Source organism: Plasticicumulans acidivorans, from assembly GCF_003182095.1.
GTDB classification, from domain to species: Bacteria; Pseudomonadota; Gammaproteobacteria; order Competibacterales; family Competibacteraceae; genus Plasticicumulans; species Plasticicumulans acidivorans.
Window position 1 is genome coordinate 54,574 of record NZ_QGTJ01000008.1, and the last position, 90,651, is coordinate 145,224.

The window sequence follows — 90,651 nt, forward strand, 5'->3', positions numbered from 1 at the left end:
GTGTAGGGCAGCGTGGCGTTGTTCAGGGCGAAGGTCGACGTGCGCGGTACTGCGCCCGGCATGTTGGCGACGCAGTAATGGATGACGCTGTCGACGACGTAGGTCGGATCGTCATGCGTGGTCGGATGCGAAGTGGCGAAGCAGCCGCCCTGGTCGATGGCGACGTCGACCAGCACTGCGCCCGGCTTCATCGCGCTGACTTGTTCGGCACTCAGCAGCTTTGGCGCCGAGGCGCCCGGCACCAGCACCGCACCGATGACCAGATCGGCGGCCACTGCCTGCTGCTCGATCGCTTCACGTGTCGAATACAGCGTGGTGATGCGTGAGCCGTACTCGGCATCGAGCAGACGCAGGCGGTCGACGTCACGGTCGAGCACGCAGACATGCGCCCCCATGCCGACCGCCATGCGCACGGCATTGGCGCCGACGACGCCACCACCGATCACGGTCACATGCGCCGGCGCCACGCCCGGCACGCCGCCAAGCAGCATGCCCAGACCGCCGTGGGCTTTTTCCAGACAGTGCGCACCGGCCTGGATCGACATGCGCCCGGCGACCTCTGACATCGGCGCCAGCAGCGGCAGGCCGCCACGCGGGCCGGTGACGGTTTCATAGGCGATCGCGGTGACGCCGGACTCGACCAGCAGCCGGGTCTGGATCGGGTCGGGGGCCAGGTGCAGGTAGGTAAAGAGGATCTGGCCCTCGTGCAGCATCTTGCATTCAGCCGGCTGCGGTTCCTTGACCTTGACGACCATCTGCGCGCGGCTGAAAACCTCTTCAGCACTGTCGACGACCGTGGCGCCAGCGGCTTCGTAGTGGGCGTTCTCACAACCGATGCCGGCACCCGCACGGGTTTCGACCAGCACTTCGTGACCATGGGCGACGAGTTCACGCACGCTGGCGGGGGTCAGGCCGACGCGGTACTCGTGGTTCTTGATTTCCTTGGGCACACCGATACGCATGTTTGCAGCACTCCCGAATGAAAATGACCGCTGGGGGGAGACGGTCGCGATGGAACGCGGCAAGCATGATCCACTCGCCTCTCCACTGCAGCGCCCCACCGGCAAGCCCCCTTGCCGTTGGCACTGTCAGGGGACACAGCGTAGACCTTGAATGCCAAGGCGTGTGGTGGCGCGTGTCAGTGGCCGTTGACTCTCGGGGCCGATTGCTGATGATGGTGCGACGCAATAAAACCGCCTGCCTGTTTGTGCATCGGAGACCGCCATGAATGCCAGCCTGATCATCGGCTCCGCCCTGACCCCGGTCGTTATGATGTCCGGGGTGGCCTTGCTGATTTTGTCGATGGGCACCCGTTTCGGCCGCGTGATGGATCGCACGCGGATCATCCACGACCGCATCCGCAACCTCGGCGGCGATGGCGCATCGGCGCTCGAACGTGAGCTGAGCGTGCTGATGCAGCGCTGCCGGCTGATGCGCACGGCGGTGCTCTCCGCCTGCTGCAGCGTGCTCTGCGTCGCCATCACCGTCGCCACGCTGTTTTGTGAAGCCTTGTTCGGCTTCGACGCGGCCCCGCTCAGTCTGTCGTTGTTCGCACTGGCGTCGATCGCGCTGGTGGTATCAGTCAGCTTCCTGATCGCCGATGTGCACGCCTCGCTCAAGCCGATGCTGATCGAGATCGAAGCCCGCGCCTGACGAGGGCGGAGCAGCTGGCGCCGGGCAAACGATCCGGCGCGGGTGCCGGGAAGCGCAGCGCTGCGCGCGGTTCAGCCGCGCAGCAGCGGGGCGACGGCGGCGCTGAAATCGGCTACCACCTGCGCGCCCGGACAGCGGGCCTCGTCGCCGGGGCGGTACTTGCCGGTGCGTACCAGACAGCCCTGCAGCCCGATCGCCATGCCGGCAGCGATGTCGTGCTCGGCGTCATCACCGATCACCAGCACGTCCTTGGCATCAAGGCCGAGGCGTTCGCAGGCGGTGGTGAAAAACGTCGGAGCGGGCTTGCCGATGACGGTCGCACTGACGCCGCTGGCATGTTCGAGCAGCGCCCGGAACGGGCCGATGTCGAGGCTCAAGCCCTGGTCGAGATCGCGGAAATAGCGGTTGTCCCCCATCGTCACCAGCTCGGCCCCCTGCAGCAGCAGGCGGAAGGCGCGATTCAGCGCGCGGTAGCTGAAGCCGTCGGCGGCATCGCCGAGCACCACGGTATCCGGGTCGCGGCGGTCGAGATCGAGGAATTCGGCAACGACGGCGGGGTGTACCAGCAGGCTCGGGCGGCGCTGGCGTGTGGCCAGCCACTGGTGGGTGGCGTCGACGGCGCTGAGGATATGTGCCTCGGGGATGGCAAAGCCCAGGGCCTGCAGATCGCGCGCAATATCGCGTCGCCGTTGACGGGTGGTGTTGGTGATGCACAGCCACGGCAGTCCGCTGGCCTGCAGCGCCTGCAGGCTCTCGACGGCGCCCGGCAGGGCGCAGGCACCGTCATAGATGACGCCGGACAGATCGATCAGCACCCCGCGTGGCATGGTGACATTCCCGCTGACAACTTGCAGATGGCTTGAACAATGCAAATGTCATGCTGATTACATAAATACTTAATGAAACAACGATCAAGCGTTGTGCTCATGCCTGTCGCCGGTTGCAGGCAGGTTTTTGATGTAAAAAAATTCATGTTGCGCCGCGCGTTGCCGTTTCGTAGGCGGCCCGTTCCTGATGCGAATTGAGATTGAGGAAGCAGCTGGCCCGGTCACTGAAATCGACCCGGGTCATGCGTCGCTCCGCATACCAGCGCTCGACCTTGCGCTCTCCGCTGGCGAGATAGTCTTCCAGCGGCAGCAGCTGATCGCTGCGGATCAGCGCGAACAGCGGCTGCAGGCGCTGACCGTCGCTGGCGACGGCGATTTCGGCATCCTCGCGCAGTGCAGCGTGGAGCAGTCGCTCGGTGAGATCCGGGCAGATCAGCGGGCTGTCGCAGGGGACAGTCAGCAGCCATTCGCTGTCGCACACGCCGAGCGCGGCGGCGATGCCGGCGAGTGGTCCGAGGAAATCCTCGCTGGCGTCGCTGACGATCTGATAGCCGTAACCGGCGTAACGTTCGGCGTTGCGGTTGGCGTTGATGACGATCCGGCCGACCTGCGAGCGCAGGGACGAAAGGATGTACTCGATCAGCGGCCGGCCGTGGATCGGCACCAGTCCCTTGTCTGCACCGTCCATGCGGGTGCCGCGTCCACCCGCGAGGATGACGGCAGTGACGGATGCTGCGTTCATGCGTGTGATGACCTCCAGGCAGGCGACATGTGGATTGGGCCCCTGCGCAGAAGGTCTGGCAAGCGGCCGCCAGTCAGGTTCCGCATACCCCCGCTGCCTGTTCTGCAGCGGGCCTGCCAATCATCGAGGCGAAAGCAGATACCCGCTCCGGCACGCACGCCGCAGCGGGTATCGCGAGTGGCTGGCTGTCCCGGTTGCTGGCGCGGGCGCGTTACCGGTTCAGTGCCGGTCGATCAGAGCGGCAGACCGAAGTCCGGGGCGATCTGCTTGAGCCAGGCGTTGAGGCGCTCGTCGGTCTGATCGGCCTGGTTGTCGAGATCGAGGGCAAGGCCGATGAACTCATCGTCGATGACGGCCCGTGACGCTTCGAAGTCGTAACCGTCGGTCGGCCAGGCGCCGACGATGGTAGCGCCGCGCTCGCTGAAGAAATCGTAGAGATCCTTCAGTGCGTCGACAAATTCATGGCCGTAGGCATCCTGGTCACCGAGGCCGTAGAACGCGATGGTCTTGCCGGTGCAATCGAGTCCTTCGAGCTTGGGCAGGGCTTCTTCCCAGCTTTCTTCGGAGCAGTCGGCCGACAGGCCTGGCAGCAGGCCGTCGCCCATCGTGCAGGTGCCGAGGATCAGGTGCGAGTAGGCAGCGAGCTCGTCGGCGCCGACGCGGTTGATGTTCAACGGTGCGGCCATCGTCTCGTCGTCGAACATTTTCTTGATTTTCTTTGCGATTTTGCGGGTGTTACCGCTGCTTGTGCCAAAAAAGATACCGATGCGGGCCATGTCGTCGTCTCCGGGGCGAGGAGGGAAAAGGGTGCGGCCTGCCTGAGGCAGGCCGTGGCAGCGCATTCGCGATGATCTGGCAGATGCGAGCTGCTGCCGCTTGCGAATACCATTCGAAAAATACGGTTATCCGCACGGTTTGTGCAAGTGCAGCGAAGCGCAGCCAGCCCCCTGACGTCCGGGTTCAGATTTTCGCGGTGACTTCGAGCCGCTCCGCCGTTTTGTCGTCCTTCTCCTGGTAGGTGAAGTACGTGGCACTGATGGCCTCGTGGATCTGGCCGAGGCCGATCTGCAGATCGTCGATGAACTGGTGCAGATTGGCGTAAGCCAGTGCATCGACGTCGGCGTCATGCACCGCCTGCAGCGAGCGATGCACGCAGCCGATGGCGGTTTCCGCGCGGGGCAGGCCACGCAGGCAGTCGGCGATGGAGAGCAGGGCGTGCGCGACGGTGCGCGGGAAATGCTCGTCCTGCAGCAGGAAGTGCAGCACGTCGGAGCCGCGCACGCGCGAGCGCACCTGCTGGCGGTAGGCCTGATAGGCGGACATCGAACGCAGCACGCTCATCCACTGGATGTTGGTGTAGGGCGTCAGTTCGCCTTCCCGCGGCAGCAGGTTCGCCGAGCGCACGTCGAGGATGCGTGTACTCATGTCGGCGCGTTCCATGTAGCGGCCGAGCAGCACGAAATGACGTGCCTGCGTGTGCGACATGGTGCCTTCGAGGAAGCCGTTGAAACGCTGGCAGCCGCGGATGATCTGTTTGAGGAAGTAATCCCGGCCGCGCGGACTGACGCCGTTGGCGAGATTGTCGCGCACGAACAGGTAGACCTCGTTGAGTTCTTCCCAGGCTTCGCGTGGCATCGCGTCGCGGGTGGTGCGCAGGTTTTCGCGGGCGTAGGTCAGCGCCGAGAGGATCGAGCCGGAATTCTGCAGATCGCCGGTCAGGAAGGAGACGACGCTGAATTCGTCGGCCTTGCTGAAGCGGTCGAAAAAGCTTTCCTGGCTGCCGGTGATGTAGATCAGCGGCTCCCACTCGGTGGTGCGGGCAGTGCGCGGCAGGTCGAGCAGCAGGTTGGTGGTGACGCTGATCAGGCGGGCGGTATCCTCCGCGCGCTCGACGTAGCGGGCCAGCCAGTAGACGTTCTGGGCGACGCGCGAAAGCATGCTCAAGCCTCCTCGAAATCGACGATCCAAGTGTCCTTGCTGCCGCCACCCTGTGAGGAGTTGACGACCAAGGAGCCCTTGACCAGCGCGACGCGGGTCAGCCCGCCCATCGTCACGTAAGTGTTGGGACCGGACAGGATGAACGGTCGCAGGTCGACGTGGCGCGGTTCGGCATGGCCGTCGCACAGCGTCGGGCTGGTGGAAATCGCCAGCGTCGGCTGGGCCATGTAATTGCGCGGATTGGCGCGGATCAGCTCGGCGAACTCGGCGCGTTTCTCCGGGCTGGCGTGCGGACCGACCATCATGCCGTAGCCCCCCGATTCATTGGCCGGTTTGACCACCAGCTTGTCGAGATTGGCCAGCACGTACTCGCGATCTTTGTCGCGCATGCACAGATAGCTCGGCACGTTCGGCAGGATGGTGTCCTGGTCCAGGTAGTATTTGATGAGTTCTGGCACGAAGGCGTAGACGACCTTGTCGTCGGCGACACCGGCGCCCGGCGCATTGGCCAGCGCGACCTTGCCGGCACGCCAGCTGCGCATCAGCCCGGCGCAGCCGAGCATCGACTCGGGGTTGAAGGCCTCCGGGTCGAGGAACAGATCGTCGACGCGACGGTAGATGACATCGACGCGCTTGAGGCCGTCGATCGTGCGCATGTAGCAGCAGTCGTCGTCACCGACCAGCAGGTCGGGGCCCTGCACCAGTTCGACACCCATCTGCTGCGCCAGATAGGCGTGCTCGAAGTAGGCGGAGTTGTAGATGCCGGGGGTGAGCACGACGATCTGCGGATCGTCGCCGGGGCGTGGCGACATCGAGGCGAGCATTTCGAACAGCTGCGCCGGGTAGTCATCGACCGGCATGATGCGGCCGGAGTCGAACAGCTCGGGCAGCACGCGCTTGGTGACGACGCGGTTTTCCAGCATGTAGGAGACGCCGGAGGGCACGCGCAGGTTGTCTTCGAGCACGTAGATGGTGCCGTCCTTGTCGCGGACCAGATCGGAACCGCAGATGTGCGCCCAGACCCGGTGCGGCGGCGTGGTGCCGACGCACTGCGGCCGGAAATTGACCGATTGCGCGAGGATTTCCGCCGGCAGCACGCCATCCTTGACGACCTTCTGCTCGTGGTAGAGATCGTCGATGAACATGTTGAGTGCCTGCACGCGCTGCTTGAGGCCCGCCTCGACGCGCGTCCACTCACTGAGCGGGATGATCCTTGGCACGATGTCGAACGGCCAGGCACGGTCGATCATGCTGCCTTCCGAATACACCGTGAAGGTAATGCCCATGACGCGGATGGCGAGTTCGGCTGCTGTCTTACGTTCGGCGAGTTCGGCGTCGGAGAGGGCTGCGAGATGCTCGCAGAGCGCTCTGGCCACCGGGCGGGGGATACCGCCGGCGGCGATCAGTTCGTCAAAGAAGCCGTCGGCGCGGTAATGCTGCCAGTCGAGTGTGCTCATGAGCTTTTTGGTCCTTGGTCTGCACGCGCAAAGGCGGCGACGCGGTGGGACGCCCCTCTTGCCTGTCATCTCCCCGGGGGCGCTGAGGGGTTGGTTAAACAATTGTCGTGCCAGTTGATGGGGCACGTGCTCGCGCGCAGTGTCGGTGCAACCTTATAAAGGTCTGCTGTGGTCTGGTGCTGGCTTGGCGATCAAGCGCATCGGATGGCAGAACGCCGTTATCCATGTGGAGCGTGCGGAATTTGCACAGGGTTTCATGAGGTTTCCAGTGGGTGGCGAGTTCACTGCCTGAAACGGCTGAAGCACTATTCTGTAGCCTTCTGCACTATTGCATGTCTTTTTTTAGTGCGTAACATGCGCACCCCCCGGCAGACCGGCTGGCTGGTATGTTGCGCTCAGCGATGGTGCGCTGCCACACGCCCGCGGGGTGGTGCATCTGTCTTATCAGGCAGATGCGCTGCGGGCAGTCTGCCTACGTCCGCGGCGGACAGCTAACCCGAGTATTATGGAACGCCGCTTGCTACGCCCGGAATCCATACCGGCTTTTCTCGTCGAGCCAAGGACACGCCATGACCATTCGCGTCGCGTTAAACCACAAGACTTCGTACCGCTTCGATCGTCTTGTGTCCATGTCGCCGCACATCGTGCGGTTGCGTCCGGCCCCGCATGCGCGTACCCCGATCCCGGCCTACTCGCTGAAGATTTCGCCGCAGCCGTACTTCATCAACTGGCAGCAGGACCCGTTCGGTAATTTCCAGGCCCGTCTGGTGTTCCCGGACAAGGTTCGCGAGTTCGAAGTCGAGGTCGACCTCGTTGCCGAGATGACGGTCATCAATCCTTTCGACTTCTTCGTCGAGGAGTACGCCGATAATTTCCCCTTCGAGTACCCGAGCGAGCTCAAGCGGGAGCTGGCCCCCTACCTCGAAGTCCGCGAGCGCGGTCCGCTGCTGCTCGACTGGCTGCGCGACGTGCCGGCCGATCCGGGCAATACCGTCAATTTCGTCGTCGACCTCAACCAGCGTCTGCAGCAGGACGTCCGTTATCTGATCCGCATGGAGCCGGGCGTGCAGACCGGCGAGGAGACACTGACCAAGGGCAGCGGCTCCTGCCGTGACTCGGCCTGGCTGATGGTGCAGATCCTGCGTCACCTGGGTCTCGCCGCGCGTTTCGTCTCCGGCTACCTGATCCAGCTCACCGCCGACGTCAAGTCGCTCGACGGCCCCTCGGGCACCGATCACGATTTCACCGACCTGCACGCCTGGACCGAGGTGTTCATCCCCGGCGCCGGCTGGGTCGGCCTCGATCCCACTTCCGGCCTGCTGGCCGGTGAGGGCCACATTCCGCTGGCGGCGACCCCGGACCCGAGCGGTGCCGCGCCGATCACCGGCTACACCGATGAATGCGAGGTCGCCTTCGACTTCGGCATGAGCGTTACGCGCGTGCACGAAGATCCGCGCGTCACCAAGCCGTATTCCGAAGAGCAGTGGGGCGCGATCGAAGCGCTCGGCCACGAAGTCGATGCGCGTCTGAGCGCCGGCGACGTGCGCCTGACGATGGGCGGCGAGCCGACCTTCGTCTCCATCGACGACATGGACGGCGCCGAATGGAATACCGCGGCGCTCGGCCCGAACAAGCGCCGGCTCGCCGGTGAGCTGCTCAAGCGCCTGCGCCGGCGTTTCGCCCCGGGCGGCCTGCTGCATTACTCGCAGGGCAAGTGGTATCCGGGCGAGTCGCTGCCGCGCTGGGCGCTGAACTGCTACTGGCGTACCGACGGCCAGCCGGTGTGGCAGGACGAGGCGCTGATCGCCGACGACAATCGCAACAACGGCTATGGCCCGGAAGAGGCGATGGCATTTGCCTCCGAGCTGGCCAAGCGCCTCGGCGTGTCGCCGAAGCGGCTGGTGCCGGGCTACGAAGACGCTTATTACTACCTGTGGTACGAACGCACGCTGCCGGTCAACGTCGATCCGCTGAAGTCCAACCTCAAGGACCCGGAGGAGCGCCGTCGTCTGGCCAAGCTGCTGGAGCGCGATCTCGGCTCGGTGACCGGTTATGCGCTGCCACTGCGCTGGAACTTCTCGCGCAACGGCTGGGAGAGCGGCGCCTGGCCGCTGCGTCGTGATCACCTCTATCTGATCCCCGGCGACTCGCCGATGGGCCTGCGCCTGCCGCTGAGCGCGCTGCCCTGGGTCGATGACAAGGATCTGCCGGTCGAGCAGTCGATGTTCGAATTCCGCCAGCCGCTGCATCATGACCTGCACGGCGAGGTTGCCCGCCGCTACAGCGCGCTGCTGCGCGGCGAGTCGGCGGACGGCCTGCACCATGAAGGCGTCAATCAGGACTGGCAGGAGCAGAAGCCGGACGACGACGATTACGATGTCGTCCACACCTCGCTGTGCGTCGAGTCGCGCGACGGGCAGGTGTATGTGTTCATGCCGCCGCTGTCGCGCCTGGAGCACTACCTCGATCTGGTGGCGACCATCGAGCAGACCGCGGCCCACCTCGGCATGCCGGTGTTCGTCGAAGGCTACACGCCGCCGCAGGACCCGCGGCTGATCAAGTTCGCTGTCACCCCGGACCCGGGCGTCATCGAGGTCAACATTCATCCGGCATCGTCGTGGGACGATCTGGTGACGAACACGCAGATCCTCTACGAGGAAGCGCGGCAGACCCGCCTCGGCACCGAGAAGTTCATGCTCGACGGCCGTCACACCGGCACCGGCGGCGGCAACCACGTCACCCTCGGCGGCGCCACGCCGAACGACTCGCCGTTCCTGCGCCGCCCCGATCTGCTGCGCAGCCTGGTCACCTACTGGCAGCATCACCCGGCGCTGTCGTACCTGTTCTCCGGCTTGTTCGTCGGCCCGACCTCGCAGGCGCCGCGCGTCGACGAGGCGCGCAACGATAGCCTCTATGAGCTGGAGATCGCCTTCCGCGAGATGCCCACCGGTGAGGTGCCGCAGCCGTGGCTGGTCGATCGTCTGCTGCGCAACCTGCTGGTCGACCTGACCGGCAACACCCACCGCGCCGAGTTCTGCATCGACAAGCTGTATTCGCCGGATTCGGCGACCGGTCGCCTCGGTCTGGTCGAGTTCCGCGGCTTCGAGATGCCGCCGCATGCGCGCATGAGCCTGCTGCAGATGCTGCTGCTGCGCGCCATCACCGCGCGCTGCTGGGAGCAGTCCTACAGCGGGCGGCTGTGCCGCTGGAACACCACGCTGCACGACCGCTGGATGCTGCCGCACTTCCTGTGGGAAGACATGAAGGACGTGCTCGGCGACCTCGGCCGCCATGGCTTGCCGTTCGATAGCGAGTGGTTCCTGCCGTTCCTCGAATTCCGCTTCCCGGTGATGGGGCGCATCGTGCAGCAGGACATCCAGCTCGAACTGCGTCAGGCCGTCGAACCCTGGCATGTGCTCGGCGAAGAAGCCTCGCTCGGCGGCACCGCGCGCTACGTCGATTCCTCGGTCGAGCGCCTGCAGGTCAAGATCGACGGCCTCAACGGCGATCGCTACGTGGTGGCCTGCAACGGCCGGCGCGTGCCGCTGGCCGCGACCGGGCGCCAGGGCGAGTTCGTTGCCGGCGTGCGTTACCGCGCCTGGCAGCCGCCGTCTGCGCTGCATCCGACGATCCCGGTGCATTCGCCGCTGGTGTTCGACATCGTTGACACCTGGAACGGGCGTTCGATCGGCGGCTGCACCTACCACGTCTCGCACCCGGCCGGCCGCAATTTCGTGGCCTTCCCGGTCAACGCGAACGAAGCCGAGGCACGCCGTCTCGCCCGCTTCTGGGCTTACGGCCACACGCCGGGCAGCATGCAGCCGCCGGCCGAGGAAGGTTCCCTCGACCTGCCGCTGACGCTGGATCTGCGTCGGCGCCCCTGAGTCGAGCGCCGCGCCGCGGCTCCCGGGATTGCGGTCAATCTGCATGAACGGGGCCGTTGCAGCGGGTTTACATACCGGTGAATGGCTGGCATCGGTCACGGTTTGCGACCTACCATCGCAAGCCGTCCCGTCCACCGCCGGAGCATCGAGCGCATGATCGAGGCCCAGATGAAGCCGACCGCAGTCGAAACACTGCTGGCCGACTATCCGTTGCCACAGGACGGCCGTTGGGATGTCTTGCTCAGGCCGGATGGTTCCCTGCGTCCGGGATGGGATTACATCCTTGGCCAGCTCGCGGAATTGGGTGTCAGCGAGCTGCAGCCGCGCTATGAAGAAGCACAGCGCCTGCTGCGCGAAAACGGCGTGACGTTCAACGCCTATGAAGACAGCCGCGGCGCCAATCGGGCCTGGAGCGTCGATCCGATCCCGCTGCCGATCGAAGGCAGTGACTGGGCCGAGGTCGAGGCCGGCGTGGCGCAGCGCACGCGTCTGTTCGACCGCCTGCTCGCTGATCTGTACGGCCCGCGTACCGTCCTGCGCCGCGGCGTGCTGCCGCCGGAGCTGGTGCACGCACACCCCGGCTTTCTGCATCCGGCTTGGAATTCGCTCCCCGAAGGGCATGCATGGCTGGTATGCCACGGCGTTGACATTGCACGTGACGAGTACGGCCACTGGGTGGCGCTCGGCGATCGGGCGCAGGCGCCGTCCGGCGAAGGCTATGCGCTGGAGAACCGCATCACACTGGCGCGGGCCCTGCCGACCGTCTATCGCGAGGCGCCGCTGCAGCGGCTCGCCAGTTTCCTGGAAACCGAGCGTGCCACGCTGGCCCGGCTGGCCGCCCGTCATCTGGACAGCCCGAACGTCGTGCTGCTGACTCCGGGCCCCGGCAGCCAGGGCTATTTCGAACACGCCTACCTTGCCAACTACCTGTCGATCTCACTGGTGCAGGGTGAGGATCTGGTGGTGCGCGACGGCCGCGTCTGGCTGAAGACGCTCGGTGGCCTGCAGGCAGTCGATGTCATCCTGCGCCGGGTCACCGACGCCTGGTGCGATCCGCTGGAGCTGCGCGGCGATTCGGTGCTCGGTGTGCCGGGGCTGCTCTCCGCCGTGCGTGAAGGCGGCGTGACACTGGCCAACGCGCTCGGCTGCGGCGCAATGGAAAACCCCGGGCTGCTGCCGTTCCTGCCGGCGCTGGCGCGTGAGCTGCTCGGCGAGGAGCTGCGCCTGCCATCGGTCGCCAGCTGGTGGTGCGGGCGGGAGCAGGACTGCGACCAGGTGCTCGGCTCGCTCGATCGCCTGCTGGTGCATTACCTACCGGATCGCACGCGGATCGACGGTGCCCGGCTCGACGAGCCCGGGCGTCAGCGCCTGCGCGAGCGTATCCGGAACGCACCGCATCTGTTCGTGGCGCAGGAGCGCATCCGGCCGGCGACGGCACCGGTGTGGGCGGATGGCCGCATCGTCGCCGAGCCGGTGACGCTGCGCGCCTTCAGCGTGCTCGCCGAAGACGGCTACCGGGTGATGCCCGGCGCTCTGGCCTGGGCGACGCCGGAAGGCGCACCCAGCGGCCAGGGTGGCATCACCAAAGACGTATGGGTGCTGGCGGACGCCCCGCAGCCGCACGTCAGCCTGCTGCGTCAGGCCCACGGCCCGATCATCGTCACCCGTGACGGCGCCGATCTGCCCAGCCGCGTGGCCGACAATCTGTTCTGGCTCGGCCGCTACGGCGAGCGCTACGACATTCTCTCGCGGCTGCTGCGCGAGGCGCTGCAGCGTCTGGTCGAGCGCGGCGAGGAGGCCGGCGACGACAGCTGCCTGAAAGAGCTGCTCACCGCGCTGATGCTCGATGTCGGCGAGGTCGAGGCCGGTCCGCGCGGACGTTACCTGGCGTTGCGGCGGACGCTGCTCAGCATGTTCGACGACCAGCGCGAGAACGGCCTGCGCGAGATGTTCGCCGGCATGCTGCGCAACGGCCGTGCCGTGCGCGATCATCTCGGCGACGATTCCTTCCGCGTGCTCAACCGCCTGCGCGACAACCTGCAGCAGTTGCCATCACCGCCGAGCATCAGCGGTGCGCGCAAGGCGCTCGACGAGCATCTGACGCTGATTGCCGCCTTCTTCGGCCTGTGCAACGAGACCATGCCGCATCACTACGGCTGGCGTTTCCTCGACATCGGCCGTTTCGTCGAGCGCACGCTGAATACGCTGAACCTGCTCGAAGTGGTGTTCGTGCGCGCCAAGCATCCCGGCCTGCCGCTGTGGGAGGTGCTGCTGTCGACGACCGACAACATGACCGCCTACCGTCGCCGCTACCGCTCGGCGCTGCATCCGAACGCGATCCTCGACCTGCTGCTGTTCGACGAGGACAACCCGCGCTCGGTCGGTTACCTGCTGCGCCGGCTGGCACGGCAGATTCAGCGCCTGCCGCAACCCAGCGGCACGCCGTACCGCAGTGCCGAGGAGCGGCTGATCCTGCAGGCGCAGTCGACACTGCAGCTCGTCGACATCGAGGCGCTGGCGGCCTCGATCCGCGAGGGTGAGGAGGAGGGCGGCAGCGGTGGCCATCTGCTCGCCGAGCTGCTGGCGAGCCTGATGGCACCGTTGAGCGAGCTGTCGGATGCGCTCACGCACAGTCATTTCAGTCATTCCGAGACTCCGCGCCAGCTGATCGACATGCTGTGAGCGGGTGGGCAGGCGGCCGGCCACGAGTGAACCATCCATGAATTACCGCGTCACCCACCGCACCACGTATCGCTACAGCGGCCGCGTCTCGCTGTGTCACAACGAGGCGCGCCTGCTGCCGCGCGAGACGCCTTCGCAGTTCGTCGGCGAGACCAAGCTGGTCATCGAGCCCAAGCCGGCGATCTACCACGAGCGTCGCGATTTCTTCGGCAATCGCGTGGTGTATTTCTCGATCCAGGACCTGCACCAGGTCCTAAAGGTCACTGCCACCTCGCACATCACCGGCGCACCGCGCGTGCTGCCGCCGGACGCCGCGTCGCCGGCCTGGGACGAGGTCGCGCGCGTGGTGCGCCGGCTGCCGGAACTCGGCGCGCTCGAAGCGCGCCAGTTCATGCTCGAATCGCCGTTCATCCGCCCCAGTCACGAGCTGCTCGATTACGCACGGCCGTCCTTCGCGCCGGATCGGCCGCTGCTCGAAGCGGTGCTCGACCTCAATCGCCGCATCTTCAAGGACTTCACCTACGACCCGGGCTTCTCCACGCTGGCCACACCGCTGTCGCAGGTACTCGAAGAACGCCGCGGTGTCTGCCAGGACTTCGCCCATCTGGCGATCGGCTGCCTGCGCTCACTCGGCCTGGCCGCGCGCTACGTCAGCGGTTACCTGGAAACCCTGCCGCCGCCGGGCAAGGAACGGCTGGTCGGCGCCGATGCCTCGCACGCCTGGCTCGCCGTGTTCATTCCCGGCCTCGGCTGGGTGGATCTCGATCCGACCAACGACTGCCTGCCCGGCGAGCGTCACGTCACGCTGGCCTGGGGCCGTGACTACAGCGACGTCGCACCGCTCAAGGGCGTGATGATCGGCGGCGGTACCCATGCGCTCGACGTGTCGGTCGACGTCATGCCGCTGCGTCCGGCTGCCTGACGGCGGACGGTCGCTGCCCGGACTCCGGGCATATTGCGGGTCAGGGTAAACTGCCGGTAAGTTTTAAGGCGAATCGTTCCCCAGGGCCGTCATGGACAAATCGCTTGAGAACCGCCTGCGGGATGCCTTCGTCCTGACCTCCCTGCCGGGTGCGGCGATGCGCATCATCGACATCGCGCGAGATCCCGATGCCGAGCCCGACGAGCTGATCGGGGTCGTCACGCTCGATCCGGCGCTGACCGCGCGCGTGCTCAAGGTCGCCAATTCCGCGCTCTACGCGCGCTCGCGCCGCGTCACCAATCTGTCGCAAGCTCTGGTGGTGATGGGGATGCGCGGCATCATCAACATCGCCCTGGGTTTTTCGTTTCACGGCCTGCTGCACGGGATCAACGGCGGCGGCGGCCAGTTCTGGCGGCGCTCGGTACTGGCGGCGCTCGCCGGGCGGGAGATCGCGCAGCGCGTGGCGCTGCATCTGATCGAGGACGTGTTCATCGCCGCGCTGCTGCAGGACATCGGCATCCTCGCGCTCGAACAGGCCGAGCCCGGCCTGTACGCCACGCTCCCGCCGGTCGAGCCGGCACACGACCAGCGCGTGGCGCTCGAACACGCGCGCCTGCAGCTCGATCACGCCGAAGTCGGCGGCTGGCTGCTCAGCCGCTGGAACCTGCCCAACGGCATCGTCGAGGCCGTGCGCTATTCGCATGAGCCGCGCGGCCGTGCCGGCTCGGCACCGATCGTGGCGGCCTGCGTCGCCGTCGCCGGTAAAGTGGCGGACATCTGGCTGCAGAGCGAGCGTGATCGCGCCACGGCCGGCGCGCTGGATGCCCTGAAGCGCTGGTTGCACGGCGATGCCGAGCTGCTGTCCAGCATCATCGCCGGCGTCGATGCCTGCGTGCTCGGCGTGCAGGATCTGTTCGATATCGAACGTTTCACGGCCGAGGAGCTGGAAGCCGTGCAGACGCAGGCCAGGGAACTGCTTGAGCTGCGCATCGCCGAGGAAGTCGCGACGCCGAAAGATCAGCCGGGTGGCGACTGAGCCCGCGCCTTCGGCCGTATCCCAACAGACGAACGGCTGTCGACCGCGGTTCGCGCGGTCGACGGCTGCTGGCGTCAGGTGTGTCTATCAGGCAGCCAGGCGGGGCCGGCGGCGGCGCGCGGCGCCGAGCAGTGCACAGGCTGCGAGGCCTGACAGCGCCAGCGTCGATGGCGCATCGACGCTGACCGGTGTCGCCGGGTCGCTCGGGATCGAACCGGTGAAGTTGTACTGATGCAGCTCGCCGTTCTGCGTCAGGCTGTCGGCGACCAGCGTGCCGTCGATGCTGATGCTGTTGCTGACGTGCGCGTTCGGCGCCAGCACGGTGCCGCCGAATTCAGTGTTGAAGCTCAGTTCGGTGGCGTCGGCGAAGTTCCAGATCACGTTGTCGGCGATCTGCGTCGCGGCGCCGGCGAGGAAGTTGGCGGCGATCGTCGCAGTGACCACGTCGACGTTGATGATGACCGTGTCGGCACCGTTCAGATTGAACGAAATCTGATTGATGTTATTGAAGAAATCGAGATCGCTGATGGTGAACACCGCGGTGCCGTCGGCGTCCGGCGAGGCCGAGAAGATCGCCGTGTTGCCGCTGATGGTGACCGCGCTGTTGGCACTCATCGTCGCCAGCTGGGCGGAGAAGTCGAGCAGCGTCTGCTTGAAGTCCGGAATCGGCAGGCTGACGCCGGTGACGGCGCTGCCGTTGACGATGCCGGTGACCGTGCCGCCGATCGTCGCCGAGCCGCCGTTCATGTTCATGTAGCTGACGTTGCCGGCGACGACGGCACTGCCGCTGTTGTTGACGTTGACCCAGCCGCTGGTGGTGATGCTGCCGCCGACGGTCAGCGCCGCGTAGTCGGAGGCCGGCAGCGTGCGCGTGGCGTAGGTCGAGGACGAACCGCTCAGGTTGCCGCCGACGAAGGTCCGGCCTTCGATTTCCGAGCTTGAAGTCAGCGAACCGAAGATCACGGCATTGAACTGGCTGAGGATGTCGGTGGCGCTCAGCGTGCCGGCGCCGGCCTGTGCTGCGGTGCACAGCAGCAGTCCGGCGACGAGAAATGACGGTAATGAGGCGGCCTTCATGGGCAGATCGACCTTGCTGAATTCGGGATGCCGATCATTAAAACCGTTTAAGGTTTTGTGCTGGGTCAAGATTTGCAAATGCAGCATCAACACTTGTGTCGTGATGTCGCGACCACGCCCGATGTCGCCGTCGGCGCTTGGCGGGTTTGCGACAATGCCTGCGTGGCGGCATTGGTCTGCAGCGTATCAGTCGTATTTTTGATGCGTATTCTTTTGATTTTAAATGATGTATTTGGTTGGATCGGAATTTGCTAGTCACCTCGACCGCATTGCTTTCCGACCGTGGAGTTACATCATGCTGTTCGACCGCTATGAGCAGGCCGGCCTGCTGTTCAACAAGAATTTCAAGGAAGCCACCGAGGCGGCCGTGGCCTACCGCGGCGAGCTGGTGCTCGTCGAGGGTGAGGTCGGCGACGCCCAGGGCCGGCGCAAGCCGCCGGTCGCCGTGCTGGGGCAGGCGGTGATGCTGGCTGAAGGCGAGCAGCTCAAGCTGGCCGCCGGCTTCCTCGAAGACGCTGCCGAAGTGCAGATCTTCGTCGACAAGTACCAGGACGATTTCGCGTCCGATACCAAGCTGTTCTTCTTCGTCGTCAACATCCCGGCGCCGGTGCAGTGCGCGGCGGCGGCGGCCAGCGCGGTGCTGATTCCGCTGACCGAAGGCATGGTCTGGAACGAGCTGATCGACCTCGTCGCGCTGGAAAAGAGCGATTTCAAGGGCCAGTCGAGCGCCGAGAAGGTCGAGACGCTGTACACGGCTCTGCGCGGCTACACGCCGAAGTTCCCGACGGTGACGCTGGCCGAGGCGGTGTCGGGCACCGTCGAGGTCAAGCGCGAAGTCCGCGGCGCGATCTGAGCGCTGCTTGCGCCCTGCCGGAGACCGGCGGGGCGCCATCCTGCACGACCCGCACGGCTGCGGGTCGGCGCGGTGCCGGTGAACACACCGGCACGCGGTGGATTCTGCGATGCTTGCGCGCGCCCGCTGCCGGGGCCGCCGCGAGATCCCGCCGATGCTCACCGTCATCCACAGCAACCGCATGGAAACGCTGGCCGATGTGCTGGCCGCGCAGCTGCGCGCGCCGCTCGGTGATGCCTTCGCGGCGGAGACGCTGGTCGTCGCTTCCAACGGGTTGCGGCGCTGGCTGTCGCTCGGCCTGGCCGAGCGCCTCGGGGTCTGCGCCAATCTCGACTGGCCGCTGCCGTCGCGGCTGTTCTGGGACCTGTACCGCGCGCTGCTGCCGGAGGTGCCGCAGGAATCGGCCTATGCCACGCCGATCCTCGCCTGGCGCGTGCTCAGCGAATGCGGGCGGCTGGCCGATGAGGCGGTGTTTGCTCCGCTTGCCGCCTACCTCGAACGCCAGGATGAGCGCGGCCGCTACCGGCTGGCGCGGCGCATCGCCGACACCTTCGACCAGTATCTGGTCTATCGCCCCGACTGGATCGAGGACTGGGAGCAGGGCGGTCAGCGCGGCGCCGACGCGGCCGATGCCTGGCAGCCGGCCTTGTGGCGGCGGCTGGTGGCCTGCGGCGAGCCGCACCGCGCGCAGCTGCACCAGCGCTTTCTCGCCGCGCTGCAGGCCCGCGACACGCCGCCGCCGGGGCTGCCGCCGCGGCTGTCGCTGATCGGCATCCCGGCGCTGCCGGCGGCCTGGCTGGAAACCCTGCAGGCGCTGGCGCGCTTTCTGCGCATCGATCTCTACCTGCTCAATCCCTGCCGCGAGTACTGGGGCCTGATCGAGGCCGAACGCACGCTGGCGCGGCGCCTGCCCGACAGCGATCCGGCCGAGGCCTACCTGGAAACCGGCAATCGCCTGCTGGCCTCGACCGGCCGCCTCGGGCGCGATTTCCATCATCAGCTCGCCGAGCTCGGCGAACAGATGGTGCGTATCGACGCCTTCGACCCGCCCGAGCCGCAGCCGGCCGAGGCGGCGCAGACCCTGCTGCAGGTGCTGCAGAGCGACATGCTCGAACTGCGTGAGCGCGGCGAGCGCGGTCTGCCGCGTTACCGGCTGCGCGCCGATGATGACTCCGTGCAGCTGCACGTCTGCCACGGCCGGCTGCGCGAGATCGAAGTGCTGCACGAGCGCCTGCTGGCGCTGTTCGCGGCCCATCCCGCGCTCGGTCCGGCCGACGTGGTGGTGATGACGCCGGACATCGACGCCTATGCCGCGGCGATCGAAGCGGTGTTCGCCGGCGCCGAGCAGCGCATGCCCTTCGACATCGTCGATCGCACCGCGCGCGCCGAGAACCGCACGCTCGACGCGGTGTTCCGCCTGCTCGACATGCCCGACAGCCGTTTCGAGGCCGATGCCGTCGTCAGCCTGCTCGAAGTGCCGGCGCTGCGCCGGCGCTTCGGCATCGCCGCCGATGAACTCGACAGCGTGCGTGACTGGCTGAGCCGTGCCGGCGTGCGTTGGGCCTGGGATGGCGCGCAGCGCGCAGCCCTCGGCCTGCCGGCGCAGCCCGAGCACAGCTGGCGCTGGGGGCTCGATCGCCTGCTGCTCGGCAGTGCGCTGCCGACGGGCGGGAGGGCGCTGTACGCCGGCCTGCTGCCGGTCGATGCACCGGGCGGCGAGGCGGCGCGGCTGGTCGGCCGGCTGGCGCATTTCGCCGCCGAGCTGGCCGCGCTGCGCGAGCGCCTGAGCGGCCGCTGCCCGCCGGCGCAGTGGCGCACGCGGCTCGAAGCGCTGCTCGATGGCTTCCTGCTCGCCGAGGACGCCAGCGAGCTGGCCGCCGTGCAGCAGTGGCGCGATGCGCTGCAGCGGCTGGAAGACACCGCCGTGCGCGCCGGTTTCGACGCGGCGGTGCCACTCGCCGCGGTGCGTGACTTCGTGCTCGGCGAGCTCGGCGGCGAACGCGGCAACGCCGGGCTGCGCGGCGGTATCACCTTCTGCCGCATGGTGCCGATGCGCGCGATCCCCTTTGAAGTGGTCTGCGTCATCGGCCTCAACGACGGCGAGTACCCGCGCCGCGCCAGCCGTCGCGACTTCGACCTGCTGCTGCGGCAGCCGCGCCGCGGCGACCGCTCGCCGCGCAACGAGGATCGCTACCTGTTCCTCGAAGCGCTGCTGTCGGCGCGGCAGGTGTTTTATATGAGCTACGTCGGCCGCAGCGCCCGCGACGATGCCGAGCTGCCGCCCTCGGTGCTGGTCGCCGAGCTGCTCGACACCATCGGCCGCAGCTGCGTGCGCGCCGACGAGCCGACGCCTGCGCTGCCGCGCAGGCCCGGCGACCGCGCCCGCGATCCGCTGGCGCTGATCCGCGCCGAACACCCGCTGCAGGCGTTTTCGCCGCGCGCCTTCGACGGCGCCGATGCGCGGCTGGCCTCGCATTCGCCGCGTCTGGCCGGGCTGGCCCGCCGCATCGGGCGCGGCCAGCGATTGTGCCAGCGGCTGTTCGCCGGGGAGCCGCTGCCGCCACCGCCGGCCGAGCTGCTGAACGTGACGCCGGAGCGGCTGATCGGCTTCTACAGCCACCCGGCGCGCTACCTGCTGCGCGAGCGCCTCGGCCTGCGCTTCGAGGAGCTGGACGGCGCGCTGGCGCATGCCGAGCCGTTCCGCCTTGATGAAGACTGGGGCGAACGCGCGCTGCGCACCGAGCTGCTGAGCCTGCGCCGCGAAGACTGCGCCGCCGACGACGCCCGCCGGCTGGTCGCCGCCGCCGGCTGGTTGCCGCACGGCGCGATCGGCCGCCTCGAACTCGACGGTGCCAGCGGTGCCGTCGACAAAGTCATCGCCGCACTGCCGCCGGCGAGCGCCGATTGTGAGCCCTGTGCGTTGCACTATCAGCACGCCGGCGTCACCCTGAGCGGCTGGCTGCGCGAGCTGCGGGCCGACGGCCGGTTGCTGGTGGTGGCGCAGCCGCTCGGCTGGCGCGAGCGGCTGACGGCCTGGATCGGCCATCTGCTGCTGCAGCTGGCGGCGGCCGAACGCCCTGACATCACGCCGCACACCTGCCTGGTCGGCAGCGACACGGCGCTGCGCCTGAAACCGCTGGCCAATGCCGCCGCCGAGCTCGACATGCTGCTCGCCGGCTACGCCAGCGGCCTGCGCGCGCCATTGCCCTTCGTGCCGCCCTGTGCCTGGGCGGCGGCGCGCGAAAGCGACAGCGACGCTGCGCGGCAGGCGGCGCGGCGCAAATGGGAAGGCGGCTACAACAGCCGTTTCGCCTACCGCGACGAGGCCTATTACGCCGCGGCGTTCAGCGCTGAGCTGCCGCTGGATGCGTGCCTGGACTGGGGCACGCGCATCTTCGCGGCGATCGAGGCTGCCCGCAGCGAGGAGGGGGCATGAGCACGCTGCAGAACTTCGACGCGCTCGGCGTCGGCCTCGAACGCATGCTGCTGATCGAGGCCAGCGCCGGCACCGGCAAGACCTTCACCATCGCTGCGCTGTACCTGCGCCTGGTGCTGGAGCGCCAGCTGCGCCCGGATCAGATCCTGGTGGTGACCTTCACCGAGGCGGCGACCGCCGAGCTGCGCGGCCGCCTGCGCCAGCGCCTGGCCGAAGCGCGGCTGGCCTTCGAGCAGGGCGACGGCGGCGATGATCCGTTGCTGTGCGGCCTGCTGGACCGCTGCGCCGGTGACGCCGAGGCGCAGCGGCGGGCGACGCGGCGGCTGGAGGCGGCACTGCTCGGCTTCGATGAGGCCGCGGTGTTCACCATCCACGGCTTCTGCCACCGCGCGCTGGCCGAGCATGCCTTCGCCGCCGGTGCCGATTTCGATGCCGAGCTGCTCGCCGATCAGGACAGTCTGCTGCAGGCGGTGGTCGAGGATTACTGGCGGCGCACGCTCTACAGTGCGCAGCGGCGCATCGTCGCCCACGCCCTCAACCGCGGCCTCAGCCCGGCCGCACTCGCCGCCGAGCTGCGCGGCTGGCTGGGCAAGCCGTGGCTGCAGCTGCTCGATGTGCCGGGCGTCGATTACGCCAGCGCCGAGGCGGCCTTCGATGCCGCGCTGCAGGCGGCGCAGGCGCTGTGGGCGCCGGAGGCGCTCGCCGCCGAGCTGGCCGGCGCCGGCCTGAAAGCCAACATCTACCGCCCGGCGACGCTGACCGCGCTGCTGGCCGAGGTCGATGCCTGGCTGGCCGCGGCGACGCCGGAACTGCCGCAGAAGTTCGAGCTGCTGACGCCGGCCAAGCTCGCCGCCTCGCTGAAAAAAGGCGGCGTCTGTCCGCAGCATGCGTTTTTTGCCGCCGCCGCCGCGCTGATGACGGCGGCCGAGGCGCTGGGCGCGGCGCTGGATAACGAGCTGGTGCGGTTGCGCCGCGGCCTGTTCGAATTCGCCGTGCCCGAGCTGCACCGGCGCAAGCGCGAGGCCGGCGTGCTGTCCTACGACGACCTGCTGAGCGGGCTGGCGGCGGCGCTGGCGGTCGACGGTGCCGGGGCGCGCCTCGCCGAGGGCTTGCGCCGGCGCTATCCGGCGGCGCTGATCGACGAATTCCAGGACACCGACCCGACGCAGTACGCGATCTTCAAGGCCATCTACCACGGTCACGAACTGCCGGTGTGCTGCGTCGGCGACCCGAAGCAGGCGATCTACAGCTTCCGCGGCGCCGACGTCTTCGCCTACCTCGCCGCCCGCGACGACGCTCCGCAGCGGCACACGCTGACCGTCAACTGGCGCTCGCGGCCGCCGCTGATCGCCGCGCTGAATGCACTGTTCAGCCAGCGCCGCGATCCGTTCCTGCTCCCCGGCATCGACTACGTGCCGGTCCAGCCGAAGCCAGACGAACCGGCGTCGCTGCAGCTGCCCGACGGCGACGCGGCGCTGCACCTGTGGTGGTGCGGCAGTGACGACGGCAAGCCGGTGAGCAAGGCCGTCGGGCGCGCCGCGGCACTGGCGGCGACCGCCGGGCGCATCGCCGAACTGCTCAGCGCCGGCCGCCACGGCCGGGCATCCATCGCTGGCCGCGCGCTCGGCGGCGGCGACATCGCCGTGCTGGTGCGCACCCATACCCAGGCGATGACGATGCGCGATGCGCTGCTCGAACGCGGCGTGCCCAGCGTGCTGCATTCACCCGACAGCGTGTTCGCCACCGCCGAGGCGCTGCAGCTCGAACGCCTGCTCGCGGCGGTGCTCGATCCGCGCCGCGAACCCGGCGTGCGCGCGGCGCTGGCGAGCGATCTGCTCGGCGTCGACGCTGCCGGGCTGCTGGCGCTGGCCGAGGACGAGGCGCGCTGGGAAGCGCTGATCGGCCGCCTGCAGGGGCTGCACGAGCGCTGGGCCGAGCGCGGCTTTGCGCCGATGTTTCGCGCGCTGCTCACCGAGTTCGACATCGCCGAGCGCCTGCTCGACTACCGCGACGGCGAGCGGCGGCTGGCCAATCTGCTGCACCTCGGCGAGCTGCTGGCCGAGTTCGACAGCACTGGCGGCGGCATGGAGGCGTTGCTGGTACAGCTGGCGCAGGCGCGTACTGAAGGCGCGATCGAGGATGAAAGCCGGCAGATGCGCCTGGAGTCCGACGCCGCGCGCGTGCAGATCGTCACCATCCACAAGTCCAAGGGGCTGGAATACCCGATCGTGTTCTGCCCGCTGCTGTGGGATCTCACGGTCTGGGGCGCCGAGGATGCCTCGGTGCGCTACCACGACCCCGAGGCCAGCGGCCGCCTGCTGCTCGACCTGGCGCCGGCGCAGGGCGGCGCCAGCCGCCGGCAGGCGGTCGAGGAGGAGCTGGCCGAGCAACTGCGCCTGGCCTACGTCGCGCTGACCCGTGCCCGCGAGCGCCTGTACCTGATCTGGGGCGCCTATTCCGGCGCCGAGCGCAGCCCGCTGGCCTGGCTGCTGCACCCGCAGAGCTTCGGCTCGGCCGAGCAGTGGCTGGCGTGCGGCCTCGACCGCGGCCGCCCGCGCCAGGCCTGGATCGCCGACGCGGCTCTGCAGCAGGCGCTGGAGAGTCTGCGCCAGTGTGCGCCGACGGCGATCCGCATTGAGCCGCTGCCGCCGGCGGGCACGGTGTTCTATCCGCCGGCGGAGGTCGATGCCGCGACGCTGAACGCCCGGCCGTTCTCGCGCTACCTGTCGCCGGGGCGGCGCACCGGCAGCTTCTCGCAGCTGCTCGCCGGCTGGCACGACGAAGGCCGCGACGTCGACGCGGTGCGCCCGCCGCCGCTGCTGGAGCCGGCCGCCGATGATTTCCTGCACTTTCCGGCCGGGCCGGAGCCGGGCACCTGCCTGCACGACATCCTCGAACACGTCGACTTCGCCGGCGACGACGCGGCGATTGCCGCCGTCGCCGGTGACTGGCTGCGCCGGCGCGGCCTCGATGCCGAGCGTTGGCTGGCGGCGGCGGTCAGCGGCATCGGCCACACCCTGCGCACGCCGCTGACCGCCGATGGCCTGCGCCTGTGCTCGCTGCCGGCGGCGGCGCGGCGCGCCGAGATGGAGTTCTTCTTCCCGGTCGAGAAGCTGACGGCGGACGGGCTGGTGGCGCTCGGCGCGCGCTATGGCTGGGCGCTGCCAAAGCTCGATTTCGCCGCGCTGCACGGCTATCTGCACGGCTACATCGATCTGGTGTTCCAGCACCGCGGCCAGGTGTGGATCGTCGACTACAAATCGAACCGCCTCGGCCTGCGCATCGAGGACTACGCCGCCGAGCGCCTCGGCGCGGCGATGGATGCCGCCGGCTACCGCCTGCAATACCTGCTCTACAGCGTCGCCGTGGTGCGCTGGATGCGTCAGCGCGTGCCGGGCTGGGACTACGCGCGCGATTTCGGCGGCGTGCTCTACCTATTCCTGCGCGGCCTCGACCCGGCGCTCGGGCCGACGCACGGCGTGTTCGCCGATCGCCCGGATGCGGCCTTCATCGCCGCCTTCGATCACTGGCTGCAGCACGGCACGCTGCCGGAGGCCGCATGAGCACGACCGACATCGACTCCGATACCGACGCGCGGCTGTGCCGGCTGTTCAACGCCGGGCGTATCGACGCCCTCGATCTGGAATTCGCCCGCATGATCGGCCGCCAGTGCCGCAGCACACGCTGGGACTGGCTGCTCGCCGCGGCGCTGGCCAGCCACGCGCCGGCGCTCGGCCATGTCTGCGAGCCGCTGGCCGGACCGCGGCGCCTGCTGCTCGGCGCCGACGAGCGCGGCGAGGCGCTGTGGACGCCGCAGGCCGCGGGCTGGCTGCAGCGGCTGCGCGACTGCCCGGCGCTGGGTCGACCCGGCGAGCTCAAGCCGCTGCTGCTCGACGCCAGCGGGCGGCTGTACCTGTATCGCTACTGGCTGGCCGAGCGGACCTTGGCCGAGCGCCTGCTGGCGCTGGCCGCGCAGCCGGTGGCGGTCGACGAGGCGCGGCTGGCCGCCGATCTGGCCACGCTGTTCCCCGGCGCGGCGGCCGATGACGGCCAGCTGCGCGCGGCGGCGACCGCGGCGCTGAGCGCGCTGGCGCTGATCACCGGCGGCCCCGGCACCGGCAAGACCACCACGCTCGCCTCGGTGCTGGCGGCGCTGCTGCGTCAGGGCGAGCCGCCGCCGCGCATCGCGCTGGCGGCGCCGACCGGCAAGGCGGCGGCGCGCATGGGCGAGGCGCTCGACCAGCGCCGGCCGGCGATCGCCGCGGCTTTCGGCGCGGACTTCGCAGCGCAGTTGCCGACCACGGCGATGACGCTGCACCGGCTGCTCGGCCTGCGCCCCGACGGCAGCGCCCGCCATGACGCGGCGACGCCGCTCGACTGCGACGTGCTGGTCATCGACGAGGCGTCGATGGTCGACCTGACGCTGATGAGCCGCACGCTCGCCGCACTGCCGCCGCGCGCGCGGCTGATCCTGCTCGGTGACCGTCACCAGCTCGCCTCGGTCGACGCCGGTGCGGTGCTCGGTGATCTCGGTGCCCAGGCCGGGCCGCCGTCACCGGCCTTTGCCGAGCGCCTGCGCCGCGTCGCCGGCGCGGCGCCGGCCGCTGCCGAGGCCGGCTCGGCGCTGCGCGACGGCATCGCCGAGCTGAGCGTCAGCCACCGCTTCGGCGCCGACAGCGGCATCGGCCGGCTGGCGCGGGCGATCAATGCCGGCGACGCCGACGCCGCGCTGGCCAGCCTCGAAGCCGGGCTCGACGATCTCGCCTGGCAGCCGGCGGCGGGCAGCGAAGCGGCGGTGGCGCGCGCGCTCGCCGGCTATGAGGCCTACCTGCAGGCGCTCGCCGCGGGCGCCGATGCGCCAGCGCTCGCTGCGGCTTTCGCGGGCTTTCGCCTGCTGGCGGCGACGCGGCACGGGCCGCTCGGCGTGGAGACGCTGAACGCGCGCATCGAGGCGCGGATACGCCAGCGTCTGCGCTGCGGCGAGGTGCTGTGGTACCCGGGGCGGGCGGTGATGGTCACGCGCAACGACTACACGCTCGGCCTGTTCAACGGTGATGTCGGCATCGCCGTCGGCAGCGAGCAGGGCCTGCGCGTGGCCTTCGTCGGCGCCGACGGCCACTGCCGCACGCTGCCGGTGCCGCGCCTGCCCGAGCACGAGCCGGTGTTCGCGATGACCGTGCACAAGGCGCAGGGCTCGGAGTTCGAGCACGTGCTGCTGGTGCTGGCGGCGAGCGAGCAGGCGACCAGCCGCGAGCTGTTCTACACCGGCGTCACTCGCGCCCGCCGCCAGCTCGAACTGCTCGCCGAACGCGAGGCGTTGCAGCAGGCGGTGCAGACCGTCAAACCGCGCGCCAGCGGCCTGGCCGACCGCCTCGCCGGGCAGTGGGATTGAAAGCACGGGCACCGCGGCGGCGATGCCGGCAGTGGCGCCGAGCACTGCTGCAGCGGCCGCTCACGGGCTGTCAGCGTGACGGGCGATCCGGTGCAGAGAGTGGCCGCGTGCGGCGGTTCGCACCGGGCGCGGTTTGATGCTGTGCCGCCGGCGCTTTCAGGGCGCGGCGGCGTCGCGTTCGATCGGTACCTGCAGCCCGCTCTTCAGGCAGCTCAGCGCCACCGAGGTGCGGAAGCGGCGCACGTTGTCATCGCCGCCGAACAGGCGTTCGCTGAGTGCCTGGTAGTCGGCCATGGTCGCGGCGCTGATCACCAGCAGGTAATCGGCTTCACCGGTGATGGCGTAGCACTGCTGCACCGCCGGCTCGGCCGCGATGCGCTGACGCAGGCCGGCGGTGCGCAGCGGGTGTTCGTCGTGCACATGGACTTCCACCAGCAGCGTCAGCGGCCGGCCCAGGCGGTTGGCGTCGAGTACCGCCACCTCGGCGCGGATCACGCCGCTTTCCCGCAGGCGGCGGATGCGCCGCTGCACCGCCGGCGCTGACAGGTGCACGGCCAGTGCGATCGCGCGCTGCGACACCGTGTTGTCGCGCTGCAGGATGTCGAGGATGGCGAGATCGAACGCATCGAGCGTCGGCAGCATGGGCATGGCTGAGTGAAAGTTGCGCGGGCGGGGTGGAAATAGAGCCCAAATACCGGCCGCCGCGCAATATCGTGCGCGGCATGTCGAACGCACGCTTGTCCTCTCTCGTCCCGCTGCTGGCCATCTTCGGCTCCGTCACCTGTCTCGGAGTGGGCACCTCCTGGGCCAAGCACGTGCTGTTTCCGCTGGTCGGTGCCGAGGGCACCACGGCGGTGCGCGTCGGCTTCTCGGCGCTGCTGCTGTGCCTGCTGTGGCGGCCCTGGCGCTGGCGGCTGGCCGCCGCCGATGCCCGCGCGCTGGTCGCGTACGGCGCGGCGCTGGGGGCGATGAACCTGACCTTCTATCTGGCGCTGCGCACGATCCCGTTCGGCGTGGCGGTGGCGATCGAATTCGCCGGGCCGCTGACAGTGGCGCTGCTGGCCTCGCGCCAGCCGCTGGACTTCGCCTGGGTGGTGCTGGCGGTGGCCGGGCTGGGGCTGCTGCTGCCGCTGGGGCAGGTGGTCGGCGCGCTCGATCCGCTCGGCGTGCTCTACGCGCTGGCGGCAGCCGTGTTCTGGGCCATGTACATCCTGTTCGGCAAGCGGGTGGGGCACCTGCACGCCGGGCATTCGGTGGCGCTGGGGCTGACGGTGGCGGCGCTGGTGGTGGTGCCGGTGGGCATGATGCAGGCCGGCGCGGCGCTGTGCTCACCGCTGGTGCTGGGTGTCGGCCTGGGCGTGGCGGCGATTTCCAGTGCGCTGCCGATCTCGCTGGAGATGGTGGCGCTCAAGCGCCTGCCGCCGCAGGCCTTCGGCATCATGATCAGCATGGAGCCGGCGGTGGCCGCGCTGCTGGCGCTGATGCTGCTCGATGAGCAGCTGAGTGCGCTGCAGTGGCTGGCGATCGGGCTGATCGTGACGGCCTCGGCAGGCAGCGCCCTGACGGCGCAGCGGCCGCAGCCGGCCGCGGCCGTCGCCGTCGGCTAGCGCCGCTGCCGCGGACTCACGGCTCGCTGCGGCGGCGGGCGATCACCTGCTGGTAGAGGCCGCCGAACACGGTGCGCTGCTGCCAGTCCCAGTCCTGCGCGTGGCTGGCGAAGCTCGCGATCGGCCGCTGCCAGAGGGTAGCGGCGAAGGGTTCGAGCAGACGGAACACCGTCGCGATCAGCGGTCGCGCCGGGTGCCAGCGCGCCGGGCGGTGATAGTCGACGAACACCGCGAAGCCGCCGGGGGCGACCGCGGCGAGGGCGTTGTCGACGATGCGCCGCTTGCAGGCGTCGGGCACCTCGTGCAGCAGGAAGAAGCAGACCACCGTATCGAAGTGCGCCGCGAACGGCAGCGTGGCGTCGTGGCGGCGGGCGCGGGCGTGCGGGAATTCGGCGAGCTTGCGGCGCACGCCGCGCACCTGCACGGCGGCGGCGTCGATGACTTCCAGCGCGCCGGCGCGGCGCGCCAGGCGGCGGCTGAAATCACCGTAGACGCAGGCGATCTGCAGCACGCGCGCACCCGGCGCGATCAGCCGCTCGACGCCGCCCATCAGTCGGGCAGCGTTGCCGAGCAGGATCGAATGCACGGCGACGGGGCGGTCGAACAGCCGCCGTCCCCAGCGGCTGAGGTAGGCCCAGGCGTAAACCTCGCGCAGATAGGCGGGCAGGTGCGGGCGGCCGGTCGGGGGGATGGGGGCCGTCATGGCGACTCCGGTCATGGGGGTAGCGCCGAGTCTACGGGCAGCGGCGCGCGGGTGTCAGCCGGCGCCGTACCGGCAGCTGTCCGCCGGGGTGTCCGCCCGTGCGGGCCGCGCTCAGTAGCGGAAGCGCTGCAGCAGGCCCTGCAGATTCTGCGCGAGCGCCTGCAGCTGGCTGGCACTGGCGGCCAGCGCCGCGCCCTGGCGGGCGCTGGTTTCAGCGCTCTGTGTGTGCTGGCGCGCGCCCTGGGTGATGGTGGCACTGCTGTCGGCGGCGGCCGAGATATTGCGGGTGATCGAGCTGGTGACGGCGCTCTGCTGCTCGACCGCGGCGGCGACGCTTTCCTGCAGCGAGTTGATGTGGGCGATGACATCGCGCATGCCGCGGATCGAGGTGCTGGCCTCGCTGGCCGCGCCCTGGATCGCGGCGATGCTGGTCTCGATGGTGTTGGTGGCGCTCTGCGTCTGCGCGGCGAGCTCCTTGACCTCACCGGCAACCACGGCAAAGCCCTTGCCGGCCTCGCCGGCACGGGCCGCCTCGATGGTGGCGTTGAGCGCCAGCAGCCGGGTCTGGTCGGAAATGTCGTTGATCAGGCGGATGACCTGACCGATCTGCTTGCCGCGCTCGTCGAGCTGTTCCATGTGATTGACGGTGGCCGAGGCATCCTGCAGCGCCTGGCCGGCGACCTGCGCGGCTTCGCCGGCGTTACGGGCGATCTCGCCGACGGCGGCGCTCAGCTGTTCGACGGCGGCGGCGATCGATTCGAGCTGCGAACGCACCTCCTCGACCGCCTGCAGCGCTGCCCGGCTGCGCTCGGTGCCGCCGTGCGCCTGTTCGTCGATGGTGTGCGACAGCGTCTGCAGCTTGCCGGCTTCCTCGCCCAGCGCCGCGGCGCTGTCACCGAGGTGGCGCAGCTGCTCGCGCTGCCAGTGCAGCAGGCGCTCGATGCCGGCGCCGAGACGGCCGATGGCGTCGTCACCACGGATCTCGATGCGGCCGGTCAGATCGCCGGCGCTGGCGGCCTCGACGCCGCGCAGCAGCGCACCCACCTGCTGCTCCAGCTGTTCGCTGTGCGCGTGTTCGCGCTGGCGGGCGTCCTCGATCAGCCGCGCGTTGCGCTGCGTGGCGGTGACATCGTCCCAGCAGACGATGTAGCCGAGCAGGCGCGACTCGTGCTCGATGGCGCTGATGTCGGTGCGCAGCGTGGTCTCGCCGAAGCTGAAGATGGCGTGGCGCGGCAGCGTCTCGCGGTAGTTGCGCAGGATCGTCTCGATGCGTGCCGGGTCGCGGTGAAAACGGTGGATCGAGCCGTGCAGCAGCTCCTCGACGCCGATGCCGAAGGTCTTGCGGATTTCGCCGCCGAGCGTGCGCGCGGTCTTCAGCGCGGCGGCGTTGGCGTAGACCAGGTTCAGCTCGGTGTCGGCGATGAAGATGTTGGCCTGCGCGGCGTCGAGGCAGGCGCGCAGTCCGCCGATGCTGTCGAGCAGGCCGGCCGGTTTTTCGGCCGCTGCCGGCGTGACCGGCGGTGCTGGTTCCGCTTCTCGATTGAACCAATGACTGAGCATCACACACCTCTCTCCGGATGTTCCAAGCATGGTCAGCGGCCGCCCTGCGCCGGGGCGGCCGGTATCAATCAGACAGTATTAGTCGAGCGCTTGCCGTGCGCAGGACTGTCGCCACGCGGCCGCAGACCTCGACGGCCGTGGCCGGGAGCGGTGCCGTGCGGTTGGCTCAGGGCGCTGCCGGCCCGGCCGCGAGAAAGCGCTGCAGGCCGCGGGAGCGAAAACCGGCACGGTGCAGCAGCAGGTGGAAGGGGCGCTGCAGTGCCAGCCACGGTGTGTTGAGCACGCACAGCGTGCCGCGCTGCAGCGCCTCGGCGAGTGCCAGCCGCGACAGGCAGGAGACGCCGAAGCCGCTTTCCAGCAGGCGCTTGATCGCTTCGCTGTCACCGAGTTCGAGCACCAGGCGGATCGGACCGAGGGCGCTGCTCAGTGCGTGTTCGGCGACTTCGCGCGTGCCGGAGCCGGGCTCGCGCAGCACCCAGTCGGCGGCGGCCAGATCGGCCGGCGTCGGCGCCGCCAGTGCCGCCAGCGGGTGGCTCGGCGCCACGCACACGCACAGCTCGTCATCGCGCCAGTGCTGCGCCTCGATCTGCGGGTGCGCGCAGTGGCCCTCGACGAAACCGGCATCGACCTCGCCGCGGGCGACGGCGTCGATGACGTGTTCGGTATTGCTGACCTGCAGCGTGAAACGGCTGCCGGGCCAGCGCGTCAGGCAGTGGCCGATCTGCGCCGGCAGCAGGTATTTGCCGATGGTGGTGCTGGCGGCGAGGCGCAGTTCGATGGCTTCGCCGGTCGCCAGCGTCTCCAGTTCGCGGGCGCGGTCGAGCAGGCCGTCGGCATGCGCCAGCACCTCGCGGCCGTGGGCATTGAGCACCAGGCGCTTGCCGAAGCGATCGAACAACCGGCTGCCGAGCTGGGTTTCGAGTTCGGCGAGCGCCGCGCTGGCCGCCGATTGCGACAGGCCGATCGCGGCGGCGGCCTGGGTGACGTTCTCGCGGCGGGCGATGGCGACGAAGACTTCGAGCTGACGCAGCGTGAGGCGGAGCATGGCGGGCGTGCTTAGTGGTTATATCGATAAGTCAAAACAGAATAATCCGTTTCTCCACTGACGCGGCGCTGCGCAAGCTGGCGGCCATCGTTCACGTTCGCTGGAGGGATTCTTCGATGACCACTGCTCATGCCGCCCGCCGCCCGCGCGCCGCCGGCCTCGTCCTCGTCGCGGCCGTGGCCGCCGTCGCCGCGCTGCTGGCCGCCCGCCCGGCCGTGCAGCAGGCCGGGCTCGGCGCGCTGACGTTGGCCATTCTGCTCGGCATCCTCGCCGGCAACACCGTGTTTCCGCGCCTGGCGACGCACTGCGCCAGCGGTGTCGACTTCGCTCGCGGTCCGCTGCTGCGCCTGGGCATCGTGCTGTTCGGGCTCAAGGTCAGCTTCCAGCAGATCGCCGGGCTCGGCTGGCAGGTGGTGGCGATCGACGCCTGCGTCGTCGCCGGCATCTTCACGCTCGGCTGGTGGCTCGGCACCCGGCTGTTCGGACTGGACCGGGAGACGGCGATGCTGGTCGGTGCCGGCAGCGCGATCTGCGGTGCGGCGGCGGTGCTCGCCACCGAGCCGGTGCTGAAGGCGCCGGCGCACAAGGTCGCCGTCGCCGTCGCCACGGTGGTGATCTTCGGCACGCTGGCGATGTTCGCCTGGCCGCTGGCGTATCCGCACCTGGGCCTCGATGAACGTGCCTACGGCGTGCTCGCCGGCTCGACGATCCACGAGGTCGCGCAGGTGGTGGTCGCCGGGCGGGCGATCGGCGAGCAGGCGGCGGCCGATGCCGTCATCGTCAAGATGATGCGGGTGATGCTGCTCGCGCCGTTCCTGCTGCTGCTGTCGTGGCGGCTGGCGCCGGCCGGCGAGCGTGCGCAGCGGGTGACGATCCCGTGGTTCGCCGTGCTGTTCATCGTCGCCAGCGGCGTCAATTCGCTCGGCGTGCTGCCGGCGGCGCTCAAGGACGGGCTGCTGACGCTCGACACCGCGCTGCTGGCGATGGCGATGGCCGCGCTCGGCCTGCGCACCCACGCCGGCGCGCTGCGCCAGGCCGGCCTGCGCCCGCTGGCGCTGGCGGCGACACTGGCGCTGATCCTCGCCGGCGGCGGCTACCTGCTCAACCGCGTGCTGCTGTAGGCGCGGTGCTCAGCCGATGCGGGCGAACACCCGGCCGGCGGCGGCGACGGTGGCATCGATGTCGGCCTCGGTATGCGCCGAGCTGAGGAAGCCGGCTTCGAAGGCCGACGGCGCCAGGTACACGCCCTCGTCGAGCATGCCGTGGAAGAAGCGCTTGAAGCGCTCGGTGTCGCAGGCGGTGGCTTCGGCATAGCAGCTCACCGACGGCCGTTCGGTGAAGAAAAAGCCGAACATGCCGCCGGCGCGGTTGGTGCACAGCGGAATGCCGGCGTCGCGGGCGGCTGTTTCCAGGCCGCGGCACAGGCGCTCGGTCAGGGCGCTCAGGCGCTCGTGGAAGCCCTCGGCGCAGAGCAGCTCCAGCGTCGCCAGGCCGGCGGCCATCGCCACCGGATTACCGGACAGCGTACCGGCCTGATAGACCGGGCCGAGCGGCGAGAGCTTTTCCATGATCGCGCGCTTGCCGCCGAAGGCACCGACCGGCATGCCGCCGCCGATGATCTTGCCGAGCGTGGTCATGTCCGGGGTGATGCCGTAGTACTGCTGGGCGCCGCCGCGGGCGACGCGAAAGCCGGTCATCACCTCATCGAAGATCAGCACCGCGCCGCTGGCGTCGCACTGCGCGCGCAGCGCTTCAAGGAAGCCCGGCTGCGGCGGGATGCAGTTCATGTTGCCGGCCACCGGCTCGACGATGACGCCGGCGATCTGCGCACCGTATTCCTGGAAGCAGGCTTCGAGCGCGGCGATGTCGTTGTAGGGCAGGGTCAGCGTGTGCTGCGCCAGCTCGGCCGGCACGCCCGGCGAGGTCGGCACGCCGAGCGTGAGCATGCCGGAGCCGGCCTTGACCAGCAGCGAGTCGGAATGGCCGTGGTAGCAGCCCTCGAACTTGACGATCTTGTCGCGCCCGGTGTAGCCGCGGGCGATGCGGATCGCGCTCATCGTCGCCTCGGTGCCCGAGGAGCACATGCGCAGCAGCTCGATCGACGGCACCAGCTCGATGACCTTCCTGGCGACCACGGTCTCGATCGCCGTCGGCGCGCCGAAGGACAGGCCGTGGCGGGCGGCTTCGATCACCGCGCCGATGATCTGCGGGTGCGCATGACCGGCAATCATCGGCCCCCAGGAGCCGACGTAGTCGATGTAGCGGCGGTCGTCCTCGTCGATCAGGTAGGCACCTTCACCACGCTTGAAGAACACCGGCGTGCCGCCGACGCCGCGAAACGCGCGCACCGGCGAGTTCACACCACCGGGAATCACGGTCTGGGCTTCGGCGAAGAGTTCTGCGGAACGGCTCATGGCGGGTAAATCCTGTCGTTGACCAAGGCGGCGGGCGGCCGCACGGGGGGCTTATTTGACCGCAGCGCCGGCGTGCAGCGCAAAAGCCGCTGGCCGCGCAGGTTTTCAGTCGAGGCCGAGGTCCCTGACGAAATGCTGGTCCGGGTGGATCTGCTCGGCCGGCAGGTCGCACTGGCATGCGGTGATCTGGATCACCGTGTGCAGGATGTCGTCGAGGGTCCAGGGCGTGTGCGGCAGGTGTACGTGGGGCAGCAGTGCGGCGAGCGTGTTCAGCGCCGGCGGTACCACGCGGGCCAGTTTCTGCGCCAGCACCTCGCCGGTCAGCCAGCTCAGCATCCATGCCAGCGGCAGCAGCCACGGCGAGGCGCCCGCCGCCAGCAGCAGGGTGGTGGCGACCAGCGCCAGGCCGGCATTGAGGCGGTAATACAGCGAGCGCTCGCACTGCAGTTCGGGCAGGTGGCCGGCGCACAGCGCCTGGCGCAGCTGTCGCCACTGCGCGCGCATGTCATCGCCTTTGAGAAAGGCGTGGACGGGCGCCTCGGGGCGTATCTGTCGGCGGCGGGCGCCGAACTGGCGCATCAGCACCGAACGGAGGTGATGAAAACGGCGCTGGCTGTCGCAGCACTGCGGTCGGGGCGGCGCTTCGCCGAGGCGGCGGTGGAGGTACTGCGCCAGCTGGCGCGGCGTGACCAGCATCCCGGCATCGCCGTCGGGGATGTCGATCGCGAAGGTTTCTTCCACGCAAAGCAGCAGCTCTACGCCGTCCAGACCCATTGTCGTGTTCCTTGCTCGGCTGCCCGCCGGCCTCATGTGTACGCAGTACACCGTGGTTGCACCCGCTGGCGTGAATGCCGGCACCGCGCTGCGCTGCGTATGGAAATAGCAAAACCTGGTGCTGCCGCCACCGTGCCCGCGGCTGTCGCCGCTGCTCGGTGGTGTCGGTGGCGCTGGTAGCCGCTGCCTGGGGGTGTGGTGGCGCGAGTTGCGGCGGGCGGCGTGTCGTTGGCGCCCGGCGTGTGCAGCGGACACGGGCATAAAAGAGGTTCTGGGTGTTAGTTATTTTTACTTCATAAGTGTTTTTGTCAGGTTTTAAATTAAATAAAAACAATGCGTTGTTTAATTGGTATTTGTTTTGCTTGTGCAGTGTATGAATTAAAACTCGACAAGTTTCGAGTCGTCTGTCGAGCTGACGGCGAAGTCTCGATTAAAGATCTGCCGGGAATGTTTTGTTTGTAAAACAGCAGCTTGTTTTTTGGCTGTTGGCTTTTCGATGATTTGAATAACGCTGGCAAAACAATTTTTTAAATCTTTTTACTTTCTGGAGTATTGAAAGATGAATGCGGGTGTGTTTTCCAAGCTGGCCCAGACGGCAACGGTGTTTCTGGCGCTCAGCGCGCCTGTGCAACTGGCGCATGCCGGTGCGATCCATGACGCTGGTTTGTTCACGACGGTGTTTCCCGCCAATGACGACGGCTCCGTCGGCCCGGTTGGCATCGGCTTCACGATCGACTTCTACGGCGAGTCGTACAGCAGCCTGTACGTCAACAACAACGGCAACGTCACCTTCGACAGCGCGCTCGGTACCTACACGCCGTATGGCATCACCGGCGGTTCGCTGTCGATGCTGGCGCCGTTCTTCGCTGATGTCTGGACGTACGCCGATGTCGGCTCGCCGATTCAGGAAGTGACCTACGGCACCAGCACCATCGACGGTCATGCGGTGTTCGGCGTCAACTGGATCAACGTCGGTTACTTCGCCGACAGCAGCGGCAGCAAGCTCAACAGCTTCCAGCTGATCATCACCGACCGTTCGGATCTCGGTGCCGGCAATTTCGACTTCGAGTTCAACTACGACACGATCGCCTGGGAGACCGGTAGTGCCAGCGGTGGCGTCGACGGCCTCGGCGGTACCTCGGCGCATGTCGGCTGGACCAACGGTGCCGGTACCTACCAGGAATTCACCGGCTCCGGCGTCAACGGCGCTCTCCTCGACACGGGCAGCGATGCGCTGGTCGACGGTTCGCTGAATTCGACGACGGCGGGCCAGTACGTGTTCCAGGTGCGCAACGGCCAGGTCGTCACGACGCCGGTGCCGGAGCCGGCCACGGTGCTGCTGTTCGGCCTCGGGCTGGCCGGCGCCCTGCGTCTGCGCCGCAAGGCCTGATCGGCTGCGGACCCGGCACGTCCGAGCGTGACGGCGGCCATCCGGCCGCCGTTTTTCTTTGGCTGGATCCGAGTGCGGCCGTTGGGGCGAGCGTCAGCGCTGCTTGCCTCTGTATGACACATATGCCAGGGGCTCTTGCCAGCACCTGTCTCAGGTCAAGCACGCTGACGGTCGCATGTGGACAATGGCGTCCGCCCGCTTCGGGGCGTTTGCAGGTTGGGATGTATGAGCGTGGCGGCGGGATTGGCTGCAGAAGGTGGAAGCACGCGACCGGCGCTGGACAGGCGCAGCGGTCGCGGCAGCCGATGGTTGTTCATCGTGCTGCTGGTGATCGGCGTCGGCTGCTCGGTCGCCGGCCTGGTCAGCGATGTCAGCGGGGCCGGTTCGCAGGCGCTGGCCTGGGCGCCGTTTGTACTGCTGGCCCTGGCGCTGCTGATCGCGCTGGGCTTTGAATTCGTCAACGGTTTTCATGACACCGCCAACGCCGTGGCGACGGTGATCTACACCCACGCGCTGCCGCCGAATGTCGCCGTGGTCTGGTCGGGCGTGTTCAATTTCCTCGGCGTGCTGGCGTCGAGCGGGGCGGTGGCCTACGGCATTCTCTCGCTGCTGCCGGTCGAGCTGATTCTCAGCGTCGGCTACGGCGCCGGCTTTGCGATGGTGTTCGCGCTGCTGGTGTCGGCGATCGTCTGGAACCTCGGCACCTGGTGGCTCGGCCTGCCGGCCTCGTCTTCACATACCTTGATCGGCTCGATCATCGGCGTCGGTGTTGCCAACGCGCTGCTGCACGGTGACGCCGGCAGCGGTGTCGACTGGACGCAGGCGGCCAAGGTCGGCTGGTCGCTGCTGCTGTCGCCGCTGGTCGGTTTCGGTGGCGCAGCGCTGCTGCTGGTCCTGACGCGCCGCCTGCTGCGCCGTCCCGAGCTTTACGCCGAGCCGCGCGGCTGCACGCCGCCGCCGTGGTGGATTCGCGGCCTGCTGATCCTGACCTGCACCGGCGTGTCGTTCGCTCACGGTTCCAATGACGGCCAGAAGGGCATGGGCCTGATCATGCTGATCCTGGTCGGCACGCTGCCGACCGCCTATGCGCTCAATCGCGCGATGCCGGCCGAGCAGACCGCGCGCTTCGTCGCGCTGACGCAGACGGTGCAGGCGACGTTGCCGCCGAGTGATGCCGGACTTGATGAGGTGCGCGCGACCCTGACGGCTTACCTCGACAGCCGCCGCTTCGAACCGGCGGTAGTGCCGGCGCTCGGCCGGCTGGCCGGTCGCATCGGCGAGCAGGTCGGCGAGCACGGGACGCTCGATCGCGTGCCGGCCGCCGCCGTCAGCAATGTGCGCAACGATATGTACCTCGCCGCCGAGACCATCCGCCTGCTCGAACGTCAGCATGCCGGTGCGCTGGAGGCCACCCAGCGCGAGCAGCTGCACAGCCTGCGCGGCCATCTCGACGAGGCGACCAAGTTCATTCCGCTGTGGGTCAAGGTGGCGGTCGCCATCGCCCTGGGGCTGGGGACGATGGTCGGCTGGCGGCGCATCGTCGTCACTGTCGGCGAGCGCATCGGCCGCACGCACCTGAGCTATGCGCAGGGCGCCGCCGCCGAGCTGGTGGCGATGAGCACGATCGCTGCCGCCGATCTCTACGGCCTGCCGGTGTCGACCACACATGTGCTCTCATCCGGTGTCGCCGGCACGATGGCGGCCAGTGGCAGCGGCGTGCAGCGCGCGACGGTGCGCAATCTGCTGCTCGCCTGGGTACTGACGCTGCCTTGCGCCATCGTGCTTTCCGGCAGCCTGTACTGGCTGCTGCGCGCCTGCCTGTGAGCCGTCAGCCGGCCGTGCGCCGTGCCAGCCAGGCATCGACGCTGACCCGGCCGGGGCCGCGCAGGATCAGGTAGAGCAGGATCGCTGCCCAGGTGCCGTGGGTGACCCAGGCATCGGGGTAGACGAAGGTCTGGATCACCAGCGTCATCACCAGCAGTCCGCTGGCCGCCAGCCGCGTGCCCAGCCCCAGCCACAGCAGCAGCGGAAACAGGTGCTCGGCATAGGCGGCAATGTGTGCCGCCAGCTCCGGCGGCAGCAGCGGCAGCGCGTATTCGTTCTCGAACAGGAAGTAGGTGCTGTCCTTCAGCGTCAGCAAACCCTCGACCTTGGTGCGGCCCGACAGAAAGAAGGTCATGCCGATGCAGATGCGCGCGAGCAGCGCGACCACATCGAGCGGCACATGGTCGAGACGGGCGTACAGGCGTGGCAGCACGTCGCTCAGGCGACGCTGGATCCGGGTGGCGATGGCGTTCATGGCAGGGATTCTCCGGGCGGCGGTGTCGGGTGGGTGCTGAACACGCCGGCCGCGAGCAGGGCGGCGAATTCGGCGATCAGCTCGAACGTGGGGTCGATGTGCCGGGCGCTGTCGGCGGCCGCGGCCAGGGGTTCGCCGCTGGCGAGTGCGGTGAGCAGGGCGTGGGCGCCGGGCGACAGCTCGCGGATCTGCACTTGCAGCTGCGGCCGGTACACCAGCAGCCACTGCGCCTGCGGCGTCTGCGCAAAGGCGCGCGGCGGGGTTTCGGCGTGCGCGGCGTGGATGGCGGCGACCGGGTAGCGGCAGGCCAGCAGCGTCGCCTCGGGGGCCAGCGCGAGCTGCTGTGCCGGCAGCTCAGCGGCCGGCAGCGTGGCCAGCGTGGCGGCGTCGAGCGGGCGATAGTCCGCGGCGTGCCAGGCGCGCAGGCGGGCGCGTTCGAGTGCCGCCAGTTCGGCGACGTAACCGAGCGCGGCCACCGCCGCATGGCGTTCGCAGAAGGCGCCGAAGCCGGCACCGTAGTCGAGCAGCGCGGCGTGGCGCGGCGGCTGCTCGCGGGCGTATTCACCGGCCAGGGCATCGAACAGCTCGGCGCCGAGCACCTGGCGCAGCACCGGATAGGCCGCGCCGAGCGCCTCGATCAGACCGTGCAGCACGTTGTTGCGATAAACCGCCAGCCGGCTCGCGGCATGCGGGCCGCGCAGCCGGTGCAGCACCGGTTCGTCGTCGTCGCCGAGCAGCGCGGCGGCGAAGCTGGCCTGCAGCGTCAGCAGCGCGCTCATGCCGCCTCCGCCAGACGCAGCAGACGGGCATCGGCACAGGCGGCCTCGCCGAGCAGCACCGCCAGCGTCGGCACCCGCGTGTCCCATTCGATCAGCGTCGGTCGTGGGCCGCCGTGGCGCAGCAGGCGGGCATACAGCGCCCAGGTTTCGGCATCGACCGGACTGCCGTGGTCGTCGATGCGCAGCGGCAGCGGCCCGGCGCTGTCGATGGTGTGGCCGGCGAGGTGGATCTCGCCGATCGCCGTCGGCGGCAGGGCATCGATGTAGGCGGCGGCGTCGAAGCCGAGGTTGTGTGCCGAGACCACGACATTGTTGATGTCGAGCAGCAGGCCGCAGCCGCTGCGGGCGCTCAGTTCGGCGAGGAATTCGGCCTCCGGCCAGGCCTCCGGCTGCTCGAAGTCGAGGTAGCGCGCCGGGTTTTCGATCAGCACCTGACGGCCGAGCGCATCCTGCAGGGCGATGACATGGGCGCAGACATGATCGAGCGTCGCGCGGTTCAGCGGCAGCGGCAGCAGATCGTTGAGCCACTGGCCGCCATGGGCGCACCAGGCCAGATGCTCGGAAACCAGCCCCGGCCGGTAGCGTTCGACCAGCCGGCTCAGTGCGCGCAGATGGGCGCGGTCGAGCGCCTCGGCGCCGCCGAGCGACAGGCCGACGCCGTGGATCGACAGCGGCAGCTGTTCGCGCAGCGCTTCGAGCATGTGATGCGGCGGGCCGCCGGCACCGAAGTAGTTCTCGGCGTGAATCTCGATCCAGCCGGTCGCCGCGGGGGCGGCGAGCAGCGCATCGAAATGGACGGGCTTGAAGCCGATCCCGGCGCGGGCCGGGATCGCGGTGACGGCGGACATCGCGGCGCTCCCCGGAAGTGCCGGCTCAGCGCTCGATCGGCGTCAGGCTGCCGACGCCCGACGGCGTCTGCGTGGTGGTGCAGGTGCCCTTTGGCACCAGCTTCCAGGAATTGCCCTGATAGTCGCGGCTCGATGTGCCGGCGCAGGTGGTGCCCGGCCCGGCGGCGCAGTCGTTCTGACCTTTCAGCGCGACGCCGTAGCATTTCTCCTGCGCGGCGGCGGCCTGTGCCGGCGCGGCGGCGGCGAGACCGATGGCGGCGCTGAGGGCAAGGGCGAGGGCGGCGTGGGTCTGGCTCATGTTGGATCTCCCGTAGTTCGGTGAAGGGATGCGGCGATCGCCGCACGTCATCGTCTACGGGGGTGGCTGCAGGGCGGATGCAGCCGGGTGTTGCCGGTTTATGCCGCGCTGCTGGCGTCCGCGCTCGGCAGCCCGCGGCCGCTGTCACTGACGTGGGCGGCGCCATGCTTGCGCACGAAGGCGCAGATGTCGGCGAAGGCGTCCTGCGCTTCGGGGAACAGCGGCGCGAGCAGCGGATAGTCGTGGACCATGCCCTCGCCGATGACCAGACGCACGTCGCCGCCGGCCGCCTGCACCTTGCCGGTCAGCTGCTCGATCTCGTGGCGCAGGACTTCGTCGCGGCCGGCGTAGAGCAGCAGCGGCGGCAGGCCGTGCAGCTCGGCGCACAGCGGCGAGAGCAGCGGTTCGTCGCGCGGCGTCGAGCCGGCGTAGTAATGGCTGCACACCGTCGCCAGGCCGTCGGCCAGCGCCGGGTCGCTTTCATGGAAGGCGCGCGAACTCGGGCGCAGATCGACCCACGGCGAGATCGCCACCGCGGCCGCCGGCAGCGGGCGGCCGTATTCGCGCAGGGCGAGCAGGGCGGCCAGGCACAGGCCGCCGCCGGCCGAATCGCCGACGAAGACGATGTTCTGCGGCGCAAAGCCGGCATCGCGCAGGTGCGCGTAGGCAGCGAGGACGTCATCGAGCGCCGCCGGGAACGGATGTTCCGGGGCGAGGCGGTAATCGAAGTTCAGGGCCACTGCCTGGCAGTCGCGGGCGAAGCGTGCCGCGGTGGCGCGGTAGCCGGCCATCGAGCCGCCGATGTAGCCGCCGCCGTGGATGTAGAGCAGTGCGCGTCCCGGCAGCGCCTGCAGCGGGCGCAGCCATTCGGCGCGCATGCGGCTGGCGGCGGTGATTTCGACCTCCACCTCGGACGGTACGCCGCCGAGCATGCGCAGCGCGCTGTCCATCTCGGCGCGCAGGCGGCTCAGGTCAGTGTCGAAGGTCAGCGGCTTGCGCCGCCATTCGAGGTGCAGCCAGTGACTGTGTTTGAGTGCAAACAGAACGGTTCGGGCGCGCAGGCTGGGCATCGTGGAGAGCTGGCGGTGGCGGGCGGTGCTTACTGCGGACTGGCTTCGGCTTCCTGCGCAGTCTGCTGCGACTGGGCGAATGTGGGGAAGAACCATTTGACCACTTCGCCCTGCGGATCGAAGGCATGGCAGGTGCCGAGCAGCGGCGGTGCGCTGGCACTGTCCTTGAGGTGGTCGGAGTTCTGTTCGCGTGCCTTGTACAGCGTCTGGAAGGTCGTCGTCGCCATCGGTCCGAGCAGCTCGGAGAGGTGCGTACAGCCCTTGATGCCGCTGAACAGTTCCTTGATGCGCCGGTTCCAGCCCGGGCCGATGCGCAGGCCGACCAGTTTGGAATAAGCCGCGGCGATTTCCGGGCAGACGCTGAACGGCGAGTATTCGGTCCAGGCCTCGGCGGCGTGCACGGTCATCTCCAGATCGACGGTCAGGCGCAGCCACATGCCGTGCACCGGCTCGCCGGCCTTGATTTCGCCGCCGCGGTCGCGGTTGGGGAAGGTGTATGTCTTGACGTCCGTCATGTGCCCTTCGATGTCCCACAGACCGTCATCGCGTTCGTAACCCTGGCAGGTCACGGTGCGGGTATGGATGAGTTTGCGGGGCGCGGGCGCTGACAGCGGCATGGCGGGTTCCTCAATCGAAGTAGGTGCCATCGAGAATGCGGGCCTGACGGTCCTCCGCCATGGCCACCACGGCCCATTTCTGCTTGGCGTCGAGTTCCCACCATTTTTCGATTTCTTCGCTGGTGCGGAAGCAGCCTTCGCACAGACCGGTGTCGGTGTTCATCTGGCAGATGCCGATGCAGGGGGAGGCGGGTTCTTCGATGACGTAGTTCATGGCGTTCCGGGTTCGACCGTAAGGTCGTCGTGTAGACAGATCATACTGCACTGCAGCATGGGCGACCAATACCTTAGAGAATCACTAGGATATGGTGACGTATCGACGATTCACAATCGTTGACCTCAGTGTCGGCGCGCGCGGCGTGCTTATTGCGTGAACAGGCTCAGTTTCGCTTTCTGCGCCATCACTCGATTCAGGACGCTCCATGTACAGCCCGAACCGTATCGTTTTTGCCCTTGCGCTCGCCGCTGCCATGGCCGGCGCCCAGGCCTCGGTCATCTCGGAAACCGAGCCCAACAACAGCCGTCCGACGGCGCAGCTGCTCGACGGCCATTTCAGTCTCGACTACAGCGCCGACATCGGCGACGCCGGCGGTGCCAACACCTCGACCTCGATTCCGCACGTCACCGTCCTCGGTAATGACAGCGGCAGCCGCAGTGTCGATTACTACCGCTTCCATGTCGGTACGGCCGGGCTGACCGGCATCTTCGACATCGACTACAGCAGCTCGAACCTCGATACCTGGCTGACGCTGCAGGATTTTTCCGGCAACGTGCTGGCCATCAACGACGACTACGGCACGCAGGCCGGTGCCGGCGGCAGCTCGACCGTGTGGGATTCCTTCCTGCAGTACGTCTTTACCGAGACCGGGGATTACTACCTCGTCGTCAGTGCCTACCCGGACGTCAACATGCCGCGCAACAGCTACTACACGCTGCAGGTGTCGCTCGGCAGCACGCAGCCGGTGCTGCCTGCGGCGGGGCCGGTGCTGGGCAGCGCCGCGACCACTGCGGTGCCCGAGCCGGCCGCATTCAGCCTGCTCGGCCTCGGGCTGGCCGGTTTGATCGGTACGCGCCGTCGCCGGCGGGCCTGATACCGCTTGAACCAGGGGGCTGCGGCCCCCTTTTTCATGTCCAGCGTGCGGCCGGCGGCTGTGCAATCTGCAAAAGCGCCTGGATGCCGTTTGCAAACCGCACAGGCCGCGTTCAGCGGCTGTGATTCAGTGCCGCACGCACATAGTCGACGACCTCATCCAGCGAGCACCCCTCGGCGTGCGGGGCGACGCCGAGTTCCTCGGGCGGCAGGCGGCGGCGGTTGAGCCAGAAGGTGTGAAAGCCGTACCAGGTCGCGCCGCAGACATCCCAGCCGTTGGAGGAGACGAAGAGGATGTCGGCTGCCGGTACGCCGAGGGCGTCCGGGCCGAGGCGGTAGGCTTCCGGTGCGGTCTTGAAGCGGCGCACCGATTCCACCGACAGCAGCTGGTCGAACACGCCGGCCAGGCCGGCGCTGGCCACGGCCGCGGCGAGCATGCCGGGCGTGCCGTTGGACAGGATCACCAGCGGCAGCCCCAGCGCCTTGAGGGCCTGCAGCGCGGCGTGGTTTTCCGGAAACAGCGCCAGGCGGTCGTACTGCGCCATCAGCCGCGAGCGCGTCGCGCTGTCGAGCGCCAGCCCCAGACTGCGCGCCGAGAAGATCAGCGCATCCTCGGTGACACAGCGGAAGTCACGGTAGCGGTCGCACAGGGTGCGCAGCCGCGTGTATTCGATCTGCTTGTCGCGCCACAGCGCAGCCAGCGCCTCGCCGTGGCCGGGGAACAGATCCTCGGCCAGTTTGCCGATCGAGTAGACGTCGAACAGCGTGCCGTAGGCATCGAATGCAATGGCGCGAATCATGGCGGCTCCTGCGGCTGGCGTGGTCCGTCCTTACTCTAGAGCGCACCTCCGCGGCTGGCGATGCGGGCGCCGCCGGGGCGCCGGTTTGTGCCTCCTGCCAGTCCGGGCGGTGGGCGCCGGTGGGGGCGTGTCCGCACCGTGTAGGGAACCGATGGCGGCGATTTTTGACTGTAATACAGCAATGCCGCGTGCCGAGCGCCGCGGATTCGCCCTTCAATCGTTCCGAGCTCGCGTCTTTTTCAAGCATCTCGAACCACGTTCCGGGATCGACTGGCGTGATACCGACCGCACCCACGGGAGGCCCTGCCGAACCATGCGAACCTTGATTGGCCTGTTCCTGTTCCTCTGTCTTGCCGGTGCACAGGCGCAAAGCCTGAACGGCGCCTCCGGAGCGCCGCCGCAGGGCAGTGCATCCTTTAGTGCCAGTGCCGACAGCGCGACCGATGTCGATGCGCTGCTGCGCGTGCTGGAAAACGACACGGCGCGCAAGGCGCTGATCGCCCGTCTCAAAGCGGCGTCACCGGCGGTGGCCGCGGCGCCCGATGCGCCCACCGCGGCGGCTGACGGCGCCGATGCCGATGAGCCGATGCTGGCGCGGCAGATGGCCGAGTACACCCGCGATTTCATCGAGCAGTCCTCGCGCTTCCTCGCCGGTACCGGCGTCGTGCTGGGCACGCTGCAGGATGCGCTGGTCGGCACCGTGAGCATCAATCCCGCCGAGGTCTGGGCGGTGACGCTCAAGGTCGCCACCGTGGTGCTGGTCTGCTTTGCGATGTTTTTTCTGCTGCGCCAGCTGCAGGTGCGGCTGGTCAACTGGCTCGGTGCGCGCGTCGCCGGCAAAAGCTGGCTGCAGCGGCTGTCGGCGCTGCTGCTGGTCACCTTCAGCGACGCGCTCGGCGTGCTGCTGGCCTGGGCCTGCGGCTACGCCTTCGTCATTGGTATCGAGCTGGGCGGCGAGGGGCGCATGGGGCTGCACCAGACGCTGTTCCTCAATGCCTTCGTCATCATCGAGCTGATCAAGGTGATCGCCCGCGGCGTGCTGCTGCCGCAACACCGCGGCCTGCGACTGATCGCGCTCGGCGATACCGATGCCGCCTACTGGTATTTCTGGCTCAGCCGCATCGTCAGCCTGCTTGGCTACACCTTCCTGTTCATCGCGCCGATTCTCGCCAGCAACGTATCGTGGACCGCCTCGCGTTCGCTGCGCGTGCTGGTGGCGTTCACCGCGGTGATGATGGTCATCGCCGTGGTGCTGCAGAACCGCCACCGCGTGCGTGAGCTGCTGCTGGCGCGGGCACGGGCCAGTCAGGGCCTTGGCGGTGGTCGCGGCCTGGCGCTGCTGGCGCGCGTCTGGCACCTGCTGGCGATCCTCTACGTGGTCTCGCTGTTCGTGGTCTGGCTGTCGAACCCGTTCACCGCGCTGCCGTTCATGCTCGGCGCGACCGTGCAGTCCCTGCTGGCGGCCGGCGTCGGTGCGCTGCTCAGCGCCGTGCTGGCGCGCATCATCGCCGGCGGCATGCACCTGCCGAGCGAGCTCAAGCAGCGTCTGCCGCTGCTCGAAGACCGGCTCAACGCCTTCATCCCCGGCGTGCTGCGGGTGGTGCGTTTTATGGTCATGCTGCTGGTGCTGATCGCCATCGGTCAGGCCTGGACGCTGATCGACTTCGCCGGCTGGATCGATACCCTGTCCGGGCGGCGCACCGTCGGCGCGATCGTCTCGGCCGGTGTGGTGATCGTGCTCGGCGGCTTCATCTACATCGCCATGTCGTCCTGGGTCGAATACCGTCTGGAGCCGCCGCGCGGCCGTCAGCCGAGTCCGCGTGAGCGCACGCTGCTGACGCTGTTCCGCAACGCCTTCACCATCGCGCTGGTGGTCATCGTCTGCATGCTGGCGCTGTCGGAACTGGGCGTGAACATCGCGCCGCTGCTGGCCGGCGCCGGCGTGCTCGGTCTGGCGATCGGCTTCGGTTCACAGAAGCTGGTGCAGGACATCATCACCGGTGCCTTCATCCAGCTGGAGAACGCGATGAACGTCGGCGACGTGGTCACCGTCGGCGGCATTTCCGGCGTCGTCGAGAAGCTGACGATCCGCTCCGCCGGCATCCGCGACCTCAACGGCGTCTACCACATCGTGCCGTTCTCGGCGGTCGATACGGTGTCGAACTTCATGCGCTACTTCTCCTACCACGTCGCCGAGATCGGCGTTGCCTACCGCGAGAACGTCACCGAGGTCAAAGCGGCGATGCTCGAAGCCTTCGAGCGGCTGCGCGCCACCGAGCACCGCCTGAGCATCCTCGGCGAGTTCGAGATGCACGGCCTGACCGAATTCGCCGACTCGGCGGTCAAGGTGCGCGGGCGCATCAAGACGCTGCCCGGCAAGCAGTGGGACGTCGGCCGCGCCTACAACGAGTGCATCAAGACCGTGTTCGACGAGCGCAACATCGAGATCCCGTTCCCGCACCTGACCGTGTACATGGGCGAGGATCACGCCGGCCATGCGCCGCCGCTGCACCTCGCCGGCGAGCTGACGGTGCCACCGGCGCGCAGCGAGGCGGCCCCGGTCATCGTTACCGGCGCCGCGCCGCGGCCGGCGCCGCTGTGAGCCGGCGAACCGAAGCGGGTGCCGAACGCCGGCTGCGCAGCGGTTTCGTGCAGCCTCACCGGCACCGTGCCGCGACGGTTGCCGCCGTCGGGCCGGGTCAGTTGCGGCGTGCTGGCCGGGGGTGCAGCCACGAGGCTGGCGCGCCCGCGCGGCGTGATGCGGGCGTGCAGTCCGGTGCGGCGGTGTGATGGGTGGTCGTGTCGGCGGCCACCTGCGCCGGTGGCGTCGTCGGCAGCCGGTTGCGGGCGTCGCGGCGTGGGCAGGCAGCGCTGAGCCGGGCGTGCCGTCGCCGCTGACCGGGCCGGCGGCGTGCTGCTCAGCCGCAGGTCCTGGCCTGTTTGGCCAGCAGCGCACGGCCGGCTTTCGAGCCGTTCGGCCGCTGCAGGCAGTCGCTGATCCACTGCCCGGTCTGCGCCAGCGCCAGCGCATCGACGCCGCAGTCGATGCCGAGCCCCTGCAGCAGGTAGACGACGTCTTCGGTGGCGACATTGCCGGAGGCGCCGGCGGCATACGGGCAGCCGCCGAGGCCGGCGACTGAGGCATCGACGGTGGCGATGCCCTCCTGCAGCACGGCATGGAGATTGGCGATGGCCATGCCGTAGGTGTCGTGGAAATGCGCAGCCAGGCGCTCGACCGGCACCACCGCGGCGACCGCGCGCAGCATCGCCCGCGCCGTCTCCGGCGTGCCGGTGCCGATGGTGTCGCCGAGCGAGACCTCGTAGCAGCCCATGCGGTAGAGCTGCAGCGCGACGCGGGCTACTGCCGCCGGCGCGATCGCGCCTTCATAGGGGCAGCCGAGCACGCAGGAGACGTAACCGCGCACGCGCACGCCGGCGCTGGCGGCGGCCTGCAGCAGCGGCTCGAAGCGCAGCAGCGACTCCTCGATCGAGCAGTTGATGTTCTTCTGTGAAAAGGACTCGGAAGCGGCGGCGAACACCGCGACCTCGCGCGCACCGGCGGCGAGCGCGGCCTCGAAGCCCTTGAGGTTGGGCGTCAGCACCGGGTAATGCCGCCCCGGCGTGCGCTTGAGCTGCGCCAGCACCGCGGCGGCATCGGCCATCTGCGGCACCCATTTCGGCGAGACGAAGCTGGTGGCCTCGATCGCCGGCAGGCCGGCGGCGGCGAGACGCTCGATCAGCTCGACTTTGGTCGCGGTCGACACCGGCGTCGGCTCGTTCTGCAGACCGTCGCGCGGGCCGACTTCGACGATCTTCACGCTTGCGGGCAGCGGCATGATGCGGGTTCCTCCTGAGGCTTAGGCGCCGGCGGCCGTGCGGCCCTGCACCCAGTAGTTCGGCAGGATCTCGGCGACGACATCGCCGTGCTGGTTGTGCGTGGTCCAGCGCGCCTTCATCACGCCCCAGCCCGGCTGCGAGCGCGAAGCGGTGACGGCGAGCACTTCGACGGTGACGCGCAGCGTGTCGCCCGGGCGCACCGGTTTGGGCCAGCGGATGCCGTCGATGCCCATGCCGACGTGGCCGTTGGCCAGCTCCAGGCCGCTGCCGACCGCCAGGCGCATCGACAGCGCCGCGGTGTGCCAGCCGCTGGCGGCGAGGCCGCCGAACAGCGAGGCATCGGCCGCGGTGTGGTCGAGGTGAAACGGCTGCGGATCGTGCTCGCGGGCGAAGGCGAAGATCATCTCTTCGGTGACGGTCAGCGGCGGCGACTGCCACTGCTGGCCGGGTTGCAGGTCTTCGAGGTAGAGCGGCATGGCGGTCTCGTCATCGGTGGCGACGCGCCCGCCGTGACGGGCGGGGCGCCGGGGCAGGGGGAATCAGTCGGCATCGGCCAGTGTCAGCAGCTCGGCGCCGTCGCTGACCTGCTCACCGACGGCGTAGTGCACGGCGGCGACGACGCCGGCGCGCGGCGCGGTGATGGTGTGCTCCATTTTCATCGCTTCCATGATCACCAGCGGCTGGTCTTTTGCGACCAGGGCACCGGGCTCGACCAGCACCGCGACGATGGCGCCGGGCATCGGCGCGTTGAGGCCGCCGCCGTGCTCCTCGCCGTCCATCGCCGCCGCCAGCGGATCGTGCAGCGTCAGCGTCTGCGTACCGTCGCTGCTGATCACGCTCAGCTCATCGCCACGGCGTACCAGCGTCGCGCGCAGGCGCACGCCGTCGAGGTCGGCGAACAGTTCGCCATCGGCCGTACTGTCGGCGCGGGCGAGCAGCTCGCCACCCGGCAGTTCGAGCAGGTAGCCGTCGCGGCGGTAGTGCGCGGTGACCGCCAGCTCGCGTTCGCCGTCGCGGAAGTGGAAGACATGATGGTTGTCACAGTTCATGCGCCAGCCGTCGCTGGCGTGCCACGGTGAATGCGGATCGGCGCTGTGCGCGGCCCGCACCGTCGCTGCCTGTTCGGCGCGCAGCAGCTCGGCCAGCGTCGCCAGCGCCAGCACGCGATCGCTGATCGCGGCGCGCGGCGGCAGCAGCGCCGCCTGATGCTGGGCGATGAAGCCGGTGTGCACGTCGCCGGCGATGAATGCCGGGTGCGCGGCGAGGCTCGACAGGAAGCGCAGGTTGGTGGTGACGCCGACCACCTGATAATCGGCCAGCGCACCGCGCAGCCGCGCCAGCGCGCGCTCGCGATCCTCGTCCCAGACGATCAGCTTGGCGATCATCGGGTCGTAGTACGGCGAGACCTCGTCGCCCTCGCGCACGCCGGTGTCGATGCGCACGTGCGCCGATTCGGCCGGCGTGCGCAGGTGGTGCAGGCGGCCGATCGCCGGCAGGAAGTCGCGGTCCGGGTCCTCGGCGTAGATGCGTGCCTCGAAGGCGTGGCCGTGGATCGCCAGCTGCTCCTGCGCCAGCGGCAGCGGCTCGCCGGCGGCGACGCGCAGCTGCCATTCGACCAGGTCCTGACCGCTGATCATCTCGGTGACCGGGTGCTCGACCTGCAGGCGGGTGTTCATCTCCATGAAGTAGAACGTGCCGTCGCTGTCGGCGATGAACTCGACGGTGCCGGCGCCGCGGTAGCCGATCGCCTGCGCCGCCTTGCAGGCGGCCTCGCCCATCGCCCGCCGCCGCGCCGGGTCCATGCCCGGCGCCGGCGCTTCCTCGATGACTTTCTGGTGGCGGCGCTGCACCGAGCAGTCGCGCTCGAACAGGTAGACGCAGTGGTCGTGGCCGTCGGCGAACACCTGGATTTCGATGTGGCGCGGGCGTTCGAGGTATTTCTCGATCAGCAGCTGCTCGTCACCGAAACCGGCCTTGGCCTCGCGCCGTGCCGACAGCAGCTGCGGCTCAAGCTCCGACTCCTGCGTGACCACCTTCATGCCTTTGCCGCCGCCGCCGGCGCTGGCTTTGATCAGCACCGGGAAGCCGATGCGCCGCGCTTCGCGCTTGAGCAGTTCGAGGTCCTGGTCGGCACCGTGGTAGCCCGGCACCAGCGGCACCTCGGCGGTTTCCATCAGCGACTTCGCCGCGCTCTTCGAGCCCATCGCGCGGATGCTCGCCGCCGGCGGGCCGATGAACACCAGCCCGGCGGCGGCCAGCGCCTCGGCGAACTCGGCGTTTTCCGAGAGGAAGCCGTAGCCCGGATGCACCGCCTGCGCGCCGCTGGCCCGCGCCACCTCGATGATGCGATCGGCGCGCAGGTAGGACTCGGCCGGCTTGGCCGGGCCGAGCAGCCAGGCCTCATCGGCCAGCGCGACGTGGCGGGCGTTGGCGTCGGCGGCGGAATACACCGCGACGGTGCGGATGCCGAGCCGCCGGCAGGTCTTGATCACACGGCAGGCGATCTCGCCGCGGTTGGCGATCAGGATCTTGTCGAACATGTGCTGCTCCTTCGGGCTGCGCGACTCGCCGGCATCGGGCCGAGTGCTGTTGTCATGGGCATTACAAAGCTGAAAGCGACTTGTCTCGAAGCAGACAAGGCGTGATTGTTTAATTTTGCGTAAGTATCGATATGTCAAAGCCGATATAGCGCTGCGGTGCAGCGGTATGGCTCTTGCGTTGGGTGTTGCGCCGCACCAAGACGGCTCCGCGTTCAATCACAGGAAACTCACCATGCGTTACGGCCTTGACCTGTTGCCCCGCCTGCCTGTCCTCGTGCTCTGCCTCGCCAGCGGCTGGCTGAGCAGCGCAAACGCCACGCCGCTGCATTACGCGCTCGCCTTCACCGACAACGGCGGCGAGACCGCCAGCGGCTCCTACTGGTGGGACGACGCCACCGAAACCATGAGCGGACTCGAATGGAGCTTCGCCGGCGGCAGTGGCGGTTTTCTCGACAGCACGCTGGCGCGCACCGGGTACTTTCCAGGCAGCGTCGACAGCGTCGGTGAGCTGTTCGAGCGTCTGTTCAGCGCCCCGATGGACTACATGCTGGAAACCGGTCTCTACGGCCTCGGCTACGGTTACTTCGCCACCGATCTCTACGGTTATCCGGGCGGCTTCGTCGCCTTCGGCTATGACCGCGGCGATGCCAGTGCCTACTACCGCTTCTTCGACGCCAGCTGGAACCTGATCGGCGAGGGCAGTGTGCGCAGGGTGCCGGAGCCCGGCGTGCTGGCGCTGCTGGCCGGTGGCGTGGCGGCGGTCGGCCTGCGCCGGCGTCGGCGCGGCTGAGCGTTCAGTGCGCGGCATCGCTGATCCAGTCCGGCTGGCGCTTGCCGAGAAAGGCCGACAGGCCCTCGCGGCCCTCGGCGCTGGCACGGATCGCGGCGATGCGCTGTGCGGTGTCTTCGATCAGCGCCGCATCCAGCGGGCCGCGGGCGACGTCCTGCGCTAGGCGCTTGGCGGCGACCATCGCCGCCGGGCCGTTCTGCGCCAGCGTCGCCAGCAGCTCCTCGACGCGGGCGTCGAGCGCCTGCGGCTCGACCACTTCGTGCACCAGACCGAGGCGCTGCGCGGTGGCGGCGTCGAAGCGCTCGGCGGAGACGAAGTAGCGGCGTGCCTGACGCTCGCCGATGGCGTTGACGACGTAGGGTGAAATCACCGCCGGGATCAGACCGAGCTTGACCTCCGACAGGCAGAAGCTCGCCGACGTCGCGGCGATGACGATGTCGCAGCAGGCGACCAGGCCGACGCCACCGCCGTAGGCGGCACCCTGCACGCGTGCCAGCGTCGGCTTGGCCAGGCCGTTGAGCGTGCGCATCAGCTCGCCGAGGCCGCGGGCGTCATCGAGGTTCTGCGCCTCGCTGTAATCGGCCATGCGCCGCATCCAGTTCAGGTCGGCACCGGCGGAAAAACTCTTGCCGTTGGCGGCGAGCACGACGACGCGCACCGCAGCGTCGGCTTCGAGCGCGCGCAGCGTCGCCGTCAGCGACTCGATCAGCGCATCGTCGAAGGCGTTGTGCAGTTGCGGGCGGTTCAGCGTCACGGTGGCGACGCCAGCGCGGGTTTCGCAGAGCAGGGCAGTCATCGCAGTCTCGTCGGAGCGGGGAAATGGGGGAGAGCGCGCCGCGCGTCCGTGACACGGCGCATGCGCGGGTTCAGTCGATGCCCTGGCCGATCAGCACGCCGTCGAGGGTCTGCCCGTAGAAGTTCACGCCGTCATTGGCGTGGAATTTCTGCCGGGTGGTCTCGATGTCGACGGTGAAGCGCGGGTCCTGCGGGCGTTCGTGGCTGTTGACGAAGGCGGCGACATCCCAGGCCTGCTGTTCGCTCAGCGTGCCGCCCTGACCGAGTGGCATGTTGGCCTGGATGAAACCGGCGGCGGTGTTGACGCGGTGCATGCCGGCGCCCCAGTTGTAGGAGTCACGGCCCCACAGCGGCGGGAAGGCGTAGTGCTCGCCCTGCTTCTGGCCCTCACCACTGGCGCCGTGGCAGACCGCGCAGTGCTCGGCGTAGACCGCCTTGCCGCGGGCGATGTCGAAGCCGCCTTTCGGCTTGGGCAGCGCCGGATACAGGCGGCCCGGCAGGTCGATGCCGGTCGGTGCACCCTTGGCCAGCCAGTAGGCGTAGGTCGACAGCGCCTTGAGTTCCTCGCTGTCGGCGGCCGGGGCCTTGCCGTTCATGCTGTACATGAAGCAGCCCTGGATGCGCTCGATGAAGGTGCTGACCTCGCCAGTCTTCTTGCGAAAAGCCGGGTAGGCGGTCCAGGCACCCCACAGCGGCGCCGAATGCGGCTGGCGGCCCTGATCGAGGTGGCAGTTGGCGCAGTTGAGGCCGTTGCCGACGTACTGGCCGCGCAGGCTCTGCGTGTTGACGAACAGCTGGCGGCCGCGCTCGACCATCTGGCCGAAGGCATCCTTGCTGATGCTCGCCTCGGCCGGCGGCTCGAAGCGCTCGGTTGCCGGGGCGACGCGCTTGTGCGGCTCGGACTGATCGGCGATGGCGCCGCCGGGCGCATCGGCGGCGAACGCCGGGCCGAGGCTGAGGCCGAGGAGGGCGGACAGGACATAACGATGGTGCATGGCTGGCTCCTCCTTCACTCAGGGCTGGCCGAGGCCGGCGAAGTAGTGCGACACGGCGTCGATCTGGGCATCGTCGAGGTTCTTGGCGACGGTCTCCATCAGCTTGCCGGGGTCGTTGTGCCGGCTGCCGTCGCGCCAGGACTTGAGCTGGGTGGCGATGTAGCTGGCGTGCTGGCCGGCCAGCCGTGGGAACTGACTGCCGACGCCGGCGCCGCCGGCGCCGTGGCAGCGCGTGCACTCCGGCACGCCCTTGCTCCAGTCACCGCGCAGCGCAAGCTGCGCACCGGGGTCCTGCGGCAGCGGGCTGCTGCGATCGAGTGCCGGCGCCGGCGCCAGCGGCTGCGCGGCGTAATAGGCCGCGACCGCCTGGATTTCGTCGGGGTTGAGGGCCTTGGCGATCGGTGCCATCACCGGCTGCACGCGCGTGCCGGCATGGAAGTCCTGCAACTGCCTGGCGATGTAGCCGGCGTCGAGCCCGGCCAGCCGCGGGAAGCCGGCGGCAGCGTTGCCGGCGCCGTCGACGCCGTGACAGGTGGCGCAGGCCAGTGCGCCCTGGGCGTTGCCCTGTTGCACCAGTTGTTTGCCGGGGTCCTCGCCCGCATGCGCGAGCGGTCCGGCGATCGCCGCGAAGGCGATCAAAACGAGTCGGTTCATGCCAGTCTCCTGACGGGACGCGGAGTCCCTTGTGCTTTCGTGAACAGCGGCGGCACCTCTGTCGAAATGCCTCCGCGTTTTAAGCTTATTACGAAACACATTGATTCCCCGCGACTATTGTCAGTCCACAGAAACGCCGGTCACATTCTGAAAACGCCGAAGCGGGTCGCCTCCAGCGGCCGGTTCAGCGCCGCCGACAGGCCCAGCCCGAGCACGCGGCGGGTGTCGGCCGGATCGATGACGCCGTCGTCCCACAAGCGCGCGCTGGCGTAGTACGGATGGCCCTGGGTTTCGTACTGGCGGCGGATCGGTGCCTTGAAGCGCTCCTCGTCGTCCTGGCTCCAGGCGCCGCCCTTGCGCTCGATCGCCTCGCGGCGCACCTGCGCCAGCACGCCGGCGGCCTGTTCGCCGCCCATGACGCTGATGCGCGCGTTCGGCCACATCCACAGAAAGCGCGGCGAGTAGGCGCGCCCGCACATGCCGTAGTTGCCGGCTCCGAAGCTGCCGCCGATCAGCACCGTGAGCTTGGGCACCTGGGCGCAGGCCACCGCGGTGACCATCTTCGCGCCGTCCTTGGCGATGCCGCCGGACTCGTATTTGCGCCCGACCATGAAGCCGGTGATGTTCTGCAGGAAGATCAGCGGAATGCCGCGCTGGCTGCAGAGCTCGACGAAATGCGCGCCCTTCAGCGCCGCCTCGGAGAACAGCACGCCGTTGTTGGCGACGATGCCGACCGGGTAGCCGTAGAGGTGGGCGAAGCCGGTGACCAGCGTGGTGCCGTACAGCGCCTTGAATTCATCGAATTCCGAGCCGTCGACCAGGCGGGCGATGATCTCGCGCACGTCGAAGGGCTTGCGCGCATCGGCCGGGATCACGCCGTGCAGCTCCTCGGCGGCGTACAGCGGCTCGCGCACCGCGCGCAGCTCCAGGTTCGGCCGCTTGACGCGGTTGAGGTTGGCGACGATGCGCCGGGCGATGCCGAGGGCGTGGGCGTCGTTCTGCGCGTAGTGGTCGGTGACGCCGGAGGTGCGGCAGTGCACATCGGCGCCGCCGAGGTCCTCGGCGCTGACCACCTCGCCGGTCGCCGCTTTCACCAGCGGCGGGCCGGCGAGGAAGATCGTGCCCTGCTGGCGCACGATCACCGACTCGTCGGCCATCGCCGGCACGTAGGCGCCACCGGCGGTGCACGAGCCCATCACCACGGCGATCTGCGGAATGCCCTGCGCCGACATCGTCGCCTGGTTGTAGAAGATGCGGCCGAAGTGCTCGCGGTCGGGGAACACCTCGTCCTGATTGGGCAGGTTGGCACCGCCGGAATCGACCAGATAAACGCAGGGCAGGGCGTTCTGCTGGGCGATCTCCTGCGCGCGCAGGTGCTTTTTCACCGTCAGCGGGTAATAGGTGCCGCCCTTGACGGTGGCGTCGTTGGCGACGATCACGCATTCCTGGCCGCTGATGCGGCCGATGCCGGCGATGATGCCGGCGGCGGGGATGTCGTCCTCGTAGACGCCGTAGGCGGCGAGCTGGCTGAACTCCAGAAACGGCGAGCCGACGTCGAGCAGGGCGCGGATGCGCTCGCGCGGCAGCAGCTTGCCGCGCGCGGTGTGGCGGGCGCAGGCCTCCTCACCACCGCCGCGGCGGATGGCGGCGACCTTCTCGCGCAGGTCGGCGACCAGCGCGCTCATGGTTTCGGCGTTGCGGCGGAAGTCTTCGGCACGCGGGTTCAGCTTGGAATGCAGGATGCTCATCGCGGCGGTCCCGGTCATGGTTTCTGGGCATGGGGTGGCCGCTGCCGAGCGCTTTCGGGCCTCGGCATGCGGGGTGGGCTGGCTGGCGGCGGGTTCAGGCGGCGAGGGCGCGACCGATGACGATGCGCTGCACGTCGCTGGTGCCCTCGTAGATCTGGCACACGCGCACGTCGCGGTAGATGCGCTCGACCGGAAAATCGCTGAGGTAGCCGTAACCGCCGTGGATCTGGATGGCGTCCGAGCAGACCCGCTCGGCCATCTCCGAGGCGAACAGCTTGGCCATCGAGGCTTCTTTCAGGCAGGGCCGGCCGGCGTCTTTCAGGCTCGCCGCGTGCAGCACCAGCTGGCGGGCGGCCTCGATGCGCGTGGCCATGTCGGCGAGGCGGAAGCTCACCGCCTGATGCTCGATGATCGGTTTGCCGAAGCTCTCGCGCTCCTTGGCATAGGCCAGCGCCGCCTCGAAGGCCGCGCGCGCCATGCCGAGGCACTGGGCGGCGATGCCGATGCGCCCGGATTCGAGATTGGCCAGCGCGATGCGATAGCCCGCACCCTCGTCGCCCAGCCGGTTGGCGAGCGGCACGCGGCAGTTGTCGAGCACGATCTGCGCGGTATCGGAGGCGTGCTGGCCGAGCTTGTCCTCGATGCGGGCGACGACATAACCGGGGCTCGTCGTCGGCACGATGAAGGCGCTGATGCCCTTCTTGCCGGCCGCCGGGTCGGTGACCGCGAAGATGATGGCCAGATCGGCATTCTTGCCCGAGGTGATGAACTGCTTGGTGCCGTTGAGCACGTACTCGTCGCCATCGCGCACGGCCCGGCTGCGGATCGCCGAGGCATCGGAGCCGACCTGCGGCTCGGTCAGCGCGAAGGCGCCGAGCAGCTCGCCGCGCGCCAGCCGTGGGATGTAGTCGGCCTTCTGCGCCGCGCTGCCGAAGGCGAGCAGCGGGCCGATGCCGACCGAGTTGTGCACGCTGACGATGGTGCTGGTGGCACCGTCGCCAGCCGCGATTTCCTCCAGCGCCAGTGCGAAGGCGACGTAGCCGGCGGCGCTGCCGCCCCAGGCTTCCGGCGTGGTCATGCCCATGACGCCGAGCTCGGCCAGGCCGGCCAGCGCCGCGCGCGGGAAGTGCTGCTCGCGGTCCCAGCGCGCGGCGTGCGGGGCGATCTGCTCCTGCACGAAGGCGCGCACCGCCTCGCGGATCATCGTCTGTTCGTCGCTCAGGATCATCGCTGCTCTCCCGGCTGGGAGGGGGGAACGTCCGGGCCGGATGGCGGCTGGCCGCGATCATCCGGCCCGGCGTTCCCTTCTCCTCCTGCCCTCCTCTTTGCCTGGTCGCGCGCCGCGGGCGCGCCGCGGGCCGGCGCGGTGCCGGCGCGTGCTCTGTATTTAGATGAGTTCGACGGCCATTGCCGTGGCCTCGCCACCGCCGATGCACAGCGAGGCTACGCCGCGGCGGGCGCCGCGCTGGCGCAGCGCGCTGATCAGCGTCACCAGGATGCGGGCGCCGGAGCAGCCGATCGGGTGGCCGAGCGCGGTGGCGCCGCCGTGTACGTTGACCTTGGCATGCGGCAGTTCGAGGTCGTGCATCGCCGCCATCGTCACCACCGCGAAGGCTTCGTTGATCTCGAACAGATCGACGTCGCCGGCACGCCAGCCGGTGCGGGTGAACAGCTTCTGCATTGCGCTGACCGGCGCCGTGGTGAACAGGCCCGGGCGCTGGGCGTGGCTGGCGTGGCCGCGGATCACCGCCAGCGGCGTCAGGCCGTGGCGCTCGGCGCTGCTGGCGCGCATTAGCAGCAGCGCGGCGGCGCCGTCGGAGATCGAGCTGGAATTGGCCGGCGTCACCGTGCCGTCCTTGCGAAACGCCGGCTTCAGCGTCGGGATCTTGTCGGGGCGGGCACTCAGCGGCTGTTCATCGGTATCGACGATCTGCTCGCCGCCGCGCGCCGGCACGCTGACCGCGGTGATCTCGTCGCGGAACAGACCGCCTTCGATCGCCGCCCGGGCGCGCTTCAGCGATTCCAGCGCATAGGCGTCCTGCGCCTCGCGGGTAAAGCCGTAGCTGTCGGCACATTCCTCGGCGTAGGTGCCCATCAGCCGGCCCTTGTCGTAGGCGTCTTCGAGGCCGTCGAGGAACATGTGATCGAGCACCTGACCGTGGCCGAGACGGTAGCCGGCCCGCGCCTTGGCCAGCAGGTAAGGCGCGTTGCTCATCGACTCCATGCCGCCGGCGACGACGATGCCGGCGCTGCCGGCGAGTAGACCGTCGTGGGCCAGCATCACCGCCTTCATGCCCGAGCCGCAGACCTTGCTGACGGTGGTGCAGGGCGTGTGCAGGCCGAGTCCGGCGCCGAGCGCGGCCTGGCGCGCCGGTGCCTGACCGACGCCGGCCGGCAGCACGCAGCCCATGTAGACCTCCTCGACGGCGTCGGTGGGCAGGCCGCTGCGCTCGACGGCGGCACGGATCGCCGCGGCACCGAGCTGCGTGGCGCCGAGCGGCGCCAGCGCGCCCTGAAAGCCGCCCATCGCGGTGCGGGCGATACCAACGATGACGACCGGATCTTGCTGCATGGTGGGGTCTCCTGCGCCGCTTCCCGCAGCGCCAAGCGGGCTCAGGCGGTGCGCGCCGTGCTCAGGCCGAGTTCCTCGGTGGCCTGCTGGCGCATGACGTATTTCTGGATCTTGCCGGTGATGGTCATCGGGAAGGCTTCGACGAACTTCACGTAGCGCGGAATCTTGTAGTGGGCGATCTGGCCGCGGCAGAAGTCGCGGATCTCGTCTTCGCTGCACTCGACGCCGTCGCGCAGGCGAATCCACGCGCACAGCTCCTCGCCGTACTTCGGGTCGGGCACGCCGACCACCTGCACGTCCTGCACCTTCGGGTGGCGGTAGAGGAATTCCTCGATCTCGCGCGGGTAGATGTTCTCGCCACCGCGGATGACCATGTCCTTGAGGCGGCCGACGATGTTGCAGAAGCCCTCGTCGTCGATCGTCGCCAGATCGCCGGTGTGCATCCAGCCGGCGCGGTCGATCGCCTCGGCGGTTTTCGCCTCGTCGCCCCAGTAGCCGAGCATCACCGAGTAACCGCGGGTCAGCAGCTCGCCGGTGTCGCCGCGTGCCACGATGCGTCCGATCGGGTCGACGATCTTGACCTCGACGTGCGGGTGGATGCGCCCGACCGTCGACACGCGCTTGTCGAGCGGATCGTCGGTGCCGCTCTGGAAGCTGCCGGGCGAGGTCTCGGTCATGCCGTAGACGATGGTGACCTCGCTCATGTGCATCTGCTCGATGACGCGCTTCATCACCTCGATCGGGCACGGCGAGCCGGCCATGATGCCGGTGCGCAGGCTGGAGAGGTCGTAGCGGGCGAAGTCCGGGTGGTCGAGCACGGCGATGAACATCGTCGGCACACCGTGCAGGCCGGTGCAGCGTTCGGCCTGCACCGCCTCCAGCACCGCCGTCGGCTCGAAGGCCTCGGCCGGGTAGACCATGCAGGCGCCGTGGGTGACGCAGGCGAGGTTGCCGAGCACCATGCCGAAGCAGTGATACAGCGGCACCGGAATACACAGCCGGTCCTGCGGCGTGAGCTTGAGCCCTTCGCCGATGAAGTAGCCGTTGTTGAGGATGTTGTGGTGCGACAGCGTCGCGCCTTTCGGCGCGCCGGTGGTGCCGGAGGTGAACTGCACGTTGATCGGCTCATCGAACTGCAGCTGCTCGCCGATCTCGGCCAGCTCCGCCCGTTCGGTGGCGCTGGCCGGCGTGCGCAGCGCGTCGAAATTGAACATGCCCGGCGTGGCTTCTTCACCGAGGCGGATGACGCTGCGCAGGCTCTTGAGCCGCGCCGCGCGCAGTTCGCCCGGCCGGCTGTCCGCCAGCTCCGGCGCCAGCTCGTTGACCATCGCCAGGTAGTCGCTGCCCTTGAAGCGCGCGGCCAGCACCAGCGCCTTGCAGCCGACCTTGTTCAGTGCGTATTCCAGCTCCGAGGTGCGGTAGGCCGGGTTGATGTTGACCATCACCAGACCAGCGCTGGCGGTGGCGAACTGCATCAGCACCCATTCGACGTTGTTCGGCGACCAGATGCCGATGCGATCGCCCGGCTCCAGGCCGATGCGGCGCAGGCCGGCGGCCAGCCGGCGCACTTCTTCGAGGAACTGGCTGTAGGACCAGCGCACGTTCTGGTGGCGCACGATCAGCGCGTCGCGCTCGCCCCAGCGTTCGGCGGCCGTCTCCAGGAAGCGGCCGATGGTCATGCCGATCAGCGGCTTGGCGCTCGCGCCGTGGACGTAACTCGGGTTCATCGCGGATATCTCCTCTGCACTGCTGCGGGGGGATAGCAAGTGCTGCCGCCGCCTCAGGCGGTTTCGGCGAACAGCTCGCGACCGATCAGCATGCGGCGGATTTCCGAGGTGCCCGCACCGATTTCATAGAGCTTGGCGTCGCGCCACAGGCGCCCGACCGGGAAGTCGTTGATGTAGCCGTTGCCGCCGAGGATCTGGATCGCCTCGCCGGCCATCCAGGTGGCTTTTTCCGCGGCGTAGAGGATCACGCCGGCGGCGTCCTTGCGCACCGAGCGCGCATGCGCACCGCCGAGGCGGTCGAGCGCCTGGCCGACGGCGTAGACGTAGGCGCGGCAGGCCATCATCGTCGTGTAGAGGTCGGCGAGCTTGCCCTGCATCAGCTGGAATTCGCCGATCGGCTGGCCGAACTGCGTGCGCTCGTGCACATACGGCACCACCGCGTCCATGCAGGCCTGCATGATGCCGATCGGGCCGGCGGCGAGCACCGCGCGCTCGTAGTCGAGGCCGGACATCAGCACGCGCACGCCGTTGCCCTCGCCACCGAGGACGTTCTCCTGCGGCACTTCACAGTCATCGAAGAACAGCGGGAAGGTGTTGGAGCCGCGCATACCGAGCTTGTCGAGATGCTTGCCGTGGCTGAAGCCCTTGAAGCCCTTCTCGATGATGAAGGCGGTGATGCCGCGCGGACCGGCATTGATGTCGGTCTTGGCGTAGACCACCAGCGTGTCGGCGTCGCCGCCGTTGGTGATCCACATCTTTGCGCCGTTGAGCACGTAGCGATCGCCTTTCTTTTCGGCGCGCAGCTTCATGCTGACCACGTCGGAGCCGGCGTTCGGCTCGCTCATCGCCAGTGCGCCGACGTGCTCGCCCGACACCAGCTTGGGCAGGTAGCGCGCCTTCTGCTCGGCGCTGCCGTTGCGGTGGATCTGGTTGACGCAGAGGTTGGAGTGCGCCCCGTAGGACAGGCCGACCGAGGCCGAGGCCCGCGAGATTTCCTCCATCGCCACCATGTGCGCCAGGTAGCCCATGTCGGCACCGCCGTATTCCTCGCCGACGGTGACGCCGAGCAGGCCGAGCTCGCCGAACTTGCGCCACAGGTCGGCCGGGAATTCGTTCGTGCGGTCGATTTCGGCGGCGCGCGGTGCGATTTCCTGGTGGGCGAAGTCGCGCACAGCCTCGCGCAGCATGTCGACGGTTTCGCCGAGAGCGAAGTTCAGGGACGGCAGCTGAATCATGGGGACTCCTCAATCCTCGGATGGGCGATGCGTGCGGGCTCGGGCGGCCCGTTAGGTGCGGTGACGTTAATTGACGTTGACGTAAACGTCAATACGTAGAGGCACAAAAAGCGTCAAGTCGACGCTTAAACCGTATCGTGATCAGGCAGTGAAGTGAGATCGGAGCGCTCGTTCAGCAGGCGCTCGCAGTCGGCGGTAGCGGTGTCGATCTCGCGCAGCACGGCCTCGATATCGCGTTGTTGCTGCACGAGAATCGCCCGCCGCTCGCTGAGGATGCGCAGGAACAGTTCGAGCTGGCGCTCTTCGCCGCGCGCGGTGTCGAACATATCGAACAGCTCGCGTGTTTCGCCGAGACTCATGCCGAGGCGCTTGCCGCGCAGGATCAGTTTCAGGCGGGTGCGGTCGCGTTTGCTGTAGACGCGCCGGCGGCCGTCGCGGTACGGGCAGAGCAGGCCCTGATCCTCATAGAAGCGGATCGCCCGGGTGGTCACGTCGAATTCGCGCGCCAAGTCGCTGATTGTGTAGATCGTACCCGTAGGCCGTTCGACGGTACTCAACGCATGCGCTCCGGTTCGTGAAGGGTTTGTGAAGTCAAGCATGAAGTGTACCAATAACTGTCGCGTCAACGGCAAGTAAGGATCAACGAGCGCTCATCATGGCCTGCGCTCACAATGGTGACAGCCATCGTCGGGACGGCGTCGGCGGGCCTGTCGGTCTGCTTGCAAGCCCCGACGGCGGTCGTTAGTTTAAGCATTGCAGCTTCAGTTTACGTAAACGTCAAATAACAAGAATTCAACGAAGTCTGCTGGGAGAGATGAGGAATGGGCGTGTCCGACACGGTCGAGATGCAGTGGCCGGACCCGGTCTCCGTCACCGGGGTATTGCAGGAAATCTTCACGCGCAGTGAGCGCCTGCTGCAGGCGGAGTTCGAACGCCGGCGCGGGCGAACGCCGGCGTTGCCGAGCGACGAGCTGGGCATCGGCAAGGCGTTTTTCGATGCGTCATCGCATCTGCTGAGCAGCCCGCTGCACCTCGTCGAGTCGCAGATGATGCTGTGGCGTGACGGTCTGCAGCTGTGGAGCTCGGCCCTCGGCAGCCTGCTGGGCGCACCGGTTTCCCCGGTCATCGAGCCGGCACGCAGCGACCGCCGCTTTCGCGACGCGGCCTGGTCCGAGGCGGTGCCGTTTGATTTCATCAAGCAGTCCTACCTGCTGGCCAGTCGCTGGTTGCTGGATCTCAGCCAGCATGTCGAGGGGCTCGATGAGCGCAGTGCCCGCAAGGTCGAGTTCTACACCCGGCAGTTCGTCGATGCGCTGGCGCCGACCAATTTCGCGCTGACCAACCCCGAGGCGCTGCGCGAGCTCTGCCGCACCGGTGGCGAGAGTCTGCTCAAAGGCTGGCGCAACCTGCTTGCCGACCTCGAACGCGGCAAGGGCAAGCTGAACATCCGCATGACCGATCTCGATGCCTTCGAGCTCGGTCGCAACGTCGCGGTGACGCCGGGCAAGGTGATCTGGCAGGGGCCGATGGCGCAGCTGCTGCAGTATTCGCCGACCACGCCCGACGTGCGCCGCCGGCCGCTGCTGATCGTGCCGCCGTGGATCAACAAGTTCTACATCCTCGACCTGCGCGAGAAGAATTCCTTCATCAAGTGGGCGGTCGACCAGGGCAACACGGTGTTCGTGCTGTCGTGGATCAACCCCGGCGCCGACTACGCCGACAAAGGCTTCGATGACTACCTGCGCGACGGCACGCTGGCCGCGCTCGACGCCATCGAGCAGGCCACCGGCGAGCACGAGGTCAACGCCGTCGGTTACTGCCTCGGCGGCACGCTGCTGGCGGCGACGCTGGCCTGGCTGGCCGCGCGCGGCGAGCAGCGCATCAAGAGTGCGACGCTGTTCACGACGATGCTCGACTTCACCCATCCCGGCGAGCTGGAAGTGTTCATCGACGAGCAGCAGCTCGATGCCATCGACAAGCGCATGCAGGCGCAGGGTTACCTCGACGGTGCCGAGATGGCCGGCACCTTCAACATGCTGCGAGCCAATGACCTGATCTGGTCCTTCGCCATCAACAACTACCTGCTCGGCAAGGAGCCGTTTCCCTTCGACCTGCTGTACTGGAATTCCGATTCCACGCGTATGCCGGCGAAGATGCACAGCTTCTACCTGCGCAAGATGTATCTGGAAAACCGCCTGCGCGAGCCCGGCGGCATCGTGCTCGGCGGCGTGCCGATCGATCTCGGCAAGGTCACGGTGCCGGTGTATTTCCTTTCGGCGATCGAAGACCACATCGCGCCGTGGAAGTCGACCTTCATGGGCACGCGGCTGTTCGGCGGGCCGATGAAGTTCGTGCTTGGCGGCTCCGGTCACATCGCCGGCGTCATCAATCCGCCGGCGGCGAACAAATACGGCTACTGGACCAATCCACAGCTCGGCACTGACGCCGCAACCTGGCTCGCCGGTGCCACGCAGCATGCCGGTTCCTGGTGGAGTGACTGGGATGCCTGGCTGGCTGCAGAGGACGACGCCCGTGTGCCGGCCCGTGTCCCCGGCAGCGGCGCGCTGCCGGCCCGTGAAGACGCCCCAGGTGCCTACGTGCGCTACCGCCTGCTCAAGTAAGCGCCGCTCCGGTGCACGATGCCGCCGGCGGTAGCGCGACCGCGGCGGCGCAGACCCACGACGCGCAATCACGAGGAGGAGATCCGGTGGGCAAGAACATGTGGGTGGATGCCGGCGGCGCCGGCTTCGGCCCGGCCAATTTCGCCGAGGGTGCGATCAAGCCGCAGGTCGACATCATCAACGCCGACGGCGCGCTGATCGTGCAGGTCGAGCTGCCCGGAGTCAGCGAGCAGGACATCCGCCTGTCGGTGCATCAGGGCGTGCTGACCGTCGCCGGCGACAAGCATCCGCACAACCGCGAGGAGTGGAAGCGCGAGTACTACGTCGCCGAGCGCGCGTTCGGCGCGTTCCGCCGTTCGATCAATCTGCCGGCCGGCCTCGACGAGGACAATGCCGAGGCCGATTTCGCCGATGGCGTACTGACGGTGCGCTTTCCGCGCATCGGCATCGAAACCCTGCCGGGCAAGCCGATTCCGATCCGCCCGCGCTGAGCGTTCGGGCGGCGCCGGCTCAGTCCGCGCGCAGCCGGCGCAGATGGATCAGCGCCGTCGGCGCGCCGTGCAGATCGCGGCGCGCCTCGATCGCCTGCGGCACGAAGCCCAGCGGCGGGTAGAACAGCAGGCCGGCGGTGTTGCCGCTGAAACAGGCCACGCTGACGCTGCGTGCGGCATAGCGGGTGAAGGCCGTCGTGCACATCGTCTCGATCAGGTAGCGGCCGACGCCCTGGCCGCGCGTCGTCGGTTCGACGACGACCTGGCCGATGGCGCAATCGCCGCCCTGCGCCCAGCGCAGGAAGTTGGCGTGGGCGACGACGCGCCCGTCGAGTTCGACCACGGTCGATTCGGTGCGCGTGGCCGCGGTGGCGATGAGCTGCCCGGCCGTCAGCGGCCAGCTCGCCTTTGGAAACCAGTAGAACAACTCCTGCGGGTTGAGGGCGAAGCAGGCGACACGATGCAGATCGTCCGTGGTCGCCGCGCGGTGGCTGAGCGGCATCGGCTGGGCTCCGGGCAGAAAGGGGGCTCAGCCTGACGGCGGCGGCAAACCGTGTGCAAGTCGCCGTGTGCCACAGGCAGGCTTTCAGCCGAGCATGAACTCGACTGCGGCGCGGGCGTGCAGCGCCGTGGTGTCGAACAGCGGCACGGTGGCATCGGCGGCTGTCAGCAGCAGGCCGATTTCCGTGCAGCCGAGCACGATCGCCTGGGCGCCGCGGCTGGCCAGCGCATCGATGACCTGGCGATAGCGCTGGCGTGAGTCGGCCTCGATGCGTCCGCAGCACAGCTCCTCGTAGATCACGCGGTGGACTTCGGCGCGGTCCGTGGCAGCCTCCGGTATCAGTACCTCGATGCCGTGTTCCTGCTCCAGGCGCTGGCGGTAGAAGGTCTCTTCCATCGTGAAGCGGGTGCCGAGCAGGCCGACGCGCGTCAGGCCGTGCGTCCGAATCGCCGCGGCGGTGGCATCGGCGATGTGCAGCAGCGGCAGGCCGGTGGCGGCCTCGATGGTGGCGGCGACCTTGTGCATGGTGTTGGTGCACAGCAGCAGGCCATCGGCACCGGCGCTCTGCAGTGCCTGCGCCGCGCCGGCCAGACGGGCGCCGGCACACTCCCAGTCGCCGCTGCGCTGCAGGCATTCGATGTCGTGGAAATCGACGCTGTAAAGGATCAGCCGCGCCGAGTGCAGGCCGCCGAGGCGCTCGCGCACACCCTCGTTGATCTGCCGGTAGTAGGGCACGGTGGATTCCCAGCTCATGCCGCCGATCAGGCCGATGGTTTTCATGGTCGCTTCCTGCCGGTGAAACGTGCGGTTGCGCGTGCCCGCCGCGAGGGTACGCCTCGTGCGCAAGGCTGTCCTCATCGTGGCCCGGCTGCGTTGTCACGAGTGTATTCACGGTTGGCGGAGGCTGCCGCGACAGCTGCGCCGGTCGCGGGCGATGCCCGTGCATTGACGTCAAATCGCCACCGGTTTTGGTCTAGTTTGGCTGCAAGGTGCGCCCGGCGCGGTTTACGGCCGCGGCGGGGCGGCGCCAGGGAGTGTCCGCCGGCATCGCGCCGTTTCGTGTTTCGCACGCCTTGCGTCGAGGGCTCACACCGTGAACGACATCGCTTCCATGCTGGCCGCCGCCAGGCAATCCACGCAGCGCCCGATTCCGGCCGCTGCCCCAGTGATCGGCCTGTGGCTGCTGCTCGGGGCCGCGTCGGCACAGGCCGCCACCGCCGTCTGCCCGGGCGAACTCGGCCATCTGGCGGCATATGCCGGCAGCTACGAGGTCGACAAGCTGTTCAACGATCCGGCGCTGGTGCAGCGTCTGCAGCAGCGGTTGGGCAGCGAGTTTGCGCATGTGCGTGACAATCTCGGTGTGGTCGGGCCGATCAGCGTCGAAGGCTGTGATCTGAGCGTCGCCGGCAATCAGCCGCATCGGGGCTCCGAGGAGGAGGCCGCGGTCTCGGTCGATCTGCGCCGCGACCGCGTCGCCGTTGGTGTGCTCAGTGGCCGGCGCATCCTCGTCTATGCCGACGCCGGCGCCTCCGTGCCGGGGCAGTGGCCGCGCAGTCTGCTCGACTGGGTGACGCGCACGCGCCAGTACACCGCGGCGCCGCGGGCCGGTGTGCGGGTGATCACCGACCCGAACGGCGCCGATGCCCGGCGGCTGGTGCGCGGCATCGGCCCGTACAAGGCGCCGGCGGCGCCCATCGCCGTCGTCGTGCCGGCCGATCCGCCGACGGCGGTGCAGCGTGCCGCGGTACGCCGGGCGGCGGCGGCCGAGTTCCGCGAGATGCAGCAGACTGAAGGCAAGGCGCTGGAGTTCAGCGTCGGCAGTGCCGATCTCAACGATGACGGCCAGCCTGATCTGATCGTGCATCTGAGCTCGATGAGCTACTGCGGCTCGGCCGGCTGCGGCGGCTTTGCGCTGCTGGCGAACGGGCAGGGCTATGCGACGCGGCAGATCGCGCTGCCGTGGTTCTATGAAAAGGTCCAGATCCTGCCGAGCCGGCATCGCGGCATGCACGATCTGCGCTTCGACGACGCCCGCGGCCATTTCGAGTGGAACGGCCGCGAATACGTCTTCCGCTGAGGTCGGCTGCGGTCTCAGTGTCCGCGCAGCCAGTCGCGCAGCGTCGCCAGTGACACGCCGTAGTGATAGGCGCGCGTCGCCGCGTCGTAACGCCACTCGGCACCGCCAGGGCAGGCGCTGCGTGCGCGGCAGTCGGCCGCGCAGGGCGAGGCGCTGTCCAGGCGCTGCCGGATGCAGGCCTGTCCGTTCCAGCCCGCCATGCTGACGGCCGACGCCGGGCAGGCCTCGATACAGGGCGCGCTGCAGGCCACGCAGGGGGAGTCGCCGAGTGCTGCGGCGGGGTCGGGCTCGGCATCGAGGGCGATCAGCGCGCGCACCGCCCACCAGCTGCCGTAACGCGGGTGCAGCGTGTTCATGAACGGTCCCGGCCGCAGCCAGCCGGCGGCTTCGAGTCGGGGCAGCAGTGGCAGCGTCGGCGCGCCGTTCGCGTGCGGGAACAGCACGCGGTGCGGCAGGGCGCCGAGCAGGGCGCTCAGTTCGGCGCGGCAGAAATCATCGAGCGGACCGCAAGAAGTGGCCGGCGCGGTGGCGTTGAGCGCCAGCAGCTGCGCCGGCGGGCGCCCGGCCGCCCAGCGCTGCTGCACGGTTGCGCCGGTATTGCAGACCAGCCACAGCGCCGAAAACGGTGCACTGTCGGCATCGCCCGCCAGCACGGTCTGCAGGCCGTAGCCGAGGGCGGTGGCCCGGACGCGACAGGCGGAGAAGGCGCTCATGCGCAGGCCGCCGCGAAATCGTGCAGATAGTCGACGCCGGCCAGCGCGCGGCTGCCGTACCAGGAGGTCATTTCGCCATCGATCAGCCGCAGGCGGTGCGGCGCGCAGCCGGTGGTCGCGGCGAAGTGCTCCAGATCGGCGGCGGTAAAGCGGTACGGCTCGCTGGAAAACAGCACCAGATCGACTTCGGCCAGCAGCTGCGGCGTGATCTCGATCTGCGGATAGCGCACGGCGGCCGGCCGCGGCCAGGTCTGCCAGCCGACGCGTTCGAGCATGCGCGCAATGTAGGTGTCGGCACCGACGCTCATCCACGGCTCGCGCCAGATCAGGTAGAGCACGCGCCGGCCCGGCCAGCGGCGGGCGTCGAGCCTCTCCAGTCGCTGCTGCAGCCCGGCGCACAGCGCCTCGGCCTCTGCCTCGCGGTCGAACACGCGGCCGAGCAGGCGGTACAGCGCGAAGTTGTCCTGCGGCGCGCAGGGGTGGGTGACGATGCGCTGCGGCACATAGGCGGCCAGCTGCGCGCTCAACTCCTGCGTGTTCTCGTCGATATTGAGGAGGACGTGTGTCGGCGCCAGTGCCGCCAGGCGGCGGTGGTTGATCTTCTTGGTGCCGCCGACGCTCGGCACCGCGGCGAGCTCGGCGGCCGGATGGATGCAGTAATGCGTGCGTGCCACCAGTTGCGTGCCGAGGCCGAGCGCGAACAGCAGCTCGCTCAGGCTTGGCACCAGGCTGGCGATGCGGGCGTCGGGGCCGGCCGGCGGGTGGTGCTGGCCGCAGGCGTCGATTGACGTATACGTCATGTTAGATTCCCGGACATGGATGCGGTTTATCACTGTTGCAACGAAGAGGTCTCATTTATGGGCAATGCCGCCGAACATGCTGCCATCACCGCGCATTGGAGCCGGCGCGATCCTGCCGCCTGGATCATGGCGCGGCTGGCCGCCGAGCAGGTGCAGACGCCGCAATGGCGTGATGTCGCACGCTTCGACCAGATTCATGCCGGCGGTCTGCAGGCGGTGCGCGAGCTCGCCGAACTGTGCGCGATCAGCCGCGACTGGCAGGTCGTCGATCTCGGTGGCGGTCTCGGTGGCGCGGCGCGGGCGCTGAGCGGCACCTACGGCTGCGCGCTGACCTGCGTCGATCTGACACCGACGCTGATCGATGCCGGCGAGCGCTTGACGACGCTGGTCGGTCTGCAGCGCTACGTGCGTCACCTCGAAGCCGACGCCACGGCCACCGGGCTGGCGGACGCTGCCTACGATCTGGTCTGGGTGCAGCATCTGGCGCTGCATCTGCCGGAGCCGCTGGCACTGTGGCGCGAGGCGGCGCGTCTGCTCAAGCCGGGCGGTCTGCTGGCGGTGCATGAATGGGTGCTCGGCAGCGGCGAGCCGTATTACCCGGCGCCGTGGGCTCCGGCCGACGGCAGCCTGAGTCATCTCGGCAGCCAGGCCGAGCTCGAAGCCAGGCTCACGGCCGCCGGTTTCATCGATATCCGTCTGCAGGATGTTTCGGCTACGGCCGCCGAAGGGTACGCCCGCCAGCTCAAGGCGCTCGCCCGCCAGCCGCAGGCCGACAATCCGGTGCTGCCGGCAGAGGAACTCGGCCTGGTGATCGCCAATGCCGAGCGCAGCCTGCGCGAGGGCCGCGCCCGCTGCCTGATGGGTACCGCCCGCCGCGCCTGAGCCGGCCTTGCTGCGCTCTGCATTCATCCGCGCGCGACTCCACGAGCTGTTTGCTGCACCCTGCAGGCCGTGTGAAAACATCAATTGACGTTAACGTAAACGGCAGTTATGTTCGAGCACATAAGAGCCATGCAGCGAGTGTCCAGCTACGACTGCAGCGCGGCGTAAACGCCCGTCAGAGGCGGCGCCGCGAACCGCAACGAGTGGAGAGGAGAACATCCGATGAGCGTAGCTGCCCAGGCCGTGCGCGCGGCCCCGGTACAGTCGCAGCCCCTGCACAAGCCGCAGCACAAGGTGCGTTTCGTCACCGCGGCTTCGCTGTTCGATGGCCACGATGCCTCGATCAACATCATGCGGCGCATCCTGCAGGCGCAGGGCGCCGAGGTGATCCACCTCGGCCATAACCGCTCGGTCGACGAGGTGGTCACCGCGGCGCTCGCCGAGGACGTGCAGGGCATCGCCGTCAGCTCCTACCAGGGCGGTCACGTCGAGTACTTCAAGTACATGATCGACCTGCTGCGCGCGCGCGGTGGCGAGAACATCCGCGTCTACGGCGGCGGCGGCGGCGTCATCGTGCCGGCGGAGATCCGCGAGCTGCACGACTACGGCGTCGCCCGCATCTTTTCACCGGAGGACGGCCAGCGGCTGGGCCTCGCCGGCATGATCAACCTGATGATCCGCGAGTGCGACGTCGAGCAGGCGCAGGCCGTGCCCTGCGCGCTCGACGCGCTGCGCGGCGGTGATCAGCGCGCGCTGTCGCGCTGCATCACCGCGCTCGAAGCCGGCGCGCTGGACGGCGCGCTGCGCACGACGCTGCTCGCCGAGGCGGTCGGCCGGTCGGCGCCGGTGCTCGGCATCACCGGCACCGGTGGCGCCGGCAAGTCCTCGCTGACCGACGAGCTGATCCGTCGTTTCCGCCTCGATCGTGACGATGCCCTGAAGATCGCCGTGATCGCCGCCGACCCGTCGCGGCGCAAGTCCGGCGGCGCGCTGCTCGGCGACCGCATCCGCATGAATGCGATCGATCACCCCAACATCTACGTGCGTTCGCTGTCGACGCGCGCCGGCGGCACCGAGGTGCCGGAGCATCTCGACGACATCATCGCCGCCTGCAAGGTCGCCGGCTTCGAGCTGATCATCGTCGAAACCCCCGGCATCGGTCAGGGCGGCGCCGGCATCGTGCCTTTCGCCGATCTGGCGCTGTACGTGATGACGCCGGAATTCGGTGCCGCCTCGCAGCTGGAGAAGATCGACATGCTCGACTTCGCCGACGTGGTGGCGATCAACAAGTTCGACCGCAAGGGCGGCGAGGACGCGCTGCGCGACGTGCGCAAACAGATGCAGCGCAACCGCGAGGCCTTCGCCGTGGCGGCGGAGGCGATGCCGGTGTTCGGCACCATCGCCGCGCGCTTCAACGACGACGGCATCACCGCGCTTTACCAGTGCCTGTCGGCGCTGCTGCGCGAGAAGGGGCTGAGTGCCGGCGTGCAGCGGCTGGCGCCGGTCGGCGTCAAGGCTTCGTCCGGCAAGACGGTGATCGTGCCGCCGGGGCGCGTGCGCTACCTCGCCGAGATCGCCGACACCGTGCGCGGCTACCACCGCACCATCGGCGAGCAGGCCGCGCTGCTGCGCCAGCGCCAGCAGCTGCAGGCGGTGCGGGCGCTGCTGCAGCGCGAAGGCGCCGAGGTTGCCACGCTCGACGCGCTGCTGCTGAAGACCGAAGACCGCATCGACGCGCGCGCCCGCAAGCTGATCGAGCAGTGGCCGGCGGTGGTCGCGAGCTACTCGGGCGACGAGCACGTGGTGAAGGTGCGCGACAAGGAGATCCGCTACGCGCTGACCACGACCTCACTGTCCGGCAACCGCATTCCCAAGGTGGCTCTGCCGAAGTTCAGCGATCACGGCGAGCTGCTGACCTTCCTGCTCAAGGAAAACCTGCCGGGTAACTTCCCGTACACCGCCGGCGTGTTCGCCTTCAAGCGCGAGGGCGAAGACCCGACGCGGATGTTCGCTGGCGAGGGCGATGCCTTCCGCACCAACAAGCGCTTTCACTACCTGTCGAAGGGTCAGCCGGCGACGCGGCTGTCGACGGCGTTCGACTCGGTGACGCTGTACGGCGGCGACCCCGACGAGCGCCCGGACATCTATGGCAAGGTCGGCAACTCCGGCGTCAGCATCGCCACGCTCGACGACATGAAGGTGCTGTATTCGGGCTTCGACCTGTGCGCCGCGAGCACCTCGGTGTCGATGACGATCAACGGCCCGGCGCCGACCATTCTGGCGATGTTCCTCAACACCGCCATCGACCAGCAGCTGGAGCAGTTCGCGCGCGAGCAGCAGCGCGCGCCGAGCGTCGAGGAGGCCGCGCAGCTGCGCGCCTGGGTGCTCAACACCGTGCGCGGCACGGTGCAGGCCGACATTCTCAAGGAGGATCAGGGGCAGAACACCTGCATTTTCTCCACCGAGTTCGCGCTCAAGCTGATGGCCGACATCCAGGCCTATTTCGTCGAGCACCAGGTGCGCAATTTCTACTCGGTGTCGATCAGCGGCTACCACATCGCCGAGGCCGGGGCCAACCCGATCTCGCAGCTCGCCTTCACGCTTGCCAACGGCTTTACCTACGTCGAGACCTATCTCGCCCGCGGCATGCACATCGATGATTTCGCGCCGAACCTGAGTTTCTTCTTCAGCAACGGCATGGACCCGGAATACACGGTGATGGGGCGGGTGGCGCGGCGCATCTGGGCGACGGCGATGCGCTTCAAGTACGGCGCCAACGAGCGCAGCCAGAAGCTCAAGTACCACGTGCAGACCTCGGGGCGCTCGCTGCACGCGCAGGAGATGGCGTTCAACGACATCCGCACCACGCTGCAGGCGCTGATCGCGATCTACGACAACTGCAACTCGCTGCACACCAACGCCTTCGACGAGGCGATCACCACGCCGACCGAGGATTCGGTGCGCCGGGCAATGGCGATCCAGCTGATCATCAACCGCGAATGGGGGCTGGCGAAGAACGAAAACCCCAATCAGGGCGCCTTCATCATCGACGAGCTGACCGATCTGGTCGAAGAGGCGGTGCTCTGCGAGTTCGAGCGCATCGCCGAGCGCGGCGGCGTACTCGGCGCGATGGAAACCGGCTACCAGCGCGGCAAGATTCAGGAGGAATCACTGCTCTACGAAACCCGCAAGCACGACGGCAGCCTGCCGATCATCGGCGTCAACACCTTCCGCAACCCGCACGGCGAGGACGTCGCCCAGAGCATCGAGCTGGCGCGTTCGACCGACGAGGAAAAGCGCTCGCAGCTGACGCGCCTGCGCGAGTTCCAGACGCGTCATGCCGAGGCGGCACCGGCGGTGCTGGCGCGGCTGCGTCAGGCGGCGATCGACAACGCCAACGTCTTCGAGGTGCTGATGGAGGCGGTGCGCTGCTGCTCGCTCGGCCAGATCACGCAGACCTTGTTCGAGGTGGGCGGCAAGTACCGGCGTAACATGTGAGCGGGCGCGCGGGCACGTCAGCGCTTGACGTTGACGTGCGCGTCAATTGAATTTCTCTTGAATGAGTAGGGTTTCCGTATGCGTTATGCTCCGCGTGCCCATACGGGAAAACCCTTATTCGCAGTGGAGAAGTTACCAGTGGAAATCAAGAAGATTGGCGTCGTTGGCGCCGGCCAGATGGGCAACGGTATTGCGCAGGTCAGTGCTGCCGCCGGCTATGAAGTCATCATGCGTGACATCAACGATGCCGCTGTCGCCCGCGGCATGGCCACGATCGCCAAGAGCCTCGACCGCCTGCTCACCAAGGGCAAGATCAGCGCCGAGGACAAGGCGCAGACGCTGGCGCGGCTGAGCGGTGTCACCGACGTCGCCGCGCTCGCCGACTGCGACATCGTCATCGAGGCCGCGACCGAGAACGAATCGCTGAAGCTGTCGATCTTCCGCGAACTCGACGGCATCGTGAAGCCGGAAGCGATCCTCGCCAGCAACACCTCGTCGATCTCGATCACCCGCATCGCCGCCGCGACCAAGCGCCCGCAGCAGGTCATCGGCATGCACTTCATGAACCCGGTACCGATGATGCAGCTGGTGGAGATCATCCGCGCGCTGCAGACCAGCGACGCGACCTATGCCGCCACCGAGGCGCTGGCCAGTGCCGTCGGCAAGACCCCGGTCGAGGTCAAGGACAGCTTCGGCTTCGTCTCCAACCGCGTGCTGATCCCGATGATCAACGAGGCGGTGTACTGCCTGTACGAGGGCATCGGCACGCCCGAGGCGATCGATACCGTCATGAAGCTCGGTATGAACCACCCGATGGGGCCGCTGACGCTCGCCGATCTGATCGGCCTCGACACCTGCCTGTCGATCATGGAAGTGCTCTACGAGGGCTTCAACGATTCCAAGTACCGGCCGTGTCCGCTGCTCAAGCAGATGGTCGACGCCGGCTACCTGGGCCGCAAGTCGGGCCGTGGTTTCTACGACTACAGCGCGAAGTGAGGCCGGCATGAGCTACGAAAACGTCCTCCTCGACGAGATCGAAGCCGGCATCTGGGTGCTGACGGTCAACCGTCCGCATGCGCTCAACGCCCTCAACAGCGCCACCATCGCCGACATCGGCGCCGCGCTGCAGGCGGTGGCGGCGAATGCCGCGGCGCGCGTGCTGATCGTCACCGGCGCCGGGGAAAAAGCCTTCGTCGCCGGTGCCGACATCAAGGAGATGTCGGCCTTCAGCGGCGTGCAGGGCCAGGACTTCTCCCGGCGCACGATGGCGGTGTTCCGCTCGCTGGAGACGCTGTCGATCCCGACCATCGCCATGGTCAACGGCTACGCGCTCGGCGGTGGCAACGAGCTGGCGATGAGCTGCGACTGGATCATCGCCGGTGACAACGCCGTGTTCGGCCAGCCGGAAGTCGGTCTCGGCGTCACCCCGGGCTTCGGCGGCACGCAGCGCCTGACGCGGCTGGTCGGCCGCGCCCGTGCGCTCGAACTGATCCTCACCGCCCGCAACGTCAAGGCCGCCGAGGCGCTGACGCTCGGTCTGGCCAACCACGTCTATCCGGCTGCCGAGCTGCGCGAGCAGGTGCTCAAGCAGGCGCGGATGATCGCCAGCCGCGGCCCGCTCGCCGTCAAGCTCGGCAAGGAGGCGGTGCAGCGCGGTCAGGATCTCGATCTCGACAACGCCTGCCAGTTCGAGGCTCAGGTCTTCGGCCTGTGCTTCTCGACGGCGGACCAGAAAGAGGGCATGGCCGCCTTCATCGGCAAGCGTCCGGCGGCATTCCGCGGCGAGTGAGCGGCGGCGCTGCCTGAAGGGTTCCCTCGTCCCGGTCTCCGGGGCGAGGGGCGATGCAGCGCGGGTGAGGGCGACGCCCGAGCCCGCGCTTCAAACCCTCTCCCGCGCGGAGAGGCGCTGGCGGCTGGAAAGCGGCTCCGGCGGCTTCATCTGCTGTTGGTTGCTGGATGCCGTGCTATGACGAATGGAGCGGCGGGCACCCCCGCGGCCTGCCACGGAGCGGGATGCATGAAGCGGCTGGGCGAGGGCGGCACTGCCGGGCCTGAGCCGTACGGTTTTTGAACCTTCTCCCGACGGGAGAGGGCCGGGGCGCGGGCTGAGCAACAGACCCGCCCGCACCGGCGCCTGCGGGCGACGGCAACGATGAAAACGCAGCCAACGGCAACGACCGATCGGCGCACGACTGGAGAGATTGAGGATGGAGAACTTCCGTGCCTTTCGGGCGCACCGGGAGGACGGCCGCGTCGTGTCGCGGCTGGAGACCCTGACGCTTGCCGACCTGACGCCGGGTGACGTGGTGATCCGCGCCGCGTGGTCGGACATCAACTTCAAAGACGCCCTCGCCAGCGGCGGGGCCGGCCGCATCCAGAAGCGCTTTCCGCTGGTCGGCGGCATCGACGTCGCCGGACACGTCGCGGCTTCGAGCGATCCGCGTTTTCGCGAAGGCGACGCCGTGCTGGTGATCGGCTGCGGGCTCGGCGAGGACTTCGATGGCGGCTATGCCGAATACGTGCGTGTGCAGGGCGACTGGATCGTGCCGCTGCCGCCCGGGCTGACGCTGCGCGAATCGATGGCGATCGGCACGGCCGGTTTTACCGCGGCGCTCGGCATCGTGCGCATGGAAGACGCTGGGCAGACGCCCGAGCTCGGCCCGGTGCTGGTCAGCGGCGCGACCGGCGGCGTCGGCAGTTTCGCCATCGACATGCTCGCCGGCAGCGGCTACGCCGTGGCCGCGCTGACCGGCAAGCTGGCCGAGGCCGATTACCTGCGCCGGCTCGGCGCCGGCGAGATCGTCGATCGCAACACGCTGGAGCTCGGCAGCAAGCCGCTGGAGCGCGCGCGCTGGGGCGGTGCCGTCGACAACCTCGGCGGCGAGGTGCTCACCTACATGACACGCACCGTGCGCCCCTACGGCAGCATCGCCGCGATCGGCCTCGCCGCCAGCCATACGCTGCAGACCACGGTGATGCCGCTGATCCTGCGCGGTGTCAGCCTGCTCGGCATCAACTCCACCTACGCCCCGGAAGCGCTGCGCGAGCGCACCTGGCGGCGCCTCGGCGAAGACCTCAAGCCACGCCATCTCGGCCTGATCGCGACCACAGAAGTCGCACTGGACGAGCTGCCGGGCGCCTTCGATGACTACCTGCGCGGCACCGTCACCGGGCGGCGCGTGGTGCGCATCGGCGTCTGAGCGCAGCGGCGCTTGCATCACCACCACCAGAGGAGACGGGCAATTGAAGGCGACGGTGCAGACGGCCGGCGGCCCGCCGGCGGGCGCGGACACCTTTCCCAAACTCTTGCTGATGCATGCACGCGAGCGGCCCGGACGGCCGGCGATCCGCGAGAAGGATCTCGGCATCTGGCAGGAATGGAGCTGGGAGCAGATGGCGGCCCAGGTGCGCGCGCTGGCCTGCGGGCTGGCGGCGATGGGCTTCGGCCGCGGCGACAAGCTGGCGATCGTCGGCGACAACCGCCCGCGGCTGTACTGGGCGATGGCGGCGGCGCAGACGCTCGGCGGCGTGCCGGTGCCGCTGTATCAGGACGCGGTGGCCGAGGAGATGGCCTACGTGCTGGCCGACGCCGACATCCGCTTCGCCGTGGTCGAGGATCAGGAGCAGGTCGACAAGCTGCTCGAAGTCAAGGATCGCTGCCCGCAGCTCGAATGGATCATCTATGAAGATCCGCGCGGCATGCGCCACTACCGCCAGCCCTGCCTGCGCGCCTACGCGCAGGTGCAGAGCGACGGCCGGCAGTTCGAGATCGGCCAGCACGAGTTCTTCGAGCGGGCGGTGGCGCGCACCCGCGCCGACGACATCAGCGTGATGCTCTACACCTCGGGCACCACCGGCAAGCCCAAGGGTGTGGTGCTGACGCACGAGGCGTTCATCGTCACCGCGCGCGCCGGCGTCGAGCGCGAGGGGCTGGATGATCGTGACGAGGTGCTGGCCTACCTGCCGATGGCCTGGGTCGGTGATCACCTGTTTTCGTATGCACAGAGCTACGTCGCCGGTTTCTGCGTCTCCTGCCCGGAAGGCGCGAGCACGGTGATGACCGACATGCGCGAGATCGGGCCGAGCTACTTCTTCGCGCCGCCGCGGGTGTTCGAGAACCTGCTGACGCAGGTGATGATCCGCATGGAAGACGCCGGCGCCTTCAAGCGGCGGCTGTTCCATTACTTCATGGAACTGGCGCGGCGCGTCGGTACGGCGATCCTCGACGGCCGGCCGGTGTCGACCGGCGAGCGCCTGCAGTACGCGCTCGGCCGCGTGCTGGTCTACGGGCCGCTGAAGAATGTGCTCGGCTTCTCGCGCATCAAGCTCGCCTACACCGCCGGCGAGGCGATCGGCCCGGAAATCTTTGATTTCTTCCGCGCGCTCGGCATCAACGTCAAACAGTTCTACGGCTCGACCGAGACCGCGGCGACGATCTGCGTGCAGCCCAACGGTCAGGTGCGGGCGGACACCGTCGGCGTGCCGGCGGCCGGCGTCGAGGTGCGCATCGCCGACAGCGGCGAGGTGCTGGTGCGCTCGAAGGGCACCTTCCACAGTTATTACAAGCGCCCGGACGACACCGCCGAGGCCAAGGACGCCGAGGGCTGGCTGCACACCGGCGATGCCGGCTACTTCGATGACGAGGGCCACCTGCGCATCATCGACCGCGCCAAGGATGTCGGCAAACTCGCCGACGGCACGCTGTTCGCGCCGAAGTTCATCGAGAACAAGCTCAAGTTCTTCCCCTTCATCAAGGAGGCGGTGACCTTCGGCGACCAGCGCGAATACGTCGCCGCCTTCATCAACATCGACCTCGAAGCCGTCGGCAACTGGGCGGAGAAGCGCGGTCTGGCCTATTCCGGCTACACCGACCTCGCCGCGCAGGACGTCGTCTACACGCTGGTGCGCGAGTGCATCGAGAAGGTCAACGCCGATCTCGCCGCCGACAGCCGCCTGTCGGGCTCGCAGATCAAGCGCTTCCTGGTGCTGCACAAGGAGCTCGACGCCGACGACGGCGAGCTGACGCGCACGCGCAAAGTGCGCCGGCGCTTCATCGCCGAGCGCTACGCGACGCTGATCGAGGCGCTGTATTCGGCGCGCGCGCAGGCGAGCTTCGAGAGTGAGGTGCGCTTCGAGGACGGACGCAGCGGCCTGCTGCGCGCCGATCTCAAGCTGCGCGAGGCCGAGCGCTTCGGCGTGCACGAGCTGCGCAAGGCGAGCTGAGGGGACGACGATGACCGCTACATCCCGCAACATCGGCTCGACGCTGCTCGACGTGCGCAACATCACGCTGCGCTTTGGCGGCGTGAAGGCGCTCACCGATATCAGCCTCGCCGTGCGCGAGCACGAGATCTGCTCGATCATCGGTCCCAACGGCGCTGGCAAGAGCTCGATGCTCAACGTCATCAACGGCGTCTACCACCCGCAGGAAGGCCAGATCACCTACCGCGGCGTGCCGCGCCGGCGCATGAAGGCGCACGAGGCGGCGCGCCAGGGCATCGCCCGCACCTTCCAGAACATCGCGCTGTTCAAGGGTATGAGCGTGCTCGACAACCTGATGACCGGGCGCAACCTGATGATGAAGACCAGTTTCATCCAGCAGGCGCTGCGCTGGGGCGCGGCCGAGCGCGAGGAGCTGGAGCACCGCGAAAAGGTCGAGCGGATCATCGACTTCCTGGAGATCCAGTCGGTGCGCAAGACGCCGGTCGGGCGGCTGCCCTACGGCCTGCAGAAGCGCGTCGAGCTCGGCCGCGCGCTGGCGGCGGAACCCTCGCTGCTGCTGCTCGACGAGCCGATGGCCGGCATGAACCTCGAAGAAAAAGAGGACATGTGCCGCTTCGTGCTCGACGTCAACGACGAGTTCGGCACCACGATCGTGCTGATCGAGCACGACATGGGCGTGGTGATGGACATCTCCGACCACGTCGTCGTCCTCGACTACGGCAAGAAGATCGGCGACGGCGCACCCGGCGAGGTGCGCAACAACCCCGAAGTCATCGCCGCCTACCTCGGCACCAGTCACTGAAGCGCCGCGCCCGCGGGCGCGCGCCATCGACACCGCGCGCCGGCCGGGCGCCGCGCGCCGCTTCTGCGTGAGGGTTCATCCGTGGAACTGATCTTTTTCTTCGAGGTGCTGGTCGGTGGCCTGCTCGCCGGCATCATGTACTCGCTGGTCGCGCTCGGCTTCGTGCTGATCTACAAGGCCTCCGGCGTCTTCAACTTCGCGCAGGGCGCGATGGTGTTCTTCGCCGCGCTGGCCTTCGTCAGCTTCCAGTCCTGGGGCTGGCCGTTCCCGCTGGCGCTGCTGGCGGCGCTGGCGACGATGATCGTAGTGGCGCTGGCCACCGAGCGCGTGGTGCTGCGCAAGCTGGTCAACCAGCCGCCGATCACGCTGTTCATGGCCACCATCGGCCTGACCTTCGTGCTTGAAGGCCTGGCGCAGCTGATCTTCGGCACCGACGTGCACCGCCTGGAGCTCGGCATCCCCGACGATCCGCTGGAGATCCAGGGCATGCTGATCTCGACCTTCGACCTGATCGCCGCCGGCGTCGCCGCGCTGCTGGTGGTCGCGCTGGGTGTGTTCTTCCAGTACACGCGCGTCGGCCGCGCACTGCGGGCGGTGGCCGATGACCACCAGGCGGCGCTGTCGATCGGCATCCCGCTGCAGCACATCTGGGCGATCGTCTGGGCGGTGGCCGGTTTCGTCGCGCTGGTCGCCGGCCTGCTCTGGGGGGCGCGGCTGGGCGTGCAGTTCGCGCTGACGCTGGTCGCGCTGAAGGCGCTGCCGGTGCTGATCCTCGGCGGCTTCACCTCGGTGCCGGGGGCGATCGTCGGCGGCCTGATCATCGGCGCCTCGGAAAAACTCGCCGAGGTCTACGTCGGCCCCTTCGTCGGTGGCGGCATCGAAAACTGGTTTGCCTACGTGCTCGCGCTCGGCTTCCTGCTGGTACGGCCCGAAGGGCTGTTCGGCGAACGCCACATCGACCGCGTCTGACGCCCGCATCCAAGGATCTCCCGCGACCATGATCTACCGCGAATCCGGACAGTTCAAAACCAGCTACCGCGCCGACCAGGCGATCTTCCCGATCCCGCAGGACCGCTATGCGCTGTTCGCGCTGCTGGCCTTCGCCTTCATCGCCGTGCCGCTCGGCGCCAACGACTACTGGCTCGGCTCGATCCTCATCCCGTTCCTGATCCTGTCACTGGCCGCGCTCGGCCTGAACATCCTCACCGGCTACTGCGGCCAGCTCTCGCTCGGCTCGGCGGCGTTCATGGCGGTCGGTGCCTACGCCGCCTACAACTTCCAGCTGCGCCTGCCGGAGCTGCCGCTGCTGCTCGACTTCCTGCTCGCCGGGCTGGTCGCCGCCGCGGTCGGCATCGTCTTCGGTGTGCCCAGCCTGCGCATCAAGGGCTTCTACCTGGCGGTGGCGACGCTCGCCGCGCAGTTCTTCATCGAGTGGGCGCTGACCAAGTTCGGCTGGTTCTCCAATCACAGCGCCTCCGGCGTCATCAGCCCGCAGCCGATGACCATCCTCGGCTACACGCTGACCACGCAGGCCGACAAATACCTGCTGGTGCTCGGCATCGTCAGCGTGCTGGCGCTGCTGGCGAAGAATCTGGTGCGTTCGGCGACCGGGCGGGCGTGGATGGCGGTGCGCGACATGGACGTGGCCGCCGAGGTCATCGGCATCCGCATCCTGCACACCAAGCTGCTGGCCTTCGCCGTCAGCTCGTTTTATTGCGGGGTGGCCGGCGCGCTGTGGGCGTTCGCCTACCTCGGCACCGTCGATGCGCAGGCCTTCGATCTCAACCGCTCTTTCCAGATCCTGTTCATGGTGATCATCGGCGGCGTCGGCAGCATCCTCGGCTCTTTTCTCGGTGCGGCCTTCATCGTGCTGCTGCCGATCCTGCTCAATCTGCTCGGCCACCTGTTCGGCGGCGCCGTGCGCCAGGACGTGCTCTCCAATCTGGAGCTGATCACCTTCGGCGCGCTGATCATCTTCTTCCTGATCGTCGAGCCGCACGGGCTGGCGCGGCTGTGGCAGATCACCAAGGAAAAACTGCGCCTGTGGCCGTTCCCGCACTGAGGGCGGGCCGCGACGCGACACCAGGGATGGCGGGCGCACGCCGCCCGCAGGGCACGGAAGTCACCGCCCTTCGAGGGCATCCACCGTCAAGAACGAGCATGAGGAGAACACCATGACGATGCGCAAGACGCTGCTGGCGATCGGGCTGGCGATCGGCCTGAGCCCGGCCGCCTTTGCCGACGGCGAACAGTTCATCCCGATGACCAGCTACCGCGTCGGCCCGTACGCGGCCGGCGGCACCGGCGTGTTCGGTGGCTTCATCGACTACATCAACCTGATCAACGCCCGCGACGGCGGTGTCGGCGGCGTCAAGCTGACCTACAGCGAGTGCGAGACCGAGTACAAGACCGACCGCGCCGTCGAGTGCTACGAGCGGCTCAAGGGCGAGGGGCCGAGCGGGGCGTCGATGTTCAACTTCGTCGCCACCGGGCCGGTCTACGCGCTGCTCGAACGCTCGGTGACCGACAAGATCCCGCTGGTGTCGATCGGCTACGGCCGCGCCGATGCCGCCGACGGCCGCGTTTTCCCCTACGTGTTCCCGCTGATGACCACCTACTGGTCGCAGAACACCGCGAAGATCCGCTTCATCGGCAGCCGCGAAGGCGGCATGGACAAGCTCAAGGGCAAGAAGATCGTCAACCTCTACCACGACTCCGCCTACGGCAAGGAGACGCTGCCGATCCTCGAAGCGCAGGCGAAGAAGTACGGCTTCAGCCTGGTCAGCATTCCGGTGCCGGCACCGGGCAACGAGCAGCAGGCGCAGTGGCTGCAGATCCGCCGCGAGCGTCCCGACTGGGTGATCCTGCGCGGCTGGGGCATCATGAATCCGACGGCGATCCAGCAGGCCGCGCGCGTCGGCTTCCCGCGCGATCACATGGTCGGTGTCTGGTGGGCCGGTGCCGAGGAGGACGTGATCCCCGCCGGCGATGCCGCCAAGGGCTATATCGCCGCCGGCCTCAATCCGGCCGGCGACCAGTTCCCGGCGGTGCAGCAGATCAAGGAGCTGCTCTACAAGACCGGCAAGGGCAACATGAATGACCCGGCACGCGTCGGCAGCATCTACTACAACCGCGGCATCGTGCACGGGGTGCTCAACGTCGAGGCGATCAAGGTCGCGCAGGACAAATTCGGCCACCGCCCGCTGAGCGGCGAGGAAGTGCGCTGGGGTCTCGAACATCTGAACCTGACCCACGAGCGGCTCAAGGAACTCGGCGTCGACGGTCTGCTGCCGCCGATGAAGACCAGCTGCCTCGATCACGAAGGTCAGGCGCCGGTGATCTTCTCGCAGTGGGACGGTCGCAAGTGGAACGTCATCTCCGAGCACGTCGATACCGATCAGGCGCTGGTGCGGCCGCTGGTCGAGGAATCGGCCGCCAAGTACGCCGCGGAAAAGGGCATCAAGCCGCGCGACTGCAGCCAGGAAATGTGAGCGCCTGATCCGTTCGCGCCGCCGCCCGTGCGGCGGCGCCCGTTCCCGATCGCCCACGCCCGTCCCGAGGTGCCGCCCCGATGAGCGCAACCGAATCCCCGGCCAGCACGCCGCTGCTGGCGGTCAACAACATCGAAGTGATCTACGACCACGTCATCCTGGTGCTCAAGGGCGTGTCGCTGGCGGTGCCCGAGGGCGGCATCGTCGCGCTGCTCGGCGCCAACGGCGCCGGCAAGACGACGACGCTGAAGGCCGTTTCCAACCTGCTCGGTGCCGAGCGCGGCGACGTCACCAAGGGCGCGATCCACTTTCGCGGCGAGCGCGTCGACCAGCTGACGCCGGCCGAGCTGGTGCGCCGCGGCGTGGTGCAGGTGATGGAGGGGCGCCACTGCTTCGCGCACCTGTCGATCGAGGAGAACCTGCTGACCGGCGCCTACACGCAGGCGCTGTCACGCAGTGAGCTCAGGGACGCGCTGGAGCGCGTCTACCACTATTTCCCGCGCCTGAAGGAGCGCCGTGCCAGCCAGGCCGGCTATACCTCGGGAGGCGAGCAGCAGATGTGCGCGATCGGCCGCGCGATCATGGCGCGGCCGGCAATGATCCTGCTCGACGAGCCCTCGATGGGGCTCGCGCCGCAGATCGTCGAGCAGATCTTCGAGATCGTGAAGGATCTCAATGTCCGCGAGCGCATCAGCTTCCTGCTTGCGGAACAGAACACCATGGTCGCCCTGCGCTACGCGGACTTCGGCTACATCCTGGAAAACGGCCGGGTCGTCATGGAAGGGTCCGCGCAGGCGCTGGGCAGCAACGAAGACGTCAAGGAGTTCTACCTCGGCCTCGCCAGCGAGGGCCGCAAGAGCTTCCGTGACGCCCGGTCATACCGCCGGCGCAAACGCTGGCTGGCCTAGGAGCACGCCGCATCATGCCTCCCTATTTCGACGATCTCGAAACCCGCTCGCCGGAGGCGCGCGTCGCCCGGCAGCTCGCCGCCCTGCCGGCGCAGCTGATCAATGCGATCAGCCATGCGCCGGCCTTCGCCCGCATCCTCGACGGCGTGGTGCCGGCGCAGGTCGATACGCTGGCGGCGCTGGCGCAGCTGCCGGTGACACGCAAGTCGGAGCTCGTCGGACTGCAGCGTGAAAACCCGCCGTTCGGCGGCTTCGCCACCCGCCCGGTCGGCCTGCTGGCGCGGGTGTTCCAGTCGCCTGGCCCGATCTATGAGCCCGAGGCCCGCCGCGCCGATTACTGGCGCTTTGCGCGGGCGATGTTCGCCGCCGGCTTCCGTGCCGGCGATCTGGTGCACAACACGTTTTCGTATCACTTCACGCCGGCCGGCTTCATGATCGAGAGCGGCGCCGCGGCGCTCGGCTGCTGCGTGTTCCCGGCCGGCACCGGCAACACCGAGCTGCAGGTGCAGGCGATCAGCGAGCTGCGCCCGAACGGCTACGTCGGCACGCCGGGCTTTCTGCGCATCCTTCTCGAACGCGCGGCGGAGCAGGGCAGCGATGTCTCCAGCCTGAGCAAGGCGCTGGTCTCCGGCGAGGCGCTGCCGCCGAGCCTGCGCGCGCAGTTCGCCGAACGCGGCGTGCAGGTGCGCCAGTGCTACGCCAGCGCCGATCTCGGCGTCATCGCCTACGAGAGCAGCGCGCAGGACGGCCTGATCATCGATGAAGGCGTCATCGTCGAGATCGTCCGTCCCGGCACCGGCGAGCCGCTGCCCGACGGCGAGGTCGGCGAAGTCGTCGTCACCACGCTCAACCCCGATTACCCGCTGATCCGCTTCGGCACCGGCGACCTGTCGGCGATCCTGCCGGGGCTGAGTCCGTGCGGGCGTACCAACCGCCGCCTGCGCGGCTGGCTCGGCCGTGCCGACCAGACCACCAAGGTCAAAGGCATGTTCGTCCACCCCGGCCAGATCGCCGCCGTGCTCAAGCGCCACCCCGAACTCGGCCGCTGCCGCCTCGTCGTCGACCGCGCCGGGCACGAGGACCTGATGACCCTGCACTGCGAATGTGCGCAGGCCGACGCCCGCCTGGCCGAAGCCGTTGCCGGCAGCCTGCGCGAGCTGACCAAGCTGCGCGGCCGCGTCGAGCTGGTCGCGCCCGGCAGCCTGCCCAACGACGGCAAGGTCATCGACGACGTGCGCCGCTACGACTGATTTCTTCCCTCCTTGTCCAGGACCGCATCATGAATACCCCCCTCTGGCAACCCAGCCCCGAGCGCATCGCCCGCGCCCAGCTCAGTGCCTTCCGTGCCCAGGTCAACGCCACTCATGGCCTCGCGCTCGCCGACTACCCGGCGCTCTACGCCTGGTCGATCGCCGAACCGGCGGCGTTCTGGGAGGCGGTGTGGGACTTCGGCGGGGTGATCGGCGAGCGCGGTGCGCGCACGCTCGTCGAAGCCGGGCGCATGCCGGGGGCGCAATGGTTCCCGGATGCCTCGCTCAACTTCGCCGAGAACCTGCTGCGCCGGCGCGACGAGGCCGAGGCCATCGTGTTTCGCGGCGAGGACCGCGCCGCCAGCCGCCTGAGCCATGCCGAACTCTACGCGGCGGTGTCGCAGTGCGCGCAGTGGCTGCGCGAGGCCGGTGTCGGCGAGGGTGACCGGGTGGTGGCGATGCTGCCGAACCTGCCGGAGACGGTCATCGCCATGCTGGCGGCGACCTCGCTCGGCGCGATCTGGTCCTCGTGCTCGCCGGACTTCGGCGTCGCCGGCGTGCTCGATCGCTTCGGTCAGATCGAACCCAAGGTGCTGATCGGCTGCGCCGGCTATTTCTACAACGGCAAGGCGCACTCGACGCTGGACAAGCTCGCGGCGATCCGCGCTGAGCTGCCGAGCGTGGTGCGCGTGCTGGTGGTCGGCTACGCCGAGCCGCAGGCCGAGGTCAGCGTCATCGCCGATGCCGAGCGCTTCGATACGGCGCTGGCACGCTTTGCCGCCGGTGAGATCGCCTTCAACCGCGGCCCGTTCGATCGCCCGCTCTACATCATGTTCAGCTCCGGCACCACCGGCGTGCCCAAATGCATCGTCCACGGCGCCGGCGGCACGCTGCTGCAGCACCTCAAGGAACACCAGCTGCACACCGACGTGCGCCCCGACGAGCGGGTGTTCTACTTCACCACCTGCGGCTGGATGATGTGGAACTGGCTGGTCAGCGCGCTGGCCGCCGAGGCCACGCTGCTGCTCTACGACGGCTCGCCGTTCCTGCTGCACGGCCGTGTGCTGTTCGACTACGCCGAGCAGGAGCGCATGCACGTGTTCGGCACCTCGGCGAAGTTCATCGACGGCTGCGCCAAGCTCGGCCTGGTGCCGCGCGACAGCCATGATCTGTCGAGCGTGCGCGCCATCCTCTCCACCGGCTCGCCGCTGCTGCCGGAGAGCTTCGACTACGTCTACCGCGAGGTGAAAGGCGACGTGCAGCTGAGCTCGATCTCCGGCGGCACTGACATTGTCTCCTGCTTCGCACTCGGTAACCCGGTGCTGCCGGTATGGCGCGGCGAACTGCAGTGCCGCGGCCTCGGCCTCGCCGTCGAAGTCTGGAACGATGCCGGCGTCGCCGTGCGCGAGGAAAAGGGCGAACTGGTGTGCACCGCCCCGTTCCCCTGCATGCCGCTGTGCTTCTGGAACGATACCGACGGTGCCAAATACCGCGCCGCCTACTTCGAAACCTTCCCCGGCGTCTGGTGCCACGGCGACTACGTTGAACTCACCGCCCACGACGGCCTGATCATCTACGGCCGCTCCGACGCCGTGCTCAACCCCGGCGGCGTGCGCATCGGTACCGCCGAAATCTACCGCCAGGTCGAGCGCCTGCCCGAAGTCACCGAAAGTCTGGTCATCGGCCAGGACTGGGCCGGCGACGTGCGCGTCGTGCTGTTCGTGCAGCTGCGTGAAGGCATCACGCTCGACGAAGCCCTGCGCGAGCGCATCCGCCGCCAGATCCGCGCCAACACCACCCCGCGCCACGTCCCCGCCAAGATCGTCCAGGTCAGCGACATCCCGCGCACCAAGAGCGGCAAGATCGTCGAGCTGGCGGTGCGCAACATCGTCCACGGCCGCCCGGTGAAAAACCTCGAAGCCCTCGCCAACCCCGAAGCGCTGAAGCTGTACGCGGGGCTGGGGGAGCTGGGGGAGGAATAGGCGTATCCCCCCTCACCGGCGCGGCGTGCGCCGGTGAGGGGGATCACAGGCGCTCACTTTGGAACGGCTGAGGATGCGGATGTCGGGGGGGCTGCCCTGCATGTAGCGATGGCCGTAATGACAACTTCCACCATAACAACGCTCGCAGCTCGCGCCATCAAGCCACAGGATGTTCGGCCCAATGGCCCACTGACTACTCCGCGCCGCTTCGGCGTCTATGAGCTGCTATCGCCTACACCAGATACACGCCGGTTCCGCTTCGGCAACCATCCGGTCAGGCTCTATGAACTGGAGCGCGAGCGGGGCTCCTGCAGGTTGCTGTACCCGTTCCTTCAGCGTGCGGATGTAGAGGTAATGGCTTCCGCACTCAACGGGCGTGAGCCTTAACGATTTATTCAAGCCGATACCGTTTCACGGCTCGGCTTAATTCAGGTGTTATGTCTAAACAAACGCGGCACGGATGGGCGGATCATGGGGTAGAAGGCCTTCCCAATTTGCGGGAAAACGTCTCCTGCTGCCGAGTTCAGCTATGGCAACAGGGACAGCCGCTCTTACTGTCGCGCATGCAACCAGGAAAGAGGGCGGCGTACGCCATTGGCGGCGTAAAAGCCGCAACTTAGTTTCGTGAGGAGCAACGGGCCAAGTGGCGACGTTGATGCCTAGATAATCATTCAAATTAACGCTTTTTTTTCATTTTAGATTAAACGTTAGAGGATGTTGTGATTTTGTCTGGCTCCATAAAAACTCAGGGCATCCCAGTTACCGACAGCCCGAACAACGATGCTTTTGAGGCAATCGTTGAGGTCTACTATCAGGTGCGGGGTTACATTACATCTGCTGGAAAGTGGTTTTGGGTTTGGGAAGACGAAAAGAAGCAGAGAGGGTATCAAGACATTGACGTGCTCGCTGTTTCTGGAGATGAAACTATAATTATCAGTGCCACCTCGAATCTTGATGATAGAGTCAATACGAAATCGGGCCGTGCAAACGACGAAATGCTTAATAAATTAAAAGAGCATTTTAACCGATTTAAACAGTACCTCAATAGAGTAGATCAATACCGCTGGATGGTTCACGAAAAAAGGACAGTTTGCCCCATCGTTGTTTACAATCACGCATTTCCTAATACTTTGGTTCTAATTCAAAAGACTCTCCTTGATGCTGGAATTGAAGTTGTCTCGTCTAAAGAAATTCTTAAAGCTCTCTCGGAGCACGCTGGCCAGCCAAACTTGAGGATACAGAATCAATTGCTTCGCACTATTCAGCTGCTTGGATCGAAATAGTCTTTCAATAAAGTAGACCACCTGAAAGCTGCGTTTACAGGTTCCCTTTATGTTTCGCGCTTTGGTGGTGGTTACCTCAAATGTTGGGTCTCACAAACCGCGAAATTGATTGAATTTATTAAGCTGAAAATAGAGCATCTATTTCAGCCATTATGCCGGATTGCCAATGTTGGGCTCAGGTGCCTATGAAATACCGTCTGTTCTCATCCGTCGTTTGCACGGCTTTTTCTTGTATGGCGATCGCGGCTTCGCTGGATATGAAGGCGCCTTTATGGCTTGCGGCCTGGGGGGCCTATCTGATCATTCTGGTTTTCTGGATCAAAAATAATCGCGCGCCCATGATGCTGTTGGTCGTGGGCACTGTGCTTGGTCTGGTTTCAGTGGTCAGTTCGCCATTTTTTATCGCGTTGCTGTGGGCGTTGCCTGCCATCGCGCTGATGCTTCATGTGATCAAATGTTCACTGCCGATTTCCAGCCGGGCGAGTCAATCGAATGAATCGCTATAAGCCATGAATTACACGCGCTGGCTCAACGGGCGAGTGCTCGGGCATGTTCGGCCTTGCTATGCGGATGCGGGCAGGGTGATTTTGAATTTGATGGACGAGCGATGAAAACCACCACGGCCGCTATTGGCATCCTCGCTGCGGCGCTGCTCGTCAGCAATGTCTGGTGGGCTTATCGCTTATTGGATGCCGGTGTTTCGTATACCTATCAGGGCGCGTCGCTGGAGGAGTCTCAGCAGGCGCTCGCGCAAGCGCTGGCGGTCATCGATGCGCTGGGGGCGGAGCGGCGCTCGCGTGAGCAAGTCGTGCAGGCGGTGCAGGCTGCCTGGCCGTCGGTGGAGCCGTTTGAAAAGGACGGTGTTCTGTGGGTCGGCCGTCTTGGTTTGCGTTTCGATGCGGCGGGCCGGCTCATCGAGGCCACGACGGACCCTTAGCCGCGCTGATGTTTCGGCTATTACCTCAGGTGCCCCAGTGGCAGTGCGCCCTGCTGCTTGAACGTCTGAATAATGAAGTTGCTGCGGATGTCGCTGGTGCCGGGGATTTTAAATTGTGAGTACAGCTTCGATGACCGCAAAACAGCATATCAAAAAATAAGTACTTAAATATGCGGTGTTTTTTATTAAAAAAACGCCGTGGAACGATTTGCCATTACCGTTGTTTGGTATAAATCTTTTATACAGATTGCCTTCTGTTCCTCAATATGAGGCGGCATATTTAAAACTATCTGACTTTCACAAAACATGGAGTATTGAAAACCAATGTAAACATCACTGTGGCAGTGATGTGCCACTGTTCTTGCCAGCATGCTGATTACAGCGGTTGCGAATGCAACACCTGTACTTATCCGCTGCCATAGCCTCACCAAGCTCGTCCAAGTCAGCAACATCCACGCAGCAAGAGCAACAATGTCGTCGAGCTGGCGGTACGCAACATCGTCCACGGTCGCCCGGTGAAAAACCTCGGAGTCCTCATCAACCAAGAGGCTGACGCGGTACGGGGCGCTGGAGGATGACCAAGTTTGACGTAAGCCTGTAGCCGACACGACGGCTGCAGCGGTGAGTGTTGCACAGACGATGTGCTGGTCGACGATGAACCGAGCGACCAACTTTCGGATCGATGTCACAACCCTTATCGAGCGGGTACTCCTCTATCGCTCAGCTCTCGCAGCCCAGTTCATTGACCACATTTGCTGAGGGCTTCAAGGCTTATGCGGTGCAGCAAGAGGTGTTGGATGCGGCAGTCAAGGTGTTACTCCTAAAAATAAATTTTATTTAATTCCTTGATAGTGCTTTGGCTAAAGCAATTAATTGCTATTGTGGATGTTCCCTATCATTCATTGCAGGAATATTCATGTCGGGTAATTTTATAACCTTGCGTAACTTTAATGAAAGCGAGCTCATTTTCGATGATGTTGAAACAAAAGAAATCTTAAGGTTTTTCTTTCGGCATCATCAGCAGCGCATTGATGTCGTAGAAATAACGACGGCCCTTCGCAATTTCGCTCAAGGGCTGCTCGTTGAAGCAGTCGATGCAACCTATGCGCTCGGTTATATCGAAATTCTATTGACCACGTTTCACAAGCCTGGGGACGGAATAAAAAAAGCGCTTATGAAAATCGGTAAAAAAGCTGCCCGATATTGGTTTAAACACGCGACTGATCGCAGCCTTCACAATGCAAAAATCGCAGAAGCGGTGAGAAGACAACTCTCCTATGCATTTGCAACGTCCATGCAAGAGCTGCTTGATGGAGTAGCTATTGGGCAACCGTGTAAAAAGCTATTTCTTGCATATATCCAGTATGATCGCCCCTCAAAAACAGGAACCGTGTGGGGTTGATATGCGTAAAGGTTGGAGGGGTTCACTATGGGTTGTAGCGATACTCGTCGTGTTGTCTTTCGGCGTGTGGGCATATTATGTTTCCATTTATTTTAAACACATCTATACGCTCACCGCCTGCAGTCAAGGGCAAATCGCCTTAATTCCAAAGTCTCTTTGTCGGACATATCTTTATCATTTTCGTGGAACTAAAAATGATATTGATCAAATCAATTATGATGGCAGCCTGTTTGAGATTATTTCGGGTTTCGAGAAGGAGGATCAAACTAAGCTGCTGAGCTTTTTTATTGAAAAAGGTGTTGGTATCAATGAACTGAATGGAAGAACCGGCACTAGTCCACTGCATGAAGCTGTACTTGACAATAATTTAGAAGTGACAGAGCTCCTTCTGACTCATGGCGCTAATCCTTTAGTCAAAGATAAGAAGCGAAGCTTGACTCCCCTTGATCTTGCCCTTCAATTGAAAGGCAGGCGAGGTCAGCCTGACCGAACGGCTGTAATCGAGTGCCTCGAACGTACACTACAGAACTACGACACTCACTAACTGTTCTTAATAATACCTGCAGAACTTGAGCACATATAGAACAGCCGTAGCCGTGATGATTTTTACTATAAAAAAGGATGTTGGTGGTTTTGTTGAAGCGCGAAATTAATTGTTTCATGCTGGCGCTGAACAAAAATAAAAATTTTTATGGGCTTTTGTTTTTATTTGCAGTTGGTGTTGTGTGGGGTATGTCGCGCAACCATGATTATTTGAATACCTGAATGCATTTCTATTTCATAATAAAAATGCTGCATTCGATGCCGCACTATTGTCGAATTACTCACGAGTGCATAGCTATATATGATGTATCTCATACGACCATTATCTCGCCGCTGTGGGTAAATAGTGTGGCGGTATAGATACTTGCTTGGTCTTGATAACATTTGGCGTGCAGAACATGACGCATTGTCTGTTTTCATCCGTCGGTTGCACGGCTTTTCTTTTATGGCGATCGTGGCTTCGTTGGATATGAAGGCGCCTTTATGGTTTGCGGCCTGGGGGGCTTATCTGATCATTTTGATCTTCTGGATCAAAAATAATCGCGCGCCCATGATGCTGTTGGTCGTGGGCACGGTGCTTGGGCTGGCTTCGGTGATCAGTTCGCCATTTTTTATCGCGCTGCTGTGGGCGTTGCCCGCCATCGCGCTGATGCTTCATGTGATCAAATGTTCACTGCCGATTTCCAGTCGGGTGAATTAATCAAATGAATCGCCATAAGCCATAAACTACACGGGCTGGCTCAACGGGCGAATGCGTGGGTATGTTCGGCCTTGCTATGCGGATGCGGGCAGGGTGATTTTGAATTTGATGGGCGAGCGATGAAAACTACCACGGCCGCTATTGGCATCCTCGCTGCGGCGCTGCTCGTCAGCAATGTCTGGTGGGCTTATCGCTTATTGGATGCCGGTGTTTCGTATACCTATCAGGGCGCGTCGCTGGAGGAGTCTCAGCAGGCGCTCGCGCAAGCGCTGGCGGTCATCGATGCGCTGGGGGCGGAGCGGCGTTCACGTGAGCAGGTCGTGCAGGCGGTGCAGGCTGCCTGGCCGTCGTCGGTGGAGCCGTTTGAAAAGGACGGTGTTCTGTGGGTCGGCCGTCTTGGTTTGCGTTTCGATGCGGCGGGCCGGCTCATCGAGGCCACGACGGACCCTTAGCCGCGCTC

The 90,651-nt window shown here is 67.4% G+C and carries 78 protein-coding genes (1 of these 78 only partly in view); 40 read left to right on the forward strand and 38 right to left on the reverse strand.

The window, feature by feature from the left end:
• A protein-coding gene (gene ald / locus C7443_RS13980; RefSeq protein ID WP_110019241.1) for an alanine dehydrogenase crosses the window boundary here: on the reverse strand, positions 1–962 show its 5' portion. It extends 157 nt beyond the left edge of the window; 962 of the gene's 1,119 nt are visible here — the first part of the coding sequence; it begins with the start codon at positions 960–962; its stop codon lies off the left edge, out of view.
• Between the two features lie 262 nt (positions 963–1,224).
• Here ald and C7443_RS13985 point away from each other — a divergent pair, with 262 nt between their 5' ends.
• Complete coding sequence (locus C7443_RS13985) at positions 1,225–1,653, forward strand: DUF2721 domain-containing protein (RefSeq protein WP_110019242.1); 429 nt, start codon at positions 1,225–1,227, stop codon at positions 1,651–1,653.
• Between the two features lie 71 nt (positions 1,654–1,724).
• On the opposite strand, the gene C7443_RS13990 is transcribed toward C7443_RS13985, so the two are convergent.
• The 5 genes from C7443_RS13990 to C7443_RS14010 form a co-directional block, all read right to left on the reverse strand.
• Positions 1,725–2,480, reverse strand: coding sequence for a TIGR01458 family HAD-type hydrolase (locus tag C7443_RS13990; RefSeq protein WP_110019243.1), 756 nt, complete (start codon positions 2,478–2,480; stop codon positions 1,725–1,727).
• 142 nt (positions 2,481–2,622) lie between these two features.
• Positions 2,623–3,222, reverse strand: coding sequence for a molybdenum cofactor guanylyltransferase MobA (gene mobA / locus C7443_RS13995; protein ID WP_110019244.1), 600 nt, complete (start codon positions 3,220–3,222; stop codon positions 2,623–2,625).
• Positions 3,223–3,455: 233 nt separating this feature from the next.
• Positions 3,456–3,998: a flavodoxin gene (locus tag C7443_RS14000; protein ID WP_110019245.1), complete on the reverse strand. Its 543-nt coding sequence runs from the start codon at positions 3,996–3,998 to the stop codon at positions 3,456–3,458.
• Between the two features lie 184 nt (positions 3,999–4,182).
• Positions 4,183–5,160, reverse strand: a complete 978-nt coding sequence (locus C7443_RS14005) for an alpha-E domain-containing protein (protein WP_110019246.1) — start codon at positions 5,158–5,160, stop codon at positions 4,183–4,185.
• A 2-nt stretch (positions 5,161–5,162) separates the two neighbouring features.
• Positions 5,163–6,617, reverse strand: coding sequence for a circularly permuted type 2 ATP-grasp protein (locus C7443_RS14010; RefSeq protein ID WP_110019247.1), 1,455 nt, complete (start codon positions 6,615–6,617; stop codon positions 5,163–5,165).
• Between the two features lie 569 nt (positions 6,618–7,186).
• Between C7443_RS14010 and C7443_RS14015 the strand changes: the two genes are divergently transcribed.
• From C7443_RS14015 to C7443_RS14030, 4 genes are all read left to right on the forward strand, one after another.
• A complete protein-coding gene (locus tag C7443_RS14015; protein WP_110019248.1) occupies positions 7,187–10,501 on the forward strand; it encodes a transglutaminase family protein in 3,315 nt (1,104 codons plus the stop codon).
• Between the two features lie 153 nt (positions 10,502–10,654).
• Positions 10,655–13,183: a circularly permuted type 2 ATP-grasp protein gene (locus C7443_RS14020; protein WP_170123620.1), complete on the forward strand. Its 2,529-nt coding sequence runs from the start codon at positions 10,655–10,657 to the stop codon at positions 13,181–13,183.
• 37 nt (positions 13,184–13,220) lie between these two features.
• Complete coding sequence (locus C7443_RS14025) at positions 13,221–14,105, forward strand: transglutaminase family protein (RefSeq protein WP_110019250.1); 885 nt, start codon at positions 13,221–13,223, stop codon at positions 14,103–14,105.
• Between the two features lie 91 nt (positions 14,106–14,196).
• Entirely contained in the window at positions 14,197–15,141 is a 945-nt protein-coding gene (locus C7443_RS14030) for an HDOD domain-containing protein (protein ID WP_110019251.1), read from the forward strand.
• Between the two features lie 87 nt (positions 15,142–15,228).
• On the opposite strand, the gene C7443_RS14035 is transcribed toward C7443_RS14030, so the two are convergent.
• Positions 15,229–16,218, reverse strand: a complete 990-nt coding sequence (locus C7443_RS14035; protein ID WP_170123621.1) for a choice-of-anchor A family protein — start codon at positions 16,216–16,218, stop codon at positions 15,229–15,231.
• 295 nt (positions 16,219–16,513) lie between these two features.
• On the opposite strand from C7443_RS14035, the gene C7443_RS14040 reads away from it, so the two are divergent.
• The 4 genes from C7443_RS14040 (at position 16,514) to recD (ending at position 25,899) form a co-directional block, all read left to right on the forward strand.
• Positions 16,514–17,071 carry a hypothetical protein gene (locus C7443_RS14040; protein ID WP_110019253.1) on the forward strand — a complete coding sequence of 186 codons (558 nt, stop codon included), beginning with the start codon at positions 16,514–16,516 and terminating at the stop codon, positions 17,069–17,071.
• 154 nt (positions 17,072–17,225) lie between these two features.
• Positions 17,226–20,507, forward strand: coding sequence for an exodeoxyribonuclease V subunit gamma (recC, locus tag C7443_RS14045; protein ID WP_170123622.1), 3,282 nt, complete (start codon positions 17,226–17,228; stop codon positions 20,505–20,507).
• Positions 20,504–24,070 carry an exodeoxyribonuclease V subunit beta gene (gene recB, locus C7443_RS14050; RefSeq protein WP_110019255.1) on the forward strand — a complete coding sequence of 1,189 codons (3,567 nt, stop codon included), beginning with the start codon at positions 20,504–20,506 and terminating at the stop codon, positions 24,068–24,070. Before recC ends, recB begins: the two co-directional genes overlap by 4 nt.
• On the forward strand, positions 24,067–25,899 hold the full coding sequence (recD, locus tag C7443_RS14055; protein ID WP_110019256.1) for an exodeoxyribonuclease V subunit alpha: 1,833 nt from the start codon (positions 24,067–24,069) through the stop codon (positions 25,897–25,899). The genes recB and recD overlap by 4 nt, the downstream gene beginning before the upstream one ends.
• A gap of 156 nt (positions 25,900–26,055) precedes the next feature.
• Here the strand turns inward: recD and C7443_RS14060 are convergent, their stop codons facing one another.
• A complete protein-coding gene (locus C7443_RS14060; protein WP_110019257.1) occupies positions 26,056–26,547 on the reverse strand; it encodes an Lrp/AsnC family transcriptional regulator in 492 nt (163 codons plus the stop codon).
• Between the two features lie 74 nt (positions 26,548–26,621).
• On the opposite strand from C7443_RS14060, the gene C7443_RS14065 reads away from it, so the two are divergent.
• Complete coding sequence (locus tag C7443_RS14065) at positions 26,622–27,506, forward strand: EamA family transporter (protein ID WP_110019356.1); 885 nt, start codon at positions 26,622–26,624, stop codon at positions 27,504–27,506.
• Between the two features lie 16 nt (positions 27,507–27,522).
• On the opposite strand, the gene rquA is transcribed toward C7443_RS14065, so the two are convergent.
• From rquA to C7443_RS14080, 3 genes are all read right to left on the reverse strand, one after another.
• Complete coding sequence (gene rquA / locus C7443_RS14070) at positions 27,523–28,209, reverse strand: rhodoquinone biosynthesis methyltransferase RquA (RefSeq protein WP_110019258.1); 687 nt, start codon at positions 28,207–28,209, stop codon at positions 27,523–27,525.
• 111 nt (positions 28,210–28,320) lie between these two features.
• The gene (locus C7443_RS14075; RefSeq protein WP_246004677.1) at positions 28,321–29,769 is read right to left on the reverse strand and encodes a methyl-accepting chemotaxis protein; all 1,449 of its coding nucleotides are present in this window, start codon (positions 29,767–29,769) and stop codon (positions 28,321–28,323) included.
• Positions 29,770–29,935: 166 nt separating this feature from the next.
• The gene (locus tag C7443_RS14080; protein WP_110019260.1) at positions 29,936–30,814 is read right to left on the reverse strand and encodes a LysR family transcriptional regulator; all 879 of its coding nucleotides are present in this window, start codon (positions 30,812–30,814) and stop codon (positions 29,936–29,938) included.
• A 116-nt stretch (positions 30,815–30,930) separates the two neighbouring features.
• Here C7443_RS14080 and C7443_RS14085 point away from each other — a divergent pair, with 116 nt between their 5' ends.
• On the forward strand, positions 30,931–31,935 hold the full coding sequence (locus C7443_RS14085; RefSeq protein WP_110019261.1) for a YeiH family protein: 1,005 nt from the start codon (positions 30,931–30,933) through the stop codon (positions 31,933–31,935).
• Between the two features lie 9 nt (positions 31,936–31,944).
• On the opposite strand, the gene hemL is transcribed toward C7443_RS14085, so the two are convergent.
• Both hemL and C7443_RS14095 read right to left on the reverse strand, forming a co-directional pair.
• The gene (gene hemL / locus C7443_RS14090) at positions 31,945–33,228 is read right to left on the reverse strand and encodes a glutamate-1-semialdehyde 2,1-aminomutase (RefSeq protein WP_110019262.1); all 1,284 of its coding nucleotides are present in this window, start codon (positions 33,226–33,228) and stop codon (positions 31,945–31,947) included.
• A 105-nt stretch (positions 33,229–33,333) separates the two neighbouring features.
• On the reverse strand, positions 33,334–34,002 hold the full coding sequence (locus C7443_RS14095; protein WP_110019263.1) for an acyl carrier protein: 669 nt from the start codon (positions 34,000–34,002) through the stop codon (positions 33,334–33,336).
• 559 nt (positions 34,003–34,561) lie between these two features.
• On the opposite strand from C7443_RS14095, the gene C7443_RS14100 reads away from it, so the two are divergent.
• Entirely contained in the window at positions 34,562–35,392 is an 831-nt protein-coding gene (locus C7443_RS14100) for a nidogen-like domain-containing protein (protein WP_110019264.1), read from the forward strand.
• A gap of 225 nt (positions 35,393–35,617) precedes the next feature.
• The gene (locus C7443_RS14105) at positions 35,618–37,216 is read left to right on the forward strand and encodes an inorganic phosphate transporter (protein WP_110019265.1); all 1,599 of its coding nucleotides are present in this window, start codon (positions 35,618–35,620) and stop codon (positions 37,214–37,216) included.
• Between the two features lie 4 nt (positions 37,217–37,220).
• Here C7443_RS14105 and C7443_RS14110 read toward each other — a convergent pair whose 3' ends face one another.
• The 7 genes from C7443_RS14110 to C7443_RS14140 form a co-directional block, all read right to left on the reverse strand.
• Positions 37,221–37,691, reverse strand: a complete 471-nt coding sequence (locus C7443_RS14110) for a DoxX family protein (RefSeq protein ID WP_110019266.1) — start codon at positions 37,689–37,691, stop codon at positions 37,221–37,223.
• Entirely contained in the window at positions 37,688–38,470 is a 783-nt protein-coding gene (locus tag C7443_RS14115; protein WP_170123624.1) for an HvfC/BufC N-terminal domain-containing protein, read from the reverse strand. Before C7443_RS14115 ends, C7443_RS14110 begins: the two co-directional genes overlap by 4 nt.
• Entirely contained in the window at positions 38,467–39,318 is an 852-nt protein-coding gene (bufB, locus tag C7443_RS14120) for an MNIO family bufferin maturase (RefSeq protein ID WP_110019268.1), read from the reverse strand. Before bufB ends, C7443_RS14115 begins: the two co-directional genes overlap by 4 nt.
• Before the next feature lie 25 nt (positions 39,319–39,343).
• Positions 39,344–39,616 carry a BufA1 family periplasmic bufferin-type metallophore gene (locus C7443_RS14125; RefSeq protein ID WP_110019269.1) on the reverse strand — a complete coding sequence of 91 codons (273 nt, stop codon included), beginning with the start codon at positions 39,614–39,616 and terminating at the stop codon, positions 39,344–39,346.
• Positions 39,617–39,714: 98 nt separating this feature from the next.
• Positions 39,715–40,686 carry an alpha/beta hydrolase fold domain-containing protein gene (locus C7443_RS14130; RefSeq protein WP_110019270.1) on the reverse strand — a complete coding sequence of 324 codons (972 nt, stop codon included), beginning with the start codon at positions 40,684–40,686 and terminating at the stop codon, positions 39,715–39,717.
• Positions 40,687–40,715: 29 nt separating this feature from the next.
• Positions 40,716–41,303: a DUF2889 domain-containing protein gene (locus C7443_RS14135; protein ID WP_110019271.1), complete on the reverse strand. Its 588-nt coding sequence runs from the start codon at positions 41,301–41,303 to the stop codon at positions 40,716–40,718.
• Between the two features lie 10 nt (positions 41,304–41,313).
• Positions 41,314–41,517: a DUF1289 domain-containing protein gene (locus C7443_RS14140; protein WP_110019272.1), complete on the reverse strand. Its 204-nt coding sequence runs from the start codon at positions 41,515–41,517 to the stop codon at positions 41,314–41,316.
• A gap of 208 nt (positions 41,518–41,725) precedes the next feature.
• Here C7443_RS14140 and C7443_RS14145 point away from each other — a divergent pair, with 208 nt between their 5' ends.
• Positions 41,726–42,394 carry a DVUA0089 family protein gene (locus tag C7443_RS14145; protein ID WP_110019273.1) on the forward strand — a complete coding sequence of 223 codons (669 nt, stop codon included), beginning with the start codon at positions 41,726–41,728 and terminating at the stop codon, positions 42,392–42,394.
• A 112-nt stretch (positions 42,395–42,506) separates the two neighbouring features.
• On the opposite strand, the gene C7443_RS14150 is transcribed toward C7443_RS14145, so the two are convergent.
• A complete protein-coding gene (locus tag C7443_RS14150; RefSeq protein WP_110019357.1) occupies positions 42,507–43,193 on the reverse strand; it encodes a haloacid dehalogenase type II in 687 nt (228 codons plus the stop codon).
• A gap of 313 nt (positions 43,194–43,506) precedes the next feature.
• Between C7443_RS14150 and C7443_RS14155 the strand changes: the two genes are divergently transcribed.
• A complete protein-coding gene (locus C7443_RS14155) occupies positions 43,507–45,795 on the forward strand; it encodes a mechanosensitive ion channel domain-containing protein (RefSeq protein ID WP_170123625.1) in 2,289 nt (762 codons plus the stop codon).
• A 316-nt stretch (positions 45,796–46,111) separates the two neighbouring features.
• Here C7443_RS14155 and C7443_RS14160 read toward each other — a convergent pair whose 3' ends face one another.
• The 3 genes from C7443_RS14160 to C7443_RS14170 all read right to left on the reverse strand — a co-directional run bounded on the left by C7443_RS14160 (position 46,112) and on the right by C7443_RS14170 (position 49,570).
• Complete coding sequence (locus C7443_RS14160; RefSeq protein ID WP_110019275.1) at positions 46,112–47,029, reverse strand: hydroxymethylglutaryl-CoA lyase; 918 nt, start codon at positions 47,027–47,029, stop codon at positions 46,112–46,114.
• Positions 47,030–47,050: 21 nt separating this feature from the next.
• On the reverse strand, positions 47,051–47,506 hold the full coding sequence (locus C7443_RS14165; protein WP_110019276.1) for a MaoC family dehydratase: 456 nt from the start codon (positions 47,504–47,506) through the stop codon (positions 47,051–47,053).
• A 63-nt stretch (positions 47,507–47,569) separates the two neighbouring features.
• Positions 47,570–49,570, reverse strand: coding sequence for an acetyl/propionyl/methylcrotonyl-CoA carboxylase subunit alpha (locus tag C7443_RS14170; protein ID WP_110019277.1), 2,001 nt, complete (start codon positions 49,568–49,570; stop codon positions 47,570–47,572).
• 232 nt (positions 49,571–49,802) lie between these two features.
• On the opposite strand from C7443_RS14170, the gene C7443_RS14175 reads away from it, so the two are divergent.
• On the forward strand, positions 49,803–50,360 hold the full coding sequence (locus tag C7443_RS14175) for a PEP-CTERM sorting domain-containing protein (protein WP_170123626.1): 558 nt from the start codon (positions 49,803–49,805) through the stop codon (positions 50,358–50,360).
• A gap of 4 nt (positions 50,361–50,364) precedes the next feature.
• Here the strand turns inward: C7443_RS14175 and C7443_RS14180 are convergent, their stop codons facing one another.
• The 9 genes from C7443_RS14180 to C7443_RS14220 all read right to left on the reverse strand — a co-directional run bounded on the left by C7443_RS14180 (position 50,365) and on the right by C7443_RS14220 (position 60,643).
• On the reverse strand, positions 50,365–51,156 hold the full coding sequence (locus tag C7443_RS14180; protein WP_110019279.1) for an enoyl-CoA hydratase/isomerase family protein: 792 nt from the start codon (positions 51,154–51,156) through the stop codon (positions 50,365–50,367).
• A 70-nt stretch (positions 51,157–51,226) separates the two neighbouring features.
• Positions 51,227–52,150: a c-type cytochrome gene (locus C7443_RS14185; protein ID WP_110019280.1), complete on the reverse strand. Its 924-nt coding sequence runs from the start codon at positions 52,148–52,150 to the stop codon at positions 51,227–51,229.
• Between the two features lie 18 nt (positions 52,151–52,168).
• On the reverse strand, positions 52,169–52,804 hold the full coding sequence (locus C7443_RS14190; protein ID WP_110019281.1) for a c-type cytochrome: 636 nt from the start codon (positions 52,802–52,804) through the stop codon (positions 52,169–52,171).
• A 140-nt stretch (positions 52,805–52,944) separates the two neighbouring features.
• Complete coding sequence (locus C7443_RS14195) at positions 52,945–54,552, reverse strand: carboxyl transferase domain-containing protein (protein ID WP_110019358.1); 1,608 nt, start codon at positions 54,550–54,552, stop codon at positions 52,945–52,947.
• Positions 54,553–54,646: 94 nt separating this feature from the next.
• Positions 54,647–55,780, reverse strand: a complete 1,134-nt coding sequence (locus C7443_RS14200) for an acyl-CoA dehydrogenase family protein (RefSeq protein WP_110019282.1) — start codon at positions 55,778–55,780, stop codon at positions 54,647–54,649.
• 159 nt (positions 55,781–55,939) lie between these two features.
• On the reverse strand, positions 55,940–57,124 hold the full coding sequence (locus C7443_RS14205; protein WP_110019283.1) for an acetyl-CoA C-acyltransferase: 1,185 nt from the start codon (positions 57,122–57,124) through the stop codon (positions 55,940–55,942).
• A 41-nt stretch (positions 57,125–57,165) separates the two neighbouring features.
• Positions 57,166–58,851: an AMP-binding protein gene (locus tag C7443_RS14210; RefSeq protein ID WP_110019284.1), complete on the reverse strand. Its 1,686-nt coding sequence runs from the start codon at positions 58,849–58,851 to the stop codon at positions 57,166–57,168.
• Positions 58,852–58,904: 53 nt separating this feature from the next.
• Positions 58,905–60,083, reverse strand: a complete 1,179-nt coding sequence (locus tag C7443_RS14215; RefSeq protein WP_110019359.1) for an isovaleryl-CoA dehydrogenase — start codon at positions 60,081–60,083, stop codon at positions 58,905–58,907.
• 128 nt (positions 60,084–60,211) lie between these two features.
• The gene (locus tag C7443_RS14220) at positions 60,212–60,643 is read right to left on the reverse strand and encodes a MerR family transcriptional regulator (protein ID WP_246004673.1); all 432 of its coding nucleotides are present in this window, start codon (positions 60,641–60,643) and stop codon (positions 60,212–60,214) included.
• A 264-nt stretch (positions 60,644–60,907) separates the two neighbouring features.
• On the opposite strand from C7443_RS14220, the gene C7443_RS14225 reads away from it, so the two are divergent.
• Complete coding sequence (locus C7443_RS14225) at positions 60,908–62,707, forward strand: PHA/PHB synthase family protein (protein ID WP_110019286.1); 1,800 nt, start codon at positions 60,908–60,910, stop codon at positions 62,705–62,707.
• An 86-nt stretch (positions 62,708–62,793) separates the two neighbouring features.
• A complete protein-coding gene (locus tag C7443_RS14230; protein ID WP_110019287.1) occupies positions 62,794–63,198 on the forward strand; it encodes an Hsp20/alpha crystallin family protein in 405 nt (134 codons plus the stop codon).
• A 19-nt stretch (positions 63,199–63,217) separates the two neighbouring features.
• Here the strand turns inward: C7443_RS14230 and C7443_RS14235 are convergent, their stop codons facing one another.
• Both C7443_RS14235 and C7443_RS14240 read right to left on the reverse strand, forming a co-directional pair.
• Positions 63,218–63,700: a GNAT family N-acetyltransferase gene (locus C7443_RS14235; RefSeq protein ID WP_110019288.1), complete on the reverse strand. Its 483-nt coding sequence runs from the start codon at positions 63,698–63,700 to the stop codon at positions 63,218–63,220.
• 84 nt (positions 63,701–63,784) lie between these two features.
• Positions 63,785–64,480 (reverse strand): aspartate/glutamate racemase family protein, encoded by a 696-nt coding sequence (locus C7443_RS14240; RefSeq protein WP_110019289.1) that lies wholly within the window; start codon positions 64,478–64,480, stop codon positions 63,785–63,787.
• 313 nt (positions 64,481–64,793) lie between these two features.
• Between C7443_RS14240 and C7443_RS14245 the strand changes: the two genes are divergently transcribed.
• Entirely contained in the window at positions 64,794–65,777 is a 984-nt protein-coding gene (locus C7443_RS14245) for a hypothetical protein (protein WP_110019290.1), read from the forward strand.
• 14 nt (positions 65,778–65,791) lie between these two features.
• On the opposite strand, the gene C7443_RS14250 is transcribed toward C7443_RS14245, so the two are convergent.
• Positions 65,792–66,490 (reverse strand): hypothetical protein, encoded by a 699-nt coding sequence (locus C7443_RS14250; RefSeq protein WP_110019291.1) that lies wholly within the window; start codon positions 66,488–66,490, stop codon positions 65,792–65,794.
• Positions 66,487–67,290 carry a helical backbone metal receptor gene (locus C7443_RS14255; protein ID WP_110019292.1) on the reverse strand — a complete coding sequence of 268 codons (804 nt, stop codon included), beginning with the start codon at positions 67,288–67,290 and terminating at the stop codon, positions 66,487–66,489. Before C7443_RS14255 ends, C7443_RS14250 begins: the two co-directional genes overlap by 4 nt.
• 57 nt (positions 67,291–67,347) lie before the next feature.
• Between C7443_RS14255 and C7443_RS14260 the strand changes: the two genes are divergently transcribed.
• The 17 genes from C7443_RS14260 to C7443_RS14335 all read left to right on the forward strand — a co-directional run bounded on the left by C7443_RS14260 (position 67,348) and on the right by C7443_RS14335 (position 87,546).
• Complete coding sequence (locus C7443_RS14260) at positions 67,348–68,172, forward strand: class I SAM-dependent methyltransferase (protein ID WP_170123627.1); 825 nt, start codon at positions 67,348–67,350, stop codon at positions 68,170–68,172.
• Between the two features lie 222 nt (positions 68,173–68,394).
• Positions 68,395–71,670 (forward strand): fused isobutyryl-CoA mutase/GTPase IcmF, encoded by a 3,276-nt coding sequence (icmF, locus tag C7443_RS14265; protein WP_110019294.1) that lies wholly within the window; start codon positions 68,395–68,397, stop codon positions 71,668–71,670.
• 138 nt (positions 71,671–71,808) lie between these two features.
• Complete coding sequence (locus C7443_RS14270; protein WP_110019295.1) at positions 71,809–72,666, forward strand: 3-hydroxybutyryl-CoA dehydrogenase; 858 nt, start codon at positions 71,809–71,811, stop codon at positions 72,664–72,666.
• A 7-nt stretch (positions 72,667–72,673) separates the two neighbouring features.
• The gene (locus C7443_RS14275) at positions 72,674–73,459 is read left to right on the forward strand and encodes an enoyl-CoA hydratase-related protein (protein WP_110019296.1); all 786 of its coding nucleotides are present in this window, start codon (positions 72,674–72,676) and stop codon (positions 73,457–73,459) included.
• Between the two features lie 418 nt (positions 73,460–73,877).
• Positions 73,878–74,870 (forward strand): oxidoreductase, encoded by a 993-nt coding sequence (locus tag C7443_RS14280; protein ID WP_110019297.1) that lies wholly within the window; start codon positions 73,878–73,880, stop codon positions 74,868–74,870.
• Positions 74,871–74,982: 112 nt separating this feature from the next.
• Positions 74,983–76,893, forward strand: a complete 1,911-nt coding sequence (locus C7443_RS14285) for an AMP-dependent synthetase/ligase (protein ID WP_246004679.1) — start codon at positions 74,983–74,985, stop codon at positions 76,891–76,893.
• A 10-nt stretch (positions 76,894–76,903) separates the two neighbouring features.
• The gene (locus tag C7443_RS14290) at positions 76,904–77,695 is read left to right on the forward strand and encodes an ABC transporter ATP-binding protein (protein ID WP_110019299.1); all 792 of its coding nucleotides are present in this window, start codon (positions 76,904–76,906) and stop codon (positions 77,693–77,695) included.
• 87 nt (positions 77,696–77,782) lie between these two features.
• Positions 77,783–78,664 carry a branched-chain amino acid ABC transporter permease gene (locus C7443_RS14295; protein ID WP_110019360.1) on the forward strand — a complete coding sequence of 294 codons (882 nt, stop codon included), beginning with the start codon at positions 77,783–77,785 and terminating at the stop codon, positions 78,662–78,664.
• A gap of 28 nt (positions 78,665–78,692) precedes the next feature.
• Positions 78,693–79,757, forward strand: a complete 1,065-nt coding sequence (locus C7443_RS14300; RefSeq protein ID WP_110019300.1) for a branched-chain amino acid ABC transporter permease — start codon at positions 78,693–78,695, stop codon at positions 79,755–79,757.
• A gap of 112 nt (positions 79,758–79,869) precedes the next feature.
• Entirely contained in the window at positions 79,870–81,186 is a 1,317-nt protein-coding gene (locus C7443_RS14305) for an ABC transporter substrate-binding protein (RefSeq protein WP_110019301.1), read from the forward strand.
• 80 nt (positions 81,187–81,266) lie between these two features.
• The gene (locus C7443_RS14310) at positions 81,267–82,094 is read left to right on the forward strand and encodes an ABC transporter ATP-binding protein (RefSeq protein ID WP_110019302.1); all 828 of its coding nucleotides are present in this window, start codon (positions 81,267–81,269) and stop codon (positions 82,092–82,094) included.
• Between the two features lie 14 nt (positions 82,095–82,108).
• A complete protein-coding gene (locus C7443_RS14315; protein WP_110019303.1) occupies positions 82,109–83,344 on the forward strand; it encodes a phenylacetate--CoA ligase family protein in 1,236 nt (411 codons plus the stop codon).
• A 29-nt stretch (positions 83,345–83,373) separates the two neighbouring features.
• On the forward strand, positions 83,374–85,326 hold the full coding sequence (locus C7443_RS14320) for an acetoacetate--CoA ligase (RefSeq protein WP_110019304.1): 1,953 nt from the start codon (positions 83,374–83,376) through the stop codon (positions 85,324–85,326).
• Between the two features lie 117 nt (positions 85,327–85,443).
• Complete coding sequence (locus C7443_RS20580) at positions 85,444–85,713, forward strand: hypothetical protein (protein ID WP_110019361.1); 270 nt, start codon at positions 85,444–85,446, stop codon at positions 85,711–85,713.
• Between the two features lie 338 nt (positions 85,714–86,051).
• Entirely contained in the window at positions 86,052–86,609 is a 558-nt protein-coding gene (locus tag C7443_RS19935) for a hypothetical protein (RefSeq protein ID WP_146213310.1), read from the forward strand.
• A gap of 185 nt (positions 86,610–86,794) precedes the next feature.
• Positions 86,795–87,115, forward strand: a complete 321-nt coding sequence (locus tag C7443_RS14330) for a hypothetical protein (protein WP_110019305.1) — start codon at positions 86,795–86,797, stop codon at positions 87,113–87,115.
• A gap of 101 nt (positions 87,116–87,216) precedes the next feature.
• On the forward strand, positions 87,217–87,546 hold the full coding sequence (locus C7443_RS14335; RefSeq protein ID WP_110019306.1) for a hypothetical protein: 330 nt from the start codon (positions 87,217–87,219) through the stop codon (positions 87,544–87,546).
• Positions 87,547–87,731: 185 nt separating this feature from the next.
• Here the strand turns inward: C7443_RS14335 and C7443_RS19940 are convergent, their stop codons facing one another.
• Positions 87,732–88,217, reverse strand: coding sequence for a hypothetical protein (locus tag C7443_RS19940; protein WP_146213311.1), 486 nt, complete (start codon positions 88,215–88,217; stop codon positions 87,732–87,734).
• A 245-nt stretch (positions 88,218–88,462) separates the two neighbouring features.
• On the opposite strand from C7443_RS19940, the gene C7443_RS19945 reads away from it, so the two are divergent.
• The 4 genes from C7443_RS19945 to C7443_RS14355 all read left to right on the forward strand — a co-directional run bounded on the left by C7443_RS19945 (position 88,463) and on the right by C7443_RS14355 (position 90,643).
• Entirely contained in the window at positions 88,463–88,948 is a 486-nt protein-coding gene (locus tag C7443_RS19945) for a hypothetical protein (protein ID WP_146213312.1), read from the forward strand.
• Positions 88,949–88,997: 49 nt separating this feature from the next.
• A complete protein-coding gene (locus C7443_RS14345; RefSeq protein ID WP_170123628.1) occupies positions 88,998–89,492 on the forward strand; it encodes an ankyrin repeat domain-containing protein in 495 nt (164 codons plus the stop codon).
• Positions 89,493–89,855: 363 nt separating this feature from the next.
• Complete coding sequence (locus tag C7443_RS14350) at positions 89,856–90,191, forward strand: hypothetical protein (protein WP_146213313.1); 336 nt, start codon at positions 89,856–89,858, stop codon at positions 90,189–90,191.
• Between the two features lie 119 nt (positions 90,192–90,310).
• The gene (locus C7443_RS14355; protein WP_110019309.1) at positions 90,311–90,643 is read left to right on the forward strand and encodes a hypothetical protein; all 333 of its coding nucleotides are present in this window, start codon (positions 90,311–90,313) and stop codon (positions 90,641–90,643) included.
• Positions 90,644–90,651: the final 8 nt, after the last annotated feature.

Bases quoted from the DNA above. Each gene is read 5' to 3' on its own strand.
- C7443_RS13985 (WP_110019242.1), top strand. From the start codon at position 1,225: ATGAATGCCAGCCTGATCATCGGCTCCGCCCTGACCCCGGTCGTTATG.
- C7443_RS13990 (WP_110019243.1), bottom strand. From the start codon at position 2,480: ATGCCACGCGGGGTGCTGATCGATCTGTCCGGCGTCATCTATGACGGT.
- mobA (WP_110019244.1), bottom strand. From the start codon at position 3,222: ATGAACGCAGCATCCGTCACTGCCGTCATCCTCGCGGGTGGACGCGGC.
- C7443_RS14000 (WP_110019245.1), bottom strand. From the start codon at position 3,998: ATGGCCCGCATCGGTATCTTTTTTGGCACAAGCAGCGGTAACACCCGC.
- C7443_RS14005 (WP_110019246.1), bottom strand. From the start codon at position 5,160: ATGCTTTCGCGCGTCGCCCAGAACGTCTACTGGCTGGCCCGCTACGTC.
- C7443_RS14010 (WP_110019247.1), bottom strand. From the start codon at position 6,617: ATGAGCACACTCGACTGGCAGCATTACCGCGCCGACGGCTTCTTTGAC.
- C7443_RS14015 (WP_110019248.1), top strand. From the start codon at position 7,187: ATGACCATTCGCGTCGCGTTAAACCACAAGACTTCGTACCGCTTCGAT.
- C7443_RS14020 (WP_170123620.1), top strand. From the start codon at position 10,655: ATGATCGAGGCCCAGATGAAGCCGACCGCAGTCGAAACACTGCTGGCC.
- C7443_RS14025 (WP_110019250.1), top strand. From the start codon at position 13,221: ATGAATTACCGCGTCACCCACCGCACCACGTATCGCTACAGCGGCCGC.
- C7443_RS14030 (WP_110019251.1), top strand. From the start codon at position 14,197: ATGGACAAATCGCTTGAGAACCGCCTGCGGGATGCCTTCGTCCTGACC.
- C7443_RS14035 (WP_170123621.1), bottom strand. From the start codon at position 16,218: ATGAAGGCCGCCTCATTACCGTCATTTCTCGTCGCCGGACTGCTGCTG.
- C7443_RS14040 (WP_110019253.1), top strand. From the start codon at position 16,514: ATGCTGTTCGACCGCTATGAGCAGGCCGGCCTGCTGTTCAACAAGAAT.
- recC (WP_170123622.1), top strand. From the start codon at position 17,226: ATGCTCACCGTCATCCACAGCAACCGCATGGAAACGCTGGCCGATGTG.
- recB (WP_110019255.1), top strand. From the start codon at position 20,504: ATGAGCACGCTGCAGAACTTCGACGCGCTCGGCGTCGGCCTCGAACGC.
- recD (WP_110019256.1), top strand. From the start codon at position 24,067: ATGAGCACGACCGACATCGACTCCGATACCGACGCGCGGCTGTGCCGG.
- C7443_RS14060 (WP_110019257.1), bottom strand. From the start codon at position 26,547: ATGCCCATGCTGCCGACGCTCGATGCGTTCGATCTCGCCATCCTCGAC.
- C7443_RS14065 (WP_110019356.1), top strand. From the start codon at position 26,622: ATGTCGAACGCACGCTTGTCCTCTCTCGTCCCGCTGCTGGCCATCTTC.
- rquA (WP_110019258.1), bottom strand. From the start codon at position 28,209: ATGACGGCCCCCATCCCCCCGACCGGCCGCCCGCACCTGCCCGCCTAT.
- C7443_RS14075 (WP_246004677.1), bottom strand. From the start codon at position 29,769: ATGCTCAGTCATTGGTTCAATCGAGAAGCGGAACCAGCACCGCCGGTC.
- C7443_RS14080 (WP_110019260.1), bottom strand. From the start codon at position 30,814: ATGCTCCGCCTCACGCTGCGTCAGCTCGAAGTCTTCGTCGCCATCGCC.
- C7443_RS14085 (WP_110019261.1), top strand. From the start codon at position 30,931: ATGACCACTGCTCATGCCGCCCGCCGCCCGCGCGCCGCCGGCCTCGTC.
- hemL (WP_110019262.1), bottom strand. From the start codon at position 33,228: ATGAGCCGTTCCGCAGAACTCTTCGCCGAAGCCCAGACCGTGATTCCC.
- C7443_RS14095 (WP_110019263.1), bottom strand. From the start codon at position 34,002: ATGGGTCTGGACGGCGTAGAGCTGCTGCTTTGCGTGGAAGAAACCTTC.
- C7443_RS14100 (WP_110019264.1), top strand. From the start codon at position 34,562: ATGAATGCGGGTGTGTTTTCCAAGCTGGCCCAGACGGCAACGGTGTTT.
- C7443_RS14105 (WP_110019265.1), top strand. From the start codon at position 35,618: ATGAGCGTGGCGGCGGGATTGGCTGCAGAAGGTGGAAGCACGCGACCG.
- C7443_RS14110 (WP_110019266.1), bottom strand. From the start codon at position 37,691: ATGAACGCCATCGCCACCCGGATCCAGCGTCGCCTGAGCGACGTGCTG.
- C7443_RS14115 (WP_170123624.1), bottom strand. From the start codon at position 38,470: ATGAGCGCGCTGCTGACGCTGCAGGCCAGCTTCGCCGCCGCGCTGCTC.
- bufB (WP_110019268.1), bottom strand. From the start codon at position 39,318: ATGTCCGCCGTCACCGCGATCCCGGCCCGCGCCGGGATCGGCTTCAAG.
- C7443_RS14125 (WP_110019269.1), bottom strand. From the start codon at position 39,616: ATGAGCCAGACCCACGCCGCCCTCGCCCTTGCCCTCAGCGCCGCCATC.
- C7443_RS14130 (WP_110019270.1), bottom strand. From the start codon at position 40,686: ATGCCCAGCCTGCGCGCCCGAACCGTTCTGTTTGCACTCAAACACAGT.
- C7443_RS14135 (WP_110019271.1), bottom strand. From the start codon at position 41,303: ATGCCGCTGTCAGCGCCCGCGCCCCGCAAACTCATCCATACCCGCACC.
- C7443_RS14140 (WP_110019272.1), bottom strand. From the start codon at position 41,517: ATGAACTACGTCATCGAAGAACCCGCCTCCCCCTGCATCGGCATCTGC.
- C7443_RS14145 (WP_110019273.1), top strand. From the start codon at position 41,726: ATGTACAGCCCGAACCGTATCGTTTTTGCCCTTGCGCTCGCCGCTGCC.
- C7443_RS14150 (WP_110019357.1), bottom strand. From the start codon at position 43,193: ATGATTCGCGCCATTGCATTCGATGCCTACGGCACGCTGTTCGACGTC.
- C7443_RS14155 (WP_170123625.1), top strand. From the start codon at position 43,507: ATGCGAACCTTGATTGGCCTGTTCCTGTTCCTCTGTCTTGCCGGTGCA.
- C7443_RS14160 (WP_110019275.1), bottom strand. From the start codon at position 47,029: ATGCCGCTGCCCGCAAGCGTGAAGATCGTCGAAGTCGGCCCGCGCGAC.
- C7443_RS14165 (WP_110019276.1), bottom strand. From the start codon at position 47,506: ATGCCGCTCTACCTCGAAGACCTGCAACCCGGCCAGCAGTGGCAGTCG.
- C7443_RS14170 (WP_110019277.1), bottom strand. From the start codon at position 49,570: ATGTTCGACAAGATCCTGATCGCCAACCGCGGCGAGATCGCCTGCCGT.
- C7443_RS14175 (WP_170123626.1), top strand. From the start codon at position 49,803: ATGCGTTACGGCCTTGACCTGTTGCCCCGCCTGCCTGTCCTCGTGCTC.
- C7443_RS14180 (WP_110019279.1), bottom strand. From the start codon at position 51,156: ATGACTGCCCTGCTCTGCGAAACCCGCGCTGGCGTCGCCACCGTGACG.
- C7443_RS14185 (WP_110019280.1), bottom strand. From the start codon at position 52,150: ATGCACCATCGTTATGTCCTGTCCGCCCTCCTCGGCCTCAGCCTCGGC.
- C7443_RS14190 (WP_110019281.1), bottom strand. From the start codon at position 52,804: ATGAACCGACTCGTTTTGATCGCCTTCGCGGCGATCGCCGGACCGCTC.
- C7443_RS14195 (WP_110019358.1), bottom strand. From the start codon at position 54,552: ATGAGCATCCTGCATTCCAAGCTGAACCCGCGTGCCGAAGACTTCCGC.
- C7443_RS14200 (WP_110019282.1), bottom strand. From the start codon at position 55,780: ATGATCCTGAGCGACGAACAGACGATGATCCGCGAGGCGGTGCGCGCC.
- C7443_RS14205 (WP_110019283.1), bottom strand. From the start codon at position 57,124: ATGCAGCAAGATCCGGTCGTCATCGTTGGTATCGCCCGCACCGCGATG.
- C7443_RS14210 (WP_110019284.1), bottom strand. From the start codon at position 58,851: ATGAACCCGAGTTACGTCCACGGCGCGAGCGCCAAGCCGCTGATCGGC.
- C7443_RS14225 (WP_110019286.1), top strand. From the start codon at position 60,908: ATGGGCGTGTCCGACACGGTCGAGATGCAGTGGCCGGACCCGGTCTCC.
- C7443_RS14235 (WP_110019288.1), bottom strand. From the start codon at position 63,700: ATGCCGCTCAGCCACCGCGCGGCGACCACGGACGATCTGCATCGTGTC.
- C7443_RS14240 (WP_110019289.1), bottom strand. From the start codon at position 64,480: ATGAAAACCATCGGCCTGATCGGCGGCATGAGCTGGGAATCCACCGTG.
- C7443_RS14250 (WP_110019291.1), bottom strand. From the start codon at position 66,490: ATGAGCGCCTTCTCCGCCTGTCGCGTCCGGGCCACCGCCCTCGGCTAC.
- C7443_RS14255 (WP_110019292.1), bottom strand. From the start codon at position 67,290: ATGACGTATACGTCAATCGACGCCTGCGGCCAGCACCACCCGCCGGCC.
- C7443_RS14260 (WP_170123627.1), top strand. From the start codon at position 67,348: ATGGGCAATGCCGCCGAACATGCTGCCATCACCGCGCATTGGAGCCGG.
- icmF (WP_110019294.1), top strand. From the start codon at position 68,395: ATGAGCGTAGCTGCCCAGGCCGTGCGCGCGGCCCCGGTACAGTCGCAG.
- C7443_RS14275 (WP_110019296.1), top strand. From the start codon at position 72,674: ATGAGCTACGAAAACGTCCTCCTCGACGAGATCGAAGCCGGCATCTGG.
- C7443_RS14280 (WP_110019297.1), top strand. From the start codon at position 73,878: ATGGAGAACTTCCGTGCCTTTCGGGCGCACCGGGAGGACGGCCGCGTC.
- C7443_RS14285 (WP_246004679.1), top strand. From the start codon at position 74,983: ATGCATGCACGCGAGCGGCCCGGACGGCCGGCGATCCGCGAGAAGGAT.
- C7443_RS14290 (WP_110019299.1), top strand. From the start codon at position 76,904: ATGACCGCTACATCCCGCAACATCGGCTCGACGCTGCTCGACGTGCGC.
- C7443_RS14300 (WP_110019300.1), top strand. From the start codon at position 78,693: ATGATCTACCGCGAATCCGGACAGTTCAAAACCAGCTACCGCGCCGAC.
- C7443_RS14305 (WP_110019301.1), top strand. From the start codon at position 79,870: ATGACGATGCGCAAGACGCTGCTGGCGATCGGGCTGGCGATCGGCCTG.
- C7443_RS14310 (WP_110019302.1), top strand. From the start codon at position 81,267: ATGAGCGCAACCGAATCCCCGGCCAGCACGCCGCTGCTGGCGGTCAAC.
- C7443_RS14315 (WP_110019303.1), top strand. From the start codon at position 82,109: ATGCCTCCCTATTTCGACGATCTCGAAACCCGCTCGCCGGAGGCGCGC.
- C7443_RS14320 (WP_110019304.1), top strand. From the start codon at position 83,374: ATGAATACCCCCCTCTGGCAACCCAGCCCCGAGCGCATCGCCCGCGCC.
- C7443_RS20580 (WP_110019361.1), top strand. From the start codon at position 85,444: ATGACAACTTCCACCATAACAACGCTCGCAGCTCGCGCCATCAAGCCA.
- C7443_RS14330 (WP_110019305.1), top strand. From the start codon at position 86,795: ATGAAATACCGTCTGTTCTCATCCGTCGTTTGCACGGCTTTTTCTTGT.
- C7443_RS14335 (WP_110019306.1), top strand. From the start codon at position 87,217: ATGAAAACCACCACGGCCGCTATTGGCATCCTCGCTGCGGCGCTGCTC.
- C7443_RS19945 (WP_146213312.1), top strand. From the start codon at position 88,463: ATGTCGGGTAATTTTATAACCTTGCGTAACTTTAATGAAAGCGAGCTC.
- C7443_RS14355 (WP_110019309.1), top strand. From the start codon at position 90,311: ATGAAAACTACCACGGCCGCTATTGGCATCCTCGCTGCGGCGCTGCTC.